At 62.2% G+C, this 111660-nt stretch carries 110 protein-coding genes, 1 tRNA gene and 3 pseudogenes (2 of these 114 running past the window's edge); 65 read left to right on the plus strand and 49 right to left on the minus strand.

Annotated elements, in window-relative coordinates; all coding sequences use genetic code 11:
- The 3 genes from FFR93_RS14505 to FFR93_RS14515 all read right to left on the minus strand — a co-directional run.
- A protein-coding gene (locus FFR93_RS14505) for an acyl-[ACP]--phospholipid O-acyltransferase (RefSeq protein WP_138393729.1) crosses the window boundary here: on the minus strand, positions 1-2441 show its 5' portion. Its footprint begins 955 nt before the window's first position; 2441 of the gene's 3396 nt are visible here — the first part of the coding sequence; its start codon is at positions 2439-2441; its stop codon lies beyond the left edge, outside the window.
- Between the two features lie 92 nt (positions 2442-2533).
- Complete coding sequence (locus FFR93_RS14510; protein WP_011424367.1) at positions 2534-2815, minus strand: YiaA/YiaB family inner membrane protein; 282 nt, start codon at positions 2813-2815, stop codon at positions 2534-2536.
- Between the two features lie 46 nt (positions 2816-2861).
- Complete coding sequence (locus FFR93_RS14515) at positions 2862-3548, minus strand: PspA/IM30 family protein (protein ID WP_138393730.1); 687 nt, start codon at positions 3546-3548, stop codon at positions 2862-2864.
- A 111-nt stretch (positions 3549-3659) separates the two neighbouring features.
- Between FFR93_RS14515 and FFR93_RS14520 the strand changes: the two genes are divergently transcribed.
- The 4 genes from FFR93_RS14520 to FFR93_RS14535 all read left to right on the plus strand — a co-directional run bounded on the left by FFR93_RS14520 (position 3660) and on the right by FFR93_RS14535 (position 7981).
- Complete coding sequence (locus tag FFR93_RS14520) at positions 3660-4274, plus strand: TetR/AcrR family transcriptional regulator (RefSeq protein ID WP_138393731.1); 615 nt, start codon at positions 3660-3662, stop codon at positions 4272-4274.
- A gap of 382 nt (positions 4275-4656) precedes the next feature.
- Entirely contained in the window at positions 4657-5454 is a 798-nt protein-coding gene (locus FFR93_RS14525) for an SDR family NAD(P)-dependent oxidoreductase (RefSeq protein ID WP_138393732.1), read from the plus strand.
- A 222-nt stretch (positions 5455-5676) separates the two neighbouring features.
- Positions 5677-6468 carry a helix-turn-helix domain-containing protein gene (locus FFR93_RS14530; RefSeq protein WP_138393733.1) on the plus strand — a complete coding sequence of 264 codons (792 nt, stop codon included), beginning with the start codon at positions 5677-5679 and terminating at the stop codon, positions 6466-6468.
- A complete protein-coding gene (locus FFR93_RS14535) occupies positions 6443-7981 on the plus strand; it encodes a GNAT family N-acetyltransferase (RefSeq protein ID WP_138393734.1) in 1539 nt (512 codons plus the stop codon). Before FFR93_RS14530 ends, FFR93_RS14535 begins: the two co-directional genes overlap by 26 nt.
- A gap of 135 nt (positions 7982-8116) precedes the next feature.
- Here FFR93_RS14535 and FFR93_RS14540 read toward each other — a convergent pair.
- Positions 8117-8191: transfer RNA gene (locus tag FFR93_RS14540), tRNA-Gln, on the minus strand.
- Between the two features lie 167 nt (positions 8192-8358).
- Here FFR93_RS14540 and FFR93_RS14545 point away from each other — a divergent pair.
- Genes FFR93_RS14545 through FFR93_RS14555 form a run of 3 tightly spaced genes read left to right on the plus strand, consistent with a single transcriptional unit; the run spans position 8359 to position 11458 of the window.
- Positions 8359-9267 carry an MBL fold metallo-hydrolase gene (locus FFR93_RS14545; protein WP_138393735.1) on the plus strand — a complete coding sequence of 303 codons (909 nt, stop codon included), beginning with the start codon at positions 8359-8361 and terminating at the stop codon, positions 9265-9267.
- A 23-nt stretch (positions 9268-9290) separates the two neighbouring features.
- Positions 9291-9740, plus strand: a complete 450-nt coding sequence (locus FFR93_RS14550) for a DCC1-like thiol-disulfide oxidoreductase family protein (protein ID WP_138393929.1) — start codon at positions 9291-9293, stop codon at positions 9738-9740.
- Positions 9737-11458, plus strand: a complete 1722-nt coding sequence (locus FFR93_RS14555; protein ID WP_138393736.1) for a DUF4166 domain-containing protein — start codon at positions 9737-9739, stop codon at positions 11456-11458. Before FFR93_RS14550 ends, FFR93_RS14555 begins: the two co-directional genes overlap by 4 nt.
- 18 nt (positions 11459-11476) lie before the next feature.
- Here the strand turns inward: FFR93_RS14555 and FFR93_RS14560 are convergent.
- A pseudogene (locus tag FFR93_RS14560) lies at positions 11477-11647 on the minus strand (VOC family protein); the annotation flags it as partial.
- Between the two features lie 198 nt (positions 11648-11845).
- Between FFR93_RS14560 and FFR93_RS14565 the strand changes: the two are divergent.
- From FFR93_RS14565 to FFR93_RS14575, 3 genes are all read left to right on the plus strand, one after another.
- Positions 11846-12298, plus strand: a complete 453-nt coding sequence (locus FFR93_RS14565) for an NUDIX hydrolase (protein WP_138393737.1) — start codon at positions 11846-11848, stop codon at positions 12296-12298.
- The gene (locus tag FFR93_RS14570; RefSeq protein WP_138393738.1) at positions 12295-13293 is read left to right on the plus strand and encodes a PHB depolymerase family esterase; all 999 of its coding nucleotides are present in this window, start codon (positions 12295-12297) and stop codon (positions 13291-13293) included. Before FFR93_RS14565 ends, FFR93_RS14570 begins: the two co-directional genes overlap by 4 nt.
- 234 nt (positions 13294-13527) lie before the next feature.
- Positions 13528-14208 carry a peroxiredoxin-like family protein gene (locus tag FFR93_RS14575; RefSeq protein ID WP_138393739.1) on the plus strand — a complete coding sequence of 227 codons (681 nt, stop codon included), beginning with the start codon at positions 13528-13530 and terminating at the stop codon, positions 14206-14208.
- 621 nt (positions 14209-14829) lie between these two features.
- Here FFR93_RS14575 and FFR93_RS14580 read toward each other — a convergent pair.
- On the minus strand, positions 14830-15738 hold the full coding sequence (locus FFR93_RS14580; RefSeq protein ID WP_138393740.1) for a DUF1499 domain-containing protein: 909 nt from the start codon (positions 15736-15738) through the stop codon (positions 14830-14832).
- A 367-nt stretch (positions 15739-16105) separates the two neighbouring features.
- On the opposite strand from FFR93_RS14580, the gene FFR93_RS14585 reads away from it, so the two are divergent.
- A complete protein-coding gene (locus tag FFR93_RS14585) occupies positions 16106-16492 on the plus strand; it encodes a hypothetical protein (RefSeq protein ID WP_064706407.1) in 387 nt (128 codons plus the stop codon).
- Positions 16493-16801: 309 nt separating this feature from the next.
- Here FFR93_RS14585 and FFR93_RS14600 read toward each other — a convergent pair whose 3' ends face one another.
- Positions 16802-17047, minus strand: a complete 246-nt coding sequence (locus FFR93_RS14600) for a hypothetical protein (RefSeq protein WP_138393742.1) — start codon at positions 17045-17047, stop codon at positions 16802-16804.
- Between the two features lie 121 nt (positions 17048-17168).
- Here FFR93_RS14600 and FFR93_RS14605 point away from each other — a divergent pair, with 121 nt between their 5' ends.
- A complete protein-coding gene (locus FFR93_RS14605) occupies positions 17169-17366 on the plus strand; it encodes a hypothetical protein (protein WP_138393930.1) in 198 nt (65 codons plus the stop codon).
- 1438 nt (positions 17367-18804) lie between these two features.
- Positions 18805-19080: a hypothetical protein gene (locus tag FFR93_RS14610; RefSeq protein WP_138393743.1), complete on the plus strand. Its 276-nt coding sequence runs from the start codon at positions 18805-18807 to the stop codon at positions 19078-19080.
- 19 nt (positions 19081-19099) lie between these two features.
- On the opposite strand, the gene ppdK is transcribed toward FFR93_RS14610, so the two are convergent.
- The gene (gene ppdK, locus FFR93_RS14615) at positions 19100-21766 is read right to left on the minus strand and encodes a pyruvate, phosphate dikinase (RefSeq protein ID WP_138393744.1); all 2667 of its coding nucleotides are present in this window, start codon (positions 21764-21766) and stop codon (positions 19100-19102) included.
- A gap of 781 nt (positions 21767-22547) precedes the next feature.
- Here ppdK and FFR93_RS14620 point away from each other — a divergent pair.
- Both FFR93_RS14620 and FFR93_RS14625 read left to right on the plus strand, forming a co-directional pair.
- The gene (locus FFR93_RS14620; RefSeq protein WP_138393745.1) at positions 22548-23531 is read left to right on the plus strand and encodes a phosphotransferase; all 984 of its coding nucleotides are present in this window, start codon (positions 22548-22550) and stop codon (positions 23529-23531) included.
- Positions 23532-23611: 80 nt separating this feature from the next.
- Complete coding sequence (locus tag FFR93_RS14625; RefSeq protein WP_138393746.1) at positions 23612-24262, plus strand: glutathione S-transferase family protein; 651 nt, start codon at positions 23612-23614, stop codon at positions 24260-24262.
- Between the two features lie 1626 nt (positions 24263-25888).
- Here FFR93_RS14625 and FFR93_RS14635 read toward each other — a convergent pair.
- From FFR93_RS14635 to FFR93_RS14655, 4 genes are all read right to left on the minus strand, one after another.
- The gene (locus FFR93_RS14635; RefSeq protein WP_138393747.1) at positions 25889-29350 is read right to left on the minus strand and encodes a chromosome segregation SMC family protein; all 3462 of its coding nucleotides are present in this window, start codon (positions 29348-29350) and stop codon (positions 25889-25891) included.
- 108 nt (positions 29351-29458) lie between these two features.
- Positions 29459-30235, minus strand: a complete 777-nt coding sequence (locus FFR93_RS14640) for a DsbA family protein (protein WP_138393748.1) — start codon at positions 30233-30235, stop codon at positions 29459-29461.
- Positions 30236-30638: 403 nt separating this feature from the next.
- Positions 30639-30863 carry a DUF6290 family protein gene (locus FFR93_RS14650; protein WP_138393749.1) on the minus strand — a complete coding sequence of 75 codons (225 nt, stop codon included), beginning with the start codon at positions 30861-30863 and terminating at the stop codon, positions 30639-30641.
- Between the two features lie 308 nt (positions 30864-31171).
- A complete protein-coding gene (locus FFR93_RS14655) occupies positions 31172-31660 on the minus strand; it encodes a DUF721 domain-containing protein (RefSeq protein WP_138393750.1) in 489 nt (162 codons plus the stop codon).
- Positions 31661-31756: 96 nt separating this feature from the next.
- On the opposite strand from FFR93_RS14655, the gene mutY reads away from it, so the two are divergent.
- The 3 genes from mutY to FFR93_RS14670 are packed head-to-tail and all read left to right on the plus strand — an operon-like array spanning position 31757 to position 33835.
- Complete coding sequence (gene mutY, locus FFR93_RS14660) at positions 31757-32848, plus strand: A/G-specific adenine glycosylase (protein ID WP_138393751.1); 1092 nt, start codon at positions 31757-31759, stop codon at positions 32846-32848.
- A 2-nt stretch (positions 32849-32850) separates the two neighbouring features.
- The gene (locus tag FFR93_RS14665; RefSeq protein ID WP_064706397.1) at positions 32851-33465 is read left to right on the plus strand and encodes an HAD family phosphatase; all 615 of its coding nucleotides are present in this window, start codon (positions 32851-32853) and stop codon (positions 33463-33465) included.
- A gap of 4 nt (positions 33466-33469) precedes the next feature.
- Positions 33470-33835: a nuclear transport factor 2 family protein gene (locus tag FFR93_RS14670; protein WP_064706396.1), complete on the plus strand. Its 366-nt coding sequence runs from the start codon at positions 33470-33472 to the stop codon at positions 33833-33835.
- Between the two features lie 215 nt (positions 33836-34050).
- Here the strand turns inward: FFR93_RS14670 and FFR93_RS14675 are convergent, their stop codons facing one another.
- The 3 genes from FFR93_RS14675 to FFR93_RS14685 form a co-directional block, all read right to left on the minus strand.
- Positions 34051-35181, minus strand: coding sequence for a site-specific DNA-methyltransferase (locus tag FFR93_RS14675; RefSeq protein WP_064710935.1), 1131 nt, complete (start codon positions 35179-35181; stop codon positions 34051-34053).
- Between the two features lie 120 nt (positions 35182-35301).
- Positions 35302-35652 (minus strand): antibiotic biosynthesis monooxygenase, encoded by a 351-nt coding sequence (locus FFR93_RS14680; RefSeq protein WP_064706394.1) that lies wholly within the window; start codon positions 35650-35652, stop codon positions 35302-35304.
- Positions 35649-35978 carry an NIPSNAP family protein gene (locus FFR93_RS14685; RefSeq protein ID WP_064706393.1) on the minus strand — a complete coding sequence of 110 codons (330 nt, stop codon included), beginning with the start codon at positions 35976-35978 and terminating at the stop codon, positions 35649-35651. The genes FFR93_RS14680 and FFR93_RS14685 overlap by 4 nt, the downstream gene beginning before the upstream one ends.
- Before the next feature lie 69 nt (positions 35979-36047).
- Here FFR93_RS14685 and FFR93_RS14690 point away from each other — a divergent pair, with 69 nt between their 5' ends.
- Positions 36048-36734, plus strand: a complete 687-nt coding sequence (locus FFR93_RS14690) for a metalloregulator ArsR/SmtB family transcription factor (RefSeq protein ID WP_138393752.1) — start codon at positions 36048-36050, stop codon at positions 36732-36734.
- Between the two features lie 98 nt (positions 36735-36832).
- Here the strand turns inward: FFR93_RS14690 and FFR93_RS14695 are convergent, their stop codons facing one another.
- Positions 36833-37666, minus strand: coding sequence for a DUF2971 domain-containing protein (locus FFR93_RS14695; RefSeq protein ID WP_064694100.1), 834 nt, complete (start codon positions 37664-37666; stop codon positions 36833-36835).
- Between the two features lie 319 nt (positions 37667-37985).
- Between FFR93_RS14695 and FFR93_RS14700 the strand changes: the two genes are divergently transcribed.
- The 6 genes and pseudogenes from FFR93_RS14700 to FFR93_RS14725 form a co-directional block, all read left to right on the plus strand.
- Entirely contained in the window at positions 37986-38456 is a 471-nt protein-coding gene (locus tag FFR93_RS14700; protein ID WP_138393753.1) for a hypothetical protein, read from the plus strand.
- A 51-nt stretch (positions 38457-38507) separates the two neighbouring features.
- Positions 38508-38852 (plus strand): hypothetical protein, encoded by a 345-nt coding sequence (locus tag FFR93_RS14705; protein ID WP_138393754.1) that lies wholly within the window; start codon positions 38508-38510, stop codon positions 38850-38852.
- A gap of 9 nt (positions 38853-38861) precedes the next feature.
- Positions 38862-39305: a hypothetical protein gene (locus FFR93_RS14710; RefSeq protein ID WP_138393755.1), complete on the plus strand. Its 444-nt coding sequence runs from the start codon at positions 38862-38864 to the stop codon at positions 39303-39305.
- Between the two features lie 187 nt (positions 39306-39492).
- The gene (locus FFR93_RS14715) at positions 39493-40182 is read left to right on the plus strand and encodes an HAD family hydrolase (RefSeq protein WP_064706388.1); all 690 of its coding nucleotides are present in this window, start codon (positions 39493-39495) and stop codon (positions 40180-40182) included.
- A gap of 424 nt (positions 40183-40606) precedes the next feature.
- A complete protein-coding gene (locus FFR93_RS14720; protein WP_138393756.1) occupies positions 40607-41191 on the plus strand; it encodes a hypothetical protein in 585 nt (194 codons plus the stop codon).
- A gap of 252 nt (positions 41192-41443) precedes the next feature.
- A pseudogene (locus tag FFR93_RS14725) lies at positions 41444-41602 on the plus strand (HAD family hydrolase); the annotation flags it as partial.
- An 895-nt stretch (positions 41603-42497) separates the two neighbouring features.
- Here FFR93_RS14725 and FFR93_RS14730 read toward each other — a convergent pair.
- Entirely contained in the window at positions 42498-43145 is a 648-nt protein-coding gene (locus FFR93_RS14730) for a hypothetical protein (RefSeq protein WP_171049194.1), read from the minus strand.
- A 263-nt stretch (positions 43146-43408) separates the two neighbouring features.
- On the opposite strand from FFR93_RS14730, the gene thrC reads away from it, so the two are divergent.
- From thrC to FFR93_RS14765, 7 genes are all read left to right on the plus strand, one after another.
- Positions 43409-44833 (plus strand): threonine synthase, encoded by a 1425-nt coding sequence (gene thrC / locus FFR93_RS14735; RefSeq protein WP_138393757.1) that lies wholly within the window; start codon positions 43409-43411, stop codon positions 44831-44833.
- Positions 44834-44836: 3 nt separating this feature from the next.
- Positions 44837-46132 (plus strand): pitrilysin family protein, encoded by a 1296-nt coding sequence (locus FFR93_RS14740; protein WP_064710928.1) that lies wholly within the window; start codon positions 44837-44839, stop codon positions 46130-46132.
- Between the two features lie 28 nt (positions 46133-46160).
- Complete coding sequence (locus FFR93_RS14745; RefSeq protein WP_064706383.1) at positions 46161-46775, plus strand: GNAT family protein; 615 nt, start codon at positions 46161-46163, stop codon at positions 46773-46775.
- Positions 46772-49684, plus strand: coding sequence for a sensor domain-containing phosphodiesterase (locus FFR93_RS14750; RefSeq protein WP_138393758.1), 2913 nt, complete (start codon positions 46772-46774; stop codon positions 49682-49684). The genes FFR93_RS14745 and FFR93_RS14750 overlap by 4 nt, the downstream gene beginning before the upstream one ends.
- Before the next feature lie 108 nt (positions 49685-49792).
- Positions 49793-50212, plus strand: coding sequence for a hypothetical protein (locus FFR93_RS14755; protein WP_138393759.1), 420 nt, complete (start codon positions 49793-49795; stop codon positions 50210-50212).
- Positions 50213-50306: 94 nt separating this feature from the next.
- A complete protein-coding gene (locus tag FFR93_RS14760) occupies positions 50307-50615 on the plus strand; it encodes a Dabb family protein (RefSeq protein WP_138393760.1) in 309 nt (102 codons plus the stop codon).
- 77 nt (positions 50616-50692) lie between these two features.
- Complete coding sequence (locus tag FFR93_RS14765) at positions 50693-51385, plus strand: substrate-binding domain-containing protein (protein ID WP_138393761.1); 693 nt, start codon at positions 50693-50695, stop codon at positions 51383-51385.
- Positions 51386-51418: 33 nt separating this feature from the next.
- On the opposite strand, the gene FFR93_RS14770 is transcribed toward FFR93_RS14765, so the two are convergent.
- The 6 genes from FFR93_RS14770 to FFR93_RS14795 form a co-directional block, all read right to left on the minus strand.
- Positions 51419-52321, minus strand: coding sequence for a zinc ABC transporter substrate-binding protein (locus FFR93_RS14770; RefSeq protein ID WP_138393762.1), 903 nt, complete (start codon positions 52319-52321; stop codon positions 51419-51421).
- 16 nt (positions 52322-52337) lie between these two features.
- Positions 52338-53210, minus strand: a complete 873-nt coding sequence (locus FFR93_RS14775; RefSeq protein ID WP_138393763.1) for a metal ABC transporter permease — start codon at positions 53208-53210, stop codon at positions 52338-52340.
- Positions 53207-53956, minus strand: a complete 750-nt coding sequence (locus FFR93_RS14780) for a metal ABC transporter ATP-binding protein (RefSeq protein ID WP_138393764.1) — start codon at positions 53954-53956, stop codon at positions 53207-53209. Before FFR93_RS14780 ends, FFR93_RS14775 begins: the two co-directional genes overlap by 4 nt.
- Positions 53953-54081 carry a hypothetical protein gene (locus FFR93_RS41910; protein ID WP_281407905.1) on the minus strand — a complete coding sequence of 43 codons (129 nt, stop codon included), beginning with the start codon at positions 54079-54081 and terminating at the stop codon, positions 53953-53955. The genes FFR93_RS14780 and FFR93_RS41910 overlap by 4 nt, the downstream gene beginning before the upstream one ends.
- 518 nt (positions 54082-54599) lie before the next feature.
- Positions 54600-55085 (minus strand): peroxiredoxin, encoded by a 486-nt coding sequence (locus FFR93_RS14790; protein ID WP_138393766.1) that lies wholly within the window; start codon positions 55083-55085, stop codon positions 54600-54602.
- Between the two features lie 81 nt (positions 55086-55166).
- Positions 55167-56006, minus strand: coding sequence for a protein-disulfide reductase DsbD domain-containing protein (locus tag FFR93_RS14795; protein ID WP_171049189.1), 840 nt, complete (start codon positions 56004-56006; stop codon positions 55167-55169).
- A gap of 140 nt (positions 56007-56146) precedes the next feature.
- Between FFR93_RS14795 and FFR93_RS14800 the strand changes: the two genes are divergently transcribed.
- The 3 genes from FFR93_RS14800 to FFR93_RS14810 all read left to right on the plus strand — a co-directional run bounded on the left by FFR93_RS14800 (position 56147) and on the right by FFR93_RS14810 (position 58246).
- Positions 56147-56752 (plus strand): YqgE/AlgH family protein, encoded by a 606-nt coding sequence (locus FFR93_RS14800; RefSeq protein WP_064706374.1) that lies wholly within the window; start codon positions 56147-56149, stop codon positions 56750-56752.
- Between the two features lie 152 nt (positions 56753-56904).
- Complete coding sequence (locus tag FFR93_RS14805; RefSeq protein ID WP_064706373.1) at positions 56905-57096, plus strand: CsbD family protein; 192 nt, start codon at positions 56905-56907, stop codon at positions 57094-57096.
- A gap of 88 nt (positions 57097-57184) precedes the next feature.
- Entirely contained in the window at positions 57185-58246 is a 1062-nt protein-coding gene (locus tag FFR93_RS14810; protein WP_138393768.1) for a putative zinc-binding metallopeptidase, read from the plus strand.
- Positions 58247-58523: 277 nt separating this feature from the next.
- Here FFR93_RS14810 and rnhA read toward each other — a convergent pair whose 3' ends face one another.
- The 5 genes from rnhA to FFR93_RS14835 all read right to left on the minus strand — a co-directional run bounded on the left by rnhA (position 58524) and on the right by FFR93_RS14835 (position 62189).
- A complete protein-coding gene (rnhA, locus tag FFR93_RS14815) occupies positions 58524-58979 on the minus strand; it encodes a ribonuclease HI (RefSeq protein WP_138393769.1) in 456 nt (151 codons plus the stop codon).
- A complete protein-coding gene (locus FFR93_RS14820; protein ID WP_138393770.1) occupies positions 58976-59941 on the minus strand; it encodes a homoserine kinase in 966 nt (321 codons plus the stop codon). The genes rnhA and FFR93_RS14820 overlap by 4 nt, the downstream gene beginning before the upstream one ends.
- Before the next feature lie 54 nt (positions 59942-59995).
- Positions 59996-60997 (minus strand): 4-hydroxy-3-methylbut-2-enyl diphosphate reductase, encoded by a 1002-nt coding sequence (ispH, locus tag FFR93_RS14825; RefSeq protein WP_138393771.1) that lies wholly within the window; start codon positions 60995-60997, stop codon positions 59996-59998.
- 63 nt (positions 60998-61060) lie between these two features.
- Positions 61061-61816 carry an SURF1 family protein gene (locus FFR93_RS14830; protein WP_138393772.1) on the minus strand — a complete coding sequence of 252 codons (756 nt, stop codon included), beginning with the start codon at positions 61814-61816 and terminating at the stop codon, positions 61061-61063.
- Positions 61809-62189: a DUF983 domain-containing protein gene (locus tag FFR93_RS14835; protein ID WP_064710916.1), complete on the minus strand. Its 381-nt coding sequence runs from the start codon at positions 62187-62189 to the stop codon at positions 61809-61811. Before FFR93_RS14835 ends, FFR93_RS14830 begins: the two co-directional genes overlap by 8 nt.
- A 136-nt stretch (positions 62190-62325) precedes the next feature.
- Between FFR93_RS14835 and FFR93_RS14840 the strand changes: the two genes are divergently transcribed.
- Both FFR93_RS14840 and FFR93_RS14845 read left to right on the plus strand, forming a co-directional pair.
- A complete protein-coding gene (locus FFR93_RS14840; RefSeq protein ID WP_138393773.1) occupies positions 62326-62967 on the plus strand; it encodes a chloramphenicol phosphotransferase in 642 nt (213 codons plus the stop codon).
- Complete coding sequence (locus FFR93_RS14845; protein WP_138393774.1) at positions 62967-63425, plus strand: GNAT family N-acetyltransferase; 459 nt, start codon at positions 62967-62969, stop codon at positions 63423-63425. Before FFR93_RS14840 ends, FFR93_RS14845 begins: the two co-directional genes overlap by 1 nt.
- 406 nt (positions 63426-63831) lie before the next feature.
- Here the strand turns inward: FFR93_RS14845 and FFR93_RS14850 are convergent, their stop codons facing one another.
- The 6 genes from FFR93_RS14850 to coxB form a co-directional block, all read right to left on the minus strand.
- On the minus strand, positions 63832-64710 hold the full coding sequence (locus FFR93_RS14850; RefSeq protein ID WP_064706363.1) for a cytochrome c oxidase subunit 3: 879 nt from the start codon (positions 64708-64710) through the stop codon (positions 63832-63834).
- A gap of 60 nt (positions 64711-64770) precedes the next feature.
- A complete protein-coding gene (locus FFR93_RS14855; RefSeq protein WP_138393775.1) occupies positions 64771-65376 on the minus strand; it encodes a cytochrome c oxidase assembly protein in 606 nt (201 codons plus the stop codon).
- The gene (locus FFR93_RS40880; RefSeq protein WP_092752087.1) at positions 65373-65513 is read right to left on the minus strand and encodes a hypothetical protein; all 141 of its coding nucleotides are present in this window, start codon (positions 65511-65513) and stop codon (positions 65373-65375) included. Before FFR93_RS40880 ends, FFR93_RS14855 begins: the two co-directional genes overlap by 4 nt.
- Positions 65513-66463 carry a heme o synthase gene (locus FFR93_RS14860; protein WP_064707018.1) on the minus strand — a complete coding sequence of 317 codons (951 nt, stop codon included), beginning with the start codon at positions 66461-66463 and terminating at the stop codon, positions 65513-65515. The genes FFR93_RS40880 and FFR93_RS14860 overlap by 1 nt, the downstream gene beginning before the upstream one ends.
- A 67-nt stretch (positions 66464-66530) precedes the next feature.
- Positions 66531-68228, minus strand: a complete 1698-nt coding sequence (ctaD, locus tag FFR93_RS14865; protein WP_064706361.1) for a cytochrome c oxidase subunit I — start codon at positions 68226-68228, stop codon at positions 66531-66533.
- Between the two features lie 17 nt (positions 68229-68245).
- Positions 68246-69130 carry a cytochrome c oxidase subunit II gene (gene coxB / locus FFR93_RS14870; RefSeq protein WP_064706360.1) on the minus strand — a complete coding sequence of 295 codons (885 nt, stop codon included), beginning with the start codon at positions 69128-69130 and terminating at the stop codon, positions 68246-68248.
- A 316-nt stretch (positions 69131-69446) separates the two neighbouring features.
- Here coxB and FFR93_RS14875 point away from each other — a divergent pair, with 316 nt between their 5' ends.
- Positions 69447-70109: an invasion associated locus B family protein gene (locus FFR93_RS14875; protein WP_138393776.1), complete on the plus strand. Its 663-nt coding sequence runs from the start codon at positions 69447-69449 to the stop codon at positions 70107-70109.
- A gap of 275 nt (positions 70110-70384) precedes the next feature.
- Here the strand turns inward: FFR93_RS14875 and FFR93_RS14880 are convergent, their stop codons facing one another.
- Positions 70385-71353, minus strand: coding sequence for a DMT family transporter (locus FFR93_RS14880; protein WP_064710914.1), 969 nt, complete (start codon positions 71351-71353; stop codon positions 70385-70387).
- A gap of 310 nt (positions 71354-71663) precedes the next feature.
- Here FFR93_RS14880 and FFR93_RS14885 point away from each other — a divergent pair, with 310 nt between their 5' ends.
- Positions 71664-72578 carry a LysR family transcriptional regulator gene (locus FFR93_RS14885; protein ID WP_064707017.1) on the plus strand — a complete coding sequence of 305 codons (915 nt, stop codon included), beginning with the start codon at positions 71664-71666 and terminating at the stop codon, positions 72576-72578.
- Here FFR93_RS14885 and FFR93_RS14890 read toward each other — a convergent pair.
- A complete protein-coding gene (locus tag FFR93_RS14890; RefSeq protein WP_138393777.1) occupies positions 72567-73520 on the minus strand; it encodes an alpha/beta hydrolase in 954 nt (317 codons plus the stop codon). The two genes, FFR93_RS14885 and FFR93_RS14890, sit on opposite strands and share 12 nt — an antisense overlap.
- Before the next feature lie 23 nt (positions 73521-73543).
- Positions 73544-73765, minus strand: a complete 222-nt coding sequence (locus FFR93_RS14895; RefSeq protein ID WP_064710912.1) for a DUF2798 domain-containing protein — start codon at positions 73763-73765, stop codon at positions 73544-73546.
- Positions 73766-73945: 180 nt separating this feature from the next.
- On the opposite strand from FFR93_RS14895, the gene FFR93_RS14900 reads away from it, so the two are divergent.
- The 7 genes from FFR93_RS14900 (at position 73946) to FFR93_RS14935 (ending at position 79235) form a co-directional block, all read left to right on the plus strand.
- Positions 73946-74728 (plus strand): SDR family NAD(P)-dependent oxidoreductase, encoded by a 783-nt coding sequence (locus FFR93_RS14900; protein ID WP_064706355.1) that lies wholly within the window; start codon positions 73946-73948, stop codon positions 74726-74728.
- A gap of 262 nt (positions 74729-74990) precedes the next feature.
- On the plus strand, positions 74991-75425 hold the full coding sequence (locus tag FFR93_RS14905) for a cupin domain-containing protein (protein ID WP_064706354.1): 435 nt from the start codon (positions 74991-74993) through the stop codon (positions 75423-75425).
- Between the two features lies 1 nt (position 75426).
- The gene (locus FFR93_RS14910) at positions 75427-75882 is read left to right on the plus strand and encodes a carboxymuconolactone decarboxylase family protein (protein WP_064706353.1); all 456 of its coding nucleotides are present in this window, start codon (positions 75427-75429) and stop codon (positions 75880-75882) included.
- Between the two features lie 128 nt (positions 75883-76010).
- On the plus strand, positions 76011-76454 hold the full coding sequence (msrB, locus tag FFR93_RS14915) for a peptide-methionine (R)-S-oxide reductase MsrB (protein ID WP_064706352.1): 444 nt from the start codon (positions 76011-76013) through the stop codon (positions 76452-76454).
- On the plus strand, positions 76455-76961 hold the full coding sequence (gene msrA, locus FFR93_RS14920; protein ID WP_138393778.1) for a peptide-methionine (S)-S-oxide reductase MsrA: 507 nt from the start codon (positions 76455-76457) through the stop codon (positions 76959-76961).
- A gap of 156 nt (positions 76962-77117) precedes the next feature.
- Positions 77118-77846 carry a hypothetical protein gene (locus FFR93_RS14925; protein WP_171049190.1) on the plus strand — a complete coding sequence of 243 codons (729 nt, stop codon included), beginning with the start codon at positions 77118-77120 and terminating at the stop codon, positions 77844-77846.
- 447 nt (positions 77847-78293) lie between these two features.
- Complete coding sequence (locus tag FFR93_RS14935) at positions 78294-79235, plus strand: YeeE/YedE thiosulfate transporter family protein (protein ID WP_246661314.1); 942 nt, start codon at positions 78294-78296, stop codon at positions 79233-79235.
- A 102-nt stretch (positions 79236-79337) separates the two neighbouring features.
- On the opposite strand, the pseudogene FFR93_RS41445 reads toward FFR93_RS14935, so the two are convergent.
- Positions 79338-79517: pseudogene (locus FFR93_RS41445) on the minus strand (epoxide hydrolase); the annotation flags it as partial.
- A 291-nt stretch (positions 79518-79808) separates the two neighbouring features.
- Here FFR93_RS41445 and FFR93_RS14945 point away from each other — a divergent pair.
- The 3 genes from FFR93_RS14945 (at position 79809) to FFR93_RS14955 (ending at position 82589) form a co-directional block, all read left to right on the plus strand.
- Positions 79809-80450 carry a peroxiredoxin-like family protein gene (locus FFR93_RS14945; RefSeq protein WP_064706347.1) on the plus strand — a complete coding sequence of 214 codons (642 nt, stop codon included), beginning with the start codon at positions 79809-79811 and terminating at the stop codon, positions 80448-80450.
- 217 nt (positions 80451-80667) lie between these two features.
- Complete coding sequence (tldD, locus tag FFR93_RS14950) at positions 80668-82083, plus strand: metalloprotease TldD (RefSeq protein ID WP_138393780.1); 1416 nt, start codon at positions 80668-80670, stop codon at positions 82081-82083.
- Positions 82084-82097: 14 nt separating this feature from the next.
- Positions 82098-82589, plus strand: a complete 492-nt coding sequence (locus FFR93_RS14955; RefSeq protein WP_138393781.1) for a GNAT family N-acetyltransferase — start codon at positions 82098-82100, stop codon at positions 82587-82589.
- 20 nt (positions 82590-82609) lie between these two features.
- On the opposite strand, the gene FFR93_RS14960 is transcribed toward FFR93_RS14955, so the two are convergent.
- Together FFR93_RS14960 and FFR93_RS14965 are read right to left on the minus strand one after the other, a co-directional pair.
- Positions 82610-82921: a pyrophosphatase gene (locus FFR93_RS14960; protein WP_138393782.1), complete on the minus strand. Its 312-nt coding sequence runs from the start codon at positions 82919-82921 to the stop codon at positions 82610-82612.
- Between the two features lie 84 nt (positions 82922-83005).
- Entirely contained in the window at positions 83006-84289 is a 1284-nt protein-coding gene (locus FFR93_RS14965) for a D-alanyl-D-alanine carboxypeptidase family protein (RefSeq protein WP_138393783.1), read from the minus strand.
- A gap of 236 nt (positions 84290-84525) precedes the next feature.
- On the opposite strand from FFR93_RS14965, the gene FFR93_RS14970 reads away from it, so the two are divergent.
- Positions 84526-85542 carry a polysaccharide deacetylase family protein gene (locus tag FFR93_RS14970; RefSeq protein WP_138393933.1) on the plus strand — a complete coding sequence of 339 codons (1017 nt, stop codon included), beginning with the start codon at positions 84526-84528 and terminating at the stop codon, positions 85540-85542.
- A 5-nt stretch (positions 85543-85547) separates the two neighbouring features.
- Here FFR93_RS14970 and pdxH read toward each other — a convergent pair whose 3' ends face one another.
- The gene (pdxH, locus tag FFR93_RS14975) at positions 85548-86168 is read right to left on the minus strand and encodes a pyridoxamine 5'-phosphate oxidase (RefSeq protein ID WP_138393784.1); all 621 of its coding nucleotides are present in this window, start codon (positions 86166-86168) and stop codon (positions 85548-85550) included.
- A 66-nt stretch (positions 86169-86234) separates the two neighbouring features.
- Between pdxH and FFR93_RS14980 the strand changes: the two genes are divergently transcribed.
- From FFR93_RS14980 to FFR93_RS14995, 4 genes are all read left to right on the plus strand, one after another.
- Complete coding sequence (locus FFR93_RS14980; RefSeq protein WP_138393785.1) at positions 86235-86693, plus strand: RT0821/Lpp0805 family surface protein; 459 nt, start codon at positions 86235-86237, stop codon at positions 86691-86693.
- Between the two features lie 313 nt (positions 86694-87006).
- Positions 87007-88176: a DnaJ C-terminal domain-containing protein gene (locus FFR93_RS14985; RefSeq protein WP_138393786.1), complete on the plus strand. Its 1170-nt coding sequence runs from the start codon at positions 87007-87009 to the stop codon at positions 88174-88176.
- A gap of 121 nt (positions 88177-88297) precedes the next feature.
- Positions 88298-89116, plus strand: a complete 819-nt coding sequence (gene fabI / locus FFR93_RS14990; RefSeq protein WP_011424285.1) for an enoyl-ACP reductase FabI — start codon at positions 88298-88300, stop codon at positions 89114-89116.
- A 20-nt stretch (positions 89117-89136) separates the two neighbouring features.
- A complete protein-coding gene (locus FFR93_RS14995; RefSeq protein WP_064706337.1) occupies positions 89137-89745 on the plus strand; it encodes a histidine phosphatase family protein in 609 nt (202 codons plus the stop codon).
- An 89-nt stretch (positions 89746-89834) separates the two neighbouring features.
- On the opposite strand, the gene FFR93_RS15000 is transcribed toward FFR93_RS14995, so the two are convergent.
- On the minus strand, positions 89835-90095 hold the full coding sequence (locus FFR93_RS15000) for a DUF1344 domain-containing protein (protein WP_003569889.1): 261 nt from the start codon (positions 90093-90095) through the stop codon (positions 89835-89837).
- Between the two features lie 238 nt (positions 90096-90333).
- Here FFR93_RS15000 and FFR93_RS15005 point away from each other — a divergent pair, with 238 nt between their 5' ends.
- The 3 genes from FFR93_RS15005 to ribB all read left to right on the plus strand — a co-directional run bounded on the left by FFR93_RS15005 (position 90334) and on the right by ribB (position 95886).
- Positions 90334-93513 carry an EAL domain-containing protein gene (locus FFR93_RS15005; RefSeq protein ID WP_138393787.1) on the plus strand — a complete coding sequence of 1060 codons (3180 nt, stop codon included), beginning with the start codon at positions 90334-90336 and terminating at the stop codon, positions 93511-93513.
- Positions 93514-93676: 163 nt separating this feature from the next.
- A complete protein-coding gene (gene aroC / locus FFR93_RS15010) occupies positions 93677-94774 on the plus strand; it encodes a chorismate synthase (protein ID WP_064706335.1) in 1098 nt (365 codons plus the stop codon).
- An 8-nt stretch (positions 94775-94782) separates the two neighbouring features.
- Positions 94783-95886, plus strand: a complete 1104-nt coding sequence (gene ribB / locus FFR93_RS15015; protein ID WP_138393788.1) for a 3,4-dihydroxy-2-butanone-4-phosphate synthase — start codon at positions 94783-94785, stop codon at positions 95884-95886.
- Positions 95887-96215: 329 nt separating this feature from the next.
- Here the strand turns inward: ribB and FFR93_RS15025 are convergent, their stop codons facing one another.
- Positions 96216-97406: a winged helix-turn-helix domain-containing protein gene (locus FFR93_RS15025; protein ID WP_064706333.1), complete on the minus strand. Its 1191-nt coding sequence runs from the start codon at positions 97404-97406 to the stop codon at positions 96216-96218.
- Positions 97407-97745: 339 nt separating this feature from the next.
- On the opposite strand from FFR93_RS15025, the gene FFR93_RS15030 reads away from it, so the two are divergent.
- From FFR93_RS15030 to FFR93_RS15040, 3 genes are read left to right on the plus strand one after another with little or no spacing between them, the layout of a single operon-like run.
- The gene (locus tag FFR93_RS15030) at positions 97746-98420 is read left to right on the plus strand and encodes an ABC transporter ATP-binding protein (RefSeq protein ID WP_064706332.1); all 675 of its coding nucleotides are present in this window, start codon (positions 97746-97748) and stop codon (positions 98418-98420) included.
- A complete protein-coding gene (locus FFR93_RS15035) occupies positions 98420-99028 on the plus strand; it encodes an energy-coupling factor transporter transmembrane protein EcfT (RefSeq protein WP_138393790.1) in 609 nt (202 codons plus the stop codon). Before FFR93_RS15030 ends, FFR93_RS15035 begins: the two co-directional genes overlap by 1 nt.
- A gap of 24 nt (positions 99029-99052) precedes the next feature.
- Positions 99053-99616: a biotin transporter BioY gene (locus tag FFR93_RS15040; protein WP_138393791.1), complete on the plus strand. Its 564-nt coding sequence runs from the start codon at positions 99053-99055 to the stop codon at positions 99614-99616.
- Positions 99617-100470: 854 nt separating this feature from the next.
- On the opposite strand, the gene FFR93_RS15055 is transcribed toward FFR93_RS15040, so the two are convergent.
- From FFR93_RS15055 to FFR93_RS15070, 4 genes are all read right to left on the minus strand, one after another.
- On the minus strand, positions 100471-101574 hold the full coding sequence (locus tag FFR93_RS15055; RefSeq protein ID WP_138393792.1) for a helix-turn-helix transcriptional regulator: 1104 nt from the start codon (positions 101572-101574) through the stop codon (positions 100471-100473).
- Between the two features lie 308 nt (positions 101575-101882).
- A complete protein-coding gene (locus tag FFR93_RS15060) occupies positions 101883-103232 on the minus strand; it encodes an SLC13 family permease (RefSeq protein ID WP_138393793.1) in 1350 nt (449 codons plus the stop codon).
- A 92-nt stretch (positions 103233-103324) separates the two neighbouring features.
- Positions 103325-104839 (minus strand): malonyl-CoA synthase, encoded by a 1515-nt coding sequence (locus tag FFR93_RS15065; RefSeq protein WP_138393794.1) that lies wholly within the window; start codon positions 104837-104839, stop codon positions 103325-103327.
- On the minus strand, positions 104836-106260 hold the full coding sequence (locus FFR93_RS15070; protein ID WP_138393795.1) for a malonyl-CoA decarboxylase: 1425 nt from the start codon (positions 106258-106260) through the stop codon (positions 104836-104838). Before FFR93_RS15070 ends, FFR93_RS15065 begins: the two co-directional genes overlap by 4 nt.
- 160 nt (positions 106261-106420) lie before the next feature.
- Between FFR93_RS15070 and FFR93_RS15075 the strand changes: the two genes are divergently transcribed.
- Positions 106421-107071 carry a GntR family transcriptional regulator gene (locus FFR93_RS15075; RefSeq protein ID WP_064706325.1) on the plus strand — a complete coding sequence of 217 codons (651 nt, stop codon included), beginning with the start codon at positions 106421-106423 and terminating at the stop codon, positions 107069-107071.
- 295 nt (positions 107072-107366) lie between these two features.
- Here FFR93_RS15075 and FFR93_RS15080 read toward each other — a convergent pair whose 3' ends face one another.
- Entirely contained in the window at positions 107367-107768 is a 402-nt protein-coding gene (locus FFR93_RS15080) for a thioesterase family protein (protein WP_064706324.1), read from the minus strand.
- A gap of 279 nt (positions 107769-108047) precedes the next feature.
- Between FFR93_RS15080 and FFR93_RS15085 the strand changes: the two genes are divergently transcribed.
- The 4 genes from FFR93_RS15085 (at position 108048) to FFR93_RS15100 (ending at position 111106) form a co-directional block, all read left to right on the plus strand.
- Entirely contained in the window at positions 108048-108983 is a 936-nt protein-coding gene (locus FFR93_RS15085) for a histone deacetylase family protein (protein ID WP_138393796.1), read from the plus strand.
- Positions 108984-108985: 2 nt separating this feature from the next.
- Complete coding sequence (locus tag FFR93_RS15090) at positions 108986-109237, plus strand: exodeoxyribonuclease VII small subunit (RefSeq protein WP_003545921.1); 252 nt, start codon at positions 108986-108988, stop codon at positions 109235-109237.
- Between the two features lie 88 nt (positions 109238-109325).
- Positions 109326-110093, plus strand: a complete 768-nt coding sequence (locus tag FFR93_RS15095; protein ID WP_138393797.1) for an SDR family oxidoreductase — start codon at positions 109326-109328, stop codon at positions 110091-110093.
- Positions 110094-110182: 89 nt separating this feature from the next.
- On the plus strand, positions 110183-111106 hold the full coding sequence (locus FFR93_RS15100) for a pirin family protein (RefSeq protein ID WP_138393798.1): 924 nt from the start codon (positions 110183-110185) through the stop codon (positions 111104-111106).
- Positions 111107-111142: 36 nt separating this feature from the next.
- Here FFR93_RS15100 and FFR93_RS15105 read toward each other — a convergent pair whose 3' ends face one another.
- A protein-coding gene (locus FFR93_RS15105; protein ID WP_138393799.1) for a phospholipase D-like domain-containing protein crosses the window boundary here: on the minus strand, positions 111143-111660 show its 3' end. 1462 nt of this gene lie beyond the right edge of the window; the window shows 518 of its 1980 coding nt (coding positions 1463-1980); its start codon lies off the right edge, out of view; it ends in the stop codon at positions 111143-111145.

Here is a 111660-nt window from a genome sequence, read left to right on the forward strand (position 1 = left end):
GCGTTCGACAGGATATTGCGGTGGGTGAGCACCACGCCCTTCGGCGTGCCTTCCGAGCCCGAGGTGAAGAGGATGACGGCCGGATCGTCGGCCTGGCGCTTGACGAGCGGCCGCGCCTTGCGGAGAAGCCCGATGATCTTGTCCTTGAGGCCGATTTCGGCTCTGAGATCATCGAGCCAGACGATCGCCAGCTGCTTTTCCAGCTCCGCGATGACAGGGCCGAGCTTGGCCTGGGCGACGAAGGCGCGCGAGGTCAGCACGTGTTTCACCTCCGCCGCCTTGCAGGCGGAAAGAATGTTGGCAGCACCCGCGGTGAAGTTCAGCATCGCCGGAACCTTGCCCGCGCTCATGACGCCGAGAATGGTGGCGGCGGCGCCATTGGCATTCGGCAGCATGACGCCGAGGTTCTGTTCCGGGAAGCGGGCGCGGAACTTGGCGCCGAGCACGGCGGCACCGGTCAACAGCTTGCCGTAGGTCAGCCGGCCGGTGACCGGATCTTCGACGGCGAGCTTGCCCATGCCGAATTCGCGGCCTGCCCGGATGACGCGCTCGAGCACGGTCGAGGAAGTATCGGCGGTGCGGAACAACAGGTTCGACATCACCTGGTAGAGGGCAGCACCTGCCGCCGTGCGGCGCTTGCGGCCTTTCAGCTCCGGTTCCACCTCGAGCTTCACCGGCTCGAGAATGGTGACCTTGACCTTGGGAAACAGCCGGCGGCGGATCTTGCCGTTGTCGAGGTAGGAGAAATAGGTCTTCTCCAGCCCGTCGATCTTGACCGGCACCACCATCGAGCCGGTCTTGTCGGCGACCATGGCCGCACCGTCATAGACCTTCATCAGCGTGCCGGTCACCGTCAGCCGGCCTTCGGGGAAGATGCCGATCGGGCTGCCTTCCTGCGCCACCTTGATCAGCGAGCGCGTCGCCATCGGCTTTGTCGGGTCGAGCGGCAGGAATTTGCACATTTTCAGGAAGGGGCGCACCCACCAAGCCTGGGCGATCTTGTAATCGACGGCAAAGGTGGGCTCTTCCTCGGTGATGGCGAGCGCCAAGGCCCCATCGAGCAGGCTGACATGGTTCAGCGCAATGATCGGCGCCGGGCCGGCCTTCTTGATATTCTCCAGCCCCTCGACCTCGAGCCGCATGAAGGCGCGGAACAGGATCGAGATGAAATCGCGGAAGGCATTGGTCGGCAGCGTCTTCAGCATCAGCCAGGCGACGGCGAAATTGACGATGCCGAGGCCGATCAGGATCTGAGGAATGCTGGCACCAAGCGCCTGGATGACGGCGACGAGACCGAGGCCGACGGTGATGAACAGCGCCGAAAGCACGTTGGCGGCGCCGATGACGCGGGCGCGGCGATCTTCATGCGCCCAGCTCTGCAGGCCGGCGAAAGTGGGAACGGCGATGAAGGCGCCCGATATCGCCATGCCGGCGAGATCGATGGCGACGCGGATGGTATTTTCGCCGGCGAAAAAGGCGAGGATGGTCGTCGCGTGCGAGGTCGAGGTAAGGCCCCAGAGGTTCCAGGCGAGATCGAGGCTGAAGAGGCCGAGCAGCGCGGTGCCGACCGGGGCCGGCAGCAGCACGATGCGGCCCGACGACATCCAGGCGGCAATGCCGGAGCCGACGGCGACGGCGATGGCAAAAACGGTGAGATAGGCCGGCACGACGAGCTCGGAGCCGCCGAGAATCTCGGTCACCATGGTTGGCAGGATGGAGAGAATGAAGGCGCCGACCAGCCAGAACCAGCAGTTCATCAGCGCCGAACGCCACAGCCGCTTGTCCTCACGGATTTCCATGACGAGCGTGTAGCTGGAGCGGATGACGTTGCGGTCGATCTCAAGATCCGGCGCCTTGGAGCCGGTCGGCGGGATCATCCGGGCCGAAAGCCAGCAGAGCAGCGACAGGCCCATCATCATCGAGCCGAACAGCAGAACATTGTCGCCGCTTGAGAAGGCAAGGGCGGCGATGATCGTGCCGCCGAGAATTGCGATGAAGGTGCCGCCCTCGATCCAGGCATTGGCCTTCGGCAGGTCGCGGCGTTCGAGATGATCGGGCAGGATGCCGTATTTGATCGGCCCGAACAGCGCCGAGACGACGCCGAAGCCGAAGAGCGCCACCATCAGCACAAAAATCGAGGAAAAGCCGAGGCCGACGACGGCAAGAGCGGCGATGCCGATCTCCGAGCGTTTCAGGAGCTCGGCCACCTCCGCCTTGTCGTGCTTGTCGGCGATTTCGCCGCCAAGCGCCGAAAGCAGCAGGAAGGGCACGATGAGGATGACGCCGGCGAGCGTCACCAGGGCTGCCCCCTCGCTCGCCGACATCTTGAAGAGGATGAGGAATACCAAAGTATTCTTGAGGAAATTGTCGTTGAAGGCGGTCAGGAACTGTGTCCAGAACAGCGGCGCGAATTTCCTCGATGTCATCAGATTGGTTTGCACGGCGGGACCCTCTTTTCGTGGGCAGAGAAGGCCACAGAGTTGTTACGCAAAAGTTGAGTGCGATAACAACTCTGCGATGTGGTTAAGGAAGATCAATCTTCATCGCTACGATTGAATTTGACCAGCAGCTTTTCGGTGCGGGCATCCTCGACCTTGCGGATCAGCTTCTCGGATTCGGCATTGTCGCGCAGCGTCTTGGTGATATTCACCGTCGTCTGCACCAGCATCAAAATGCCCATGGCGAGATAGCCCTTCCCCCAGAGATCGAGCGGCATCATGTAGAGGCCGAGCGCCAGCATGAAGGCGGCGGCGCCGAAGGAGATGTAGGAGAAGCTGACCCAGCTGGCGGAATGTTTCTGGAAGCTGTCGTTCATTTCAGTGATCCTTTAATTTTGAGGGGTGAATGGTGGGATGACGATGTCAGGCGGCCGGCGTGATGCGGCTCTTCAGCCGGGCGAGCACGTCATCGGCCGATGAGGTGAGCGGCGCGCCGCAGCCGGCATTGGCAAGCTTTTCGATGATGGCAGCCGGCCGCGTGGCGCTTTCCATCTCCTTCAGCGCCGCCGCCGTCAGCTCGTTCTGGCTCTGGCGCAGGCGAAGCCTGGCCAGCGTCTCCTCGGCCTCATCGAGGGTCGCAAGGCCGGGGCCGGCGACCGCAATATCGAGCTTCTGCGCTTCTTGCGTGGCGCGGGCCAGCCGCTCGCCGCGCTGCAGCGCCTGCAGCCGCGCCTCGGCATCCCTGACGATCCCCTTCAGCTTGGCGATCGAAGTGGTGAACTGGCTTTGCGCCTGTTCCGACGCATCGCGCTCGGCCTCGAGAAAGGCGATCGCCTCGGCCGCTTCCCGCGCCAGGCCCTCATTCCCCTTGGTGAGCGCCGCGGTGGCGCGGGTCTCGAGATCGGCGATGCGGGTAAGGATCGTCTGATGCTGCGCCTTCTCCTGCTCGTTCTGGGCGATGGCGACGGCGACGCTGCGCCGCGCCGTCTGGATCGATTGCGCCGCATCACGGATCTGCTGGGCCAGCAGCGGCACGGCGTGGCGATCGGCGAAAGCCTGCTCGGCATCATGCGCCCTGCCCCGCAGCAATGTGGAAATCAATTTGAACATTTCTGTCCTCCGGTTTATGAACGTTGTTCACAAGATGAGTTATGGCAGAATCATGAACGACGTTCAAGATAAATTTTGAACGTTGTTCAAAAATTCGAAGGGACATGGTTAATGGTCGGCAGACGAGAAGAAAAACGCGAAGACCTGAAGGCCCGGCTGATCGAGGCGGCGCGCGAGCGCATCGCCCGCGACGGCCTTGCCAACCTGCGCGCCCGCGACATCACCCAGGATGCCGGCTGCGCGCTCGGCGGCCTCTACACCGTCTTTACCGACCTCGCCGAGCTCGTCATCCACGTCAACTCGGCGACGCTGAAGGCGCTGGAGGCGCGGCTGACGCTTGACGAGGCCAAGGGCAAAAGCCCGACCGATCGCCTGCGCAACCTCGCCCAGGGCTACCTCGCCTTCGCGGTGGAACACCGCAATCTCTGGAAGGCGCTGTTCGACCACTTCCCCCCCGCCACCAGCCCGACGCCGCAATGGCACCTCGACGAACACCTCTTCCTGATGGACGTGATCGCCCAACCGCTGGCCGAACTGCAGCCCGACATGCCCGCCGAAGACCGCGCCATCCGCGCCCGCACATTGTTCGGCGCGGTGCATGGGGTGGTCAGTATCAGCCTGGAGGGTCGCTTCGTCGGCCTGCCGCTGGAGCGGCTGGCGCGCGAGGTGGACGAGCTGGTGCAGACGATTGCGGCGGGCGCGGAGCGACGGCGGCTGGGGATGTGAGGGTGGGGAGCGGCGGACCAACGTTGCCGTGTTCGCCGCACCGCCACCACACACTCCGTCATCCCAGGGCTTGACCCTGGGATCCATGCCCCGAGCATTGTGCTCGCCGTGTCAGACGGAGCGGCAGGGGGCATCCTATGCGTGAACGCATGTACGTCGAGTGCTGCATGTGGATCCCAGGCTCAAGGCCTGGGATGACGGAGTGTGTGGGGGACGCCCTGCCAAACTCCAGCCTCCCCGCACTCCAGCCGGACTTGCTCCACCTCCCGCCTCTTGCCGCTCGCGCCTCCCCATCCCCCGTCATCTCAAGGCTTGACCCGAGCACCCCCACCCTATCACTCTGCGCCCCCCACCACCCTACGCCCCCGCGAAAGGAACCCGCATGAGCCGCATCTTCATCACCGGTTCCACCGATGGCCTCGGCCTCGCCGCCGCCCGCACCCTCATCCGCGAAGGCCACGAGGTCGTCCTCCACGCCCGCTCGCGCGAGCGCGCCACGGCCATCGCCGAAACCTCAGCCGCCGCCATCGGCCTCGTCATCGGCGATCTCGCCAGCGCCGCCGAAACCCGCTCCATCGCCGACCAGCTCAACGCCATCGGCCGCATGGACGCCATCATCCACAATGCCGGCATCTACCTCGAGCGCAGCCGCGGCGACACCCCGGAAGGGCACGCCAAGACGCTGGCGGTCAACACGCTCGCCCCCTATCTCCTCACCGCCTGGATCACGCGGCCCCACCGGCTGATCTATCTCACCAGCGGCATGCACCGCAGCGGCGCCAGCGCGCTCGACGATATCGACTGGAAGAAGCGGCCATGGAGCGCCAGCCAGGCCTATTCCGAAAGCAAGCTCCACATCGCCACCCTCGCCGCCGCCATCGCCCGCAACTGGCCTTACGTGCTGAGCAACGCGGTGGACCCCGGCTGGGTGCCGACGAAGATGGGCGGCGCCGGCGCGCCCGACGATCTGGAGATGGGGCATCTGACGCAGACATGGCTTGCGACAAGCGAGGACGAAGCTGCGAAGGTGAGCGGCGCGTATTGGTATCACCGGCAGCAGCGGGAGGCGGCGGCGGAGGTGGGTGATGTTGGGTTTCAGGATGCGCTGGTGGAAAGGCTGGCGGGGTTGACTGGGGTGCGGCTGTTTGAAGAGCGCACTGGTGAGGCGAGACCGGGCTAGCGGGCGTTGTCGCGTTCGAAACCTATGGAAGGCGCTGTTCGACCACTTTCCGCCGGAAAACATCCGACGCCGCAATGGCATCTCGACGGACGTTGAAGATGGCCCGCTGTGGTCTTTTTCCTACACCGATCAATATAATGGCCAAGCATCTCCCAATGCGACTTAATATTCCTTGAAAGGAATATTATGCTGGGTTACCAAGCCGTGAAATGGAGCATGCGCATGGGTAAATTGGCTGGAAAAATCATCGAAGCGTCTGAAGCAAGCGGCTCACGCGCCGATCATGCCGAAGGCTTAGACTTGCGTCGGCTCCGGCTGTTGTCTGGTCTCACCCAAGCCGAAATGGCGAGCCGACTAAACGTTCAGCAGGCAGCCGTATCGAAAATTGAAAAAGGTGGAGAAGTCTACCTTTCAACCGTTCAACGGTATGTGGAAGCGCTGGGAGCTTCCTTGCGCGTGGATGCGGTTTTTCCAGCGGACGCGCGGCTTGTGTTGCGCATTAAGGAAGCTTTCGATGCCGAATACGGCAACGATGATCAACTCGTCTTTCCTCTGCTGGCGGATGAGCCGTTTCGAGCGCAGAGAGACGTAGTGCTCTCGATCAGACCTCAGTATTCCGAGAAGATATTGGAGGGACGAAAAACGGTCGAACTGCGGCGTCGTTTTCCCGTATCAGCGCCGGGCGGCACGATTGCCTATATTTACTCCACCTCGCCGGTTCGAGCGATGGTCGGCGTAGCTGAGATCAAAGACGTTCTTAAATTGCCGATCGAACAGATCTGGGCCGAGTTCGAGGACACAGCCTTTATCGAGCGAGGCGACTTCGATAGCTACTTCCAGGGGCTAGACTTCGGCTTTGCGCTGCTCTTTGAAGATGTGAAGTCTTTTTCAAGGCCAATCCCTCTCAGCGAGCTCCGTGAGCGGTTTAGTTTCGAGCCCCCTCAATCCTATTTATACGCAAGCCGCGATCTTCGAAAGGCCCTGAGACATGAGGCAGCAATCGTATCTCATTGATACGAATATTCTGATCGGCCTGGAAGATTATCGTGCTGTTGAGGCAGCATACGCCAAATTCTCAAGTCTCGCCGCGGCTCATAAAGTCAATGTCTTCGTCCACGAAGCTGCGCGTGACGATATTGCTCGCGACAACGATGCCACGCGGCGCCGAATATCGCTCAGCAAAATTGCGAAATACCAGATTCTCGGCAAAAGACGCGGCCTAACCCAAGCAGAACTGGAGGCCGAATTCGGCCCTCTCCGGAAGCCTAACGATATCGTAGACGCGACTCTTCTGCATACGCTGAAGAGCGACGCCGTCGACTTTCTCGTTTCACAGGACAAAGGGCTTCATGAGCGGGCCCTGAGGCATTCAGCTGAGTTGGGACGCCGCGTTCTGTTCGTCGGTGACGCGGCCGATCTTCTCACGCAGACCTACGAACCAAAGCAAGTCCCGATCCGTCATGTCGCGGAGGTCGATGCGCATATGATCGACCACGAAGACGACTTCTTCAACAGCCTTCGCGATGGCTATCCCGAATTCGACGACTGGTGGCGCGAAAAATGTGTGAGGCAGCATCGCCCTTGCTGGGTTGTATATGATGACGACACGCTTGCCGGCCTGATCGTTCGTAAGGACGAGACCGCTATCGACACAGATGCGGTCACAAAGGCGGAAAAAATCCTGAAAATTTGCACCTTCAAGGTCGCTCCGGATAAGCGCGGTGTGAAATTGGGAGAATTACTTCTTAAGCAAGTGCTTTGGTACGCCCAGACGAACGGCTACGGTCTGGCGTACCTTACCACCTACGAAGATCAGGCCGCGCTGATTAACTTGCTAGAGTTTTATGGTTTTCGCCAAGCCGGCAAAAAGGCTGATGGCGAACTGATTTATGAGCGGGCATTCTCTTTGGAAAAGCTTGCCGACGATCCGGCAGTCACAGCCTACGAAGCCGCTCGGAAGAACTATCCTCGGTTTCTGGTGACCGACGAAATCAGGGGCTTCGGCATCCCGATTAAGGAGGAGTATCACGATACGCTCTATCCGGATCTATGGAACCCAAGGCAATCGGATTTGTTCAACGGAACTTCGAGAGCCGACCGCCCGACTCGTCCGGGAAATACAATCCGAAAAGTATATCTTTGTCGGGCGCCTTCAAATCTGGGTGCAGCCGGTTCGTTGCTATTCTTCTATAAAAGCGCTTCAAAGGAGCAGCCTTCTCAAGCCATTACAGCTCTTGGAATATTGGAAAGCATCACCCTTGCCAAATCTACCAGAGAACTCATGCATCTGACGGGAGGTAGATCCGTGTACAGTGAGCAACAGCTAGAAGGGTGGAACGCAACGCCGGCGCGACCGGTCAAAGTCATCAATTATCTGCTTGTATCGTATATCGAGCCGGCGATTGGTCTTGATGAACTGCGGCGGATAGGCGTCGTGAACGGCAACCCTCAGCAATCTATCTATGAAATAAAGCTTGATCATCTAAGACTTTTGCTCAGCCGTGCGAATCTTGAATTTGAAGTATGATGTATTCGGTCGTTCCGATGGTCGGCTGAGGGAACATGCACGCTAGCCGAGATTGTCCCAGTGTTTATTTGCCTCAAATCCTAGGCAGATGCGCAAAGCGACACCTGGATCCCCCGCTCGGCAATCCGGAAAAAATGGCTGGGGCGCCTGGATTCGAACCAGGGGATGGCGGTACCAAAAACCGCTGCCTTACCGCTTGGCTACGCCCCACCAGAGCTTGAGCGGCGAACCGCTTGCTCACAAATCGACGCCTGATTAGCAAAGCTCTTTGCCTGTCACAATGACTAAGTTTGCGTCTGCGGCAGATTTATGCGCGCGAAGCGGCGGGCGGCGTGCTAGCATGCCGCGATATTATCAACCTGAGATCATCGTCCCGCATGGAAAGTCCCGCATTCGACCTTGCTTTCGAGCCGGCCTATGGGCGGGCCGTGCCGGTTGCTCCTGATATCCTCCGCATCACGGCGGAAAATCCCGGACCCTTCACCTTTTTCGGCACCAACAGCTATCTCGTCGGCTCCTCCTCGCTTGGCGTCATCGATCCCGGGCCGGAGGACGAGGCGCATTATCACGCGCTGATGGCGGCGATCGGCGGGCGGGAGGTGACGCATATCTTCGTCAGCCATACCCATCGCGATCACTCGCCGCTCGCCCGCCGGCTGCAGGCGGCAACGGGAGCGGTGACGGTGGGGCAAGGGCCGCACCGGCCGGCGCGGCGGCTGCGGGAGGGCGAGGTCAATCCCTTTGCCGAAAGCTCGGATATGGATTTCGTGCCGGATATCGCGCTCGTCGATGGCGAGACGATTTCGGGCGATGGCTGGGCGCTGAAAGCGGTGCCGACGCCGGGGCATACGGCCAATCATGCCGCCTTCGCGCTCGAAGGCCGCGACATCCTGTTTTCCGGCGATCACGTCATGGCCTGGTCGACCTCGATCGTCGCACCCCCGGATGGGGCGATGGCGGATTATATGGCCTCGCTCGACAAGCTGATAAGGCGCGAGGACGGCCTGCTGCTGCCCGGCCATGGCGGGCCGGTGCGCGAGCCGAAAACTTTCCTGCCGGCGCTGAAGGCGCATCGGCTGAAGCGCGAGCAGGCGGTGCTGGCGCGGGTCGCGGCCGGCGATCAAGGGATAGCGGAGATGGTGAAGGCGATCTATCGCGATACCGATCCGAAGCTGCATGGGGCGGCCGCACTTTCAGTGCTCGCCCATATCGAGCATCTCATGGAGCGCGGCGCGATTGTCGCAGATGAGCCGCCTTCGCTTGCCGCGCGCTACAGGCCGGCGTAAGGAGAGGCGGAGGGGAGATGAGCATGGGCCGCGCCGATTACAGCTATCGCACTGATCCCGCCGTGCCCGCCTTTGCCGATGACCGGCCGCTCATCGTCTTCGATGGCGAATGCGTCTTCTGCTCCGGCTGGGTGAAGTTCGCGCTGAAACACGACAGGCGGCAGCGCTACCGCTTTGTCGCGGCGCAGTCGCCGCTCGGGCAAGCTCTCTACCGGCATTACGGGCTCGATACGCGCGACTACGAAACCAATATCCTCATCGAAGGCGGCCGCGCCTTCTTCAAATCCGACGGCTCGATCCGCATGGTGGCGGGGCTCGGCTTTCCCTATTCGCTGGTGAAGCTGTTCCGGCTGCTGCCGCGGCGCGCGGCGGACGCGCTTTATGAATTCATCGCCCGCAACCGGTTGAAGATCGCCGGACGGCAGAGCTGCATGGTGCCGACACCGGAGCAGCGCAGCCGCTTCATCGCATGAGCGGCGGCACCTTTTCCCTGCTGATCATCGGCGGCTACGGCAGCTTCGGCGGCCGGCTCGCCCAGCTGCTCGGCGAGGAACCGCGGCTCAGGCTGCTGATCGCCGGCCGCTCGCTCGAAAAGGCCGATGATTTCGTCTTCGATATGCGGTCGCCGAAAGGCGGCGCCGGGCGGCTGGGCAGCAACGATCTTGGGGCGTGGCTGCAGGCGGTGGCCTTCGATCGCGATGGCGACCTCCGGGAGCAGCTGACGCGGCTGAGGCCCGATCTGGTCGTCGATGCCTCCGGGCCGTTCCAGAGCTTCACCGGCGATGGCTATAAGGTGGTGCAGGCCTGCATCGAACTCGGCATCGATTATGCCGATCTCGCCGACAGCACCGGTTTCGTCGCCGGCATCAGCGGGCTCGATGCGGCAGCCAAGGCAAAAGGCACCTTCGTGCTCTCGGGTCTGAGCAGCCTGCCGGCGCTCTCCTTCGCGGCGCTGCAGGCGATGGTGCCGCAATTCTCCCGCATTGAAAGCGTGGCGGCCGGCATTGCCCCGTCGTCGCATGTGAAGATCGGCCTCAATGTCGTCAGAGCGATATCGAGCTATGCCGGCAAGCCGGTGTCGGTGCTGCGCGAGGGGCAGCCGGCCGAGGGGCGCGGGCTGATCGACGAGATGCGGGTGACGATCGCGCCGCCCGGTGTGGCGCCGCTCGCCGCCCGGACTTTCCTGCTGGTGGATGCACCCGATCTGGCGCTGCTGCCGCAGCACATTGCCGGGCTGCAATCCACCTTTACCGGCGTCGGCACCGAGCCGCAGGCGCTGCAGCGGCTGCTTTCGGCCGCCGCCCGGCTGGTGAAGATCGGGCTGCTGCCCTCGCTCAGGCCGTTCGCGCGGCTGGTGCAGGCCGCCAGCCATCGCTTCGCCCTCGGCGCCCACCGCGGCGGCATGTTCGTGCGCGCCGGCGGCCTCGATCGCGACGGGCGGCGGCTGACATCAGACTGGGGCCTGATTGCCGAAGGTGATGACGGGCCGTTCATTCCGGTCCTCGGCGTCGAGGCGCTGGTGCGCCGGCTGCTCGAAGGCCGGCGGCCGCAAAGCGGCGCCCGGCCGGCGGCGGGGGAATTGTCGCTCGCCGATTTCGAGGAGGCCTTCAGCCGGTTCTCGATCACATCGGGCATCCGGCTGGATTACCAGGAAGAGCCGCAGCCGCTCTACCGGCGCATCCTCGGCGACGCCTGGGAGAAGCTGCCGCCGGCGCTCGCGGCGATCCATGGCGGCGGCACCCGGCTTGCCTCCGGCCGGGCGCGCATCGAGCGCGGCCGCGGCCTCCTCGCCCGGCTGGTCGCCGGCATCATCGGCTTTCCCGCCGCCGGCGAGGATGTGCCGGTCGCGGTGCGCTTTGTCGCCGATGGCAACGGGGAGATCTGGACGCGGTCTTTCGGGGGCAAGACATTCCGCAGCTGGCAGGCGGCGGGCACCGGCGGCGAGCGCCACCTGCTCGCCGAGGTGTTCGGGCCGTTCCGGGTGCTGCTGGCGCTGGTGCCGGAGGGAGAGAAGATGCGGCTCATCGTGCGCGGCTGGCGCTTTTGCGGCATCCCGCTGCCGCTATCCCTGGCGCCGGGCGGCGATACTTACGAGGAGGAGCGCGACGGGCGCTTCCATTTCCACGTCGAGATCGGCGGGCGGCTGACGGGGCTGGTGGTGCGGTATTCGGGGTGGCTGGTGCTGGAGTGAGAGGCCCCTCGCCCGGCATCAACGGCCGGCGAAACGCCGCCACGCGGCGTCGGTGACGGGCGTATAGAGGGCGACGCGTGTTCCCTCGGGATCGGAAAACTGCGCTGTCCGATTGCCCCATGGCAGATCCTTGGGCGCGTGCACCACCGTGACCCGGTCCTTGAGCCGGGCGAATTCCGCATCGACATCCCCTGCGCGGACCTTGGCGGCTCGCAAAAGATCGGAACCAACCACGGCGTTGAGGGCTTCCTGTGCGGGTCGAGCTTGTTTTGGGTCTCGGACGACAACGTGAACTCCGGCTGCCGGAGGAACCAACTCAACGCGGGCCAGACTGTCATGATCCGCTGCTACAGCTCTGAAGCAAGATAGGAAAAATCGAAAACAGCCATGCTCCACGCTCACGATCAATCCAACTCGACAATCTCAACCGTCCGCGATGTTCAGCAGGCCGGTGCGATCTGTTATCGAAGAAACGGAAGCGGCCAGCTTCGCATCCTTCTCGTGGGAAGTCGTCGGAATGGACGATGGGGCGTTCCGAAAGGCAATCTCGACCCGGGCGAGACGACATCTGCAGCAGCAAGGCGGGAATCTTTCGAGGAAGCGGGCGTCGTTGGCGATGTGGAGGCGACAGCCTTCGGTTCGTTCAGCTACCGCAAAGACAGCTCGCCGCATCACTACCATGTCACCGTTCATCTGCTGCACGTCGTCGAGGCGCAACTTGATTTCCCCGAGAAGGGCACGCGCAAACAGAAATGGTTTCCTTTGAAAGTCGCGATCCGCGATGCGGCACAGCCCGGCTTGAAGGCTCTGCTTTCCAGGCTTGAAGGCGTGGTGCTTTGAAGCTCGGCTTCACCAAATCGCTGTCGGGATTGCTGAAGACGCGACGGAGAGCCGCGCGCTTGTTGGAGAAGGCATGGAGCCCGCTTCGCCGCAAGCCGTCCAGGCCGGAGCGACCGAGGCTCCAGACGACCCCCGCATTTGGCAGCAACCCCGGAAGGCTTGTGATGAAGACCTTCGTGCCCGCCGATCTGCCAAGCAAGCCGGCCCTTGTGGTGGTGCTTCATGGATGCCGGCAGACGCCGGAAAGCCTGGACGCCGCCAGCGGCTTCTCGAGACTGGCCAGGGAGAGAGGGTTCGTGGTGCTTTATCCGCAGCAGATCCACAGCAACAATGCTCACAAATGCTTCAACTGGTTCCGTCCGAGCGAGGTCGCTCGCGATCGCGGCGAGGTGCTTTCCGTCAAGCAGATGATTGACCATGCCCTGAAACGACATCGAGCCGATCGCACGCGCGTTTACATTGTCGGCCTTTCTGCCGGCGGAGCGATGACAGGTTCATTGGTCGCCAACTATCCCGATATGTTTGCCGGTGCCGCTATCGTCGCCGGAATGCCGGTTGGCGCCGTGCGCGATGCAATGTCAGCGCTGCGGGCGATGAAGTCCGGCGCGGCGCCGCCTTCGGATGGCTGGGGCGCAAGGATTGCCGAAATCTCCCCTGGCCGACGGTCGTGGCCGCCGATCAGCATCTGGCAGGGGACTGCGGATCGCACGGTTAACCCGGCAAATGCGAGGGCTTGCGTCGATCAATGGGTTGAAGCGAACGCTGTCGATCGAAGCAGCGTCCGTGTCGAGAGGAAGCCTTGGGGCGAGTTGTCCTCCTGGAACGCCGGAGGTGCACGCCGCGTATCGCTCTACTCAATCCATGGCATGGGGCACGGTCTTCCCGTCAAGAGCCGAAAGCCGGCTCGCTCCGGATCGACAGATCCATTCGTGTTGACAGCGGACATCTCGGCTCCGGTCGAACTGATGCGTCTGTGGCGTCTGCCAAGGCGGTAGGACGTGGCCAAACTGGGTATGCCCCTTGTGGCGCCAACCTGCCGATGCCGCATTGTGTCGGTTGGTGGCAATTGCTCATAACTGCGGATCTTTGCCGGCGTGCCGTGCCGCCCCTCTCGGGGCATGCCTGCCACTTCAGGCGATCTTGACATCGAGCGCTGGGTCTTCTTGCAACGAGTGCTATATTCAATTTCGGTCGTTTCACCTGAGACGAGCCCGGAAAGGAATTCTTCCATGGGAGACCAGAAGCGCCCGCTGCAACCCGGAAACACCGCGCCCGCGTTCGAACTCGCCACGGCCAATTTCGACGGAACGGTCTCCTTGGCCGATTTGAGCGGTCGGCCGTTCCTGATCGGCTTCTTTCGCGGGCTGCACTGCCCGTTCTGCCGGCGCCAGCTCGAACAGCTTGCCGGCATAGAGCCCACCTTGCGCGCCGCCGGGGTGAAGATCGTCGCCGTCATCAACACGCCGGTGGAACGGGCTCGCCTGTATTTCCGCCACCGTCCGACGCCGGTGACGCTGCTATGCGATCCCGACTGCCGCACGCATCGCGCCTATGGTGTGCCGCATGCCGAATTCCTGCCCGATGGGAGCAGCGATCAGCCGGAATGGCCTTATCGCGCGACGATGGCGCAGTTCCAGGCGGCGCGCATCAACCCCACCGGCGAGTTCCCGGAACCTGTCCAGCCGATGGAAGCCAACACGGTGCTCAATGCCAAGGACCGCTTCGAGCTTGATGAAGCCGATCATGCGATCTTCGCCAAGCACGGCACCCAGCTCGTCGGGCACTTCCTGGTCGATCAGAACGGCACCGTCGCCTGGGCACGAATCGAGTCGCTGGACGGACCCAACAGCCTTTGCATCTTCCCGAGTGCCGCGGAGATTATCACTGCCGTGGGTGAGCTTCGACGCTGATCTGCAGCGGTGGCCGGAGATTGCCAACGCCTTGGCCGGCCGGTCTGCCGCACCCTCTCCCGACCCTTCGCTTGGGCTCAGGGCGTACGCCCATTTCCCGCCCTCATTCCTGTGCTCGGGCTTGACCGGAGGATGTCACAGGAATGAGGGAGGTTGGGATAGCGGTGTCGCAAAACTTTGCCGGTGTGCCGTATGGTGCCCGCTCCCGTCATCCTTTGGACGTTTGACGAAGGAGAAATCAGGGAGGTTGGGGTGGCGGTTTCTCGGGACCGTCGAGTTTGCGGCACGGTATGAGGTCGGGTCTGCCGCGCCCTATCCCGGCCCTTCGCTTGGGCTCAGGGCGTTCGCCGCTGCAATCGATTCACTGGATCGATTGCTGCCGCCTGCGGCGGCACCGGAACAGGGGTCGGGTCTGCCGCACCCTCTCCCGGCCCTTCGCTTGGGCTCAGGGCGTTCGCCGCTGCAATCGATTCACTGGATCGATTGCTGCCGCCTGCGGCGGCACCGGAACAGGGGTCGGGTCTGCCGCACCCTCTCCCGGCCCTTCGCTTGGGCTCAGGGCGTTCGCCGCTGCAATCGATTCACTGGATCGATTGCTGCCGCCTGCGGCGGCACCGCGGCTCACCCACCCGCAATCCCGAGGAGTTCGGAGTCAAGCGCCTTCAGGTAATCGCCGGCGATGGCGGCGCTGAAGCCGAGGTCGTGCTGGCCATAGCGGGAGGCGACGCGGATGTCGACGAAGGTGGTTTCGGCCTCTTCGCGCAGCCGGATGATCATATCGAAGCGCAGGCCGAGGACCAGCGTGCGGGTGGTCGCCTGCAGCGTCACGCCGTTGGCGCCGCGGATCAGCCTGGCGACATCGTCGTCGTAGGGGCGTGGCGTCGGCACCGGAACGGGGCCGGGTGCATCGGTCACGGCGTCGTCGCCGGGGGCGGGCCTTGCCGGCCTGTCCTCGAGATCGCGGCCCGGCTCGGTCGTGCCGGTGCTCTTGACGATCACAAAGCCGCTCTGCTTGGCGACCTTGCGCACCGCCTCCAGCACGCGGTCGAGCGCCCCCTCATAGCGCCGGCCGGTCAGTTCGGGATAGGCCTCCATCTGCTTTTCGCGATCCTCCGGCGTCACGAGCGGGTTGCGCTTCAGCCAGATCTGGTCGGATGCCGGCGGCGACAGCCAGTCGGGTGCGGCGACCGGATCGGTGGAGACATCGTAGATCGCGGGCAGGCTGAGGTAGCGCTCGGCGGCGAAGGCGCCGATGCCGAGCGGAAAGGCGGCATAGATCAGCGCCGCCAGGGCGGCGAGTCCGCCTTCAGCGCCCGTCATCCACAGGCTGCGCAGGCCGATTGCGGCCAGAAATGCGGCCAGCAGCGCCCAGCCGGCGGCGGCGATCAAAAGCAGCACCAGATAGGGGGTGGCGAGCCCGCCGAAGCGGTGGGCGATCAGCACGGCGAGCGCCAGAACCAGTGAAAACGCCCCAAGGAGCCGCGAAAGATGGGCGGCGCTGGAAACGGGACGGTCGTAACGGATGGCCATCAAACTTACCGGTTGCTGATCAGCGCCGCGCCACGAACCACGCAAATCGCCGTAACCCTGTTTAGAGCATGATTGAGAAAAGTGTGAAGCGGTTTTCGGACGACATCATGCTCTATTTCTTTGATTTAGATCCGGATTTCAGAATGCTTCAATCCAACCCGGAAAGGCTCTAGGCCGGCCCGGCCTGAAATCATCCGGATCTGGGCAAGATTTGCCAGAATTGAAACTGTTGTCTCGGAATATCAGATGGAATTCAGCGGAGACCGCCGGGTAGTGGGCCGTCCACTTCATAAGCCCTTGCTGATATGACAAAAAAAGGCCATTCTGCAGCGGTTTCATCTCCAAAGTCACGGACAGGAGAGACGGGATGATTTCACCCGAGATAGCAGCAAGGCCGCAGGCGTCTGCGCTTGGCGGGATCGATCACACCGAACCGACGCTGCCGATGGAGCTCGTCGAGCTCGAACTTTCGCTCGAAGGTTATGCCGGCGGCGATGTCGGCTTCTGCGAGGCGGTGCGCCAGGCTGCCGGCCGTTCCGGCGGCGAACTGCTGTTCGACCTGCCGGCCGCCGGCCTGATCGGCGATTGCCGCCGCATCGCCGTGCTGCGCATTCCCGATGGCGAGAGCATGCGCGTCGTGCTGGCGCTGCTCGACCAGAACGGCACCGAGATCCGCATGCAGGCGCCCGATGAGGACACCGCACATCTCGTGCGTTTCGCCGATGCATTCGTCGAGGTGCTGGAGCGGATCTGAATACCGCCCGAGATCTCTAGAGCCTTTCCGGGCTAGATTGCAGCATTCTGCCGGAGCAGTTTTTCGTCAGGGCAAAGGCGATTGGCGACGGGCATACCCCCAGGTACGTCCGAGCTGATCGCCTTTGATCCTGGCGGAAAGATGCCCGGCCCTAGCTGGTTTGCAAGCAAACCACCGGGGTTGGCTGAAACGGGCCGGCTGATCGACCGGCCGGCTTGGCCGTAGAGCCGGGCTACGACGCGCGCCCGCCGGTCGACCATCCGACTCCGTTTGAGCCAACAGAATGCTGCAATCTAGCCCGGAAAGGCTCTAGTGCCGTTCCGTCGCGGCTTCCGCCAGGCTGCGGAAGGGAAATTTGCGCCCGCATTCGCATTTGATCATGAAGCTTTCCTGGTGGTTGGAAGCCCGCTGTACGCCAAAGCCGCGCGGCAGCTGGTCAACCTGGAAATCCGGGTGCTTGCGCTTGGGATCGTCGATCTCCGAAGCCTCGGCAAAACCCGCATTGCCGCATTGCGGGCAGTTCAGTTTCTTCGAGAATCGATCGCGAATGGCCATGCTCAGTTCCATGTTGCAGGCCCTCTCATATAGAGGAATGCCGCTTATGCATAGCAAGGTCGGCGGCGAAAGTGGAACCATCCGAAGGCCGTGCCGTTCCTTTTTCGAAAAGGAGGCGATCATGCCGAACAGAGATCCGATCCCGACACCGACGACCGACACACCGCGCGGCCCGGCGCCGACCCCCGGCATTCCCGACCGCGTCCAGGAAAAACCGCCGCTGACCCCGGCGCAGGACCCGGGCGACACCAAAAACCCGCAAGACCCGCCGCTCGATCCGGCGCTGCTGCCGATCGGCGATCCCGCCGGGGCGGCGTGAGTGTGGCGAGAAGCGTTGCACGCCTTGAGCGGCCGGCACCGTGTGAGGAGCGATGGCATTTTCTCGTAAGTAATCGAAGCCGCGCGCCTGGCTGTGGATCCCAGGGTCAAGCCCTGGGATGGCGGAGTGTGGGGTTGGCGATGTTGCCAAACGCACGGCCGGTGCAGATTTTGCGGTGCCGCTGTGCGTCAACTTCATCGCGCCGCCGGAGTCGATCAGTCGCGCGACCACCCCTCTTCCGTCACCGTCGCCAAAAGCGTCGCCACTTTTCGCATCGCTTAATCGCCGCTGCCGAGCCGATGGAGCCAGGCACCACCTCTCCTCCGTCATCCCAGGGTTTGACCCTGGGATCCATGCGGCTGGCACTGCGTGAAGAGTGAAGACCTGCCGGAATCGAAACCGCGCGCCTGGCTGTGGATCCCAGGGTCAAGCCCTGGGATGACGGAGTGTGGGGTTGGCTTTGTTGCCACATGCACGGCCGGCGCAGTGTGTGAGCCGGCGTAGCTTGTGCCGAGGCTTGAGCGCCGCTGTTCATTGCCGCGGCTGAGGCGATGGAGCCAGGCACCACCTCTCCTCCGTCATCCCAGGGTTTGACCCTGGGATCTATGCGGCTGGCACTGCGGGAAGAGTGAAGACCTGCAGGAATCGAAGCCGCGCGCCTGGCTGTGGATCCCAGGGTCAAGCCCTGGGATGACGGAGTGTGGGGTTGGCTTTGTTGCCACATGCACGGCCGGCGCAGTGTGTGAGCCGGCGTAGCTTGTGCCGAGGCTTGAGCGCCGCTGATTCTGCCATCGCTTAATCGCCGCTGCCGAGCCGATGGAGCCAGGCACCACCTCTCCTCCGTCATCCCAGGGTTTGACCCTGGGATCCATGCGGCTGGCACTGCGTGAAGAGTGAAGACCTGCAGGAATCGAAACCGCGCGCCTGGCTGTGGATCCCAGGGTCAAGCCCTGGGATGACGGAGTTTGGGGTGGCGTTCTCGCCACATGCACCGCTGGTGCGGCTTGAGATGCAGCTTGTGAGACCTCGCTTTCGCCGAGGCTTGCGGCCGCCGCCTTTGCCGAAGCTTCCTCACCGCTGCTGAGCCGATGCGTCGCCGCGCCACCTCGCTTGCGCGCTGGCGGACTTATGGGTCGCGGCACCACCTCTCCTCCGTCATCCCAGGGCTTGACCCTGGGATCCATGCGGCTGGCACTGCGGGAAGATTGATTGAGGCCGCATGCCGGGGCTGGATCGCAAGGCAGCTCAAGGCCGAGCATGACGGAGAGTGGGATGTGCAGGAGAAACCATTCACGGCTGGACGCCTCAGGCAAGCCATCCGCTAGCGATACCAGTCAGGTTACGGCCTAGGCCTTCTCGCAAGGGACGAGAGGTCTGTCACTTGACGGGGTCAGCCGAATGGCATTTCCTCAGCGCAATCATGCCAAGGACCAAGCCGATGCGCATCCCCATCCTCATCACCCTCCTCGCCACCATCGTCGGTCTGTCGGCCTGCCAGACGATGACGCCGGAGGAGCGGCGGGCGGCGGATGAGCGGCAGTGTCTCAGCTATGGTTTCCGCCGCGGCACGGATGGGTTCGCCACCTGCCTGCAGCGCATCGATCTCGACCGCCGCGCCGAATCGCGGGCTGAGAGTGCCGAAATGATGAACCGCATGGCCTGGGATCTGAACGGGCCCTATGTCTACCGCGATCGCTGGCGGTATCGTCACTGAGGGCCGTGCTGCCCGGTCTTTACCTGCTTCCCGCAATCACCGCCTGCGCCGCCGCAAGCCTTGCGATCGGCACGCGGAAGGGCGAGCAGGAGACGTAGTCGAGGCCGATCGTTTCGCAGAAGCGGATCGAAGCCGGATCGCCGCCATGTTCGCCGCAGATGCCGAGCTTCATGTCGTTGCGGGTGCGCCGGCCGCGTTCGGCGGCGATGCTAATCAGTTCCCCCACCCCGTCGAAATCGAGCGAGATGAAGGGATCGTGCTCGATGATGCCCTTGCGCTGATAGGTGGGAATGAAGGCCGACGCATCGTCGCGCGAGATGCCGAAAGTGGTCTGCGTCAGGTCGTTGGTGCCGAAGGAGAAGAATTCGGCAGCCTCGGCGATCACATGCGCGCGCAGTGCTGCGCGCGGCAGCTCGATCATCGTGCCGACGAGATAATCGATCTTCATGCCGGCCTCGCGCATGACATTGCCGGCGATGGCGTCGATGCAGGCCTTGACGTAATCGAGCTCGGATCGCAGGCCAACGAGCGGCACCATGATCTCGGGCACGACGGCGGCGCCGGTCTCCTGGGCGGCAGCCACCGCCGCCTCGAAGATGGCGCGGGCCTGCATCTCGACGATCTCGGGATAGGAGATCGCCAGCCGGCAGCCGCGATGGCCGAGCATCGGGTTGAACTCGTGCAGCGCATCGACGCGCTGGCGCAGCGCAAGCGGCTCCATGCCCATGGCAAAGGCGACCTCGGCGACCTCCTCGTCGGTTTTCGGCAGGAATTCGTGCAGCGGCGGATCGAGCAGGCGGATCGTCACCGGCAGGCCATGCATGACGGTGAAGAGGCCGGTGAAATCGGAGCGCTGCATCGGCAGCAGTTTGTCGAGCGCCAGCCGCCTGCCCTGCTCGTCCTCGGCCAAAATCATCTCGCGCATGACATGGATGCGCTCGCCCTCGAAGAACATGTGCTCGGTGCGGCAAAGGCCGATGCCCTCGGCGCCGAAGGAGCGGGCAGCGCGCGCATCGGCCGGCGTATCGGCATTGGTGCGCACCGTCATGCGGCGCGCCCGGTCGGCCCAGCCCATGATGCGGCCGAAATCGCCTGACAGTTCCGGCTGGATCATCGGCACCTCGCCCTTCAGCACCTGGCCGGCCGAGCCGTCGATGGTGATGATATCGCCCTTCTTCAGCGTCACGCCGATGCCGAGCAGGCGCTCATTGCGTTGATCGATGCGCATGGTGCCGGCGCCGACGACGCAGGGAATGCCCATGCCGCGGGCGACCACCGCCGCATGGCTGGTCATGCCGCCGCGCGTCGTCAGGATGCCTTCGGCGGCATGCATGCCGTGAATATCCTCAGGGCTGGTTTCGACCCGGAGCAGAATGACCTTGCGGCCTTCGGCCTCAGCCTCGACCGCCTCTTCGGCGGTGAAGACGATGGCGCCGGTCGCAGCCCCGGGCGAGGCCGGCAGCCCGGTGCCGATCACCTGGCGGTTGACGCGCGGATCGATCGTCGGATGCAAGAGCTGGTCGAGGCTCGAAGGTTCGATGCGCAGCACCGCCTCCTCTTCGGTGATCACCCCCTCGTCCACCATGTCGACGGCAATCCTCATCGCCGCGCGGGTCGAGCGCTTGCCCGAACGGGTCTGCAGCATCCAGAGCTTGCCGCGCTCGATGGTGAATTCGATATCCTGCATGTCGCGGTAATGTACCTCGAGCTCGGTGCATATGCGGGAGAGCTCGTGGAAGGCCTCCGGCATCAGCTTTTCCATGGAGGGCTTGTCGGAGCCGGAGGAAAGCCGCCCCTCCTCGGTGATGCTGTGCGGCGTGCGGATGCCGGCGACGACATCCTCGCCCTGGGCATTGACGAGGAATTCTCCGTAAAGCGCCTTCTCGCCGGTCGAGGGGTTGCGGGTAAAGGCGACGCCGGTCGCCGAGGAATTGCCGAGATTGCCGAAAACCATGGCCTGGATGTTGACCGCAGTGCCCCAGCCCTCGGGAATATTGTGCAGTTGACGATAGGTGACGGCGCGCGCGCTCTTCCAGCTGGAAAAGACCGCGCCGACCGCGCCCCAGAGCTGGATCTCCGGATCCTGCGGAAATTGCTGTCCCAGCTCCTCCTCTATCAGCTTCTTGTAGAGGGAAACGACATGCTGCCATTCGGTGGCGCTGAGCTCGGTATCGAGTTCATGGCCGAGCTTGGCCTTCTCGTCTTCCAGGATTTCCTCGAAGGCGTCGTTGCCGAGGCCCATGACGACATCGGCATACATCTGGATGAAGCGGCGGTAACTGTCCCAGGCAAACCGCGCGTCGCCGGCATCGTGACCGAGCGCCTGCACGGTTTCGTCGTTGAGGCCGAGATTGAGCACGGTGTCCATCATGCCGGGCATGGAGACGCGGGCGCCGGAGCGCACAGAAAGCAGCAGCGGCTGGCTGGTGGAGCCGAAATGGCGGCCGGTGATCGCCTCGATCGCCGCTATGCCGTCGCGCACCTCGGCCTTCAGCCGGTCCTCGATATGGCCGCCATTTTTATAATAGGTGCTGCAGGCATCGCTGACGATCGTCAGCCCCGGCGGAACAGGAAGACCGAGAGCGCACATTTCGGCGAGATTGGCGCCCTTGCCGCCGAGAATCTCGTGGTCGCGCGCACCGCCCTCAGCCTGTCCGTCGCCGAACCTATAGACCCACTTGGTCATCTTCCCCCCAACACCAGATCGGGATCAGCTTGATCCCTCAGCCTGTTGACAAACCTCGCTGTCGGCTCGGAGCCTTCGGAAGTTTCAGCAGGCATTGTCAGTAGTCCGAGTGACCAGCTTAATGGCTTGGAGTTGAAATGAAAATCGACAAATGCGGCAAAATGTTGCGCTGCACAATAAATGTGAGGCCTGGAGGCGCGGGAACCACAGAATCGAGCGCATAAAAAAAGCTTTGCGGGACTGCAACATTGTCCCGCAAAGCCTTGTTTCCGTCCGGCCAGGAATACCGGACGGGGGGTCCCTCAACCCAGGACGGTTCACCAACCGCCCCGACCTTCATTTTCCGCAATCCCTCTGAAGACGCTTCGCGCTTCCCGTGATTGCTCAAACAGCTTCCAGGTTCTGCCCTCTACCCCAGGAAGCGCATCGCAAATTCTACAATTCGCAACGTTGACCACGCGCTTTTCAGCAAAGTGATCAGGTTGCGTTGAAACAACTTCTAATGCAAGTCAGAGAAAAGAGCATCATCCAAATGGGGTACGGCCCGCAAGACAGCCGACCTTTTTTGGTGTTTATCGCTGAATGCGGGAAAATTGCATGCGGTCTGTGCGGGTTCCGTGTCCCGAGCCGCTCCCGGCCGGATCATCGGTCAACAAACGCTGCGCGGCTATCTGCAACTGCAATGACAAGGGTCGTCAAGAGCATACACAAGCAGACGTTGCAGCTGCCGCAGAATGCCTTATCTTGCCAAGGCTCCCGAGATTCGGCCATGGACATCCGCATGCTCGATTTTGATCCGCAATATTCCACCCCCAGGATCGAGGCGATCGGGCGGTTCATCGATAAGCATTATGCGCTCGCCAGACCGGTTTCCTGCCGCATGCTGCAGCGTGGCCTGAACGATGTCTATCTCGTCACCGCCAGCAACGGCGAGCGCTATGTGTTCCGGCTTTCGCATCATCGCAGCCGCGGTCGAGCCGACGTCAGGACCGAGACGGCATTTCTCACGCATCTCCGGGGCGCAGGCGTACCGGTCGCCGCACCTGTCCCCACCCGCGATGGCGCCCTCTTCGTGCAGGGGGAGGCGCCGGAGGGGCCGCGGGAGGGTGTGCTCTTCCAAGAAGTTTCCGGCCGCGATCCGAGCCCGACAGACGCCGGGGATGCCCGAGCCAACGGCAGGACGCTTGCCCTGATGCATTATGCGGCACAGACTTTTTCGTCGGAGGGAGCGGTCTATCGGCTCGACCTCGAACATCTGCTGCATCGCCCCCACGCGCAAATCCGTGACAGCGGCCTCATCGAAGACGCGGATGTTCTCAGTGATCTTGAAAGCATCGCCGCGCGCACCGCGAGGGCGATCGAAGCGTATCAAAATCTGACCTGGATCTATTGTCACGGCGACTGTCACGGCTTCAATGCGCGCATCAACGACGCAGGTGAAGCCGTCTTTTTCGACTTTGACGACGGCGGGCCTGGATATCTCGCTTACGATCTGTCGGTCTTCCTGTGGGCAAAAGTCTCCTTCGGCCGGTCATTGACCCCCATGTGGACCGCGTTCATCGATGGTTACCGCGCGATCCGGCCGATAACACCGCATGACTTCGAGGCGGCGCTTCGGTTCGTGATCGTCCGCCACTTCTGGCTCATGGGCGAATATGCGAGCCGCGCCAACGAATGGGGGAGCAATACCGTCGGTTGGATTGCGCGGGAAGCAGCTTTTCTCAATGCTTGGGAAGCTGAAAATTTCGCCGATCGCCTGTTCTGACTTGGAGGGAAACGGGCGCCGGAAATGTCGGGATCCCTTTTGGCCGAACGTCTTCAGGGCGACAAGCTGTGGAGAATGCGATGACGATCACCATTACCGCCTTTGAACGTTCGCCCGACCGCGGCCGCGGCTTGGCCCGCGACATGCGGGTTCGCTGGGCGCTCGAGGAGGCAGGCCAGCACTATGAGGTTCGCCTTGTCTCCTTCGAGGCTTTGAAGCAGCCGGCGCATCTGGCGCTTCAGCCTTTCGGCCAGATCCCGACCTTTGAGGAAGGCGATCTCACCCTGTTCGAGTCCGGCGCCATCGTCCTTCATATCGCCGAGCGCCACGGCGGCCTGTTGCCTGGGGATGCCAACGGCCGGGCGCGGGCGATTGCCTGGATGTTTGCCGCGCTCAATACGGTGGAGCCACCGATCTTCGATCACAGCCTCGCCAGGATCCTGGAGCGCGACGAGCCCTGGTACGAGCATCGCCTGCAATCCCTGGAGAAGAGCATCCGCAAACGGTTGGACAGTCTTTCCAGGCACCTCGGCGATGCCGACTGGCTCGACGGCGCCTTCAGCGCCGGCGACCTGCTGATGGTGTCGGTGCTGCTGCGGCTGAAATCAACCACCATCCTGGACGAATATCCGAGCCTCACCGCCTATGTCGCCCGCGGCGAAGCGCGCCCCGCCTATCAACGCGCCTTCGCCGCGCAGCTCGCGGTTTTCCAGGCGGCCTCGGCGGGCTGAGCAACTTATACCAGCGGGCCGGTGTCAGCCCCGGTCCGCGCCTCCTGCCGCTCCGTTTCCTCCATCTCCGTCATCCCAGGCCTTGAGCCTGGGATCCACGGTCTGGCGCTAGAGCGCGTCCACTTTACTCGGGTCATTTCCGCAGGATGCGCACTCCTCGGCTCGAATGTGGTTACGACCTGGCTGACGGGGTCCCATACCTGCCGCGCGGCTTGCAACAGGTGCAATGCACCTCCACGGAAGGCATGTGAAATTCGATCAGTCTGGGTGCGGGTGCCATGGTGGCACACTCCGGCTCTGACCGGCCGCATTCGGTTTGGGACTTTCTCACACCGCCATGAGGTGCAAACTGATGGTCGAACCGTTCTTTGAGGAAGGTAAGTTTGACATAGAACTGCAAATAATTGAAAAATCGGGTGGTAAGCTACAATCAGCGGCATTCGTCTGGCGCTCACCCATAGCCGCCGTAAGATGCGTTGGTATATCCACAAGCAGGCGGTTGGTGCGTGACAGTAACTTTGGCCAATACGATGGCGCGCGGCATTGCGTCGGGAGCGGTTTTGATGCTGGCGGGATGCGGCTTGCCAGTCTATGAGACCGTCCAACCAGAGGCATCACTAACAGTGAGATCTGAGACGGGCACGCCGATCCAAGGGGCGCAGGTGAGGCTCAACATGCGCGCGATCCCCAGTGCCAACAGCGCGGTAGCCGTCGTGTTGACGGACACCGATGGGAGGGCCTCATTTCCTGAGGTGAAGGAGTGGCATACCAGATATCCGCTTATGATGCACGGAACGGTGGAATACCGATGGACCTGGTGCGTTTCAAAGGCAGGTTATCAGGACCACGATGAAAGATGGTCTGTACGAGAGTTTAAACCCTATGCGGTTGTGACCATGAAAGAAGGAAGCTCAAGTGGCTGCCCAGACACGACCTCACTGAAAGCTCGGGTCATTTTAACTCCGACCTAATCACCAGTCGGAGCGATGGAATCAGAGTTTTGGCCTGTAAGGAAACCCTCAACCTGATTCCGCGTTCAACGGACGCGCTCTAGCGGGTGCCGCTTGGAGTCATGCCAGGCCTTGAGCCTGGTATCCACGGCCTGGCTCTGTGGATGCCGCATGGATCCTCGGGTCAAGCCCGAGGAAGACGGAGGGTGGGGTGACAGCCGCGGCAAAACAGCGACGGACTGCCAGATACGAATTCGCTGGCGCCCCAGTCCGTCCGTGGCCTCCTGCCGGTCGCGCCTCCTGCCGCTCCGTTCCCCCATCTCCGTCATCCCAGGCCTTGAGCCTGGGATCCACGGGCTGGCGCTGGTGGATGCCGCATGGATCCTCGGGTCAAGCCCGAGGAAGACGAGGGTGGGGTGACAGCCGCAGCAAAACAGCGACGGATCGGCAAATACGAATTCGGCGGCGCCCTCTGTCCGTGGCCTCCTGCCGGTCGCGCCTCCGGTTACTTGCTAGCCTCCTGCCGGTGCGCGTCTCCTGCCGCTCCGTCCCCTCCATCTCCGTCATCCCAGGCCTTTAGCCTGGGATCCACGGCCAGCGCTGGCGGATGCCGTATGGATCCTCGGGTCAAGCCCGAGGAAGACGGAGGGTGTGGTGATCGCTCGCGCGGATGACCTCAGGCAATCTCGCGCAGGCGCTCGGCCGTCTGCAGGTCGACGGAGACGAGGGTGGAGACGCCCTGCTCGGCCATGGTGACGCCGAAGAGGCGGTTCATGCGGGCCATGGTGATCGGATTGTGGGTGATGATGACGAAGCGGGTTTCGGTGGAGGCCGCCATTTCGTCCATCAGGTTGCAGTAGCGCTCGACATTGTGGTCGTCGAGCGGCGCGTCCACCTCGTCGAGCACGCAGATCGGCGCCGGATTGGTGAGGAAGACGGCAAAGATCAGCGCCATCGCCGTCAGCGCCTGTTCGCCGCCTGACAGCAGCGTCATGGTCTGCGGCTTCTTGCCCGGCGGCCGCGCCAGGATTTCGAGGCCGGCTTCCAGAGGATCGTCGGATTCGATCAGCTGCAGCTCGGCGGTGCCGCCGCCGAACAGATGGGTGAACAGCCGCTGGAACTGGCCGTTGACGACGTCGAAGGCGGCGACCAGGCGCTCACGGCCCTCGCGATTCAAACTCTGAATGGCGCCGCGCAGCTTGCGGATCGCGTCGATGACGTCGTCGCGCTCCTTGATCAGGGCTTCCAGCCTTTCGCTCAGCTCCTTCTGCTCCTCATCGGCGCGCAGGTTGACGGCCCCAAGCCGTTCGCGTTCCATCTTCAGCCGCTCCAGCTCGCGCTCGACCTCGCGCGGATCGGAAAGCGCCTGCATCGGCTGCAGCCCGGCTAGCGGCAGCGCTTCGTGCGGCTGCACTTTCAGCGCTTCACGGATGCGGCTTTCGCTTTCCTGCCGCCGTTCGCGGGCGGAGACGAGGCGCTCCTCGGCGCGGCCGCGGCGTTCGCGGTATTCGGCAAGCTCGGAAAGCGCGGTTGCCGCCTTGTGGTCGGCCTCGCGCTGGATGCGTTCGGCTTCTGCGAGCAGATCGCCGGCATTGCGCCGTGTCTCCTCGGCCTTCTGTAACTCGCTGAGCAGAGCGCGTCGCTTGTCGTCGAATTCGTCGGGCGCCATTTCGAGTTCGGCCGCCTCTTCGCGCGCCTCCTCCTCGCGCTCGCGCAGGGTCGCGACATGATCCTCGCCGCTTGCCGCCCGCTGGCGCCAGGCCTCGCGCTCCTGGCCGATCGCGACGAGGCGGCGCTGGCGAGCGTCATTCTCCCTGGCGAGGCTTTCATGGCGGGCACGGGCCTCGGCAAGCGCGCCGCGATCAGTCGCCACTTCCGCCTGCTGGAAGCGCAGCCGCTCGTCGATCTCCGTCAGATCGGGCGCGTCTTCCAGCTCGATGCGGGCATTTTCTTCCTGAATGCCGATCTCCTCCAGCTGCGCGCCCAGCTGACTGGCGGCCTCGCTGACGACGTCGCGGCGGCGGATGAGGTCGCCGGAGGCCCGCTCGGCCGCAGCCAGCGCCTCGCGCGCTTCGCCGAGATGACGCGCCGAGAGCCGGCTCATGTCGCGGGCTTCCGAAAGCCTGCGCTCCTCGATGCGGATGGCATCGGCGGCGGCGGCCTGCCGCTCCTCGGCTTCGGCAAGCACGTCGCGGGCAATTGCCGCTTCGCTTTCGAGTTCGGCCAGGCGGTTCTTCTGGGCAAGGCGCAATGCCGCGGCGCTCGGGGCATCGGCGCCGGTGACATGGCCGTCCCAGCGATAGACGGCGCCCTCCCTCGTCACCAGACGCTGGCCGGGCTTCAGCGCCGCCATCAGCGATCGCGCGTCGCCCTCGCCGACCAGGCCGATCTGGCGCAGGCGGCGGGTCAGTGCGGCGGGCGCGCTGATATGGGTTATGAGCGGCGTGACGCCTTCGGGCAGCGCGGGATCGCCGGCGCCGTCGCCATTGTCCGACCAGTGGGCCGGCGCCTCGGCATCGAGCGGCGATTCCAGATCGTCGCCGAGTGCTGCACCGAGCGCCGTCTCGAAGCCGCGATCGACCTTCAGCTCCTCGGCAACTGGCGGAAACTTGCCGGCCGCCGCGCCGGCGGCAAGCATGCGGGAAATGGTGCGGGCTTCGGTTTCCAGCGCATTCAGGCCGGCGCGGGCCTGATCAACCGGGGCGCGCGACAATGCCTCGGCCTGGCGGGCTGAGGCCAGCGCCTGTTCGACCGTCTGGACAGCGGCATCGGCATCGGCAAGCGCGATTTCGCCAGCTTCGACGATCGCCCGTTTCTCCTCGGGATCGGCCAGTTCTGATATCTTCTCGCCGATGGCTGACAATTCCCCGCTCGCCTCTTCCATCTGGCGCTCAAGGCGCATGCGGCGGTCAGCGAGATCGCGGATGGCGCGCTCCAGCTGGCTGCGGCCGGCGGCCGCCTCGGCGCGCTCGGCCGTCAGCTGGGTGAAGACGCGTTCGCTGTCGGCGAGCTTTGCGGCGGCAGCCTCGAAAGCCTCGCGGGTTTCCTCGGCATGGCGGCCGGAATCGGCGAGGATTTCCGAAATCTCGGCCTCTTCGGCGTCGAGCTTGGCGAGGATGACGGCATTATCGGCCACCAGCCGCTCCTCGCGGCGGATGTCCTCGGCAAGCTGGGCAAGACGACGGGTGAGCTCGTCGCGGCGGCGCAGGATGCGGCCGGCATCCTCCTCCAGCTGGCTTCTGGCGATCTGCAGACGCTGCAGGGCGGCGGCGGCGCGGGCCTCGCCCTCGCGCAGTTCCGGCAGCTTAAGGCTGGCGATGCCCTGCTGCTTGGCCGCCTCCATCTGCGCTTGCGCCTTTTCGGCGACGATTGATGTCGCCTGATTGAGGGCGCTGTCGGCCTCGGCCTCGGCCTCCTTGGCCTGCACCCAGCGGATATGCAGAAGCATCGCCTCGCGGGCGCGAATATCGGCCGACAGAGTCTTGAAGCGATTGGCCTGGCGGGCCTGGCGCTTCAGGCTTTCGATCTGGCTTTCGAGCTGCGAGGTGACGTCGTCGAGGCGCTCGAGATTGGTTTCGGCGGCGCGCAGGCGCAGCTCGGCCTCGTGGCGACGCGAGTGCAGGCCCGAAATGCCGGCCGCCTCTTCCAACAGCTGGCGGCGAGCCTGCGGCTTTGCCTGGATCAGCTCGCCGATGCGGCCCTGGCCGACCATCGAGGGCGAGCGCGCACCGGTGGAAGCATCGGCAAACAGCAGCTGCACGTCCTTGGCGCGGCTTTCCTTGCCGTTGATGCGATAGAGCGAGCCCTGCTCGCGCTCGATGCGGCGGGTGACCTGGATTTCGTCGCTGTCGTTGAAGGCGGCAGGAGCGGTGCGCTCGCCATTGTCGAGATAGAGCGCCACCTCGGCGGTGTTGCGGGCCGGGCGGTTTCCCGAACCGGAAAAGATCACGTCGTCCATGCCGGAGGCGCGCATGTTCTTGTAGGAATTCTCGCCCATCACCCAACGCAGCGCCTCAACGAGGTTGGACTTGCCGCAGCCGTTCGGGCCGACGACGCCGGTCAGCCCCCGTTCGATGATGAATTCCGTCGGCTCGACGAAGGATTTGAAGCCGACGAGGCGCAGCTTGTTGAACTTCATGCGGAAGCTCCGCGGCGCGGGTCAGAGCCGACAGAGGATTCCCTACGCAGCGACAAGGAAACGGGCGCACGGCTTTCGCCGTCGCCCGTTGTGGTCGAACGATCCGGTTCAGATGAGGCTGTCGATGAGCTTCGACATGGTGTCAACCGGCATGTCTCCAGAATAGCGCTTGCCATTGATGAGGAACGTTGGCGTGGCGTCGACGCCGAAATCCTTCGATCCCCTTTCCCGCGTGGCGTTCACTTCATCCAGAAGCTTCTGGTTCGTCAAGCATTTCGTGAAGCTATCCTCAGTAAATCCGGCAAGCTTCGACATCTGCAGCAGTGCCGCGCGGCCATCTTCGGCGGCAGCCCAGACCTGCTGCTGCTTGAAGAGCATTGAGACCATCGGGAAATACTGTTCCGGTGTGCTCAACTGCTCCGGATTGGAGGAACTGCAGCGGGCGAGCATGAAGGCGGCGGCCGCACGCGGATCGAAGGGGAATTCCCGGATGATGAACTGCACCTTGCCGGTATCGATGTACTTCTGCTTGATCGTGTCGAAGGTGGTGTTGTGGAAATGGGCGCAATGCGGGCAGGTCATCGACATATATTCGACGATCTTGACCGGAGCGTCGGCCTTGCCAAGCGCCATCTCAGGCAGCGCGCCGGGCTTCAGCACCTCGGCCATGTCGACGTCGCCGTCGGCCTGCGGCATCTCGGTCGCCGAGGTGGCCGCCGTCTTGATGGTGTCGACATCGGTGCCGTCGGCCATGGTCTTGCCGGAAGACGATGCATCGGCAGCGTCCTTGCTGTCGTTGCAGGCGGCAAGCGCTGCGGCAGCTGCGGCGATGGCGATCCCGCCGAGGAGGCGGCGTTTCGTCAGTTGCATTTCGGACATCTGCATGGGTTCCCCATAAGTATGAGAGTGACGGCGTGACTGTGCGATATAACGGCTGGGGGCCGCTCACAAGGCACTGATCAGCAACTTCCTTCAAAGAATTGTGACCGCGGGAAGACGACTAGACCAAAAATTGCGAGCTGTCTGCTTGCGGATTTCATCGGTAGACGTCACGGCGGTTGCCGACCCGCGCAACGACGATACGAACGGCCCCGTCGTCGATGCTTGCGATCACTCGATAGTCGCCAACGCGATATTTCCAGAAATCCCCGAGTTCAGACCCTTTAGCGCCTCTCCAATGGATCGTGGATCGTCCAGGCTCGCCACGCGATCGTTGAGAAACCGGAGTATTGGGCGAGCCGCCTCATGTTCAAGCTTCTCAAGCTCACGCTCAGCTGCCCGGTGAAACTCAATTCTCCATGCCATGACGCGTCATCAGCTCGGCCAGTGACACGGTCTCGCTCTCGCCCAGACGAAGCTCTTCCAGGCGCTTTTCGGCGAGATATATATCTTCGAGATCATCGAGATGCTCGAGAATGGCTTGACGTGCATAGAAGCTCTTGCTGCGGCCCGTACGCCTGGCAAGCTCATCGAGCCGTGCTTCGATTTCAGGTGACAATCGCAAGGCCAACATAATTTTTCTCCTGTCGCCTGCTATACACGTATAGTATCTGAAGCGCCTGGCCACTAATAGCCGCTTGGACATCCATTCATATTTGAGAAGCTGCGCGCAATCATATGAGCAGAGCGCTTGTGCATGGATGCTCGGGTCAAGCCCGAGCATGACGGAGGGCTGGGTAGGCCTCTGCAAGCACGGCCCAAGGGATAGACGGGGTTGGCGCCTCTTGCCGATCGGCTTCCTCATTCTCCGTCATCCCAGGCCTTGAGCCTGGGATCCATGGCTTCAGCTGACGGAGCCACATGGATCGGCAGAACCCCACTCTAGCGCGCCCGCTTACCCATCACCGCCGTGCCCAGTCGCTCAATCGCCTGCCGCAGCTTGTCGCCCTCGATCCCCTCCATCATGCCTTCGAGCTTGCGGGCGGCCTCGCCCTTCAGCGGCGCGGGCGGGCGGGAGCGGCGCACGGCCTGGGAGACCGGCTTCTGGACGATGCGAATCTGGTGGACGGCGGCAAAGCCGAAGAAGCTGTTGATGCGCTGGATGAGTTCGCCCTGGGCATGGGTGAGGAAAAGCGCGCGCGCGCCTTCGCAGGCGATCGTCAGCACGCCGGGGCGGAAGCTGCCGTCATCGCCGCCGCGGGCCCAGGCGATCTTTTCCGGGCGGGTGCAATCAGCGAAATCCTCGCCGGCGATTTCGCTCCAGGAGCCGAGCAGCGCCGTATTGATGCCGGCACGGCGCGCCAGGACGGGATCGATCAGCCCATTCGCCAGCTCGGAAATCTGCTTCACATCTTTGCGTGGATAACTCATCGAAACCCTTCGGCGCCGCCGCCAATTCTCATAGTCGACTTGATCGAACGCCATTGCTTCGCCAAGTATAGGGCCTTCCCCCCATTGCGGCAAATCATGACGACCACGACACTCGACACGCCCTCGGCAAAGCCCCTCCTCGACTGGTACGACCGCCACCATCGCGACCTGCCCTGGCGCGTGTCACCGGGCATGGCGGCGCGTGGCGTGCACGCCGACCCCTATCGCGTCTGGCTGTCCGAGGTGATGCTGCAGCAGACGACGGTGCAGGCGGTCAAACCCTATTTCGAAAAATTCCTTCAGCGCTGGCCTGAAGTCACTGATCTTGCTGCGGCCGAAAACGACGAGGTGATGGCCGCCTGGGCGGGGCTCGGCTATTACGCCCGCGCCCGCAACCTGAAGAAATGCGCCGAAGCGGTGGCGACGGAGCATGGCGGCGTCTTTCCCGACACCGAGGAGGGACTGAAATCGCTGCCCGGCATCGGCGATTATACGGCAGCCGCCGTCGCGGCCATCGCCTTCAACCGGCAGGCGGCGGTCATGGACGGCAATGTCGAGCGTGTGATCTCCCGGCTTTATGCGATCGAAGCGCCGCTTCCGGGCGCCAAGCCGCTGATGAAGGAAAAGGTGGCGCTGATGACCCCGGCTGCGCGCCCCGGCGATTTCGCCCAGGCGATGATGGATCTTGGGGCGACGATCTGCACGCCGAAACGGCCGGCCTGTTCCCTCTGTCCGTTCCGCGGTACCTGTCAGGCTCTGAAGCTTTCCGATCCCGAGCTCTTTCCGGTCAAGGCGGCGAAGAAGGAAAAGCCGGTGCGCCATGGCGCGGCCTTTATCGCGGTGACCGCCGAGGGCGAGATCCTGCTCAGGCGGCGTGGCGAAAGCGGCCTGCTCGGCGGCATGACCGAAGTGCCGACGACCGCCTGGACGTCCCGGCTCGACGGCGAAACATCAGTCACGGCCGCGCCCTTCGACGCGGCGTGGCAGGCCAGCGGCACCGTCACCCATGTCTTCACCCATTTCGAGCTGAGGCTGTCGATATGGCGGGCGGCGATCGCTCGCGCGCTCGACACCAATGACGGATGGTGGGAGCCGGTTACAAATCTTGAAGCGCAGGCCTTGCCGACCGTCATGAAAAAAGCGATCGCAGCGGCTATTCCTCTCGCGTTCAAAACATCCAGGGCATAAACATGACCACCGACATAAAGCATATCGTTTTCGACATCGGCAAAGTCCTTATTCATTACGATCCGCATCTTCCCTTCGCCCGCCTTATTCCCGACGAGGCCGAGCGCAACTGGTTCTTCGCCAATATCTGCACCCATGACTGGAACGTCGAGCAGGACCGCGGCCGCACCTGGGCGGATGCCGAAGCGCTGCTGATCGAAGCCCATCCGACGCGCGAGGAGCATATCCGCGCCTTCCGTAAATACTGGCACGAGATGGTGCCGCACGCCTATGAGGACAGCGTCGCGATCATGGAGGGACTGATCGAGGAGGGCCGCGACGTGACGATGCTCACCAACTTCGCCTCCGACACTTTCCGCGAGGCGCAGCAGCGCTTCCCCTTCCTCAACCTGCCGCGCGGCGTCACCGTTTCCGGCGATGTCGGCCTGATAAAGCCCGATCCCGAGATCTACGAGACGCACACGAAAAGCTTTGGCCTCGATCCCGCCGCTACGATCTTCATCGACGACGCCCCGGCCAATGTCGAGGGCGCGAAGGCATTCGGCTGGAATGCGGTGCTGTTTTCCGGCACGGATAAACTGCGCAGCGATCTCGCCGCCTATGGCTTAAAGGTCTAGATTCATGGCTTTCGACCCGGCTGAGGAAATCGAACGCTTCCACGCCGCGATCAACGCGCTGGATTTTCCTGCTATCGAGGGCTATTTCGCCGAGGACGCGACCTATGTCTCGAACGGCGTCGGCAGCCTTGTCGGACGGAGCGAGATCATGGCCGCCTTCCGGCGTTATTTCGACGACTATCCCGATCAGACCGCAGAAAATTCGCTGGTGGAGCGGCTGACGCCGCTGTCCGGCCGTGCCGTCTGGTCGCTCAGCGCCACCCACAGCCGGACCGGCAAGCCGCTGGTGCGCGAGGGCGAGGAGACGATCACCTTCAATGAAAACGGCCGCATCACCCGCGTCGAAGTCACCGACTACAAGTCGTTTTGACCGGTGATGCTCAAATAGAAGACGCCCGAGGCTCGAACCCCGGGCGCCTTGGCCTTCTTCCGCAACTGGAGGAAACCGGAAGAAGGTATTTCGATCCCCAGAGCATGATGCCGAAAAGTGTAAGCGGTTTTCGGACGACATCATGTCTATTTTTCTGACTTAGATTCAGATTTTAGGCCAATCTGGCCTAAAATCATCCGGATCTATGGTGCAGCTCAGTCCACCTTTGCCAGATCACTGCGGATGACGGACCTGAGCTCGTCGATCGGGCGCAGGGACTGCCCGTCTTCGAAGTGCCAGAAGGTCCATCCGTTGCATGCATCGAGCCCTTGCACCCTGGCGCCGAGACGATGAATGGAGCCGGCTTCGCCGCCTGAGGCGACGGTGCCGTCAGCGCGCACAATGGCGCTGTAGCGGCGTTTGGCATCGGTCAGCACCTGGCCGGGCTTGATCAAGCCGCTTTCAACAAGCACGTTGAAGGCGACGCGGACTTCGGCCTTCTTGCCGGTCATGACGGTCAGTTCCGCCTTGCCGAGCGGCTCGACGGCGGCGATACGGGCTGCGGCCGCATCGATATAATCCTGCTCGCGCTCGATGCCGACGAAGTGGCGGCCAAGGCGCTTGGCCACCGCACCCGTCGTACCCGAGCCGAAGAAGGGATCGAGCACGATATCGCCGGGCTTGGTCGAGGCCATGATGACACGGGCAAGCAGCGCTTCCGGCTTCTGGGTCGGATGCACCTTCTTGCCGTCCTCGCCCTTCAGCCGCTCGTTGCCGTTGCAGATCGGGAAGAGCCAGTCGGAGCGCATCTGCACATCGTCATTGGCCGCCTTCATCGCATCGTAGTTGAAGGTATAACCCTTGGCCTTGGCGTTGGGGCTCGCCCAGATCATCGTCTCATGGGCGTTCTGGAAGCGGCGGCCCTTGAAATTCGGCATCGGGTTGGTCTTGCGCCAGATGATGTCGTTGAGGATCCAGAAATTCAGATCCTGCAGCGTGGCACCGACGCGAAAGATATTGTGATAGGAACCGATCACCCAGATCGAGCCGGTCGGCTTCAGGACGCGCCGGCAGGCGAGCAGCCAGGCGCGGGTGAAGGCGTCATAGGCTTCGAAGGAGGCGAACTGATCCCATTCGTCATCGACGGCATCGACCAGCGACTGGTCGGGACGATGGAGCGTTCCGCCGAGCTGGAGATTATACGGCGGGTCGGCGAAGATCACGTCGACGGAGTGGTTGGGCAGGGCTTCAAGGGCGCTCACGCAGTCGCCCTTGATGATCGTGTCAACCCAGGAGTCCGCCTTGACGGAAGCCTTGAGGTCGGCAAGCGGAAAAACTGACGCCATTCTGATACTCACTCATACGCTTTACGCTTAACTCTCCGTTATGGTTACCCAACTTAGTTACCAAAGCCTGAAGCGCTGGCCGATTTCGGGAATTTATTGTGGCAGGCACCCCTTCCCTCATCATGCTGCGTCATGAACCCTGCGGCTGTCGGCCGGCGCCTCGTCGCGTTCGAACATGCCGTAATCGCGCACGACACTGGCGATCCGCAGCCGATAATCGGCGAAGACGCCGCCGCGACCGGCCTGCTGGGCGGCCCGGTGGGCCTCGCGGTTGCGCCATTCCTTGACCGCCGCCTCGTCGCGGAAGAAGGACAATGACAGCAGCTTGCCGCGGTTGGTCAGGCTTTCGAAACGCTCGATCGAGATGAAACCATCGATCGTTTCGAGCTCGGCGCGCAATTCGCCGGCGAGATCGAGATATTTGTGGCGTTCTCCCATATAGGGCACGACTTCGAAGATCACGGCGATCATGGCAGGACCAGCTTGGCGTGGGGAGCGGAGACGTTTTTCAGGAAGATGCGATCCTCCTTCAGGATGAAGCGTTCGCGACGGGCGAATTCGTAATTCTCGCGGCCGAGCGGATCGGCGGCCAGCCTGGCGCGATAGGATTCGTAGGCGGCGAGGCTTTCGATGTTATAGACGCCGTAGGCCGTCGTCGCCGAGCCCTCATGCGGGGCGAAATAGCCGATCAGGTCGGCGCCATTCCTCGGTATCGCCTGGCCCCAGTTGCGGGCATATTCGGCAAACGCCTCCTTCTTGAAGGGGTCGATCTGATAACGGATGAAGCAGGTGATCATCGGGTTCTCCTTTGTGCTTCCCGGTTTTCGCACATTGCCGGACGGCGATGCTTCGGTTACGATCGAAGTATGAAGGAAGGACCAGACATAGCCCAGATCGGCGCGCTGATCGGCGATCCGGCGCGGGCCAACATGCTGGCGGCGCTGACCGGCGGCCGGGCGCTGACGGCGACCGAGCTTGCCGGCGTCGGCGGCATCACGCTGCAGACGGCAAGCACCCATCTCGCCAAGCTCGAAGCCGGCGGCCTGCTGACCCAGCGCAAGCAAGGGCGCCACCGCTATTTCACGCTGGCCGACGAGGCGGTCGCCCGGCTGATCGAAAGCATGATGGGCTTTGCCGCCGGACGCGGGCATCTGCGTCACCGGCCCGGTCCAAAGGAACCGGCGCTGCGCAAGGCGCGCATCTGCTACGATCATCTGGCCGGCGATTACGGCGTGCGCATGCTCGACAGCCTGATTGCCTCAGGCGCGATCGAGGCGGTCGGAGAGGGTCTGGCACTGACGCAAAAGGGCGAGAGCGATCTCGCCCGCATCGGCATCGACGTCGGCAATCTCAGATCCTCGCGCCGCCCGCTCTGCCGCTCCTGCCTCGACTGGAGCGAAAGGCGCGCCCATCTTGCCGGCAGCCTCGGCAAGGCGCTGCTGTCAAGCTTCCTCGACAAGGGCTGGGCTCGGCGCACCGCCGAAAGCCGCTCCATCCTCTTTTCGCCGGAAGGCGACCGGCAGTTTCTAAGGCTGTTTCCCGTCGAGGCCTAAAGCAGCAGAAATGTACAGCGAAGTATCGTGGTATTCGTCGGCTCGCAATTGCTCGCTTCTGCAGTAAGGTGCGGAGCGCAACTTTGGAACGCGTCAACCTAAAGCGCTCTATACGGGATAATAGATTCCTTATAAGACAACGTCGGCAAGTTGTTCTTTTGCGTCATCATGTGAAACGATGTCAGTGTTAGATCGAACGGCGCTCCCGGACCAACGACGACTTCCCGCAATCCGATATCGCCCGGTTGCTCGTCATTGATCAACAGCCCGACCTCAAAGTGGGGCACCATTAAAGATCTGGCAGCGTGAAACTTAACCCTATCGCTAACAATATCGACAACGGTCGATATCATCCTCCACTCAGACTCTTCATGAAAGGATGGATCTTTAAATAGCGCGGCTAGCCGCAATGCCTCGGTCATTTTGTCGAGGTTAGGAGGACCATCCCGGACGATTTCATCGATAAACTTCAAGGCAATCTCGCGCTTCTCATCGAGATCGTAAACGCACCTTGCCAGTCCAAATTCCCATTGACGTCCAGCGCTCGCCAGATGATGGAAGTCGAAACATAACGCAACACCCTGCCCTTGATTGTACCCACGCCATTGGCTCAGCTGATCCGCATTCTCGGTGAAGGAGCAGCTGTATAGGTATACGTTCCCCCACCTTCCGAACCGCTCGGCAATCAGATTGAGGCAGTCTTTTAGGCCTCCGGTCTCCTTAGCGGCTCTGTTTTCAAATTCTCGCTTGAATATCTGAATCCCGTGGGTGAGCTCCGAGACGTCATTCAGAAATTTCACGTTGGTCGCCCAGATGCTTTGCGAGCCGATAATTCCTGCTGCTCCGAAGTGGCTCGTGTAATGACACATGAGCGGCGTCTGCGCGTAAACTTGGGCAGGAACTTTGCCAAAATGATCAGAAAAGATGGACATCAGTGATCCCGCTTTTGCTCGGAGAGATTATCGCTCTATTGCAATCGGTAGGAATAAACAATGAAGCCAACGCTTTCAGATGGTGTGTGCATGTTTTGCCTAAGCCGCGCCTTGCCGCCAGTCACCGATAGTTCGCGCTCGCCATGAGCTGGGCGCCCGAAGGCCTCGCGATCACGTGGCCGTCAACTCAGACAAAGGTCGGACCCGATCCGACTGAGTGCCTAGATCAGGAACAGCCTGCAGTGACTGTCGTTCGTCAAACAGTCGTCCATCCATTGCAGATGTGGCGGCGACTGACAAACAATCGGAGGAATACCCTATGATGAAAGTAACACATCTCGCATTGGCGGCGGCCCTTCTGGCCGGTACGGCGGCGTCCGGCTTCGCCCAGTCATCGAGCACGGTCGGCACCGGCGGTTCGTCGGCCGGCGGCGGAACTGCGAGCAGCACGGTCGGTACTGGTGGCAGCTCTGCCGGCGGCACCTGCCCGGACGGCACGACCACCTGCAATTCAGGCACGTCCTCGACGACCGCTACCGGCGGCTCGTCGGCTGGCGGCGGCACCTCCAGCAGCACGGTCGGCACCGGCGGCTCGGCAGCAGGTTCGGGCGATGCCAATTCGGCCTCGAGCGTCGGAACCGGGGCTTCGTCTGCGGACGGAGACAAGACCGGCAGCACCGTCGGCACCGGCAGCAGTGCGGCAGGCACCTCGCATGACAACCAGGGCAAGAAGGGCTGCGCGCCCGGCCAGGTCAAGAAGGACGCCGCCGGCACCGAGGATTGCAAATGATCCAGGGCCGGCGCCTTAAGGGCGCCGGCCAAACCCCTTGGAGATAAACCCATGACCCGGTTTTCCACAATCGCACTGACGGCTTCGCTCGCCATGATCGCCGGCTCGACAATGGCCGAAGAGATCAAGCTCGACGACGGAACGACATGCACCATCGTCCAGTCGCAGGCGGGGGACACATCGACCACGGTGACTGCGGGCAACGGTCAGGTGTCCTCGTCGACAACGACCACTGGCGGCTCGAGCAGCTCTTCTTCGTCATCCGCCTCCGCCGGCTCCTCGGCCGGTTCGGGCAGCGTCGACAGTTTTTCCACCGCAAGCATCACCCGGCCGGACGGCACCGTCATCACGAAGCGCTCCGATGGAACCTGTTCCATCACCAAGCCGAACAAATAGGAGATGGCAATGAAACCAATCAATCTTATCGCAGCCGCCGCGATCGCGCTCGTCGCCTCGAGCCCGGCGGTCCTTGCAGAGGAATGCAATGCGGCCGGAACCGTAGGAACGGCTGGAAGCGCTTCGGCCGGCGGCACATCCGCCAGCTCGGCCGGAACGGCAGGCGCCTGCCAGACAGACGGCGGCACGACATCCTCGATCGGATCGGGCGGCAGTGCGGCCACCACCGACGGCAAGGCGCAAAGCAAGACGCACATCAACGACAGTGGCGACAAGCTGAAGGCGCAGACCAAGGCGCAGGCGGTCGACCAGGGAACGTTCAGCAAGTCCCGCACCAAGACCAGCACCGACGGCGGCTCGCTCGACAGCACGACCCGTACAATGTCGCATGTTCCGGGCGAAAAGCCGGTGAAAAGCACCACCACTCAGAAGATCATTCTGCCGGAACAATAGTTGCCTGGGGCTCGCCGCCTTGAACCTCGACGAGCCCTGCCCCTCCAGCATCATCATCGGCAGCGAGTACGGAGCCGGTCGCCTGCCGCATCGCAGCCATGCTTCAGATCAGGTTGAGCTTTGCCCGGCCATCGTGTAAAGCCCCAGTATCCCCGGACAAGTCAGATTTCCAGCAAGGCGTGAACATATGGACGGCTTCGATCTCATCATCTTTGATTGCGACGGTGTTCTCGTCGATTCCGAAATTATCGCGGCCGAAGTCGAATCCGCGCTTCTGACGGAGGCCGGATACCCGATCGGCGTCGAGGAGATGGGCGAGCGTTTCGCCGGCATGACCTGGCACAATATCCTGCTGCAGGTCGAACGCGAGGCCAGCATCCCGCTTTCGGCCTCCCTGCTCGAAAAATCCGAGAAGCTGCTCGACATGAGGCTGGCGAACGACGTCAAGGCGATCCCGGGCGTCGAATTCGCCGTCTCCAGACTGCCGATGAAGCGCTGCATATGCTCGAATTCGAGCACGAAGCGGCTCGACATGATGCTGGGCAAGGTCGGCCTGAAGCCGCTCTTTGCGCCCAACATCTTCTCCGCCAAGGATCTCGGCGCCGACCGCGTCAAACCGAAGCCGGATATCTTCCTCCACGGCGCAAGCCGCATGGGCGTCTCTCCCGACCAGACGGTCGTCGTCGAGGATTCCGTGCACGGCGTGCACGCCGCCCGCGCCGCCGGCATGCGCGTCATCGGCTTCACCGGCGCCTCGCACAGCTACCCCGCCCATGCCGATAAACTGACGGATGCCGGCGCCGAAACGGTGATCTCACGCATGAACGACCTGCCGGGCGTGGTTGCTGCGCTTGCGGCCTGGGAAGGCGTGTTCTAGGTCTATTGACCGGCGACAGGCATTTGCTGTTTTACCTGCCGATATGAGCCGCGACGTCAAATCCCAGAAAGCCCTTTTGAGTTAAGCGGCGGGAGAACGCTTTCTCCGGACTTGGATCGCGACCACGGCATTTACGATTTCGGCCATGCTGATCTGCGTGGCGCTTCACTGGATATCACTTTATTGCCAGCTATAGGGAAGGCAGCCTGGAAGATGCGGTTTTTCCCATTGCAATGTCAAAACATCCGACTTCTCGCGAGCAACTCTGGCATCAGCGATATTCTTCGAAGGAGCCAGCGCCATCGGCTATGTTTCAGCAAGGACGAGTTACCGCTGCGCTGATTGAACCGAAGAGTTCGTGACCTGATCGGGAGAAATCTCGGCCAGAGTTGAAGAGCCGCGGCCAAATCAAAGGGGGACGTTTTTGGATATCGCTGACATCCGCAATCGCGCGCAAGGAGTACAGCCGGGGGAAGTAACTGCGCCTGAGATCCAATACGCCAGAGATATGCTTTCTGCCGCGAAAGGAAATATTGGTTCCGCAATGTACGTCGTCGGCCTATGCGGCGAGCCATCTGACGCGCGACTGATCGAACCATATCTCTATGGCGCGGAACGCGATGTCTATGGCGAATTGGCGCTCAAGGTTCTATGCCGATATATGGGCCTTATCGGTGACTACAAAGATCTCTTGCGCACCCTGATCATGTCCAACGAGGACATCGGTTGGCAAAATAGCCGAATGGCAGCGATACATCTGGCCGATGTATATTTGGAAAAATTTCAAGATGATGTGATCGGCTGCAGGTTGCTGGAAATCATGATGACTGAGCACGACCCGGATCGCTTATCTGCCCGATTGAGCCTGATCAATACTTTAGACCTCAGGCAAATACTGGCAGAACCATGTGCTATCGAATTCGATGATTTTTCCGAAGATACGCAGATCATTATCGCTGCCGCGCAAGCGCGATTTCACTGTTTGCCCAAGGCGCCGGCCGTTCATTAGGCGTCCGCGCCGACAGTCGCAGGCTCATTCGTTGCTCTACCCATTCGTATCGGCTGTATCGCGCACGCACTCCTCATATTCCGGGATGGCCGATCGCCGCGGATGTAACTCTCGCCTTTCGCGTCTGCTGTCCATCATATCCTGCCATACCGAAATATGCGTTTCCCTCGATGCTGCACGGAAGAAACAATGGTGAAAATTTGCAGCAGCCTTGCAGGGCACTGAGCAGCTTGCCGGTTTCATGCGGATAGTTCGCGCGGCATGAGCGTCATCGGCTTCACCGGCGCCTCGCGCAGCTACCCCGCCCATGCCGACAAACTGACCGATGCGGGCGCCGAAACGGTGATCTCGCGCATGAACGATCTGCCGGGCGTGGTTGCTGCGCTTGCGGCATGGGAAGGCGTGTTTTAGGTCTATTGCGCGACTGCTGAGCCCGATGGGTCTCGGCACCACCTCTCCTCCACGCCGACGGGCGTATGCCTCCCGGCACCGCCTCTCCTCCGTCATCCCAGGGCTTGACCCTGGGATCCATGCGGCTCGCGCTGCGTGAGGAGCGATGGAGTGCAGCTGCAGGAAAATTATTGAAGCCGAGTGCCGGGTCGTGGATCCCAGGGTCAAGCCCTGGGATGACGGAGTGTGTGGTTGGCTTTGTTGCCAAACGCACCGCCGAAGCAGCTTGTGAGACGTCGTTTTCGCCGAAGCTTGTGGGCGCCGGATCTGACGTCGCTTCATCGCGGCCGCCGAGCCGATGCGTCTCGGAACACCTCTCCTCCACGCTGGCGGGCGTATGCATCCAGGCACCACCTCTCCTCCGTCATCCCAGGGCTTGACCCTGGGATCCATGCGGCTCGCGCTGCGTGAGGAGCGATGGCACCCATAGGGACATTAGCGGAGCGGCGTGTGGGTCGTGGATCCCAGGGTCAAGCCCTGGGATGACGGAGTGTGTGGTTGGCTTTGTTGCCAAACGCACCGCCGAAGCAGCTTGTGAAACGTCGCTTTCGCCGAAGCTTGTGGGCGCCGGATCTGGCGTCGCTTCATCGCGGCCGCCGAGCAGATGGTCCCGGCACCACCTCTCCTCCACGCTGGCGGGCTTATGCATCCAGGCACCACCTCTCCTCCGTCATTCCAGGGCTTGCCCCTGGAATCCATGCGGCTGGCACGGCGTGAAGAGCGATGGCACCCGTAGGGACATTAGCGAAGCGGCGTGTGGGTCGTGGATCCCGGGGTCAAGCCCTGGGATGACGGAGTTTGGGATTTTCTTTGTTGCCAAACGCACTGCCGTCAGCATGACGCAGGAGGGAATAGGTTAGCTACTCTTCTTGCTCTTGGCCGGCTGGGTATCGAAGCCGATGTTGACGCGCACCAGGGCGCCGGCGCCGACCGGCATCTTGATGCCTTCCTTGCGGAAGATGACCTGCGTGCCCGGCGTGCCCGGCGGGATTTCGGTCGGGAACTTGGTGACCTCGGAGTAAAGCACATTCTCGCCGTCGACGACGCTGACGCGGATCGGCAGCGTCACCGGGCCGGGAGCGCCGGCCGGGCCGGTGATCAGGCGCAGCTGGGCGACGACAGTCATCGTCAGGTTCGTGTCGTTCAGCATGCACTGGCGGGTGTAATCGCCGAAGGAGGCCTGGACGACGATCTGCTGCGGATCGTCCTTCTTGCCCTTGGCATAGGTGCGGAAGATCGCATCCTGGTCACGCATGAAGATCTGCGGGCAGGCGCCCTGGACGACCGGGGCGGTCGTGCCCTGCGCGGTCGTGGCCGTGCCGATCGACGGATTGTTGGACGAGGGGTTGGCGGGTGCGAGCGGCATGATCTGGGCGTTGCCGTTCGGCTGGGCGGGCGCAGCCTCCGGTTTGCTGTCGCCGCCTATGCCGAGCGAATTGCAGCCGGCGAGCAGGGCGACAAGAGAAGCGGAGACGATGAGACGCGAGACCTTGCCGAGCACGATATTCCACCCCTTGCACAAGCGTTTCTTGGAGGCCCCATGTCTTTTGCGTGAGGCCTTTCACGACGGTTTGCGATGGTCTATATCAGCGGCTCAAACAAAAATCGATTGGGTACGCGCCGTTTTGATGCACTTTTCGCCGCCGGATGCGGGCAACTTCAACAAGATAACGGCGATCGTATGTCCGCAGGGCCGCACCTTCTCGGTTTCCCGCAGAGCAGGCGCCGGCTGCACCCGGCCGGATTTCTTTCAGCGATAGATCAAGGATGACGAACGTGGACTATATCTCGACCCGCGGCGAGGCCCCTTCCCTCGGCTTTTGCGACGCCCTGCTGACGGGCCTGGCGCGCGACGGCGGGCTCTACGTTCCCCGCCAATGGCCGCAGTTCTCGAAGAAAGAGATCCGCGCGCTCAGGGGAAAGACCTATCAGGAGGTCGCCTTCACCATCCTGTCGCCCTTCACCAACGGCGAAATCCCTAAGGACACCTTCAGGGCGATGATCGACGAGGCCTACGGCACCTTCCGCCATCCGGCGATCGCGCCGCTCGTCCAGACCGGACCGAACAGCTTCGTCATGGAGCTCTTCCACGGCACGACGCTCGCCTTCAAGGACGTGGCGATGCAGCTGCTCGCCCGGCTGATGGACTATGCGCTGGAAAAGCGTGGCGAGCGGGCGACGATCGTCGGCGCCACCTCGGGCGATACCGGCGGGGCGGCGATCGACGCCTTTGCCGGGCGCGAGCGCACCGATATCTTCATCCTTTTCCCACACGGCAAGGTCTCGCCGGTGCAGCAACGGCAGATGACTACCTCGACCGCGTCCAATGTGCATGCGCTTGCCGTCGAGGGCAATTTCGACGACTGCCAGAACCTTGTAAAGGCGATGTTCAACGACGCGGCGTTTCGCGACAAGGTGAATTTGTCGGGCGTCAATTCGATCAACTGGGCGCGCATCATGGCCCAGATCGTCTATTATTTCACGGCGGCGGTGGCGCTGGGCGCACCCGACCGGAAGATCTCGTTCACGGTGCCCACGGGCAATTTCGGCGACATCTTCGCCGGCTACTGCGCCAAGCGCATGGGCCTGCCGATTGACCGGCTTGTCATCGCCACCAATGAGAACGACATCCTGGCGCGGACGCTGAAGACCGGCCGCTATGACATGAAGGCCGTCAAGGCGACGACCTCGCCGTCGATGGACATCCAGATCTCGTCGAATTTCGAGCGGCTGCTGTTCGAAGCCTATGGGCGCGACGCCTCTAAGGTGCGCGCGGCGATGGAGAGCCTCAAGCAATCCAACGGCTTCGAGATCGCTCCCGAGGCTTTGAAGGCCATCCGCCGCGACTTCCGCGCCGGGCGCGCGAGCGAAAGGCAGGTGGCCGAGACGATCCGCCAAATCCATGCCGAGACCGGTTATCTCCTCGATCCGCATTCGGCGATCGGCGTCTTCGTCGCGGCCAGGAAAGAGAAGCCGAATACGCCGATGGTGACGCTTGCGACCGCCCATCCGGCCAAATTCCCCGCCGCCGTAAAATCCGCCTGCGGTATTGACCCGGCGCTTCCGACGTGGCTTGCTGGTCTGATGCAAAGGGAGGAGCGTTTCCAGATTATCAACCCGGAGCTGAAAGCCGTTGAGACCTTTATCGGCGATCACGCCCGCAGCGAGAAGACGGCAGGCGCAGAAAGATAGCCAATGACAGTTGAGTGCACCCGGCTGAAATCCGGGCTGACAGTAGTCACAGAAACCATGCCGCACCTGGAAAGCGTCGCGCTCGGAGTCTGGATCAAATCGGGATCGCGCAACGAGACGGAAGACGAGCACGGTATCGCCCACCTGCTCGAACACATGGCCTTCAAGGGCACGGCGCGCCGCTCGGCCCGCCAGATCGCCGAGGAAATCGAGGATGTGGGCGGCGAGGTCAATGCCGCCACCTCGACCGAGACGACCTCCTATTATGCCCGCGTACTCAAGGACCATGTGCCGCTCGCCGTCGATATCCTCGCCGACATCCTGACGGAATCGGCCTTCGAGGAGGATGAGCTGGAGCGCGAGAAGCAGGTGATCCTGCAAGAGATCAACGCGGCCAACGACACGCCCGACGACGTGGTGTTCGACCGCTTCTCCGAAGCCGCCTATCGCGACCAGACGCTCGGACGGCCGATCCTCGGCACACCAGAGACCGTCGTCTCCTTCACGCCGCAGCAGATCCGCACCTATCTCGGCCGCAACTACACGACCGACCGCATGTTCGTCGTGGCGACCGGCGCTGTCGATCATCAGGAATTCCTGCGCATGGTCGAGGATCGTTTCGCAAGCCTGCCAACTGCGCCATCCGCCCCGCCCGTCATGGAAGCGGCGCGTTACATCGGCGGCAGCGTGCGCGAATCGCGCGACCTGATGGATGCGCAGATCCTGCTCGGGTTCGAGGGCAAGCCCTACCACGCCCGCGATTTCTACTGCTCGCAGATCCTCGCCAATATCCTCGGCGGCGGCATGTCGTCCAGGCTGTTCCAGGAAGTGCGCGAATTCCGCGGCCTCTGTTATTCCGTCTATGCCTTCCACTGGGGCTTTTCCGATACCGGCATCTTCGGCATCCATGCCGCGACCGGCGGCGAGAACCTGCCGGAGCTGGTGCCCGTCATCATCGACGAGCTGCATAAATCCGCCAATGCCATCCACCAGAAGGAAATCGAGCGCGCCCGGGCCCAGATCCGCGCCCAGCTGCTGATGGGCCAGGAGAGCCCGGCTGCCCGCGCCGGCCAGATAGCCAGGCAGATGATGCTCTACGGCCGGCCGATCTCCAATCCGGAGATGATGGAGCGTCTGGAAGGCATCACCATCGAGCGGCTGACCGATCTCGCAGGCCGGCTGTTCTACGACACGGTGCCGACGCTTTCGGCGATCGGCCCGCTCGAGCAGCTCGCGCCGATGGAAGACATCGTTGCCTCGCTTTCGGTCCCGGCGCCGAAGACGATGCAGGCCAGCTGAGCCGACGTCCGTCTGCCGGGAGTGATCGATGCCAAAATCGGTGTTTCGGTTCCTGTCGCGGCAGCCGGATGCGGTAGAGCTGGAGAATGACAGGTACCTCTTGCGCCTGCCGCGCTATCAGGATTTCAGCCAATGGCACCGGCTGCGCGCTGAAAGCCGCAAATTCCTGGAACCCTGGGAGCCGACCTGGCGGCGCGACGAGCTGACGGAAGGCGCCTATCGCGCCCGCGTTATCCGCGGCAAACAGGAATATGCCTCCGGTCAGGCGATCCCGCTATTCATCTTCCTCAAGGAAAACCGAACTCTCGTCGGCGGCATCACCATCGGCTATATCAGAAGGGGTGCGGCACAAAGCTGCATGATCGGCTACTGGATGGGCGAACGCCATGCCGGCCAGGGCCATATGTACGCCGCGCTTCAGCTGGTTATTCCTTACATCTTCTCCGGGCTTGAGTTGCACCGTATTGAAGCAGCCTGTATTCCAGATAACACGCGCAGTATGCGTCTGCTTGAAAAGGCCGGGTTTCAGCGGGAAGGCTATCTGCGCGGATACTTGAAGATCAACGGTCAGTGGCACGACCACGTGATGTTCTCACGGCTCGCCACCGATACGGATAAAGGCAGGAAAACCGACAGCCGATGACCAGAAACAGCATGCTGCCCACGTCACCGTCCGGACGAGTGATCGCGGTGATCGCAGCCCTTTTCCTGGCGGTCTTCGCCCTTTCGGCGGGCGTTACCAAGGCAGCCGAACCGGTGAAGATTTCCCGTGACGATACCGCGCTCGACCTGACGGCGACAACGGAGATCTATGCCAATCAGGGCGAGGCCTTCCAGGTGTCGACGGCGGCCGGCGCCGACGGCATCCGCCGGCGCATCGAGGTCAGGGCGAGTTCGGAAAACCATCAGGGCGACTGGGCGGTCTTTGCGCTCGCCAACGTCTCGGAGGAACAGCTGGAGCGCGTTATCGTCGCGCCGCATTTCCGTCTGGTCAATTCCAAGCTCTTCTGGCCGGATCTCGGCTCGCAGCGCATCATCGCCATCACCCCGAGCGAAGGCTTTGCGCTCGACCGGCAGCCGAGCGACGAAGCAGACGTCTTCCGCATTACGCTGAACCCGGGTGCCGTCATCACCTTCGTCGCCGAATTGTCGACGCCGGAACTGCCGCAGATCTATCTCTGGGAGCCGAACGCCTACAAGGATACGATCAACGCCTTCACGCTCTATCGTGGCATCGTGCTCGGCATTGCCGGCCTTCTCGCCGTGTTTCTGACCATCCTCTTCGTCGTCAAAGGCACCTCGATGCTGCCGGCGACGGCGGCGCTCGCCTGGGCGGTGCTCGGCTATATCTGCGTCGATTTCGGCTTTCTCGGCAAGCTCATCAGCGTCGCCTCGGCCGATCAGCGAATATGGCGGGCCTGCGCTGAAGTTGCGCTCGCCTCGAGTTTCGTCATCTTCCTCTTCACCTATCTGAACCTCAACCGCTGGCACGCGCATCTCGGCTACGCCACGCTCGCCTGGGTGCTCGGCCTTGCCCTGCTCTTCGGCGTGGCGATCTACGATCCGTCTATTGCCGCCGGCATCGCCAGGCTCTCCTTCGCACTGACGGCGGCGACCGGCCTGCTTTTGATCATCTATCTCGGCTTCAACCGCTACGACCGCGCGATCCTGCTGGTGCCGGCCTGGGCCCTGACGCTCGTCTGGCTATTCGGGGCGTGGCTGACCGTTACAGGCCGGCTCGACAACGACATCATCCAGCCGGCGCTCGGCGGCGGCCTCGTGCTGATCGTGCTCTTGATCGGCTTCACCGTCATGCAGCACGCCTTTGCCGGCGGCGCCTTCCAGCAGGGGCTGTTTTCCGATCTCGAACGGCAATCGCTGGCACTGACCGGCTCCGGCGACATGGTGTGGGACTGGGACGTGGCGCGCGATCGCGTCGTCACCATCCCTGACGTCTCGGTCAAGCTCGGCCTCTCCCCCGGCACGATGCACGGGGCTGCACGCAACTGGCTGCCGCGGCTCCATCCTGACGACCGCGACCGCTTCCGCGCTACCCTCGACGTGCTGCTCGAGCACCGGCGCGGCCGGCTGAACCATGAATTCCGCATCAGGGCCGAGGACGGGCATTTCCACTGGCTGCTGATCCGGGCCCGGCCAGTGCTCGGCTCCAACGGCGAGATCATCCGCTGCGTCGGCACGATCGTCGACGTCACCGAGCAAAAAAATTCGGTCGAGCGGCTGCTGCATGACGCGTTGCACGACAATCTGACCGGACTTCCGAACCGGCAGGTCTTCCTCGACCGGCTGCAGGCCGTGCTGGCGTTGGCGCCGGGCGGCGAGACGCTGCGCCCGACGGTGATGGTGATCGACATCGACCGCTATAAGCTGGTCAACGATTCACTCGGTGTTGCCGCCGGCGACAACATTCTGATTGCGCTGACGCGGCGCCTGCGCCGCCTGATGAAGCCGCAGGACACGCTGGCACGTCTTGCCGGCGACCAGTTCGGCCTCATCCTGGTGTCCGAGCACAATCCGGCCAAGGTCGCCGATTTTGCCGATGCGGTCAGCAAGGCGATCATGGTGCCGATCAACTTCTCCAATCGAGAGATCATCCTGACGGCCTCGATCGGGCTTGCCTCCTGGGTGGACCAGCAGGAAAGCGCCAGCGGCCTGCTCAGTGATGCGGAGCTCGCCATGTACCGGGCGAAACGGGCCGGCGGCAACCGCGTCGAGCCGTTCCAGCCGGCCTTCCGCGACTTCGGCACCGACCGGCTGCAGCTCGAAACGGACCTGCGCCGCGCCATCGAGCGCAAGGAATTGTCGATGGTCTACCAGCCGATCGCCCGACTGGAGGATGTGGAGGTCGCCGGCTTCGAAGCGCTGATGCGCTGGGAACATCCGAAGCGCGGCAACATCCCGCCGTCGGAATTCATTCCGCTTGCCGAGGCGTCCGACATCATCGGCGCGCTCGGAATGTTCGCGCTCGAACAGGCGACCAACGACCTGATGAGCTGGCAGAACCAGACCGGCGAACTGCCGATCTTCGTGTCGATCAACCTGTCGAGCGTGCAACTGCTCAACAACGAGCTTTATGACGACGTGCGTTCGGTTCTCGCCAAGACCCATTGCACGCCCTCGCGGCTCAAGCTGGAACTGACGGAATCCATGGTGATGGAAAACCCGGAACAGGCCCGTCTCGTGCTGCAGAAGCTGAAGGAGGCCGGCATCGGCCTGGCGCTCGACGATTTTGGCACCGGCTATTCCTCGCTTGCCTACCTCACCCGCTTCCCCTTCGACACGATCAAACTCGACAAGGCGCTGGTGCGCGACAGCAGCGACAAGAAGGCGACCGTGCTCCGATCGGTGATATCGATGGCGCGCGAGCTGGAGATGAAGGTGGTGGCAGAGGGCATCGAATCCAACGAGGACGCGATCGAGCTTGCCAAAATGGGCTGCAGCTACGGGCAGAGCTATCTCTTCGGCCCGCCGATGCCCTCGGAATCGGTACTGCGGCTGCTTCGCGACCGGTTTCCACTCACGAAACGGGCGTGAGCGGTCCAGGGGAGCCCGACCGCTTGCCGGGCGCTCCGCTCACCATGAATGGTCGTTGACCAACGAAGGGCGCTATGCGCCTCTGCGTCATCACATAAGGAAAATTTGATGCTCAAGCTTCTGCTCGCTGTTTCGATCGGCGCCCTTTTCGTCTCGCCGCTCGAGGCCGGCGAAACTAAACCCGTCACCAAAGCCTGCCAGCCTGGAGCGAAGCATTGCGAGCGATGGACCGCCGAATTCGCGACGGCGCTGCAGCAGGCGCTGAAAGGCAATCACGCCGCTCAACAGACCGTGGCCTTCTGCCTGTCTTCCGGATGCCGTGACGCGGTGGTCATCGACAAGGTCGCCGCCTGCAGCTGGCACCTCGTCATCGCCAATTCCGGCGCTGCCACCGTGCTCGACTCATCCAACCTCCGCCACACCTGCCGGCCGATGACGCCGGCCCAGAAAGACGAAGCCCGTGCGAATGCCCGGGAACTCGTCCGCAAGATCTATAACCGCGACCCGGCCGCGACCGACCAGATGTAAGTCTGTCCTCATCCGGCCTGCGCAAAAAATAAATCCCGTTGCCGTCCCGGCTTTCGCCGCTATGCTGCCGACACGGAAAATCGGGAGGACCATAATGATCCTGCATTGCGTGTTCCTGCGGCTGAAGACGGCGCTGACGATGGACGACAAACAATCGCTGTTCGATGCGATCGTCGGGCTGAAACAAGTCATCCCAGGCATATTGGATATCAAATACGGCCCGAATGTTTCGCCCGAAGGCCTGCATGCCGGCTTCGTCGATGGTTTTGCCGTGACCTTTGAAAGCGCCGAAGCGCGGGATGCCTATCTCGTTCATCCCGAGCACGTGGCCGTCGGCGAGCGCATCGTCTCCTCGACGGATGGCGGCCTTGCCGGCATCCTGGTCTTCGACCTCAATCTGTGAGGTCGGCCGGCAGTTGCGGAACGCAGCTGGGATCCGTATCGTAGGGACGGTCGTTTTGACCGATTTCAGGTTGGGCCATGCATCAGCAGATCCGGCTTTTTGGCGCTATCGCGGTCCGGCCCGCCGTCATTGCTCTCATTCCCCAGTTCGAAAGCGCCACGGGACTGACGGTTACGGTCAAGTGGGAAGTCAATCCGACAGTCAAGAAACAGATTGAGGCCGGGGAAGCTTTTGACCTCGTCATCATCAATCCGTCCATGGTTCAGGACCTGACTGCCACGGGAAAGGTCAAGGCGGGAAGCCAGGTCGCCTTTGGCCGAGTAGGGATGGGTGTGGCGGCAAAGGCGGGCAGCCGGCCACTCGACATGGGATCGGTTGACGCCTTCGTGCACGCATTGAAGTGTGCCGAGACGATCGCTTACGCCAGTGACGGCACCAGCGGCGGCTACTTCTCCGGTTTGCTGGATCGTCTGGGAATAGCCGAAGAAGTGCGGCCCAAGCTCGTGGCCGTACCGGGAGGGCAGACAGCGTCGGCGGTGGGCCGTGGGGAGGCCGAGCTGGCAGTTGTTCCCGTGACGTCAATTCTCGCGGCCGCTCCCGAAGTCGTGCTCGCCGGCAGGTTTCCTGCAGAACTGCAAAGTTATATTGATTTCGCCATCGGCGTCAGCGCCAATCCGCGTGACCCAGAAGCCGCCAGGCAGCTATCGGAGTTTCTGACTTCGGCCTCGGTTGACCATATCCTGGCGGCAAAGGGTGTCGAGCGCCGATAACGTAGCGGCGCACGACCCCCGACGCCTCGATCCTCAGCTCGATTTCGCCATGGCGGCGGCGAGTTGGTCGACATTGTAGCGGAACATCTTCTCATAGGTCGGCGCCGGGCCCTTGGCATCGGAAAGCGATTCGACATAGAGCTCGCCGCCGGGCGCGGCGCCAGTGGCCTTGGCCACCTGCTTGACAAGGCGCGGATCGTTGGAATTCTCAAAGAAATAGGCCTTTACGCGCTCGCTCTTGATCTGGTCGATCAGCTTGGCGACGTCGGCGGCAGAAGCTTCGCTTTCGGTGGAAAGGCCGAGCGGCGCGAGGAAGCTGACATTATATTCACGGCCGAAATAGCCGAAGGCATCGTGGCTGGTCAGCACCTTGCGGCGGTCGTCGGGGATCTTGTCGAATTTCGAATGGGCATAGGCGTTCAGACCGTCGAGCGTTTTCGTGTATCTCTCGGCATTGGCCTTGAAGGCGGCGGCATCGGCGGGATCGGCCGCCGACAGCGCCTTTTCTATATTGGCCACCCAGACCTTGACGTTGACGGGGCTGTTCCAGACATGCGGGTCAGTGATCTCGGCGCCGTCCTCTTCCATGGTGCGGGTGGCGATGCCGTCGGAGACAGTGACCGGCTTGCCCTTGTAGCCCGAGGCGGTGATCAGCCGGTCCATCCAGCCTTCCAGCCCTTCGCCGCTGACGAAGGTGACTTGCGCCGCTTTCAAATTCCTGGCGTCGGCCGGCGACGGCTCGAACTCGTGGGGATCGCCATTCGGGCCGACAAGGCTCGTCACCTTCACATGGTCGCCGCCAACCTCTCTGACGACATCGGCAAGCACGGTGAAGGACGCCACAACCTTCAGCGTTTCGGCCGAGGCGGGTGCGGCCGACAGAGCCGTCAGTGCGGACAGTGCGGCGACGGAGAGAAGCAGTCTGCGCGATATCATCGAAGTCTCCTTGAGGTCAGCCCTTCAGATGCGGGCGGGGAAAGAGGCGCCGGGCGATGCCGGAGGGTGCGAAAAGGATCGAGAAGGCGTAGATGAGGGCCGCCGTCATGATGATCGTCGGGCCGGAGGCGAGTTCGAGATGGTAGGAGGCGATCAGGCCGAGATAGCCGGAGGCGCCGGCGCTGGCGGTCGCGACCAGCATCATGACGGGCAGGCTGCGCGACCAGAGCTGGGCGACGGCGGCCGGCAGCATCATCAAGCCAACCGCCATCAGAGTGCCGAGCGCCTGGAAGCTGGCGACGAGGTTCAGCACGACGAGCAGCAGGAAGAGAACATGATAGATCGGCCCACGCCCGCCGACGGCGCGCAGGAAACCCGGATCGAAGCACTCGGCCACCAGCGGCCGGTAGATGGCGGCGAGGACGACGAGCGTCAGCGAGGTGATTGCGCCGATCTGGTAAAGGGCGGGGGCATCGATCGCCAGGATGGTGCCGAAGAGCACATGCAGCAAATCGATGTTCGAGCCGCGCAGCGAGACGATCAGGACGCCGAGCGCCAGCGACGCGAGATAGAAGCTGGCAAAGCTCGCATCCTCCCGCAGCACGGTCATACGGCTGACCGCACCGGAAAGCAGCGCCACCGACAGGCCGGCGACAAGGCCGCCGAGGCCCATCGCCGTCAGCGACAGCGAGCCGGCGACGAGATAACCGATCGCCGCGCCGGGCAGCACGGCATGGCTCATGGCGTCGCCCATCAGGCTCATGCGCCTCAGCATCAGGAAAACGCCGATCGGCCCTGAACCGAGCCCGAGGCAGAGGCAGGCGACAAGGGCGCGGCGCATGAAACCGAAATCGGCAAAGGGCGCGAGGAAGAGATCGTAGGCCGTCATGCCGCCGGCGCCTCTTGCGGGGCGCAGGTCGCCGCATCCTCATCCCAGCGCTCGGCCATGGCGCGGGCCTTCATCAGATTGGCGGAGGACATGATGTCGGCGGTCGTCCCCCATCCGACAAGCTCGCGGGCTAGCAGCAAGGTTTGAGGGAAATGCGCCCGGACAAGCTCGAAATCATGCAGCACGGCGATGACGGTGCGGCCTTCGCCATGCCAGCGGGCGACGATATCGACGAGATCCCTGGTCGTGCGGGCATCGATTGCCGTGAATGGTTCGTCGAGCAGGATGACGCCGGCATCCTGCAGCAACAGCCGGGCGAAGAGCACGCGCTGGAATTGGCCGGCCGAGAGAGATCCGACATGGCGCCTGGCAAAACCGTCGAGGCCAACGGCGGCAAGCGCCTCGCCTGCTCTCTTGACGTCGGCGGGCGCGACACGGCCGAAGGCTCCCCTCGCCTTCCAGACGCCGAGCATGACCGTGTCGATGACCGAGATCGGAAAGCGCCGATCGATCTCGGCCGCCTGCGGGAGATAACCGAATTCCGCCCGGCCGAGCCGGTGTTCGACCCTGCCCTCGGCCGGACGAAGCTCACCCATGATCGCCTTCAACAGCGTCGACTTGCCGGCCCCGTTCGGCCCGGCAATCGCCGTCAGGCTGCCGGGCGCAAAAGCGCCGGTGACATGATGAACGGCCGGGTGGCGGTCATAGGCGATGGTGAGATCATCGAGACGGATCAACGGCGTCATGGCAGCAGAACCGCCCACTGGATGGCGAGCCAGAGGACGGCGGCGACCAGCGCCACGCCGATCACCCTTGATAGAGCCGATTGTCCCATGAGGCTGAAGGGAAGGCAATCGGGGCTCGGCGGCATGGCTGATCCTACAATGTAATAACATAACTGTTATGTTATAAAGAAAGCGGCAGGAATGAGGCGGGAGCGGGACGCGTTGGCGGATGCCGCGGTTGTCTGCCTCGCCTTTCGTCTGGGCGGCGATAAGGCTCCGAGAGGCAAGCGCCGACATTCCAGAGAGCCTCATCCTGAGGCGCCCCGCAGGGGCCTCGAAGGGCGAGGCGGGTGCGTCGCCGCTCGATGCATGCAAGAAGCAGCGTTGCGGCGTGTCCTTAGAGGCTCCGGCCTCTGGCCTGCGCGCCTCAGGATGAGGGACGTTGGAAGATGCCGCTGTTAAATTTCCACCGCGGCAGTTTGTAGGATTGTCCGAACATCCGAGGGAGCCTCATCCTGGTGTGCTCCGAGAGGCAAGCGCCGGCATCCAGAGAGCCTCATCCTGAGGCGCCCCGCAGGGCCCCGAAGGGCGAGGCGGAGGCTTGCCCGGAAACAATAAAAGGGCGACCGACCGGCCGCCCCTTTGATCGCTTGGAAAGCGAAACTCAAAGCAGTTCCAGCATCGCCGCCGCACCGGAAACCGTCGCCTGGCCGGGGCTTTCCTCGATATTGAGGGCTTTCACGACGCCGTCTTCTACCAGCATCGAATAGCGCTTGGAGCGCAGGCCGAGGCCGCCGGCGGAGAGGTCGGCTTCGAGGCCGACGGCCTTGGTGAAGCCGGCATCCCAATCAGCGAGGAAGTGGATCTTGCCGAGGCCGCCGGAGGATTGCGCCCAGGCGCCCATCACATGCCAGTCGTTGACGGCGAGCACGGCGATGTCGTCGATGCCCTTGCCGAGGATGGTGTCCCGGTTTTCGAGATAACCCGGCAGGTGGTTCAGCGAGCAGGTGGGCGTAAAGGCGCCCGGCACGGCAAAGAGCACGACGCGCTTGCCGGCGAAAAGCTGCTCGGTGGTGATTTCGACCGGGCCGTCCGCGGTCTTTTCCTTGAAGGTGGCGGCCGGAAGCTTGTCGCCGATCGCGATGGTCATGGTTTTCTCCTCCGGTTCTATTGCGGGGTTCGGGCTGGACGGCAGGCGCCGTCGGGGAATGAGGGTGACTATAAGTGCCGGTCAATCAAAGGCAAGCGCGGTCTCCATTGCCCTGCCGCCATCGATGACAAGCACGCGCCAGCGCTCGCCCGAAATGTCGTAATCCTTAGGTAGTTTGCCGATCATCACGTCGGTCCTGAAGGTGGCGCCCTCGCGTTTGCCGCCGCTCTGCTTGGTGAAGGCATAGCCGCTCGGACCGGTGACGATGATATCGGGCGCGCCCTTGCCGTCGGCCGGCAGAGCGAGCGTCAGCGACAGCGTCTTCCGATCGGGCGAGATCGCATGCGCCGTCACCTTGAAATCATCCGACGGCGGCTTCGGCAGCGTCGCATCGGCCGCCGCAAGGATCGCCTCTTCTTCCGGGCGCGACTGCATGGCGCGGCCGAGCTTCAGGCTCAAATTCGCCTGGAAGGGAATGCAGATATCCTTGCAGATGCCGATGAAGACTGTCGCATCGATCGTGACCTCGCCTTTGCCGGCCGCCGTCAGCGACAGCGGCAGCGTCACCGGCGCGTCATAGGCGATATCCTCGATCCCACCTTTGAAAAAATGCTTCGGCAGGGGATAGGCAATGGCATCGAGCCTTACGCCGCTGGCCGGCGCGATGGTGACCTGAGGCGGAATGCCGCTGTTGCCGGGCTCGCGCCAGTAGGTGATCCAGCCGGGTGTCGGTTCGATCTGCAGGCCGGCGCGGATTTTGCCACTGGCATCGGGCGCCAGCGCCACGAGGCGCATGCGGCCTCCCTCGGCCTCGGCCCAGGCGCTCATTTCCGCCTTGGCGGAAAAAAAGGGGGCAAGGCTCGCGGTCAGGGAAATGGCCGCCATCAAAAGCCGTCGCGAGGCCAATGAAATAGTCATCATGGAACAAAGGTTTACCGAAAGTGCTCTCCGGCCGCCAGAAGCGGCGGCCATTTAATCTTCATTTTCGGTTGATTGATTTGTGACATTGGCCCATCTTTCTCTTGTCGGGGCCTTTGTGCGGTCTGGCAGCAGGAGGAATGATGTCCTTATCGACGCTGAAGAACAGACGGGAACGTGGCTTCTTCGATGGCCAGTTCCTCATCGCCATGCCGGGAATGGAAGACCGCAATTTCGCGCGCACGGTGATTTACATCTGCGCGCACTCGGATGCCGGGGCCATGGGCTTCGTCATCAACCGGCCGCAGAGCCTCACTTTCACCGACGTGCTGCTGCATCTCGACATGATCAAGCAGGAAGAACCGATCGTTCTGCCGCAGCGGGCGCGCGACTTCCCGATCCAGACCGGCGGCCCGGTTGAAAGCGGCCGCGGCTTCGTGCTGCATTCGGACGATTATGCCAGCGACTCCTCGATCCCGGTCAGCGACGACATCTGCCTGACGGCGACGCTCGACATCGTGCGCGCCATTTCCAAGGGCGCCGGGCCGAAACGCGCGACGATGCTGCTCGGCTATTCCTCCTGGGCGGCCGGCCAGCTCGAAAACGAGGTCGCCAACAATGGCTGGCTCACCTGCCCTGCCAATGAGGAACTGATCTTCGACCGTAACCTCGAGGACAAATACGAGCGGGCGCTCGCCGGTATGGGCATCAACGCCGCCATGCTTTCGGCCGAAGCCGGCCACGCCTGAGGGTCGCTGCTCGCCTGACGGTCGCCGCTCCCTGACGGTCGCTGCTCCATGACAGTCGCTGCTCCATGACAGTCGCGGGAACGATTAGGCGCGAGTGACGTTCCCTTCCCGCGCGGACGAGAGGTCCGACGCCGAGCACGGAGACATCACACATGGGTAGCACCAGCGACAAGATTTCAGGCAAGGCAAACGAAATTGCCGGCAAGACCAAGCGGGCGGTCGGCCGGGCCACCGACGACCCCGACATGCAGGCCAAGGGCGACGTCCAGGAAGCCAAGGGCAAGGGACAGGTCGCAGCCGGCAAGGTCAAGGACAAGCTCAAGGGCGCCGTCGACAGGCTCTGAACCACAAGCTCGGCTCTCATCAACATGCCCGCTGCGCCCGCGCGGCGGGCATTTTCAATCCCGCTCCTGCTTTGCAGAGATTAAAACGATGAAGCTATTTGCCTGCGACAATTGCGACCAGGTCGTCCACTTCGATAACCGCCACTGCGTGCGCTGCAACCACCGTCTCGGCTTCCTGCCCGGCGACCTTGCCATGCACGCGCTGGAGCCCTGCGAAGAGGCGGTCTGGCAGCTCGTTTCCGACGCCGACCGCAAGGTCCGTTTCTGCGCCAACGCAGGCCTCGACATCTGCAACTGGCTGGTGGAGGGCGACGGCGAATTCTGCGCCGCCTGCCGCCATAACCGGCTGGTGCCGAACACCGATACTCAGGACGGCATCGACCGCTGGCGGCGCATCGGCCAGGCGCAGCGTCATCTCTTCTATTCGCTGCTGCGCTGGAAGCTGCCGCATCCCGATCGCGGCGAGGATCCGCAAGGCGGCCTCGTCTTCGATTTCCTCGAAGATTCCCTGCAGGGCAACGGCAATGTCGTGCCTGCCATGACCGGCCACGAGGAAGGCCTGATCACCATCCGCGCTGCCGAAGCCGACGACGCCACCCGCGAACAGGCGCGCAGCTCGATGAACGAGCCCTATCGCACGCTGCTCGGGCATTTCCGCCACGAGGCCGGCCATTTCATTTGGAACAAGCTGGTGCGTGACCAGAACGGCCTCGACGATTTCCGCGCCGTCTTCGGCGACGAGCGGCAGGATTATCTGGCGGCCCTCCAGAAACACTATGCGGCCGGCCCGCCCCTGGGATGGCAGGATAATTTCATCAGCGCCTATGCGTCATCGCACCCCTGGGAGGATTTCGCCGAATGCTTCGCGCATTACCTCCATATCGTCGATACGCTGGAGACAGCCCGCGCCTTCGGCATAGCCATCGATCCGCGCGGCCATGAGGAAATATCCGGCGAGGTCGATTTTCTTCCCTACAGGGCCAAGAGCGCCGAGCAACTCGTCAGTGCCTGGGTGCCGCTCAGTCTCGCGATCAACGCCATCCAGCGCAGCATGGGCCAGCCCGACGCCTATCCCTTCGTGCTCTCTTCGCCCGTCGTCGCCAAGCTCGAATATCTGCATCGGCTGATCCAGGGCGCGGCGGCGCCATAGCAGTGAGATGCAAAGCCTCTCCGATCCACTCCGTGCTCGTCATCGGATGAGTCCGCCTCCGCCCATTGTCGGCTTTCGGGGACGAATTGGCTGCGACGACCCCACATATTCCGTCATCCTCGGCCTTGAGCCGAGGATCCATGCCCCTGCTGGTAGGTGTCGGCGTGGATGCTCGGGTCAAGCCCGAGCATGACGGAGATTAGGTTGGACCGAGGGGCACATTCATGCCGCCAGCGCTTTAATAGAGAGAGGTGCCAACGGCAAAACCTCCCACCCTTCAAAACGAAACCGCCTTGCCCTTCTTGAACGGCTCCATGCCCCTACGCGCGAGTTCATCGGCGCGTTCGTTTTCCGGGTGGCCGGCGTGGCCCTTGACCCAGTGCAGCGTCACCTTGTGGCGGTTGCGGGCTTCCTCCAGCGCCTGCCAGAGCTCGGCATTCTTCACCGGCTTCTTGTCCGATGTCTTCCAGCCGTTTTTCTTCCAGCCGAAAATCCACTTGGAGATGCCGTCCTTGACATAGGCGCTATCGGTATAGAGGTCGACTTCGCAAGGGCTCTTCAGGGCCTGCAGCGCCGAGATCGCCGCCATCAGTTCCATGCGGTTGTTGGTCGTCTCCGCCTCGCCCCCGCAAAGCTCCTTTTCGATCTCGCCGTAACGCAGGACGGCGCCCCAGCCGCCGGGACCGGGATTGCCGGAGCATGCGCCGTCCGTGAAGATATCGACATGTTTCATAGGCTCAACCCGTATTCGGCCGGAGAGCTGATCTGGCGATGGAAGCGCAACTTGCGCAAATATTCGAGCGGGTCCTTCTTGGTGACCATGGCGCCCTCAGGCGTCGTCAGCCAGTCATAGAGCCGCGTCAGGAAGAAGCGAAGGGCCGACCCGCGCGAGAGCACCGGCAGGGCAGCGATCTCCTCGCCGCTCAACGGCCTGACACTCTGGTAACCCTCGAGCATCGCCGTGCCCTTGGTGATGTTGTAGGCGCCGTCCTTCTCGAAGCACCAGGCATTCAGGCAGATCGAGACGTCATAGGCGAGCAGGTCGTTGCAGGCGAAATAGAAATCGATCAGCCCGGAGAGGTCATCGCCAAGGAAGAAGACGTTGTCGGGGAAGAGGTCGGCATGGATGACGCCGGAGGGCAGGTTCTTCGGCCAGGCAGCGGCGAGAAAATCGAGCTCGTTGCGGATCTCGCCCTGCAGGCCCGGCTCGACCTCACCGGCGCGCGCCTCGGATTTCTCCCAGAGCCCCCGCCAGCCGTCGATCGACAGCGCATTCGGACGTTTCAGCTCGAAGCCCTCGCCGGCCACATGCATTTCGGCGAGCGCCCTGCCGACCTCGCGGCAGTGCTTCGCCTCCGGCTTTCTCAGCCACATGCCTTCGAGGAAGGAAATCAACGCGGCCGGGCGGCCGGAGAGCGAGCCGAGCAGCGCGCCGTCGCGCCGCGGCAGCGGCAGCGGGCAGGAGAGGCCTCGGGCCGAGAGATGCTGCATCAGGCCGAGAAAAAATGGCAGGTCGCTCTTTTCCACCCGCTTCTCATAGAGCGTCAGGATCAGCGGGGCCTTGGAGGTATGCAGCAGGAAATTGGAGTTTTCGACGCCTTCGGCGATGCCCTTGTAGGAGAGCAGCGTGCCTGCATCATATTCCGTCAGGAACCATTTCAGATCGTCTTCGGCGATATCGGTGTAGACTGCCAAGGGAGGTCTCGTCTCTGTATTATGGATGGTGGATTGCTGGGCCGCGATGGCGGCCTAACCGTTGACGAAGGCCATGTCGGCTGCCGTCAGCTCGATACTGCGCAATTCGCGGTTGACCAGGAAGTTTTCAGTTTCCTGCACCGTCTCGGCCAGCTCGACGCGGGCATCGAAGCGGGCGCGGAAAGCTTCGATGATCTCGTTGACGATGACCTCAGGCGCCGAGGCACCGGCGGAAAGGCCGAGCGTCGAAATCGCGCCGATCTCCTCCCAGTCGAGCTCGGCGGCGCGCTGCACCAGGATCGATTTCTTTGCCCCTGCCCTCAGCGCTACTTCGACGAGGCGCTTGGAATTGGACGAATTCGGCGCCCCGACGATGATGAAGAGATCGCAGCCGGGGGCCGCCTGCTTCACCACTTCCTGGCGGTTGGTCGTCGCATAACAGATCGAATCCGCTGCGGGCGCTGTCAGCTTGGGAAAGCGTTCCTGGAGGCGGGCGATGACGCCGGCGGTATCATCGACCGACAGCGTCGTCTGGGTGACATAGCCGAGATTGTCGGGATCGGCGGGGGCGTAGGCCTCGGCATCCTCGATCGTCTCGATCAGCGAAACCGCGCCCTCCGGCAACTGCCCCATCGTGCCGATCACTTCCGGGTGGCCGGCATGGCCGATGAGGACGACGTGGCGGCCGAGGCGGTTGTGGCGCATCGCCTGCTTGTGGACCTTGGAGACCAGCGGACAGGTGGCGTCGAGATAGAAGAGATTGCGGCTCGCCGCATCCTCCGGCACCGATTTCGGCACGCCATGGGCTGAGAAGACCACCGGCTGGGCGCGATGCTCGGCCGGAATCTCGTCCAGCTCCTCGACGAAGACGGCGCCCTTGGCCTCCAGCCCCTCGACGACATAACGATTGTGGACGATCTCATGGCGCACATAGACGGGCGCGCCGTAGGATTTCAGCGCCAGCACGACGATCTGGATGGCGCGGTCGACGCCGGCGCAGAAACCGCGGGGGCCGCAGAGCCTGATCGTCAAGGGAGGTTTCGCCGCAATATTCATGTCTGTTCCGGATTGAGAGGTTTAGGGACCTCTAGCCCAATATGGCAGAGAATTGAAGCGATACTATTGCCGCGGCGGCTTGGCCTCCTTGCGAAACCAGGAGATCGCCACCACGACCACGAGCACGGCGGCAAGCCCGTACCAGGTCAGGGCATATTGCAGGTGGTCGTTCGGCAGGTCCACCTGGGTGACGCCGCCGATCGGCAGGCCGGCCGGGTTGGGGGTGGAATCCGCATCGACGAAGAAGGGGATGACGCGCGCCTTATCCAGCCCGACGCTCTCGGCCATCACGTCGAGATCCTTCCAATAGAAGATGTTCCTGGCGACATCGTTATCGGGCACCAGCCGGGAGGGTTTGCCGGCAAGCTTTGCGCGGGCGAGGCCCGTGACCGTCTGCTGATCGGTCAGCTGGCCCTGCATGCGCATTTCCGGCTCCTTGTTCTCGTAGGGAACGAAGCCGCGATTGACGAAGAGGATGCGCCCGTCGGAAAGCTCGAGCGGGGTGTAGACGTAAAAGCCGGTCTGGCCACGCCAGGTGGCGAAGAAGTGCCGCTCCTTGTTGTTGATGTAGCGGCCGATGGCGGTGACCTTGCGGTATTCGATGTCGCCGCCGGAGGCCGCCATCGCCTCGATGTCGGCGAGCGGCACGGGCGCCGCAGCCTGGCGGGCGGCGATATCGGCGAGCAGACCCTCTTTCCAATAGAGACGCTCCACCTGCCAGGTGCCGAGCGAAATCAGGATTGCGAGCGAGATCAGCACCAGGATACCCGTCATCACGGGCAGCCGGCGGCGCGGCGCTGCATGTGAAGTATCAGTCACTCAGGCGTCCTTCACGGGCATTGTGGCGGTACTGCATGGCAATCAGGATGCCCTTGAACCAGCGCAGCGTCAGAAGCGACAGGATGATCGTCAGCGGCCCGAAGATGAGGATATGCACCCAGATCGGCGGCCCGTAATTTACCTGCAGCCATAGCACCATGCCGATGATGATGAAGCCGACGATGAGGATGACGAAGACGGCGGGACCGTCTCCGGAATCGGCAAAGGAATAATCGAGGCCGCAGGAGGCGCAGCGCGGCTTCAGGCCGAGCAGGCCGTCGAACAGCTTGCCATTGCCGCAGCGCGGGCAGCAGCCCTTGATACCGGTTTTCACCGGATCGACGGGGGGAAATTGCGCGCTGTCCTCGCTCATGCTGTTCCTTCCAGCGGCCTCTTTCGACCGCTGCATTCAATGCTGCCTTAACTCTCCCATAAAGTATTCGCATCCCGAATGGAAATGCCGTGCGGCGTCTCCTGAGCGATTCGCGCCAAACAGAAGAAGAAGACTGATGACCAATGACAGCCACGCCGGACAGATCGTCATCCTGAACGGTGCGCCGAGAAGCGGAAAATCCAGCATCGCCCGCGCAATTCAGGACGAATTCGAGGGGCCGTGGATCAACCTCGGCGTCGACGCCTACAATGCCATGACGCCGAAACGCTATCTGCCCGGCATCGGCCTGAGGCCCGGCGGCGAGCGGCCGGATCTCGAGGAACTCGTGCCGTTCCTCTATGCGGCACTCTATGAATCGATTGCCATTCACGCCGGATTTGGGCTCAATGTGGTCGCCGATCTCGGCCATCACGACAGCTATTCGCAGCCGCTCGGCATTCTTGCCGATTGCGCCCGGCGGCTGGAGGGATTTCCCGTGCTGTTCGTCGGTGTGCGCTGTCCAATCGAGACGATCATGCAACGGCGGGAGATCAAGCAGGAAGGCCGCGAGACCCTATATCTTCGCGCCACCGACAACGTGCCGGTTCCCGAACCGGTGCAGCGCTGGCAGGAGGAGGTGCACCGCCCCGGCATCTATGACATGGAAGTCGATACATCGGTGCTGACGGCGCTCGAATGCGCCGAGGCGATCCGCCACCAGCTCGACCTCGGCATATCAGAGCCCTCGGCCTTCGACCGGATCGCTGGAGGGCGGTGATGGGCACTGAACTTCTGCAGGTGAAAGAAGTTGAGGATTGGCAAGCCTATCATGCCATCCGGCGGCACGTCTTGTTCGATCTGCGCGGCCTCGATGGCTACGATGACAATCACCCGGATGAGCATGAAACGAGCCATATACCACTCCTGCTGAGGAAAGACGGCGTTGCTCTCGGCACGGTGCGCCTCGATTTGTCGAATGACGCGACCGGTATCGTGCGGCTTGTCGCCATCACGCCGGAGTATCAGAGACAGGGGCTCGGGCGGATTTTGATGTCGGAAGTCGAGAGACTATCGGCCAAGCACGGCCTTGAACGTCTGGAGGTCCACGCCGCGCCAGATGCCGTCCCCTTCTATGAAAAGCTGGGCTGGCTCATGGTCGATGCCGGCCAAAGCAGCCCGCTAATGGCGAAGGACATTCAGTCGTCCGTTGATGGCGCCGGATCGGACGACGATTGACCGTTTCCCTCTATAGGGATTTTGCTTTCGACGCCGGAGGGCGGCCAGCCCCTCATCCGGCTGCCGCCACCTTCTCCCCGTAAGCGGGCCGATGGAATATGCCCCGAACTCTCCGTCCCTCGCCGATCTCTCGCTGGGCATGTCCCCTCGCCCCGTTTTTACGGGGAGAGGGTTAGGGTGGGGGCAAGCGTCCGCATGAACCTGACAGCAGTGGTCTTGAGCCGAGCATCCACGCGGGGTCTTACCCGGCACGAAGAACGTTGAGCTTATGTCGGCACTCGCTTGTATCCGCGACCTCAGCGCTCGCCGCACGAATAGCCGGGTCAAACCCGACAATGACGGTAGCGGACTCCCCAGACAAAAAAGGCGGGCACCGAGCCCGCCTTTTGCATTTATTCCGTCCCGATCAGCCTGCGGCGACCGGAGCGCCCCAGCCGCCCCAGACGTAGATGCAGAAGAACAGGAACAGCCAGACGACGTCGACGAAATGCCAGTACCAGGCCGCCGCCTCGAAGCCGAAATGCTGCTTCGGGGTGAAGTCGCCGCGCAGGGCGCGCAGCAGGCAGACCAGAAGGAAGATCGTGCCGACGAGGACGTGGAAACCGTGGAAGCCGGTCGCCATGAAGAAGGTCGCACCGTAGATCGAGTTCTTGAAGTCGAACGGAGCGTGGGCATATTCGTAGGCCTGCACGCAGGAGAAGAAAATACCAAGCAGCACCGTCAGCGTCAGGCCCTGGACGAGGCCCTTGCGGTCATTGTGCAGCAGCGCATGGTGCGCCCAGGTGACCGTCGTGCCCGAGAGCAGCAGGATAACAGTGTTGTAGATCGGCAGGTGCCAGGGATCGAGGACCTCGACACCCTTCGGCGGCCAGACGCCGCCGGTATAGGCGAGCCGCGAGGCCTGGATCGCTTCGTTCGGATAGAGGCTGGCGTCGAAATAGGCCCAGAACCAGGCGACGAAGAACATCACTTCGGAAGCGATGAACATGATCATGCCGTAGCGCAGGTGCAGCGAGACGACGCGGGTGTGGGCGCCCTCATGGGCTTCCTTCACCGTATCGGCCCACCAGCCGTACATGACGTAAAGAACCAGCACGAGGCCGATATAAAAAAGCCAGGGATTGGCGAGTTCGGCGCCGGCGATCTTGAAGGAGCCGCCGTTCAGGTAACGCATGTAGCACACGCCGCCGAGCGCCATGATGAAGGCGCCGAGCGAGGCGAGAATCGGCCACGGGCTCGGATCGATGATGTGGTAATCGTGGTTCTTCTGATGCGCATCGGCCATGTGGTTATCCCCGGATGTCTTCCTCACTTCGCCTCCGGCATAGCCGGAAACGAGCCTTGATCAAAGTTTCTTTTCAATCTTTACCGCTCCACCCTCATTCGAAGCGACAGGCTTCGGGCCCTCTTTCGGATAGAACGTGTATGACAGCGTCACCGTGTGGATATCCTTCGATTCCACTGCCTTGACGATGTCAGGGTCGATATAGAACACGACCGGCATTTCCAGCTTCTCGCCCGGCTTCAGGTCCGTGTCGGTGAAGCAGAAACATTGCACCTTGTTGAAATAGGCACCTGCTTCGCCCGGCGTGACATTGAACACCGCCTGGCCGCGCTGGGTCTCGTTCGACCGGTTCTCGGCGACGAAATTGACCTGGATGGTTTCGCCGATCTTCGGGTTGACCTCGCGCTCGACCGGCTTGAAATTCCACTGCAGGCCGGGAGCGACATTGGCGTCGAAGGTCACGCGCATCTTGCGGTCGAGAACGACGCTCGACATCTGCTCGACGCGCTGGGTCGTGCCGTTATAGCCGGTCACCTGGCAGAAGATGCGGTAGAGCGGCACGGCGGCATAGCTCATCGCCCCCATGCCGAAGACGAAGCTCAGGCACATCATGACGACGGCGCCGTTATTGCGGCCCTGCTTCTTCGCGGCGGCCTTTTCGCTCATCCGGCCGTCCCCCCGCCAATCTTCACGATCGTGATCGCATAGAAGAGGACGACGAGGCCGGCCAGCACCAGCCCGAGAGCGATATTGCGGTTGCGGCGCGACTTCATCTGCTTTTCGGTGAGCTTGACGAGATCCATCAGAACGAGCCTCCCAATTGCGAAACCAGCATGGCAGCCAGCCGGTCGATCATCAGGGCGGAGAATACGGCGAACAGATAGAAGATCGAAAAGGCGAAGAGCTTCTTTGCCGGGATCATTTTCAGATCGCCGTCGGGCATGCGCCAGACGGCGATGGAACAGTAGATGAAGACCGCGCCGAGGGCAGCGGCGACCAGGCCGTAACCGGCGCTGGCGAAGCCTGCGAAGGACGGCAGGACCGCGCAGATGGCCGTCAGCACCGCATAGGCGAGTATCTGATGCTTGGTGACCCGCTCGCCGGCGACGTTCGGCAGCATCGGTACGCCGACGGCCTCGTAATCGCGCATCTTGAAGAGGGCGAGCGCCCAGAAATGCGCCGGCGTCCACAGGAAGATGATCAGGAAGAGAATGATGCTTTCGATCGTCACCGAATTCGTGACGCAGGCCCAGCCGATCATCGGCGGAAACGCCCCGGCAGCACCGCCGATGACGATGTTCTGCGGCGTCGAGCGCTTCAGCCACATGGTGTAGATGACGGCGTAGAAGAAGATCGTGAAGGCGAGGATGCCGGCCGACAGCCAGTTGACCGCAAGGCCGAGTATGACAACCGAGAAACCTGACAGCACCAGGCCGAAAGCGAGCGCTTCCGACGGTGCGACACGGCCAGCCGGAATCGGGCGCTTGGCCGTGCGACTCATGATGGCGTCGATATCGGCATCGTACCACATGTTGAGCGCACCGGAGGCGCCGGCGCCGACGGCGATGCAGAGGATGGCGATCAGGCCGAGAACGGGATTGATATGGCCCGGCGCCAGCACCAGGCCGGCAAAGGCCGTGAAGACCACGAGCGACATGACCCGTGGCTTCAGCAGTTCGAAGTAATCGCGCGCGCTCGCTTCCGACAATTCGCCGTCCTCTGCAAGCGCCTCGTGATTGTCGATGACCGTCATCATTCCGTCCTGAATGTCTCGATGTCAGGACGCCGTATTCGATGCGGCGTCCCGATATCAGCGCATTTTACTTGATGCGCGGCAGCTGTTCCCACTGGTGATAGGGCGGCGGCGAAGGCAGCTGCCATTCGAGCGTCGTTGCGCCCACGCCCCACGGATTTTCTCCGGCAACGCGCTTCTTGGCGAAAGCTTCGAAGACGCTGAAGAGGAAGACGAGCACGCCGAAGGCCGAGATGTAGGAGCCGATCGACGACACGTAGTTCCAGCCGGCAAAAGCGTCGGGGTAGTCGATGTAGCGGCGCGGCATGCCGGCGAGGCCGAGGAAATGCTGCGGGAAGAACACCAGGTTGACGCCGATGAACATGATCCAGAAGTGCAGCTTGCCGACGAACTCATTGTACATGTAGCCGGTCATCTTCGGGAACCAGTAGTACCAGCCGGCGAAGATCGCAAAGACAGCGCCGAGCGACAGAACGTAGTGGAAGTGAGCCACCACGTAATAGGTGTCATGCAGCGAACGGTCCAGACCTGCATTGGCGAGCTGGACGCCGGTGACGCCGCCGACCGTGAACAGGAAGATGAAGCCGATCGCCCAGAGCATCGGCGTGCGGAACGAGATGGAGCCGCCCCACATCGTCGCGATCCAGGAGAAGATCTTCACGCCCGTCGGAACGGCGATGACCATCGTGGCGAAGACGAAGTAGCGCTGGGCGTCGAGCGAGAGGCCGACCGTGTACATGTGGTGGGCCCAGACGACGAAGCCGACGGCGCCGATCGCGACCATGGCGTAGGCCATGCCGAGGTAGCCGAAGATCGGCTTCCTCGAGAAGGTCGAGATGATGTGGCTGATCATGCCGAAGCCCGGCAGGATGAGGATGTAGACCTCGGGGTGACCGAAGAACCAGAACAGATGCTGGTAGAGGATCGGATCGCCGCCGCCTTCCGGAGAGAAGAAGGCCGTGCCGAAATTGCGGTCGGTGAGCATCATGGTGATGCCGCCCGCCAGAACCGGCAGAGACAAAAGGAGGAGGAAGGCGGTGATCAGCACCGACCAGGCGAACAGCGGCATCTTGTGCAGCGTCATGCCGGGAGCGCGCATGTTGAGGATCGTGGTGATGAAGTTGATCGCACCCAGGATCGACGAGGCGCCAGCAATGTGGAGCGCAAAGATCGCCAGGTCGACGGCCGGTCCCGGCATGCCGCTCGTCGACAGCGGCGGATACATCGTCCAACCGCCACCGGCGCCATAGGCGCCTGCGGGACCTTCAACGAACATCGAAAGCAGCAGAAGAGCAAAGGCCGGAACGATCAGCCAGAAGGAGATGTTGTTCAGGCGCGGGAAGGCCATATCGGGCGCGCCGATCATGATCGGCACCATCCAGTTGGCGAAGCCGCCGATCATCGCCGGCATGACCATGAAGAAGATCATGATCAGCGCGTGCGCCGTCGTGAACATGTTGAACATCTGCTTGGCGCCATCGACGGCGGCATCGCCCTCATAGCCGTAGACCATCGAGGCCAAGCCGTGGAAGATCTGGATGCCCGGCTCCTGCAGCTCCATGCGCATGGCCACCGACAGCGCGCCGCCGATGATGCCGGCGATGATCGCGAAGATCAAATAGAGCGTGCCGATGTCCTTGTGATTGGTCGAGAACAGCCAGCGATTAACAAAGCTTGGCTTGTGCCCGTGATCATGATCGTGATCATCATGCGCGTGGTCGTGGTGGGCGTGAGAATGATCGTCGTGAGCGGAAGGTCCAGCCATTGTCCCGATCCCTTTAATTACTGTGCTTTGGCAACGTCGACGGTCTTTGCGGGACCATCGGTTGCGGCCATGAGTGTCTTGTAGGCGCCGGGCAGGTCGCTGGCGGCCGTGGTCAGCCACTGCCTGTACTTGTCCTCGGAGACGACGCGGATGGCGATCGGCATGAACGCGTGGTCCTTGCCGCAGAGCTCGGAACACTGGCCGTAGAACAGGCCTTCGCGGTCGGCCTTGAACCAGGTTTCGTTCAGACGGCCCGGCACGGCGTCGATCTTGACGCCGAAGGACGGCATGGCGAATGCGTGAATGACGTCGGTAGGTGCCGCGGTCACGAGGACGCGAACCGTCTTGTTGACCGGCAGGACCAGCTCGTTGTCGACGGCGAGAAGACGCGGGTAGACCGACTTGTCTTCCTTGCCGGCGGCCGCGCGGTCCTGATCCTTCAGCAGGTAGGAATCGAAGGCGAGCGGTGTTTCGCCCGAGCCCTCATATTCGTAGTTCCACTGCCACTGCGTGGCGGTCGCCTTGACCGTGACGTCAGGATTTTCCGGCAGCGTCAGCTGCGCCGTCAGAAGATTGAAGGAGGGAATGGCGAGAAGGAGCAGCACCAGGACCGGCCCCACGGTCCAGATGACCTCGATCAGCGTGTTGTGGCTCGTCTTCGAAGGCACCGGATTGGCGCTGGCGCGGAACTTGAAGCAGACGACGATGAGCAGGATCAGAACGAAGAGCGTGATCGGAACGATAAACCACAGGGTATATTGTTCGAACCACTGGATTTCCCGCATGATCGGCGTCGCCGCCGGCTGCAGCGTTGCCTGCCACGGCGTCGGCTGGTCGGCATATGTACCGGAAGCAAAAAGCAGACAGACCAGCGCGGTCAGAGCTGCATAAGCCTTCTTCATCACCTTATTATCTCCCTCGAGCGCTTGACCTGCAAAAACGGATGCAGAATCCTTGCCATCTTCAGCGCTTCAAACCACAGTTTGGCATTTGCCGCAACAGGCCAGAGCAATTGTCTGTGCGGCATTTTCGCTTAAAGAGCAGGCAGGCTCGGACGGCAAAACATCCCAAGTTTTTCATCAGCATATGAAAAAACGCCTTTCCGGCCAATCCGGCCGCCGCACAATATGTTGTAAAGGTCCAATTTCTGCCGTAGTCCCCCGGTTTTCACGGGGTGGGGCTTTTCATTTCCGGTGGGCGGCTTCAACAATAGCCGCAATGATTCGATATCCAGAGGTTTCCATGGGTTTCCGTTCCCTCGCGCAGTCGCTCGTCGTGACCGCCAGCATCGCGGCCGCGGCGACGACGCCCCTCTTTGCGCAGCAACCCGCCCCTTCCCCGGCCAACCCCTCCACACCGGCACCGGCCGCCCCTGCCCCCGCCCCGCAGCAACCGAACGCCGCTAGCCCGAATGCCGGACAGGTGACGCCCGGCCAGACGCAGCCACAGGCGCCGGGCACGGTGAAATCCAATCATGGCGCCTGGTCCGTCGTCTGCGACAAGCCGGCCGGTGCGGCGGCCGAACAATGCGCGCTGATGCAGAACGTCATTGCCGAGGACCGGCCGGAAGTCGGACTGTCCGTCGTCGTGCTGAAGACGGCCGACCGCAAGTCGAAGATCCTGCGCGTGCTCGCCCCCCTCGGCGTGCTCTTGCCGAACGGCCTCGGGCTCAATGTCGACGGCAAGGATATCGGCCGCGCCTACTTCGTGCGCTGCTTCGCCGACGGCTGCTATGCCGAGGTCGTGCTCGAGGACGAACTGCTCAAGACCTTCCGCAGCGGCGCCCAGGCGACCTTCATCGTCTTCCAGACCCCGGAAGAAGGCATCGGCATCCCCGTCGACCTCAAAGGTTTCGCCGAAGGCTTTGACGCGCTGCCGTGAGGGCTGGCGGCCTGCCGTAAGCCCGCATTTTCAGCTGCTGCGGAGTCGAGCCACGGGTCTCGCCCCCTCCTTCGTGTCCCACTCTCGCGGATGAACACACACCCGAGCGGCCGCTTTGCGCCTTCATCTCGGTGATACAGTCCACCAAAGCGGTGTCTTGAAAGCGACAATGCGGCGCACTGACCAGGTGGCGCGTGTTGCGTCAACAGCGGACCATTGCATTAAACTTGACTGCCTTTCCGCTAAGTGTCTGTCACTGGCCTGCCAACAGCAGATCACTCATGCGCCAGGACTGCCTTTCCCCACGCGAATTGGCGATTGTAGAAAATCCGCACTGACAGAACCACGCCCGCGATGAGGACAACCACTCCAGCGACTTCGATCGGGGTTGGCCAACGGGCATGGACGACAAGCCCTCCGATAACGCCAAAGGCGGTTTCCGAAACGATCAATTGCGCGGCTAATGCAACGGGCAGGCTCCGTGATGCGATGTTCCAGGCCAAGACGCCGCCTACGGTTGCCAGCAGCGCGAAAGATGCGCCCCAAAGGTACAGATTGCCGGCGGCGCTCCATCCAAATCCCAAAGTCGGAAGCTGGAAGAGGTTCATGGCGGCACCGAAGGGATAGAAGGCCAGCATCAAGACGCCGCCGCCCACCAGTATCAGCGCCGACCACACGCTCGAGTGCACATCCGGCCGGGCGGCGAGTGCGGCCTGATTTGCAAGCGCGAACCAGCACCAAAGGCCCACTGCAGCGAGCGCCAGTGGCACGCCGATCCACATTGATCTAACGGAGTCCAGTCCCTCGGCTGTGAATGACGTGCCATTGACGAGAGCAAGGCCGACCACCACCAGCGCCAACGGCATCATAAGCGACCGCCATGGCAATGATCCCTGGCGCTGGTTGCCAATGACCATCAGGACGATCGGTACCAGACCGAGAAAGGCCGGAGCGATGACCGGGCCAGCAAAGACCGCAGCTCCCGTCACCGTCAGGAAATAGCCGACATATCCAATGAAAGCGAGCCAGATGGCCTGCAAGCAATTGCCAAGCGTGAGATGGCGCACGACGCCCTTCTGCGAAAGCAGAATGTAAAGTCCGACCAGCGCTGAGACGACATGACGAATGAGGGCGAAATCAAAGTTGGAATAGTCACCGATGATGAAGGGCACGACGAAGTTGAGAGAAAAGGCAAAGGCTGCAAACAGAGCAGCAGACACGCCGACATAGAAGGTTCTGTCCATCGTGTTCACCTTTCGGAGTTTCGTCACTGAGCCAGCTATCTTCGTGAAGCCGACAGCGTCGGTTGATCGAATGGGTGAAAATTACCGGCCGCGAGCCCAGGCCGGTACCCAGTGAAAATGAGAACCACCTTCTCGATGCTCGTCAGAGGATAGTGAAGCGGTTCTGCGCCGCCGAGGTCAGGTAGAGCTGCAAAGTGAATGGCCGGGGAACAGCCAGCCGGGATATCAGTTCCGCAGGTGGTTGTGCCGCTATTCACCGAAGCAGATTTCTCATATCCTCGACATCGAGGCTTGTAATCGGCGGGATGTCATGGATCGGCTTGATGCAATGCGGGTTCTGCTTGCGGTTGTTGACGCCGGGAGCTTGTCGGCGGGCAGTCGCAAGCTGAACGCGCCGCTGCCGAGCGTCAGCCGCAAGGTCGCCGATCTGGAACGGTACCTCGGCACCAATCTCGTCATCCGAACAAGTCGCAACCTACAGCTGACCGATGCAGGGCGTGACTATGTCGACGCCGCACGCAAGATCATCGCCGATCTTGAAGAGGTCGAACGCAGGGCATCAGGTGAGTACCAGACGCCGCGGGGACTGCTGACCATCACGATGCCGATTGAATTTGGCCACCGGTATGTGCTGCCGATTGTTCTCGACTTCATGAGCAAGCATCCGGAGGTGACATTGAATGTTCTCTCACTTGACCGGTCTGTTCATCTGGTCAACGAGCAGGTCGATATCGCCATTCGGCTGGGTGAGCTGGTCGACAGTTCGCTCTATGCCGTAAAGGCTGGCGAATTCCGTCTGTTGACCTGCGCAAGCCCCGCCTATCTGGAGCGGCATGGCATTCCTCAACATCCCACCGAACTCACCAGCCACGACGGGATCATGTTCCACAACCGGTCGTTCTTCTGGAGTTTCGAGATCGACGGGAAGTCTGTCGAGGCGATGCCGCGGACCCGGATCGAGGTCAACACGGCGGCCAACTGCGTTGCCGCCGCGCGAAACGGTGCCGGGATCGCCCGCCTCTTCGACTATCAGGTTCCGGAAGAAGTGTCCTCGGGCGCGCTTGTGCAGATTTTGAAGGACTATGGCGGCGAGCCCAAGCCGATCCACATCGTCTATTCGCGTCAGGGCCTGCTCGCCCTCAAGGTGCGTGCCTTCATTGATTGGGTCCTGCCCCGGCTTCGTGCCGCCTGCAGCAACTATGGCGATGTCCCGTCACTGGAATGATGTCCGCACTTCTTGGACCGTCCGCCCCACATCCTGGAGATGCGGATAGTGACCGATGTCGGGAAGGACCGAGAGCTTGGCCCCGATCCGTTCGGCGAATTCCTTGCCCATTTCCTTCTTGATGTAGAGGTCCTTCTCGCCCCAGACCACCTTCACCGGGGTCCTGAGCTTTTCCAGATTGGCCTCGAAATACGCCTGGTCCCTGGTGAAATGCGCGTAATAGCTCGCGAAGGCGTCCGCTGTCGTGAGCGCGCCATTGGACCAGCCCTGCGCCATGTCGTTCCTGAACCGGGCAGAGAGTTCGAACTGCGCCTCCTTGGCCAGCCCTCTCCTGAAAGCGTTCTCGAGAATGTCGGCGCGGTTCCTGTTGAGTTCCTCCCGCGCCTGATCCGCGGACGACTTCTCCTTCAGCTTCTGCAGGCTCGCATACATGTAAGTCGGGCGGTCGAAGGGCGCGAAGTCACCGACGATAATGGTTCGCGCAATGTCGGGCTTCTTCAAGGCCAAGAGAAGCGCCGGGAGGGCACCGATATCCGTGCCGTAGATCGTGAGCCTGGACCTGTCGATGTGCGCCCTCTCGAGGTAGCCGTCCAGTACATCCGCATAATCCGTCGGCGCATACGAGAAGCGGTCAGTCGCCGGGCGCGAGGAAAACCCGTAGCCGGGCCAGTCGAAAGCGTGGACCTCGTAGTCGTCGCCGAGAGCCAGGGAAGCCTCCTTCCAGGCATACATGGTTTCCGGAAAGCCGTGCAGGAAGAGAACCGTTCCCTTTGGCTTCGCATTGCCCACGACCATCCTTCTCAGGGTGATGTCCTTGTCGATCTGAATGAAGCTGATGTTTGCCCTCGGTGGAGCCCCGTAGTTCTGAGCGTGCGTTGTTGTCGTAATGGCGGAAAGTACCGCGGCAGCCGCAAGCAGCTTTCCAAGCGTGGTCCTGGTCATGTCAGTAGCTCCGTGTCGGCGCGTCAGCGAACGACGCGGTCAACTTGCGCCTGAAGACGCGGGCCGATCAGCAGGATGGCCGGGATGACGATGAGATAGGCTATGCTCCACGAGCGGAGCCATGTCAGGACGAACCCTTTCGAGAAGCCGAGATTGAGCGCGAGCAGCGTGAAAGAGATCAGCCCTGTCGTTACGATACCCATCGACAAGGCGAAGGCGATCTTGCGTTTGAAATGCGTGTCCATGTTGGCCTCCTGGATAGATATGGAATCACCCTCTCACGATTGGGATCCCGGGTTAGCGCTTCAAAGATCGCGCAATGCTGCTGCACACGGTAGCAAGGGAACCTGAGAGGCAGCCTCTCGAATTCGGCAAGTTTCCAACGGCACGGAAACCGATAGACCGATCGCGAAAGGACGAAAGTCATGTCGCGAACACGCCCCAAGGCTCTCATCACTCATGCATCCTGCGCGATTGGGCTGGTCTACGCCGATCGCCTGGCGCGCCGTGGCTACGACCTCGTGCTCGTAGCCGATCGCGGCCAGCGTCCGACCGCGCTTGCGCGTATCCTACAGCGCGAAACCGATGCACGTATTGAAGTCCGCGTCGCCGACCTGACAAGGGAACGTCACCTCAAAGATGTCGAGGCCGAGGTCCCAGGCCTCGACCTCCTGATCAACAATCTCGAGCTGCCAATCGATGGATCGATTGTTGATGGCAGGACGCCAAGTCTCGATCGGCTGCTTGATATCAACATCAAGGTCCACGCCTGGCTCACGGCAACGGCAGCCAGAAGCATGGTGATGCGGCGCAACGGCGCGATTGTGAATGTTGCGTCGGCGGTTGGTCTGGCCCCCGAGTTCGCCACAGGCGCCCATGGTGCCACCAAGGCCTTCGTCATCGCGCTGACCCGAACGTTGCAAGCCGAATTGGTGCCCGATAACGTCTATGTGCAACTCGTCATCGCGGCTGCCACACTGACCCATGGCTGGCCATGGGATGATTGTCGGCCCGAACCTCTGCCCGGCGTGATGACGCCACAGGACTTCGTCGATGCCGCGATGGTAGGGTTTGATCTTCGCGAGCCCGTCACCATCCCCTCACTCGCTGAGGCTGATGGCTGGATGCGATATGAAAACGCCCGAAACGCGCTGCTTTTCGACCTCGTCAACGGCGACCCCGCCTCTCGTTACCTGAAGCGGGGCTGATGGAAAACGAGAGTCTCACTCTCGCTTTCGCTCGCTACCGGGCAACTCTTCTCAGGCTCATATTCCCGTCATCGCAGCCCACAATCGTATTGGTCCGGGCGGCGTCCACCAAAACCCGAAAGGAAATGCCATGCCTGAGACAATGGGAACGGCCGTCATTACCGGGGCTTCGAGCGGCACGATGCCCTTTATGCATTACAGCGACAGGTAGGACCGTCGCGAAGGAAACAATGTTCAACACCTGCAAGGGAGAAAAGCCATCATGAATGCACGATTCATCGGCGCAGCCTGCGCCATTCTCGCCATTGCCACACCCGCAGTTGCTCATGGGCCAGGCGATGTCGTCACGCCCCATTTCGAACACGCGATACCGAACATTCCCGGAAAGACACTGACAGCGCTGGTCGTTGACTATCCACCGGGCGGAGCCTCCGTTCCGCACACGCACGCGGACTCGGCCTTTATCTTCGCCTACGTCCTCTCCGGAGAGATCGAATCGAAGGTAAACGACGGCCGGATCCAGCGCTACGACGCCGGCGAAAGCTGGTACGAGCCGCCGGCAGCCCGCCATCTCGTCAGCCGCAATGCCAGCAAGACCAAACCGGCAAAGCTGCTCGCCGTGTTCGTCGCCAACTCCGAGGAGAAAGCGCTGACCACTGCGGCCGAAGAGAGCAATACCGCAGAAAGGAAGCAATAAGATGAGCAAGCGCCTTGATTACAACCAGATCGCACCAGCCGGCGCCAAGGCCCTTGGCGGGATCTACGGATACGTCTCGCAGAGCGGCCTTTCCCCGACGCTGGTCGAACTGGTCTATCTTCGCGTTTCCCAGATCAACAACTGCGCCTTCTGTCTGGACATGCACACACGCACCTTGCTGAAAAAGGGCGAGAAGATTGAAAAGATCGCCCTGCTGCAAGCCTGGGCGGAAGCCGGCGAACTCTTCGATGCGCGTGAACGGGCCGCTCTCGCCTGGGCGGAGACGGTGACGCGCGTGGCAGAGACCGGCGTACCGGATGAGGCCTACGGGAAAGCCAGAGCCGTGTTCGACGAACGGGAGCTTGTTGACTTAACAATCGCGATCAGCCTGATGAACAGCTACAATCGCATGGCCATCAGCTTTCGCAACACGCCGCAGGCTGCGCTTGAGCCATAGCACCGGCGCCGCCCCAATTGACCGCGGAGGCAATCTGTCGATGCCTCCGCCACCGTGCCGGCTTCGCAGTGAGATACCCATCGATCGCAATGGCGGGTTCCGGCAAATCACCGAGGAAAGGAAAGGAAATGGCCTACGCAAAGACCGACGAGGCAATCGGAAAGCTGACGCCCGAGCAGTATCGAGTAACGCAGCAGAATGGCACCGAGCGCCCCTTCACGGGAGAGTATAACGACAACAAGCGGCCGGGGATCTATGTCGATATCGTATCCGGCGAACCGCTATTCGCCTCGTCCGACAAGTTCGATTCTGGTTGTGGATGGCCAAGTTTCACCAAACCGATCGTGCCGGCGAATGTGCGGGAGCTACGGGACGGCTCGCACGGCATGATTCGCACCGAGGTGCGCTCCGAGCATGGCGACAGCCATCTGGGCCACGTGTTTACGGACGGCCCGCGCGACCGGGGCGGCCTCAGGTATTGCATCAATTCCGCGGCATTACGTTTCATCCCCCGTGAGCACATGGCGGCGCAGGGCTACGGGGCGTTCATCGAACAAGTGGAGGATATCTGAATGATCAGCAGAGCTGTTTTGGCCGGTGGCTGTTTCTGGGGAATGCAAGACCTGATCCGCAAACTTCCCGGCGTCATCGAGACCCGTGTGGGCTACAGCGGCGGTGACGTCCCGAACGCCACCTACCGCAATCACGGGACCCACGCCGAGAGCATCGAGATCATCTTCGATCCTAAAATCATCAGCTACAGGCAGATCCTGGAGTTCTTCTTCCAGATCCACGATCCAACGACAAAAAACCGGCAGGGCAACGACATCGGCCTCTCCTATCGTTCGGCGATTTACTACGTCGACGACGAACAGAAGCGAATAGCCGAAGACACCATTGCCGACGTCAACGCTTCCGGCATCTGGCCGGGCAAAGCGGTGACCGAGGTGGAGCCAGTGGGGGACTTCTGGGAGGCCGAACCGGAGCACCAGGACTACTTGGCGCGCTACCCCAACGGCTACACCTGCCATTTTCCACGCCCCAATTGGGTGCTACCCGGTAGATCAGCGGCCCAATAGCGGGCCGTCGCCTCGACCGTAAGACACATTGCTTTCAACGCGTCCGGCGGAAGCGGCGGGCGCGCATTTTCAGCTAAAATATGCTATACACCATAGTCGCAATTGGGGCAGACTTGCGAGTAATCTCTTCATGGACTTCGCTGAAGGAGAGAGGCGATGAGCAGTGCGCTGCATCCACTGCTAGAGGAAGCCTTGACGGCGCATGGCGGACATGAGCGCTGGCGCAACTTCACCGGCATTGCCTCGACCATACTGACCGGCGGAAAGCTATGGGAACTGAAAGGCGCTCCGATAATTCCTGTGCCTCGGCGAGCAACGACCGAGTTCCGCCGCCAATGGACTCGCGTTACGCCCTTTGGCGAGCCAGATTGGGCAATGACCTGGACCCCGGCCCATACGGAGATTGCGGCTGGAGACGGTTCGCTCGTCGCGGAGCGAGACAACGGTCGTGATGCGTTTGATCGAACCTTTGATGGGCAGTGGGACCCGCTGAACCTGGCCTATTTCAATGGCTATGCGATGTGGACCTACCATGCGACGCCGTTTGTTTTCGGCGAGCCGGGATTTGAGGCGCGCGACGTTGCCCCGATCGAGGAGGCAGGTGAATTGCTTCGCGGCGTAGTCGTGCGCTTCCCCGAGAACATCGCCACCCACACGCGCGAACAGCGCTTTTACTTCGACACGAATGGGCTGCTTCGACGTCATGACTATACGGTTGATGTCTGGGCCGACACTCCGGCTGCGCACTTTGTCGCTGATTACGTCGACGTTGATGGCCTGAAGTATCCTACCCGACGCAGCGTATTCACTCTCAAACCGGACGGCACTCTCGACCGCGATTTCAATGCCGTCACCATAGAGCTATCGGAATATGCGCTGTTTTGAGACTGGCGTCATGGATTTCGTAGGCGGTTGAGCTGCCAGCCAATTCGTTCCAGGTTCTGAAGAAAGGCGGCAAACTTGTCTTCGCCGTTCCCTTCCGGACCGGGCCCTAGCTGAAGCTATGAGGTCACGGCTTGCTTCTTTCTCGTTGACGTTTCCACGGCGAGCTTGCGAAAAATATCATCGCTCGTCAGCCAAGGGATGATTCAGGTTCATATCGGGCCTAAATTGCCCTTCGAACAAGCAAGGGAGGCCCATCTCATGCTGGAGGGAAGCCTTCCTCGTCCGAAAGGCAAGATTGTCCTCGTGATGAACGTGCAATGATGCGTGCGCGGTCGTCGCGCAATGGGCAAGTGTGCCGTCGCCGGACGGCTTTCCTCGCCTGTCAATTGGCGAGCGTCGTCTTTGAGACGGTCGTGAAAGACATTCCGTTTGCGGAAGGAGTTCCTCGTGAACGTCTTGTCCTTGAGCACTGTCGCCACGGGTGCCGGGCTTTGGCTGGCAACAGCAATGATCGGGGGACTAAGTTTCGTGCTTGGCTTCGCGATGAACCATGGGTCGATTTGTACCGTCATTGCGACCACAGAGCTCATTGAACAGAAGAGGCCGGCCCGGTTTGTGGCCCTGGTCGAATGCGCGCTGTGGGCTGCGATCGGCTACACAGTTCTCGGGGCGTCGCCGACAATGCAGGATGTCTGGGCACCTGTGATCTACTTGGCTGCCGCAGCGTGCGTATTCGGGGTCGGCATCTATGTGAACGGCGCCTGCATCTTTGGCTCGGTGGGGCATTTCGGGAATGGCGATATCGACTTCGGTTTTACGTTTCTCGGGGTATTCGCGGTTCTCTGCTTCGCATTCCTGATCGGTGGCGAGGTAAATCAAATGCCCGTCAGCGCAGCGCCACCGATTGGCCTGCAACTCTTGATCCTTGCGTTGGCGGCGTTGCTGGTGGTGAGATTTTCCGTCTTCAATTCCGGGAAGAACTTCCAACGGCTGACCTTGGCGATGTGCGCCATCGGCATGACATCGGCGGTAATTTCAGTCTTGGCTCCGCGCTTTTCGATTACGACGACGATTGGGTCAATTCTCTCGATCCCCGTCGCCGGCATCCTGATTTTCATCTGCATGTTCGGCGGCAGCCTAGTCTCAGCGCGCCTGCGGAATCGTCGCTTCGTCCTGAAACGTCCCACCAGGCTCGACATTATCAGGCGAATGCTCGGCGGCCTTCTCATGGGGCTAGGCGCGCTCCTGATTCCGGGAGGCAATGATACGCTGCTGCTGGTTGGCTTTCCCATGGGCGCATGGCAGGCCGTGCTGGCCTACCTCCTGATCGTCGCCACACTCGCCCTGCTGATCGCAAGATATGGCTCTGCGGCAAGGTCGTGGTCTTAGGTTCATAAACAACCCTACTTGGCTCCCGCAGGGCCCTCAGTGTCGCGTCACGATCGACGGCGTGTCGGAGCAGTCTCAGACTTTCCCGCCAAGCTCGGACATTCAAGACCGCAAAGTTCTGAATGCTGCCCGGATTTCTTCGCTGAAGACTTCGGGCTCCTCCCAGGCTGCAAAGTGCCCGCCCCTCGACGCGCGATTGTAGTAGATCAGTTTGGGATAGGCCTCAGTCAGCCACCTCTTCGGCGGCTTGTAAACCTCTCCGGGGAACACCGTGACGGCGACTCGCAGAAAGGTCGGCCAATTATCGACTTGAGCGAATGTTGTCGCTCATTCCACTTCATTTCCGCTAGGGCCCCCCATGCCGCTAAAAAGTTGGCTTCGTGGGAACCGGACTTTTTCAATTCACGATACGCTGTTTACCACTTGCCTGCGGACCAATGTGGGACCATTCTCGGATCGGATCCTGGCGGTGCGGTAAGACGAGAGGTCAGGCCTTGCAACGCTCAATCTCGACCTCGAAGCACTTCCACGTGGCGCCATTTCTCGACTGATCCCCGAGCAAGGAGGTTGTCCATGTCCACGCGCTATGTCGACCATCCGCTGCAACCGGGCGACCGGGTCCCGAACGTTGTGTTTGATGCGATCTCGCGCGAGGGGAAGATCGCGCTTGATGATTTTCGCGGCCGCAGTCCATTGTTGATCGGTTTGTTTCGAGGCCTGCATTGTCCGTTCTGCCGCCGCCATGTCGCGGCCATGGCATATCTCAACCCGATGCTGCGTGAGCAGGGCGTCCAATCCCTGGCTGTGGTAAACACCCCGGTCGAACGCGCGCGCCTGTATTTCCGTTACCATCCGATGCCCGATCTTCTTGCTGCTTCCGACCCGGTACGGGCTTCGCACCAAGCCTTCGGTTTACACGAGGTCGGGATCGACACGCTCATGGCGATACGGTTCACTCTTCCGGGCGAGTTGCCCGAGCCTGTGGGCGTGAGGGCAATGACCGAATTTCTCAACAAGAAGGAAGGATATCAAATTACGGAAGCCGATCAGCAGATGATGACCGCCGACCAGGGGCAGCTTGTCGGTCAGTTTCTGATCGACCGGGAGGGCATCGTACGGTGGAGCTTCACTGAAGTTCTGAAGGCTGGGCTCCAAACATTCACGGCACCGAATTCCGAGGAGTTGATGTCGGCAGCCTCGCAAGTCGCACATTAACAAGGAAAACTCGCTCGACGCCCTACCGCCGGAGTGGTTGGCGTCGCCTACTCCACGCAAAGCGACCAACCGGGTTGCATCATCTTCGAGACGCATCCCACCTCCCGAGATCATCCCTCGACAAATAATATTCGCCTTGAGGGCTTCACTCCTTGTTATATGGAGCCCTATCTAGGGAATAAGCGCATTCCCGAACGCATGCCCATTGGAGCCCATCATGACCACCGATCTCCTGACGCTTTTCGACGCCGACGAAGCCACGATGCGCGGCCTCGTCGCCGAGGCCCTCACCGGCGCCGATGACGGCGAGCTGTTCATCGAGCATGCGCAGGCCGAAGCGCTGACTTTCGATAATGGCCGGCTGAAGGGCGGCAGCTTCAACACCGAACAGGGCTTCGGGCTTCGTGCCGTTGCCGGCGAAGCTGTGGGTTATGCCCATGCCGGCGATCTTTCGGTGGCGGCGCTGAAACGGGCGGCCGATGCGGTGGGCGCGGTGACGCGCGGCTATTCCGGCACCTATGCCGCCGCTCCCCAGGGCACCAACAAGAAATTCTACGGCGACCAGAACCCGATCGGCCAGCCGAGCTTCGAGGAGAAGGTCAAGGTCCTGCAGGACATAGACGCCTATCTCAGGGGCAAGAACGACAAGGTTCGGCAGGTGACGGCCTCGGTCGCAGCGAGCTGGCAGGTCGTCGACATCCTGCGCGCCGACGGCCATCGCGTGCGCGACATCCGGCCGATGACGCGTATCAACATCTCAGTCGTGGTCGGCGAAGGCGAACGGCAGGAGAGCGGGTCCTACGGCAGCGGCGGGCGCATCGGCTTCGGCGATTTCATTGCCGAGGGCAGCTGGCAGTACGGCGCCGACGAAGCGCTGCGCCAGGCGCTCGTCAATCTGGAGGCGATCGACGCGCCGGCGGGCACGATGGATGTCGTTCTTGGTTCCGGCTGGCCGGGCGTGATGCTGCACGAGGCGGTTGGTCACGGGCTGGAGGGCGATTTCAACCGCAAGAAAACGTCGGCCTTTGCCGGCCTTCTCGGCCAGGTCGTCGCTGCGCCCGGCGTCACCGTCGTCGACGACGGCACGATCGACAACCGCCGCGGCTCGATCACCATCGACGACGAGGGCACGCCGTCCGGCTATAACGTGCTGATCGAGAACGGCAAGCTCGTCGGTTATATGCAGGATCGGCAGAATGCCAGGCTGATGGGCATGGCGCCCACGGGCAACGGCCGCCGTCAGGGCTATGCCCATGTGCCGATGCCGCGCATGACCAACACCTATATGCTCGGCGGCGACAAGACGCCTGATGAAATCATCGCCTCGGTGAAGAAGGGCATCTATGCCGTCTCCTTCGGCGGCGGCCAGGTCGACATCACCTCGGGCAAGTTCGTTTTCGGCTGCACCGAGGCCTATCTGATCGAGAACGGCAAGATCGGCGCGCCCATCAAGGGCGCCATGCTGATCGGCAACGGGCCGGACGCGATGAAGCGGGTGTCGATGATCGGCAACGACATGAAGCTCGACACCGGCATCGGCAATTGCGGCAAGGCCGGCCAGTGGGTGCCGGTCGGCGTCGGTCAGCCGCATCTGCGCATGGATCAGGTGACGGTCGGCGGCACGCAGACCTGAGGCGGGAGGAGCTGATGGCGGAGATCGAAATCAGACCCTTTGCCGCCGGCGACGCCGATGACGTGCTTTCGGTGATCCTGCCGATCCAGCGCGAGGAGTTCGGCATCGACATATCAGCCGATGCGCAGCCGGATCTCAGGGTCATTCCGGATTTCTACCAGTCCCGCAAAGGCCAGTTCTGGGTTGCCGTCAAGGACGGCGCCATCGTCGGCACGCTCGGGCTGAAGGATATCGGCAACAACCAGGCGGCGTTGCGCAAGATGTTCGTCGCCGCCGAAGTCCGCGGCAGCGAGCATGGGGTGGCGGCGCGGCTTCTCGAGCGTATGTTCGCCCATGCCAGGGCGGTCGGCCTCGCCGATATCTTCCTCGGGACGACCGACAAATTCGTCGCCGCCCATCGCTTCTACGAAAAGAACGGCTTTACCGAAATCGCCAAGGACGCCCTGCCCCGCTCCTTCCCGCTGATGGCGGTGGACAGCAAGTTCTATTGGTACAACGTCGTCTGACTCCCGACGGCCGGCAGGCCTCAGTTCACCTCCGCCGGCCGAAACAGCCACTTCCGCTCGATCGCGGCAGCAAGATCGAGGTCGTTGCGGCGGGCAAACAGCAGAAGATGGCCGAGAACGTCGGCGGTCTCGTCGGCCAGGTCGCGCTGCATGTCTTCAGGGGAGCGGCCCTTCGCCCGGCCGCGGCCGGTCAGGCGGTTCCATGCCTGGGTCAGCTCGCCCATTTCTTCCTGCAGCTTCAGCAGAAACCAGTCGGCATCGCGCTCGATGTTGTTGGCAGCGACATGGACGGACGATGAGATTTCGAACTGGTCGGCAAGACGACGCAACATGGACGTTCTCCTTTTGTTTATGGAGGAGACGCTGATTCCCGCTGCTTGTCCAGAGCGAGTTGCCTTAGTGATGACGCGGCTGGATCAGCCGTGGTCCGGCAGCAGCATGCAGTCATAGGAACGCTGCTTCAGCGCATCACAAGCAGAAACGGCAGCGTCCCTGCTGGCGAAGCCGACGAAGCGGGCGCGATAGATCCTGTTGGCGCCCTGCCCGACCGCCTCGGTATAGGGCGAGGCGGAGACGAGCGGTGCGCCGGCTTCCGCCTGCGCCTGGGCGAGAAGCGCCCGCGCCGCATCGGCGCTCGGCGCGGCCGATATCTGGATCTGCCAGGTTCCGTCAGATTTCTCGGCCGGAGTCTTGACGGCCTTGCCTGCGGCGAGGATCTCGTCCATGGCCGTCGGGCGTTCCAGCGGCACGACGGCGTCATCGGCATAAGCCAGGCTCTTCGCTGCGAGATCTTCGTCCGGACGCGGCGCGTTCAGCGGCACCGGAACATCGGAAGCATCCGCGGCGGAGGCGACTTCGACTGGCTCCCTGGCGCCGACGCTCGCCATCAGCCTGGCGCCGCCGGACGACGAGGCGCGGCCGAGATAGCGGTCGAGCAGCGCGGCCATCTTGGCGTCGCGGCTGCGGGCGGTTCGACCGCCGAGCACGACACCGACGACGCGACGGTTGCCGTCCCTGACGGCGCTGACGAGGTTGAAGCCGGAGGCGTTGGTATATCCCGTCTTGATGCCGTCCATGCCCTGGTAGCGGTACATGAGATTGTTGTGGCCGCGCACGGTCTTGCCGCGGAAATTGAAGCTTGCCATCGAGAACAGCCGGTATTCATTGGGATAATTCTTCATCAGCGCCACGGCGAGTGTCGACATGTCGCGCGCCGTCGTCACCTGGCTGCTGTTCGGCAGGCCCGATGCATTGGCGAAAACGGTGCGGCTCATGCCGAGTTGGCGGGCTTTGGCCGTCATCATCCGGGCAAAACCGCTCTCCGAGCCGCCGAGCTTCTCGCCGATGGCGGCAGCGGCGTCATTGGCGGATTTGACGATCATGCCATAGACCGCCTCGCGCACCGTGATGGTGCCGCCCGCCTTGACGCCGAGCTTGGTCGGCGGCCGGGCGGCCGCGTATTTCGACATTTTGATCGGCGTATCCCAGGCGATCTTGCCGCGTTTCAGCGCCTCAAAGGTGAGATAGAGCGTCATCATCTTTGTCAGCGAGGCCGGATGGTTCAGCGTGTCGGCGTTTTCGGACGCCAGGACCTTGCCGGTGCGGGCATCGAGGATCAGCGAGGCGCTGCCGGCAAGAGCCGCCAGCGGCGCCGAAACGGCGAGCGTCACGGTCAAAACAGCCGCCAAAAGCTTTCTCATGGAATTCCCCCTGATGCGCTGGCTCTCGATGGGCCGGCCATGTGTCGTAATGTAACAGAAGCCGGAAGTTTGGCGCGACTTTGCGGCAACGCCTATCATTTTTCTAGCCTTTTCATCGTCTTGGTTAACAAAAAACGAAAGAAGCTGTGCGAAATCGGGATTCAGCAAGGCTTAAGCTGCGCTTGCTAGTTTGCCGGAAGAGGCAATAGGCGACGCATGAGGGGCAATTGAAGCGACTGGTAAAACGCGCGGCGATCGTCGCCGGGCTCGAGGCGTCCTGGCTGATCGCTGCGACCGGCCTGATGCGGCAGGCGCGCGGGCGCGGGGTCATCTTCACGCTGCATCATGTCCGCCCCCAAGTAGACCAGGCCTTCGCGCCGAACGCACATCTTGAAATCACTCCGCATTTTCTCGATGCGGCGCTCAGGCGGCTGACGCGCGACGGCTATCGTTTCGTACGGCTCGACCAGCTGCCGGCGCTGTTGGCCGAGCCCGAGGGTGGCAGGCCGTTTGCGGCCTTTACGCTCGACGACGGCTACACCAACAATATCGAGTATGCGCTGCCGGTGTTCGAGCGGCATGGCGCGCCATTCACCGTGTTCGTCACCAAAGGTTTCGCTGAAGGCTCCCACAGCATCTGGTGGGAAACGCTCGCGGTCCTGTTGCGTCAGGCACAGGAAATCCGTTTCGATTTCGGCCGTGGCAGCGAGCGGCTGGCGCTCGACGGCCCGCAGCAGCAATGGGTCGCCTTCGACCGCTTCGCCTGGTATATCCACCGCTTCGATGAGGCGCGAGGAATCGCCGCCCTCGACACGCTGGCGCGGGAAAACGGCATCGAGCCGACCGATATCGCGCGCGACCTGGTGATGGGGCCAGCGCAACTGCAGCGGCTCGCGCGACATCCGCTCGCAGCGCTTGGCGCTCATACGATCAGCCATCGCGCCCTTGCCCGCCTGCCGGAGGCCGAAGCGCGAATCGAAATGGAAGTTTCGGCCGACTACATCGAGGCGATGACCGGCATCCGTCCTGTCACGATCGCCTATCCCTACGGCACGCCGCAGGCTGCGACCGCCCGCGAGGCAGCACTTGCCGGCCGGCTGGGCTTTTCGGTCGCCGTCACCACGCAGCCCGGGCTGCCGGCGGCAGGCAAGACCGGTTATCTCCCGCGCATGTCGCTGAATGGCTTCTACCAGAAGCGGCGCTATGTCTCGGCGCTTGCCTCCGGCATTCCGCTGAAACTGATGGGGCGTTAAACCCGCTAGGGATACATCCGCACCTTTTCCCACGCCCCGACGGGCGACGGGCGGCGGAATTCGATGCGGTCATGCAGGCGGAAATTCTGATCTTTCCAGAATTCGATCGAAGTCGGCCGGATCCGGAAGCCCGACCAATAGGGAGGCCGGGGTATCTCGCCAATGGCGTAGCGGGCGGTATATTCCGCCACCGCCTTCTCCAGCGCGAATCGGCTTTCGAGCGGACGCGATTGTTTGGAAGCCCAGGCGCCGATGCGGCTGCCGCGCGCCCGCGTCTTGAAATAAGCGTCGGCTTCTGCGTCGCTCACGATCTCGACAGGCCCTCTGAGCCGCACCTGACGGCGCAGGCTTTTCCAGTGGAAACACATGGCGGCCTTTTGCTGCCCCAAGATTTCGCGACCTTTCTGGCTCTCGAAATTGGTGTAGAAGACGAAACCGCCTTCGTCGAATCCCTTCAGGAGAACCATGCGGACATTGGGAAGACCATCCTCATCGACCGTTGCCAGCGCCACGGCATTCGGATCGTTCGGTTCGGAGGCCTCCGCTTCCTTCAGCCATTCGGCAAAGAGCTTGAAGGGCTCGCCACTTTCGGTAAAGTCACCGCTTGTTAACTCGTTTGCCGACATATTGGTTCAAATGCCCCGGATTATTCATAACTCGCCCAGCTTTTTGATAACTGGACAGGATGCAGGGTGGAAGTCATAGCAAAGTCATATCGCCATACAAAGGGTCTGCGGCAACGCGGCAGCGCCTTCCTGGTCGTCGGCGCCGCAATGCTGTCGCTTTCGGGCTGTGTCTCCGGCGGCATGGATTTCTTGAGCGAAGCCAAGGTCGATCGGTCGGTGGCCACCGGCACCGTGCCTCAGACGCCACCGAGCACCGACACGCTTTCGGATGAAATGACGGTGCGCAACGCGGTGACCTCGGCCGATGTGCACAAGCTCGAAGGCCAGCCGCTTCCCTGGGCGAATGCGTCGACCGGCAGCGCCGGCGTCATCGAGACAATCGTCGAGAACAACGAGGCAGGCCAGGTCTGCCGGCAGTTCCGCACGACGCGGCACTCCTATGTCGGGATTGCCAAATTCTACGGCAAGACCTGCCTCGTCGGCGGCGGCAACTGGCAGCTGCTGAGCTTCCACCCGGAAAGCTAGTTTCCGGCGGGAAAGCTAGTTTCCGGCGGGAAATTTGATCTGCCGGAACCGATTCGGCGAGCCGAGAAGTTAACGGCCGCCGGCTTCGTGCCGAATGCTTAGCAAAGAGCTAACCATTCGCGGCAAAACACTCCCCACCCCTCCACAGAAATAAGAAGTGATTAGCAACTCGGCCGCACGATCGGCGTTGAGTGTGGCTGCCTCCGCCTTTGCGGCCGGTGGCGCGTCACGTGTTGATATTGGACTTTCATATTGGGCGGGGATGCCGGGCAAGGACAGGTGCGCCCCGCATCGCAACACCGGCGGTTTTGACATGCGCGATCCTTACAAAATTCTTGGCGTCAAGCGCGATGCAGCGGCAGACGAGATCAAGGCGGCCTGGCGCAACATGGCCAAAGCAGCCCATCCCGACCACAATCAGGACGATCCGACGGCCACGGCCCGGTTCGCCGAGATCGGCCGCGCCTATGAGACGCTGAGAGACCCGCGCAAACGCAGCCTGTTCGACAATGCCGTGCGGATGGCGGAAGCCAAGAAGCAGGAACAGACGATCATGCAGCAGCGCCAGGCCGCGCGCGAGGCGGCGGCTCGCGCCAAGGCGGCGCAGGCCAATGCCGAGCGGGTGATGGAGGAGCTTGCCAGGGCCGCTCAGAAAACCGCGGCCGATGGGGCAAAACAGCAGAGCGGCGCCAGCGAAGGCGCCGAGGAGATGGTGGAACGCATCTTCGGCGCGCAGGCGCGCGCCGCGGCGGGCGGCCAGCCCCAGGGCCGCCCGCAGCAGGCCCATCATCAGACGCAGACAGCGCAGGGCCAGGCCCAGGCCGAAGCGGGCAAGCGCGCGGCTGGCGACGCCGCCGAAGCCGACGAGGAACCCGGCGAGACGTCAAACAATGCCGGCTCCAACCTGTCGCTGCCGCTCAGCATCCTGACTTCGCTGGTGCGTCGTTTCACCGGCGCCAAGGATACCGGCCTCGAAAAAGCGCCCGACGAGGTGACGACGGCGACGGTCACGATCGACGACGTGCTGAAGGGCGGCTGGGTCACCGCGTCGCTGCCGGAGGGCCGCGAGATCGGCTTCGCATTGCCGGCGGGCACGACGGATGGGCACGAGATCCGGCTCAAGGGACAGGGCTTCAAGCTGCCTGGCATGCAGCGCGGCGATGCCGTCGTCAATATCCGCATCGCCCCCGATTCGCGCTTCACCGTCGACGGTTTCGACCTGCACGCCGTGCTGCCGCTCAGCATCGAAAATGCCGTGCTCGGCACCGAGGCAAGCATCGATGGGCCATCCGGGCCTATGAACATCACCGTTCCCCCATGGTCGGGCTCGGACAAGACGATCCGGATTGCCGCCCAGGGATTGCCGCGGGAAGACGGCAGCAGAGGCGATCTCGTCGTCGAATTGCGCATCATCCTGTGGGAAAAACCCGACGACAAAGTCACCGATCTCATGCGCAGCATGCGCGAAGGTCTGTTCTTGTGAAATTTTTATGACATTCGCACCCTTTGTTACGATCCCTAACAGTTGATGATCCAGGCCAAGCTTGAACCGATTAACGGCCTATGCCATAGGCAGGATCGATCAGAATCCTAGGGAGCGAAATATGGCTCAAGCATCCGGCCTCATGGCAGGCAAACGCGGCGTCATCATGGGTGTCGCCAACAATCGTTCGATTGCGTGGGGTATTGCCAAGGCCATTCATGCGCAGGGCGGAGAAGTTGCGCTCACCTATCAGGGCGATGCGCTGAAGAAGCGCGTCGAGCCGCTCGCCGCCGAAATCGACGCGACGCTCGTCGGCCACTGCGACGTCGCCGACGAAGCCACTATCGACGCGGTGTTCGAAAATGTCGAAAAGCTCTGGGGCAAGATCGATTTCCTCGTGCATGCTATCGGCTTCTCCGACAAGGACGAGCTGACCGGCCGCTATATCGATACCTCGCCCGACAATTTCAACAAGACGATGCAGATCTCCGTCTATTCCTTCACCTCGGTTGCACGCCGCGCCGAGAAGCTGATGACGGAAGGCGGCTCGATGCTGACGCTGACCTATTACGGCGCGGAAAAGGTGATGCCGAACTATAACGTCATGGGCGTCGCGAAGGCCGCCCTCGAAGCGAGCGTCAAATATCTCGCCGTCGACCTCGGGCCGCAGAACATCCGCGTCAACGCCGTTTCGGCCGGACCGATCAAGACGCTCGCCGCCTCCGGCATCGGCGATTTCCGCTATATCCTGAAGTGGAATGAATATAACGCCCCGCTGCGCCGCACGGTTACCATCGAGGAAGTCGGCGATGTCGGCCTCTATCTCCTGTCCGACCTGTCGCGTTCGGTCACCGGCGAAGTGCACCATGCCGACAGCGGCTATCATGTCATCGGCATGAAGGCGGTCGACGCCCCTGACATTTCGGTCGTCAAGGACTAATCAGCTCCGGAGCCGAGACCGTGCTCATCTACGTGATCAGACACGGTCAGACCGACTGGAATGCCGAGCGCCGCCTGCAGGGCCAGAAAGACGTCCCGATGAATGCCACGGGCCTGGAACAGGCCCGGCAGAACGGCATCGCGCTGGCCGAGATTCTCGGCGAGAGGGTCAGCGAATTCGATTTCGTTGCAAGCCCGCTCGGGCGCACGCGCGCAACGATGGAAATCATGCGCGCCGCCATGGGCCTGCCGCCGCTTGCCTATCGCACCGATCCGAGGCTGGTGGAGATTTCCTTCGGCGACTGGGAGGGTTCGACGCTCAAGGAGCTGAGGGCGACGCAGGCCGAGCGAGTGGCGGAACGCAATGCCTCCAAATGGGATTTCATCCCGCCGGGAGACGATGCCGAAAGTTACGAAATCCTCTCCTGGCGCACCGGCGCATGGCTGCGCTCCGTCGATCGTCCGACCGTCTGCGTCACCCATGGCGGCGTCATCCGTACGCTGTTCCAGGCAATTGCCGACCTGCCGAAGAGCACTGCCGCGGAAGGCGGGATCCCACAGGACCGGATCGTCAGGATCGATACGAGCGAGCGGACGATTGTCTGGCTGCAGGCATCATCCGCCGCTTAGTTAGCTCCGATTGGGGACGAACGATCTGTTCGGTCCGGGAGGATGAGGGGCAGCCATTGGCGGCATGCGATCACTCTCCAGAGTCCCGCCTACTTGACGATATCGAGATCGTTGATGACGCGCTTGCCGTCCACCTCGGTATAGAAGACGATGACCTTCACGCCGGCTTCGAGGCCGTCGAAATTGAATTCCTCTGGCGCCTGATAGGTCTTGCCGTCGTCGAGCGTCAGCACGAGGTTGGCCGTGTCGACCTTCTTGATCGTCGCCTCGACATCGGCGCTCTCGGCAAAACCGCTCATCGGCGACAGGAAACTTGCTGTGGCCAAAAGCGTGGCGACGACGAAACGCATGGCAACAATCCTCTTGAAACGCTGCACGAGAAAACTGGCCACAGATAAGCTCCTGAATATGGCGAAAATTGCCCGTAAGGATGGCTTTTGCCGCCCAATTGATGAATACAATTTTAAATATAATCAACGCGCCGCGTTAACCACGCGCCTCCCCGTCCGGAATCCTTCAGCATCGACAACAGGCAATCGTAAATTAACCCCTGGCTCCTAAAGTTGCCGCGAATGTGGGGGTCTCGTTTTGCTATCCAGCCTCGGCGACAGCAAGCAGTTGCGGCGCGTTTTGAAGAATACCCGCGTCTCGTTTCTGGTTTCTTCGTTTGTCGCCCTTGTCGTCATCATGGTCGGCTTCGCGCTCGATCAGACCAATACTGCCGCTCATGTGCGCGAACTTCATATCCGCACCGAGAACGAGACGAACCTGTTGCGCGCCAGGGTGAAGGCAGAGATCAACATGAGCCTCACCATGGTCCGCGATCTCGCGAACCTGACTTCCGTCAGCAATACCGCAAACCGGGAGGAGACGGAGCGCCAGATCAGGTGGCTGCTGATCCAGAACCCGGCTTTCATCCATATCGCCATCGCGCCTGGCTTCGTCGTCGCCGATGTCTATCCGCAGCCCCCGAACGGCGGGCGGATCGGCCGCGATGTGCGGGAGATCCTTTTCGCACACCAGGCGATGACGGCTGAGCCACGCGACCAGCTGGCGCGTTTCTATGGTCCGATCAGCGTCGACGGTCGGGAGGCCTTCGCCATCTTCTTTCCGGTTTTCGTCAAGGAAAACGGCCAGCGGCGTATCTGGGGCGCGGTGGAGGTCGCCATCGACCGGAAGATCTTTTACGAGGCGACCGGGCTGATGCCGGCGCGCGACCGCGAAAACCAGGAGCGCTATCCCAATCTCGATCATCTTTCGATTGCGGTGCGGGATATCGGCCCGACGGCCGGCAAGGCCGGTCCTTCGGCGCCGTTCTTCGGTCCTGCCGGCATTGACGACAAGGATCCGATCCGCCGGGAGATCAGCTTCGCGGGCGGCAAATGGGAGCTCTCCGCCGTCCCGAAAGATGGCTGGAACGCGATACCGGAAAATCGGACGGAGCTGCGGCTGATCGTCATTGCCGCCGGGTGCGTCATCATCGTCCCGATCTTCCTCGCTACGCTGCTGCTCGGCGAACGCAACCGCAACATTGCCGAACTGGAGACGCGAGAAGCGAAGCTCCTGGAGCTGTCGCAGCGGCTCAACCTGGCGCTCGAATCCTCCAATATCGGCATCTGGGAGCTGCAGGATCATTCGAGCGGCCTCCTTTGGGACGCCCGCGCCGCCGCGCTGCACGGAAAGCCGGCGGAGGAAGGAAGCCGGCCGCTCGACGAATGGCTGGCGGCGATCCTGCCGGTGGATCGCGAGCTCGCGGAGGTGCATTTCTTCAGCTGCAGCATTGCGGGCGCCGCCTGCACGGCGCAGTACCGCATCATGCTCGCCGACGGCGGCATCCGGCATCTGCGCTCGGTCGGCGCCCTCTACCGGGATGCGGGCGGCGGCGGCAAGACGATCGGCATCGTCTGGGACGTGACCGCCGACGCGGAGGCTACCGACGCGCTGCGCAAGGCCAGGGATGTCAGCGAGGTCAAGAATGCCGAACTGGAACTGGCGCTCGAAGAGCTTTCGAGCCGTGAGGTCCAGCTCGCCGAGCTTTCGAGCCGGCTGGACCTTGCGCTCAATTCCTATCAGTGCGGCATATGGGAGGCGCGGCCCGACCGCGGCGGCTCGATCTGGAACGAGCGAATGTACGAGCTCTACGGGCTTCAGCCGCGCAATGGCTTCATGACCGAGGAGACCTGGCTGTCCCGCATCCACCCCGAGGATCGCGGGCTGGCGCTCGAAAGCGCGCGTCACTTCAAACGAAACGGCGATACGCACACCCTCGTCTGCCGCGTTCTCGTTGAAGACGGTTCGGTGCGCTATGTGCGCTCGGTCGGCAAGGTCTACCACACGGCCGCCGGCGAGATGAAGATCATGGGCATCGCCTTCGACGCCACCGAGGACATGCTGATGACGATCCGGCTGAAGGCGGCCAAGGACGAGGCCGTCGCCAAGAATATCGAACTCGAACTTGCCAAAAACAGGATCGAGCACAATTCGCTGCACGATCCGCTGACCGATCTCGCCAACCGCCGCAAGCTCGATATCGCGCTCGAAACCCTCAGCCATGACGGGCGGCGGCAGCGGCAGAAATTCGCGATCCTGCACATCGACCTCGATCGCTTCAAGGATATCAACGACACGCTCGGTCATGCCGCCGGCGATGCGATGCTGGTGCATGCCTCGAAGGTACTTGCCAGGAATGTTCGCGGCAGCGACCTCGTGGCGCGCATCGGCGGCGACGAATTCGTCATCCTCGCCGGCGATGTCGGCGACAAGGAAATGGCGGAGCTTGCGACGCGGATCATCGAGGAGATGCGCCAGCCGATCGATTTCGAGGGCTTTTCCTGCCGCTGCGGCGTGTCGATCGGCGTGGCGCTGGCCAACGGCATTCATGTCGATGCGCGCAAGGTTCTGATCAATGCCGATATCGCGCTCTACCGCGCAAAGACCACGGGCCGCAATCGCTTCGACTTCTTCAATCACGATCTTCAGGCAGATATCATCAACACCAAGCGCACGGCCGACGAGATCCTTGCCGGCATCGACAATGCCGAATTCACCGCGTGGTATCAGCCGCAATTCTCAGCCCGGACGATGGAACTGACCGGCGTGGAGGCGCTGGTGCGCTGGAAGCATCCTTCCAAGGGGTGGCTCGCGCCCGACAAGTTCCTGCGCATCGCCGACGAGATCAACGTCGTGCAGATGCTCGACCGGATCGTGCTGGAAACGGCGCTGCGCGACAAGATGCGCTTGACGGCGCTGGGCATTGCCGTTCCCAAGGTCTCGGTCAATGTTTCGGCCCGGCGGCTGCATGACGGCAGCCTCCTGGAATCGCTCGCGGACCTCAATATCCGTCCCGGCGAACTCTCCTTCGAACTGGTGGAATCGATCTTCCTCGACGAGAGCGAGGACGTCGTCTCGCACAATCTCGAACGCATCAAGGCGCTCGGCATCGATATCGAGATCGATGATTTCGGCACCGGCCACACCTCGATCGTCAGCCTGTTGAAGCTGAAGCCGAAGCGGCTGAAGATCGACCGACAGCTGGTGCAGCCGATCGTCGGCGCTTCGCAGGAACGCGCGCTGGTTCGCTCGATCATCGATATCGCCCGCTCACTCGGTGTCGAGACGGTGGCCGAAGGGGTGGAGACGGCGGCGCATGCTGCCTTGTTGCGCGACCTTGGCTGCGACATGCTGCAGGGCTACGCCTTCTCGCCGGCGCTCTCCTTCGACGATTTCGCCGCTGAGGCGGCCGGAAGCGGGTGGCGGCTGGCTTCGTGACGGCCATCCCGTTGCAAAAGACGGAAACAGGATTTCAGCAGCTGCTGGTTTGACGCAAAGAAAGGCTTTTGCCTCGGCGGTTTTTTGGCCTATGAGTGTCGCGCCTTTTCAAGCAATGGCGCGGCCGGCGGCGACCGGCCCTGGCGCGCCACCGTGGGAACACATGTCGCACAATACATTCGGTCACCTCTTCCGCGTAACCACCTGGGGCGAAAGCCATGGTCCGGCGCTCGGCTGCGTCGTCGACGGCTGCCCTCCGGGCCTGCGCTTTACGCTTGCCGAATTGCAGGTCTGGCTCGACAAGCGCAAGCCTGGGCAATCCCGCTTCGTCACGCAGCGGCGCGAGGACGATCTGGTGAAGGTGCTGTCCGGCGTCATGCTCGATGCCGACGGCGAGACGATGACGACCACCGGCACGCCGATCTCCATGCTGATCGAGAACACCGACCAGCGTTCCAAGGATTATGGCGAGATCGCCCGGCAATACCGTCCCGGCCATGCCGACTATACCTATGACCTCAAATACGGCATTCGCGACTATCGCGGCGGCGGCCGCTCCTCGGCTCGCGAGACCGCAGCCCGGGTTGCGGCAGGCGGCATCGCCCGCCTCGTCGTGCCGGGTGTTACGGTGCGCGGCGCACTGGTGCAGATCGGCAAGCACAGGATCGACCGCAGCAACTGGGACTGGGACCAGGTCGGGCAGAACCCCTTCTTCTCGCCGGATGCGGCGATCGTGCCGGTCTGGGAGGAATATCTCGACGGCATCCGCAAGGCCGGCTCCTCGATCGGTGCTGTTATCGAAGTGATCGCCGAAGGCGTGCCCGCCGGCCTCGGCGCGCCGATCTATTCCAAGCTCGATCAGGACATCGCCTCGCTGCTGATGTCGATCAATGCCGTTAAAGGCGTGGAGATCGGCAATGGTTTTACCGCCGCCGAAACCTCAGGCGAAGACAATGCCGATGAAATGCGCATGGGCAATGACGGCACGCCGATCTTCCTTTCCAACAATGCCGGCGGTATTCTGGGCGGGATCTCGACCGGACAGCCGATCGTCGCGCGTTTCGCGGTCAAGCCGACCTCCTCGATCCTGACCGAACGCCAGTCGATCGATGCCGATGGCAAGAATGTCGATGTGCGCACCAAGGGCCGGCATGACCCCTGCGTCGGCATTCGCGCCGTGCCGATCGGCGAGGCGATGGTCGCCTGCGCCATTGCCGATCATTATCTTCGCGACCGCGGCCAGACCGGCCGTCTGAAATAGGAGCGTCCATGTCTTACGATCAGAAACGCGTCGTCGACGCCATCAGGGCCTTCGAGGCCGGCGAAATCGTCGTCGTCATGGACGACAATGACCGCGAGAACGAGGGCGACCTGATCGTCGCCGCCGTGCACACCACGCCGGAGAAGATGGCCTTCATCGTGCGCCACACTTCAGGCATCGTCTGTGCGCCGATGCCGAAGGAGGAGGCCAAGCGCCTCAACCTCAACGCCATGGTGGCGGAGAATGATTCCGCTCATACGACGGCCTTCACCGTCTCGGTCGACTTCAAGCACGGCACGACGACCGGCATCTCGGCCGACGACCGGACGCTGACCGTGCGCAACCTCGCCAATCCGAATGTCGGAGCCGCCGATTTCGTCCGTCCCGGCCATATCTTCCCGCTGGTTTCGCGCGAAGGCGGCGTGCTGATGCGCTCGGGCCATACGGAAGCGGCCGTCGACCTCTGCCGGCTCGCCGGCCTGCCGCCGATCGGCGTCATTTCCGAACTCGTCAATGACGACGGCACCGTCACCCGCGGTCCGCAGGTGGTCGAATTCGCCGAAAAGCACGGGCTGAAGCTCGTCTCAGTCGCCGATCTCATCGCCTACCGCCAGCGCAAGGAAACACTGATCGAACTCGGCGCGAGCTTCGACATCGACACGCCGTTCGGCAAGGCGAGAGCGCACACCTATTCGCTGCCCTGGGATCCGATGCAGCATCTCGCGGTCGTCTTCGGCGACATCCGCGACGGCATCGAAATCCCCGTGCGCCTGCATCCGGAAAATGTCGCCGAGGATCTCTTCGGCAGGAAGAGCCCGGTCGATTTCTACATGGAGAAGATCGCCGCGGAAGGGCGCGGCGTCATCGTCTATCTGCGCGAAGGCTCGGTCGGCGTCGGCCATTACGACAATGGCCGCAAGGCCCGCAACCAGGGCCGCGAAGGCCATGCGGAGGCGCAGACGCGCGAAAGCGAATGGCTGGAAATCGGCCTCGGCGCCCAGATCCTCAAGGACCTCGGGGTGAGCTCAATCAAGCTGCTCACCAGCCGCGAGCGCCACTATGTCGGCCTGGAAGGCTTCGGCATCAAGATCAGCAAGACGGAGATCTGTTGAGGGAAGAACCCTCTCCCCCTCACCAGGTCAAAGTTTGGGCTGTGACCGGCGGATGGCATCGCTGACAGGGCGTTCGGGCTGTGAATGGTTTGTCCTGTCCAATCCACCTCCGTCATGCTCGGCCTTGAGCCGAGCATCCACGCCGCACCCACCAGCAGCAGACGCATGGATCCCAGGCTCAAGGCCTGGGATGACGGAGAGTGCGGTGGCGTTGTTGCCAAACTTAGCGTCGGAGTAGACGAACGCGCGCCACGATGGTTGCTTTGTTCGGTCGGTGCTTAAGGCGACCTCGCTTGTGAGGGCGCAGTGACGAGCAGAGAATAATTCGATTACCCCTTCCACCCGTCGAGCAACACCACCTTCTCCACACCCGCAAACCGCGCCACCCGCTCCAACTCCGCTTCCAGCCGCTCCAGCCGTCCGGCCGAAGCCTTCACGCCCGGTTCCAGCCAGAGCCGCCTGACATCGAGGGTCGATTTCTTCCGGTCGGCCTTCATGTCGATGCGGCCGATCAGGCGGTCGCCCTCGAGCAGCGGGAAGACGTAATAACCATATTCGCGTTTGGCTTCCGGCACGAAGACCTCGATGCGGTAGAAAAAGCCGAACAGGCGTTCAGTGCGATTGCGGTCGCGGATCATCGGGTCGAAGGGGCTGAGCACGCGGATGCGCGGCGGAGCGTCCGGATAGCTGTCGAGCGTCGAAGGGAAACCGGCAAAGGCCCAGGACGGGCGAGGCTTGCCGCCAGGCGCCGCTTCGATCAGCACTTCGGTCAGCTCGTCGCGGTGAGCCGATACCCAGGCCTTGGCCTCGTCGGGCGAGACCAGATTCCAAAAGGCTGCGATCTCGCCGTGGGTGGCAAAGCCAAGGCGGGTGAGCGCGCCGCGGCAGGCCCAGTCGACGAAGTCTTCGCGGCTCACCTCCGGCTCGCGGAATTCGGCCGGAATGACACGCTCGGTGAGATCATAGATCTTCTGGAAATTCGAGCGGCCGGCGATCGCGAGTTTGCCGGTGTGCCAGAAATATTCGAGCGCCGTCTTGTTCGGATGCCAGTTCCACCAGCCGCCGGACACATGGCCATCGGCCTTGACGTCGCGCGCCAGCATCGCGCCGTCGCGACGCACTCGCTCATAGGTCTCCTCGAAGGCGGCCTCGAAACCCTCGCCGCGCCACTTGCGCCAGCGCTCGACCAGGACCTTCTCCTGATGGCGGAACTTGTGCTTCCAATAGACGAAGAAAGCGCTCGGCAGGATGGAGGCATCGTGCGTCCAGTGCTCGAACAGCGCGCGTTCCTTCTCCAGCAGCGCCTTCAGATGCTCGCGCCGATAGGTTTGATTGCGGGAAAACAGGATCTGATGATGCGCCCGCTCGACCGTCTGGATGCTGTCCACCTGGACGAAGCCGAGATCCTGGATGAGCTGCAGCAGGCCGGCCTTGGTCAAGGCGCGGTTCGGTGGGGCGCTGAGGCCCTGCTTGGCAAGAAAGACGCGGCGGGCATCGGAATTGGAAAGCAGATTCGTCATGACCGCATCATAATCCGGAAAATCTTCCTAGCCACCCGATATCGACAGCGAGATTTGCTCTTTCACCGGGGAGGGTCAACCGTATAGAAGGAGCGCTGTCAGGTTGGCGCCGATTTCCGCCCCTCACCCTAGCCCCTCCCCGCTCTGACGGTGAGAGGGGACGTGCCCTATGAGAGGCAACTGGGGACGGAGGTCGTGGCATATCCCCGGCGCCTCGTTTCGGGGAGAAGGTGGCGGCAGCCGGATGAGGGGCTGTTTCGCAAATTTCCCTCTATAAAAGGCGCTCAAGCGCCGCATGATGTCGACCTCCTGTGTCGTCGCCGAATGCGAGGGACTGGTTTGGATATTGAATTCGAAAGTGCGGGTGTCAGTTTCGGGGCGCGGGTGGCACTGGAGCCGCTGACGCTCGGCATCAGCGGCAAACGCATCGGCGTCATCGGGCTGAACGGTTCGGGCAAGACGACCTTCGCGCGGCTGATCAATGGGCTGACCAAGCCAACCACCGGCCGCGTCATGGTCAATGGCCGCGACACGGCCGACGAGAAGGCTGTTGTCGCCGATGTCGGATTCATCTTCCAGTCGCCGCAGAACCAGATCATCCTGCCGATCGTCAAGGACGACATTGCCTTCGGGCTGAAGCGGCGTGGCTTCAGCAAAGCCGAGATCGAAGCAAGAGTCGAGGGCGTGCTTGCCCGCTTCGGCGCCGAGGCACTGGCCGATCGCCGCGCGCACGAGCTTTCCGGCGGCGAACTGCAGCTGGCGGCACTCTGCTCGGTGCTGGCGACCGGCCCCGGCATTCTCATCCTCGACGAACCTACCAACCAGCTCGACCTTAAAAACCGGGCGCTGGTCGAGAGGATCATCGCCGGGCTGCCGGAAAGCGCCATTGTCATCACCCACGACCTCGAGCTGATCGCCGGATTCGAGCGGGTGCTGCTGTTTCATCAAGGGCGACTTGCCGCCGACGCGCCGGCGGCCGAAGCCATCGCCCGCTACAGGGAGATCGCCGCCTGATGCAATCGCTCTACGTCGAAGGCAACAGCCGGATGCATCGGCTCTCGCCGCGGGCAAAGCTCCTGTCGCTGGCGGCCTTCGCAATCCTGCTGTTCATGAGCCACAATCTGCTTCTGCTCTCGGGCGCCGTGCTGGTGACGGCGGCCCTCTACGGCACGATCGGCCTGCCGCTCGGCGAGGCGTTGCGACGGCTGCGGCCGATCCTCCTGGCGATTGCCGTCGTCGGCCTCTTCAATCTCATCTTTAACCCATGGCAGGCGGCGCTCGTCCCCGTGCTGCGGCTGACGGCGCTGATGCTTCTTGCCGCCAGCGTGACGGCGACGACCACCATTACCGAGTTCATCGACGAGGTGACGGCGCTTGCCCGCCCGCTCGAACGCACCGGCCGGGTTCGGGCCGACGATATCGGTCTGGCTCTCGGCCTGGTGCTGCGCTTCGTGCCCGAAATCGTCGACCGTTACCAGGCGATCCGCGAGGCGCACACGGCGCGGGGGCTGAAGGTCCGGCCGACGAGTCTGCTTGCGCCGCTGATCATTCTGACGCTGAAGGACGCGGATAATGTCGCGGCGGCGATTGACGCGCGCCGCATTCGGCGGCATGGGAGTTAACGATTTCTTAATACGGAGTTCATGATGAGCACCCGCGACCTCGTCCTTACCGCCCTCTTTGCCGCGATCATCGTGGCGCTCGGCCTGCTGCCGCCGATTTCGCTCGGCTTCATTCCGGTGCCGATCACCGCCCAGTCGCTCGGCGTCATGATGGCGGGCGTCGTTCTCGGCGCCCGGCGCGGCGCGATCGCAGTGCTGATCGTACTGCTCCTGGTCGCGATCGGCCTGCCGGTGCTTTCGGGCGGCCGCGGCGGCCTGGCGATCTTCGCCTCGCCGACAGCAGGCTTCCTCGTCGGCTGGATCTTTGGCGCCTTCGTCACCGGCTACCTCAGCGAGCGTCTGGTCGACGACAAGCAGTCAGGCCTCGTACAGACGGTGAGCTTCTTCCTCGCGGCCATGATCGGCGGGATCGTCGCGCTCTACGCCTTCGGGATCACCTATCTCGCGACCGTCGCAGGCCTGGGCTTCACCAAAGCCTTCGTCGGCTCGATGGCCTTCATCCCCGGGGACGTGATCAAGGCTGTCGTCGCCGCCCTCCTCGGCCGCGCCGTCATGGCCGGTTATCCCCTGCTGCCGGCGCGCGCTTGAGCGCCTGAAGGCCTGAACCTGCAAAGCCGCAATGGCCGCCTTCTGCCTGAAGGCGGCCATTATGCATCAGCGGCTGTGCAACGATGCCCGGTCGATCCCGAAAAGAACGGATGGGTGTGCACTGAGTCAAAGGCCGAGTCGGGAACATATCCCGGCACGATCGCCAACCGGCTCTCTCCCATCAACTGCACCTAAGCCTGGGACTCCTTCGCCCGAAAACCGGCCGCGCGTTGCCAAGTCGGTCGAGGAGCCGTCGCAAGACGCTGCGGACCGGCGGCTCTCCCCATTTGCACACGGCGAGCGACATTGCGCAGACGATCGCGACGGCGAGAGCCTCTGACATTCCGGCCTGTTTGCCGGCATGGTAAGGAGTCGAATTCGGACAACAAAAAACCGCCGTGAGGCGGTCGGGCATTCTATCGATTTCAGTTGATTTAGTCACCTCCTCCACCGTCCCCGCCACCTCCATCACCGCCGTCGCATCCTCCGCCATCGGAGGCCTCGAACTCAACTCCGCCACCGCCTGAGCTGCGCCGGGTGTTTGCGGTGGTCTGAGCGGTTGCTCTTCCCGCGGTCAAGGCAAAGGCCATAAAGCCTGCCACGAGCATGATCGTCAGAAGAAATAAATCCAATCAGTTTCCTTTCGTTTGCTTCAGGAAATCTTGTTTCCTGATAAAAATAGTGGATTACTTTGCCGAAACTCGCAATAGGCGCGATATGAAATTTTTATGACAGCGTGGGCCACGTCAACCTGGAAGGACTAAATGTCGAGATCAACGTCCTGGCGGAGCCACATCTCAGAGGCGAACGCGCACAATAACGGGGTCCCGCCTGTTCCAGCCAACTGATTCCATTCAGCGCATCAGCAGCGACACAAGCCCGACCCGCGAATTGATCCCGAGCTTCGAATAGATGTTTCTGAGGTGCGTTCTGACCGTTTCGTAGCTGATGTCGTCGGCTATGGCCACTTCCCTTGCGGATTGGCCCGATGCAATGCTCGAGGCGATGCGGATTTCCGTTGCTGTCAGTTTATAAAGCTGCATCAGCAAATCTCGCCGCTCATAGAGCGGGCTGGCCACGGTCGGTTCGACGATCACCGCCACGGTCGGCCCCTCCACGAACTCCGTGAATGCATCGGACGGAAGCCGGACGAGGGTGATGCGATAATTGTTCTGGTTGCTGCCCTTGACGATCGCGGTGTGCGGTGTTGTCTGCACCCCATTTCTGGATGTCAGGAATTCGAGAACCGCCATCGACTTCTCGCATTGGAGCCGGAATTTGCCGTCCGCGGCGATCTGCACAGGCAGGCCGGCCGCCATCAAGGCCTCTGCGCTTTTATTCCAGCGGCGGGCTTTCCCCTGCTCCGAGACGTAGATCAATCCGACCCCGATGCTATCGAGCAGGGTCTGCGTTTCATGTTGGTGCGGCGCGAACAGATCGCGCTTGCGGATGAAGTCGAAGGCCCTCTTCAGATGCGGCGCGAGCTGCGTGTAAAGCTTGGCCGCTTCCTTGTTCAGATCGGCGTCCGCCGACGATGTGGATGTCGACAGGATGAAGGTGCGGCTTTCCTCCCGAATGATGGAAACGCCAATGCTCGTCTCGCATCCGGTCTGCCGCTTCAGCCAGTCGTTGTAAAACTCCGATCTGATGAGCTGCTCGCGCGGAAAGATCTCGTCACCACATAAGCCTTGGCCGACGGGCACGAGGCCCAGTCGTGGGATCCAGGGATTGACCGAGGCAAAGTGGCTGCGGAACTGATCGATCTCGGACTGAGAGAAGCCCGACATGAAAGGAACATGGGCAACGGACGAGGCCAGATCGTGGTAGTGGAGTGCAGCCTTGCCGCCGGGCGAGGTTTGCGCAAGACGGTCGAGAAAATCCTGCCAGCTACACTCTCCGAAGAGGCTTCCGTAAATCAAATCCGTCAAAAGCGATGCGACGTCGGCCGATTCAACCATGATCGATTTTCAACATACGAGATGAAACGTCTTCGGATAATGAATAGTGTTAAGTCCACGAATGCAACGGGATTCGCACATTCATGTCCCAAGACTGGTGAGCACCTCCAATTGCACGCCGATATCAGTGTTCTCGAGCGCCTGCGCCAACCAATACTTCAACCTCAGCGTGTTACATCTTCGGCGAACGTTGAATAGCTGCTCGACTCCTTCGGGTACTGGCGTTGAACTTGGAATGCCCTCGCCCGCACCTTGACCGCCGCAGGCGATGGACTGCGGCGGAAAGCGATGGGTCCGGCGGCCCGTCGTCAAACCAGCCCCGGCACGACGAACACCAGCCAGGCGACGATCGGGCCGATGATGGCAATCAACGCGCTGTAGATCAGCAACTGCCGCAGAACCTGCTCGCGCCTGTCATCCGGCGCATTGGCGACGACAAGCGCGCCATTGGTGGAGAATGGGCTGGTATCGACGATTGTTGTCGATATGGCGATGGCCGCGACCACGCCGACGGCGCTGACATGTCCCTGCAGCAGGAACGGAACGGCAAGGGGGATGATGGCGCCGAGCAGCGCCGTCGAGGATGCAAAGGCCGAGACAATGGCGCCGGTGAAGCAAAGCAGAAGCGCTACCAGCAGCGGCATGCCGAGACTGGAAATGCCGTTCGCGACATAATCGACCGTACCGGCCTTCTCCATGACGCCGACATAGGTGATGATGCCGGCAATCAGCAGCACGGTCGACCAGCTGACCTTGTCGATTGCCGCTTTTTGCGTTTTCGGGGACAGCAATGCCAGCGCGACGGCGACGGTCATGGCGACAAGGCCGACATTGAATTTGAAAACCAGAGCGCCGATGCCGAGCGCCGTCAGCCCGATCAGGGTGGTAATTCTCTCATTGTTCAGACGCAGCGTCGCAGCGGTATCTGCCGCCGTACCGTAGGCATGGTCCCTGATCGGCTTTGCCGGCGTGCCGCCGTGACCTCTGATCGACGCCGACACGCCTTCTGGATGCAGTTCGGGCAAGGGGCCAAGCGATGTTGCCGGCACGTGCTTCACGACCTTTGCGCCGCCGAAGGCGAAGAAGACCAGCACTGCGATCGCCAGGTTGAAGACAAAGCTCGAGAGAAACAACGACGTCGGAGCGAAAGGCAGACCGGCCTTCGCAACGATCTGATTGGTGATGCCGCCATAGATGCTGATCGGCGAAAAGCCGCCTGCCTGCGCGCCGTGGATCACCATCAGGCCCATCATGACCGGGTGAATGCGGTACTGGATGGCAAAACTCAGCGCGACAGGCGCGAGAATGGCGACGGCGGCAGGCCCAAGCGCACCGAAACCGGTAATGACGGCGGCGACGAGGAACATCACCCAGGGGATCAAGCCTATTCGTCCACGCACCATGCGAACAGCGCATTCGACCAGCCAGTCGATAGTGCCGTTGATCTGCGCGATGGCGAAGAGGTAGGTGACGGCGACGAGCGTCAGGAACAGATCGCTCGGGAAGCCGGCGAAAATATCGCCAGTCTTCATCCCGATGGTCATGGAGCCGAGCACGAAGGCGCCGGCAAAAGCGAGCGCTCCCATGTTGATCGGCTGGATCGTCGCAACGACGAACATGGCGACCAGCATGCCTATGGCCAGTATTTCAATACCCATGATTCCCCTCCCTCCGACGCCTCCAGCGCCGTAGTTGCTGTTTGCAAGATTATGCGAATGCCGACGCACCCTCCTCCCAGAGGGCGATCGCCTTACGTCCTGGTGTAAAGATCGGCGTATTGCTGCCGCAGGATGTTCTTCTGAACCTTGCCCATCGTGTTGCGCGGCAAGTCCTCGGCGAAGATGATGCGTTTGGGTTGCTTGTAGCGCGCGAGACGGTCTTGGAGCGCGCCGACGATGCTTTTTTCATCCAGGACGGCGCCAGGTTTGCGCACGACGACGGCGGTTACGCCTTCTCCGAAATCGGGATGAGGCAGGCCGATGACAGCGCTCTCAACCACGCCCTCGATCTGGTCGATCTCGCTCTCGACCTCCTTCGGATAGATGTTGTATCCGCCTGAAATCACGATATCCTTGCCGCGGCCGACGATATGGACATAGCCGTCCCGGTCGATCTTGCCGAGATCGCCGCTGATGAAGAACCCGTCGGCGGTGAATTCGGCCGCGGTCTTCTCCGGCATGCGCCAATAACCCTTGAAGACGTTCGGCCCCTTGATCTCGATCATGCCGGTTTCTTCAGGCGGCAGCACCTGTCCGGTGGCCGGGTCTGTGACGCGCACCGTCACATCAGGCAGCGGGAAGCCGACCGTTCCGGCAAGCCGTTTCCCCTCATAGGGGTTCGATGTGTTCATATTGGTTTCCGTCATGCCGTAGCGCTCAAGAATTGCATGGCCGGTCCGCGCCTGGAAGGCGTTATGCGTCTCTGCCAGCAGCGGCGCCGAGCCGGAGATGAAGAGGCGGATGTTGGCCGCCGCCTGCCTGTCGAAGCCGGGGCTTTGCAGGAGGCGCACATAGAAGGTCGGCACGCCCATCAGCATCGTTGCCTGCGGCATCAGCGAAACGACTTCGTCAGCGTCGAATTTCGACAGCAGGAACATCGAGGCGCCGGCGAGCAGCGTGACGTTGGTGGCGACGAAGAGCCCATGCGTGTGGAAGATCGGCAGGGCATGGATCAGCCGGTCGTCTGATGTGACGCGCCAGTAGTCCCGCAAGGTCAGCGCGTTCGAGAGCAGATTGCCATGGGTGAGCATCGCCCCCTTGGAACGTCCCGTCGTTCCCGAGGTATAGAGGATCGCAGCCAGATCATCGGCGGAGCGCGAGGCATCGACAAAGTCGGCCGGCTCGTCGCGCGCAAGATCGAGCAGCGAGCCGCTGCCGTCGGCATCGAGCGTTTCGACGATCGCGCGGTGGCGCTTGACGATCGGTTCCACGCCTTCGCGAGCGGCCGAGGCGACGACCACCAGACGCGGCTCCGCATCGCCGATGAAATAATCGAGCTCAGCCAGCGTATAGGCGGTGTTGAGCGGCAGATAGACCGCACCGCTTCGAAGGCAGGCGAGATAGACGATCAATGCCTCGGCGCTCTTCTCGACCTGCACGGCAACCCGGTCGCCGGGGCGAATGCCGAGCGCATCCATCGCGCTGGCAATGCGGCCGGAAAGGGCGAAGGCATCCTCATAAGTCCATCTGCGCCCGCTGCCGAGCCGAATGAACGCTGCGTCCCCAGGCGCGGCAGCCCGCATGGCATCGAAAAGATGGTTGCTCACTTTCGCCCTCCTCCAAGCGTGGAATTCATCAGTTGCACGAATGCTCGAGAACCTTGCTGGCCATTGCCGCCACGGCGGCTTTCGTCCTTCTGGCTGAGCAGGCTTTTGACGGCCGGCGAGGCAATCACTTCGCCCCGCTGCGCCAGCGCTTCGTGATTGGCCACGATGTCATCGAGCTTGTAGAGGTAGTTGACCATCAGGCCGTGCGCCTGCTGGATTGCCTTGGGCGAGCGGTCGCCGAGAAAATTCACGCGTTCAAGCCGAGCGCCGTTGCCGAGATGGAAGCGGGCGACGGGATCGACAGGACGGCCCTCCGGCGTCCGTTCGGTCAGGAAGTAGCGCGCCGCAAGCGGCAGCAACAAGCGCTCCACTTCGGCCGCGCCCTTCTCGCTGTCGGGCCAGTTCGGATCGTCGAGCAAGGCCAGTGTTTTGCGGGCGGCTTCAGACAGGACGCTGTCGGCACCCACGGCGCGTGCCTTGGCAAGCCAGCGGGCAAAGCCGGGGGCGGGCGACAGCGTGACGAAATTCTTCAGGCCGGGCAGGTCCTTGCGCAGATCTTCCACGACCTGCTTGATCAGGAAGTTGCCGAACGAGATGCCACGCAAGCCATCCTGGCAATTGGAGATCGAATAGAAGACGGCCGTCGTCGCCTCGTCGGCATTGATCTGCTCCCTCTCCTCGTCGAGTACATCGGCAATCGCCTTCGGCACGGATCGGGTGAGCGCCACCTCGACGAACACCAGCGGCTCGTCGGCCAGTCGGGGATGGAAGAAGGCAAAGCATCGACGGTCGGCCGGCGCCAAGCGACGGCGCAACTCCTCCCAGCTGGCGATCTCGTGCACGGCCTCGTATTGGATGATCTTTTCGAGGATGTTTGCCGGCGTTGACCAGTCGATGGGCCGCAGCGTCAGAAAGCCGCGATTGAACCAGGAGCCGAACAGATGCGTGAAATCGGCATCCAGCGCGCGGTAGGCTTCGGATCGGTCTTGGGAAGCGAGCAGCTGTTGACGCATGCGGACGAGCTTGGCCGTCCCGTTTGGCGCGTGGTTCAATCGGCGCAGGAGTTCCTGTCGCCGGGGCTCGGCTGCCTGGTGGAGCGCAATGACGGCGGTCGAACTCTTGTCGGTGCGGTAGCGTTCAATCGCCTGGTCGAGCTTGCTCACATCAGGCCCGAACCCTTCGTGAAGCATCTGGAGGAATGCCTGGGCGCCGTCGCTGTCGAGCGCTTCCCAGCGATCGAGAATCTCGGCCGCAAGCGCCATGCCGGATGCTTCACCGCGGCTCGAAAGCAGCATTTCACAGAGAGTGTGGAGATCGGCCTTGGCGGCGGCCTGGGTGTTACGGGAGCCGGAAAACAGCAGCTGCCTTCCGTGATCGGTAATGCTTTGCAGCATGTCGGTGAAGAAAGAAGCTTCGGGCATGCCATTCTCCTCACTTTCGAAGACACCGCATTCTGCAGCCGCTGGACATCGCTTCCCATAGCCGAGCTTCGCCGGTAGTATGTAGATTGCCATCTTTCGTACACGACGTCAACATTCGTGTATACAAGAATGGCGTTTATGTATGAAGGATGCGAGATAGATGTCCGAGAATGTCGGCCGGTGGCTTCGGGATGAGATTGAAAATGCGATACTTTCGTACGAGTTCGCCCCCGGCGAACGGCTTGATGAAACGGTGCTTGCCAATCGGTTCGGCGTATCGCGAACGCCGGTGCGCGAGGCGCTGATGCAGCTTGACGCGATCGGACTGATTGAAATCCGTCCGCGCCGGGGTGCGATCGTGATCGATCCGGGGCCGCACCGCATCTACGAGATGTTCGAGGTTATGGCGGAACTCGAGGGCCTGGCGGGGTCGCTTGCAGCACGCAGGCTGGACAAGGCGTCCCGGGAAGCGATCACCGCCACCCACGGCCGCTGCGAACAATCCGCCGGCGCCGGCGACAGCGATGCCTATTATTACGACAATGAGGAATTCCATAAGGCGATCTACGCCGCAAGCCGCAGCGATTTCCTCGAGGAGCAGTGCGTGCAACTGCATCGACGCCTGCGCCCCTATCGCCGCCTCCAGCTGCGCGTGCGCAACCGCCTCTCGACCTCCTTCTCGGAACATTGCGCCATCGTCGATGCGATCTTTGCCGGAAACGGAGACGAAGCCCGCCGCCTGCTGCGAACACATGTCGGCATTCAAGGCGAGAGGTTCAGCGATCTGGTCGCAAGTATGGCGGCCAGGTGACTGGACGCCCGACGAATTTCAAGCGGCTGAAAGCCGAGCCGCATCGCGGAGATCAAGGAGACCATCTGCGTAAAAACCGCAAGTAACGGCTCTTACTCTTGAGGTTCATCTCCATCACTCGGAGATACGGGAGGCTTTTGCTTGTCGGGCCACGCAGAATAAAGTGCTTTCCAGAAATCCCGCAGCGCCAGAAGCAGCGCGGCTCTCTGTGTTCCATACATGAACTTCGCGACGTCGTCGGCGTCCCACCGACCGGTCTCTTGCTCGTCCTTCATCGCTACCTGCCGCAACGCCCCTAATCCAAAAACCGATAGAGCCAGTCGCGGGTTTCCTCCGGCAGGGGGGCTGGCAGGTCGTCCTCTCTGCTGCGGGCCTGCCAGATGATCTCGACCTCGGCGGCGCGCTCCTCCCCGGTGTCGATCGAAACCAGAAAGCCGATGGAACGCACGCCGATCTTGTCGATGGCGGCAGTGAAGATCACCGGCTCGTCATGGTGCAGCGGGCGGTGAAGCATGCAGGAAATCTTGCTGGCGCTATAGACTGGTTCGTCATCTACATCTGGCCTTGCCGACCAGAAACTCGCAATGACGGATTCAGCGTAAGAAATATAGGAGGCCAGGAACATCTTGCCGTTCATATCGACATCGCGAAACGGCACGCGTATTTCCGTCACCCCAGGACGCTTTGACTCACTCATCAACAATACTGCCTTACAACACTCCCCCAAACAGACAATACTGCATAATTCGTTGGATCGAAACAGATTTCGCAAACGAATAGTCAATGGTTCAAAGTGTTAGTACCTGGTTTGCAAGTCCGACGGCGCGCGCCGGTGGGACGATGCGGTCGGAGCAAATATTGCGAACAACGGTCCGCGTCCCCAAGCGTGCCAAAGCGCCGCCGGAGCTTGTTGAAATCGGCGGGCAATGCCCCATCTGCTGTGGATCATGACAGAAGCGGCCGATAGAGTGTCTCCATGAGCACCCGTCTTTATGAACACCCGATCTTCCTGGAACATGTGACGCCCGCCGGCCATCCGGAGCGATCCGACCGCATCCGCGCCATCAACGTCGCGCTGGAACATCCGAATTTCGAGCGGCTGGAGCGCCGGCAAGCGCCTGAGGCGAGCGAGGATGCGGTGCTGCTCGCCCATCCGGAAGAGCATCTGACCGCGGTGATGCGAGAAATCCCCGAGGAAGATGACCGGATCAACCAGCTCGAAGCCGATACCTATGCGAGCGTCAAAAGCCTGCAGGCGGCGCTGACCGGCATCGGCGGAGCGATGGCGGCGGTGGACGACGTCTTTTCCGGCCAGGCCGACAATGTCTTCGTCGCCGCACGTCCGCCCGGGCATCATGCCGAGAAGATGACGGCAATGGGCTTCTGCTTCTTCAACAATGCGGCGATTGCCGCCCGCCATGCGCAGAAGAGGCATGGCGCCGAGCGCGTCGCCATCGTCGATTGGGACGTGCACCACGGCAACGGCACCCAGGATATCTTCTGGGACGACCCATCGGTGCTGTTCTGTTCGACGCATCAGATGCCGCTCTATCCCGGCACCGGCGCCAAGGAGGAGAAAGGCAAGCACAATACCATCGTCAACGCGCCGCTTTCGCCGAATGTCGGCAGCGACCATTTCCGCGAGGCGTTCAAATCGCGCGTGCTGCCGGCGCTGGACGACTTCCGACCGGATCTCATCATCATCTCCGCCGGGTTCGACGCACACCACCGCGATCCGCTGGCGCAGATCAACCTGACGGGCGAGGATTTCGACTGGGCGACGGGCAGAGTCCTGGAACTCGCCGACCGGCACGCGAAGAACCGGGTCGTCAGCCTGCTCGAAGGCGGCTATGATCTCGAAGGCCTCGCCGAATCGGCGGGCATGCATATTCTGAGAATGATGAAGGGTTGAGAATGACTGACAGCGCCAAGCCTGAAGTATCGGGCCTTTCCTTCGAAAAGGCGGTCGCCGAACTCGAAAGCATCGTTGCCCGGCTGGAACGCGGCGACGTGGCGCTGGATGAATCGATCGAGATCTATGAGCGCGGCGAGGCGCTGAAGAAACATTGCGAGACGCTGCTTTCGGCCGCCGAGAACCGCATCGAGAAAATCCGGCTCGACCGCGCCGGCAAGCCGCAAGGCGTCGAGCCGCTGGACGGCGCCTGAGGCGTACCAAAGCGCGCTTTCGAAGACGCTTGGCGACTGGCTTTCGGCCGTTCTATGATCCCCTTCCGGAAGCATCAGGGGACAGACAATGACGGACAGATTGAAGGGCAAGGTCGCCATCATTTCGGGCGGCGCGACCGGCATGGGGGGTGCTGCCTCGAAGCTGTTTGCGGCCGAAGGCGCGCGTGTGGCGATCATCGACCGCAATGGCCAGGCGGCCGCCGAGACCGTCAAGCAGATCCGTGATGCCGGAGGCGAGGCCGACTGCTGGACGGCGGATGTTTCGGAGGAAGACGCCGTCAATGCCGCCGTCGCGGGCGTCGAGGAGCGCTACGGCGCGGTGACCGTGCTCTTCAACCATGCCGGCACCATCGTCATCAAGCCTTTCCTCGAAACGACGCTTCAGGAATGGGACTGGCTGCATGCCGTCAATGTGCGCTCGATGTTCCTGATGACCAAGGCCGTGCTGCCGAAGATGATCACCGCCGGCGGCGGATCGATCGTCTGCACCTCGTCGATCTCGGCCGTCGCCGCGACCCCGATGGAAGTGCTGTACGACACGACCAAGGGCGCGGTGCATATGTTTGCCCGCGCCATCGCGGTCGAATTCCGCGACCGCAACATCCGTTGCAACGCCGTCTGCCCCGGCTTCATCCGCACGCCGCACGGCCTGCGCGAGGTCGCCGACCTGCAGGCGCTCGGGGTCGATGTTTCGGATGCCGCCATCGCCGCGCAGCAGGGGCGGATCGGCGAACCGGAAGACGTGGCGAGGGCCGCCCTTTATCTGGCAAGCGACGAATCCAGCTTCGTCAATGGCGCTCATCTTTTCGTCGATAACGGCTTCACCGCGATCTGACAACATGGAGCCTCTTCGGCACATCCTGTTGGACGCGCGACGCTACAGGCACTGTCAGTGGTCGATGTCACTGCAAGCGGAGATCCGTCATGTCCTTCTTTCCCGGTAAAGATCCCCTGGCCGGCGATGCCTTCGCCTGCGATGCGATCGAGAACCTGATCATCCCGCGTACGAGCGACATCGGCGGGTTCCAGGTGCGGCGCGCGCTGCCGACGCGGCAGCGGCGGCTCGTCGGGCCCTTCATCTTCTTCGACCGCATGGGACCGGCGATCCTGAAGCCCAACGAGGCGCTCGACGTCAAGCCGCATCCGCATATCGGCCTGTCGACGGTCACCTATCTCTTCGACGGCGAGATCCGCCATCGCGACAGCCTCGGCACCGAAAAGGTCATCCGTCCCGGCGATATCAACCTGATGACGGCCGGCCGCGGCATCGTTCATTCGGAACGCACGCCCGACAATCTGCGCGGCCATCCGCTGCTGATGTCGGGGCTGCAGACCTGGCTGGCGCTGCCCGACGACAAGGAGGAGATCGATCCCTCCTTCGCTCATACGGAAAAATCGGAAATGCCGCTGATCGAAACATCAGGCGTGCGCGGGCGCGTCGTCATCGGCTCGTTCGAAGGCATGACATCGCCGGTCGGCACGTTCTCCGACACGCTCTATGTCGATCTCAACCTGCAGCCGGGCGTCCGCTTCCCCTTCGGCGCGAACCATGAGGAGCGCGCTGTCTATGTGCTCTCCGGCGAGGTGGTAATCTCGGGAGATCGCTTCGCCGCCGATCAGCTGCTGGTTTTCCGGCCGGGCGATCCGATTACGCTTGAAGCCGGCGGCGACGGCTGCCACCTGATGCTCTTCGGCGGGGCGGCGTTGAATTCCAGACGCTATATCTGGTGGAACTTCGTCTCCTCATCGAAGGAGCGGATCGAAAAGGCCAAGGAGGAATGGCGCACCGGCCGCTTCGATATCGTACCTGGCGACGAAGAGGAATTCGTGCCTTTGCCGGAGGGGTGACGGCGGCGGCGCTCCGGCGGCAACCCTTTCCGGAATTCAACGCGTTGCGAAATAGCGCGTCAGCGCACCCTTCGTGCCAGCGACGTAGCGGTCCTGCCAGCTGTCATCGACGTTGAGAAAGCCCGACCAGCCCTTCTTGCCCTGACGCTTCAGCTCCGCCTCGACCGCACGGAAGCGGTAGTGATCGTAGACATCGAGGATGTGGACGGCATAGGCCTCGGCAAGCGCCCGGTCGCCTTTGACGATCAGCATGTTTTCGTCATTGGCGTAAGAGGCCTTGAAGCCGAGATTGTGGCTGCCGAGGACGACGACGCAGTCGTCCGACAAGGGATCGATCACCAGCACCTTGTCGTGAATGATGGCGCCGACCTTCTTGGCCGTCAGTTCCTCCGCGCCGAAATCCGCCAGGAGCTGGCGATCATCGATGCGCGAGGCCCGGACGATCGAGACATTCGCTTCATCGAACGTATGCGGCGAGACGGACGCTGTATCGTCGTCCTCATCGTCGGGATCATTTTTCTTGCCGGCGACGTAATTGGGCATGGCCTGGGGGC

Origin of the sequence: Rhizobium sp. MHM7A (genome assembly GCF_005862215.1) — a bacterium.
Taxonomy (GTDB): Bacteria; Pseudomonadota; Alphaproteobacteria; order Rhizobiales; family Rhizobiaceae; genus Rhizobium; species Rhizobium bangladeshense.

What these genes read in the sequence shown, in the direction of transcription:
- FFR93_RS14510 (WP_011424367.1), bottom strand. Translation starts at nt 2,815, where the DNA reads ATGAACGACAGCTTCCAGAAACATTCCGCCAGCTGGGTCAGCTTCTCC.
- FFR93_RS14515 (WP_138393730.1), bottom strand. Translation starts at nt 3,548, where the DNA reads ATGTTCAAATTGATTTCCACATTGCTGCGGGGCAGGGCGCATGATGCC.
- FFR93_RS14520 (WP_138393731.1), top strand. Translation starts at nt 3,660, where the DNA reads ATGGTCGGCAGACGAGAAGAAAAACGCGAAGACCTGAAGGCCCGGCTG.
- FFR93_RS14525 (WP_138393732.1), top strand. Translation starts at nt 4,657, where the DNA reads ATGAGCCGCATCTTCATCACCGGTTCCACCGATGGCCTCGGCCTCGCC.
- FFR93_RS14530 (WP_138393733.1), top strand. Translation starts at nt 5,677, where the DNA reads ATGGGTAAATTGGCTGGAAAAATCATCGAAGCGTCTGAAGCAAGCGGC.
- FFR93_RS14535 (WP_138393734.1), top strand. Translation starts at nt 6,443, where the DNA reads ATGAGGCAGCAATCGTATCTCATTGATACGAATATTCTGATCGGCCTG.
- FFR93_RS14545 (WP_138393735.1), top strand. Translation starts at nt 8,359, where the DNA reads ATGGAAAGTCCCGCATTCGACCTTGCTTTCGAGCCGGCCTATGGGCGG.
- FFR93_RS14550 (WP_138393929.1), top strand. Translation starts at nt 9,291, where the DNA reads ATGGGCCGCGCCGATTACAGCTATCGCACTGATCCCGCCGTGCCCGCC.
- FFR93_RS14555 (WP_138393736.1), top strand. Translation starts at nt 9,737, where the DNA reads ATGAGCGGCGGCACCTTTTCCCTGCTGATCATCGGCGGCTACGGCAGC.
- FFR93_RS14565 (WP_138393737.1), top strand. Translation starts at nt 11,846, where the DNA reads ATGCTCCACGCTCACGATCAATCCAACTCGACAATCTCAACCGTCCGC.
- FFR93_RS14575 (WP_138393739.1), top strand. Translation starts at nt 13,528, where the DNA reads ATGGGAGACCAGAAGCGCCCGCTGCAACCCGGAAACACCGCGCCCGCG.
- FFR93_RS14580 (WP_138393740.1), bottom strand. Translation starts at nt 15,738, where the DNA reads ATGGCCATCCGTTACGACCGTCCCGTTTCCAGCGCCGCCCATCTTTCG.
- FFR93_RS14585 (WP_064706407.1), top strand. Translation starts at nt 16,106, where the DNA reads ATGATTTCACCCGAGATAGCAGCAAGGCCGCAGGCGTCTGCGCTTGGC.
- FFR93_RS14600 (WP_138393742.1), bottom strand. Translation starts at nt 17,047, where the DNA reads ATGGCCATTCGCGATCGATTCTCGAAGAAACTGAACTGCCCGCAATGC.
- FFR93_RS14605 (WP_138393930.1), top strand. Translation starts at nt 17,169, where the DNA reads ATGCCGAACAGAGATCCGATCCCGACACCGACGACCGACACACCGCGC.
- FFR93_RS14610 (WP_138393743.1), top strand. Translation starts at nt 18,805, where the DNA reads ATGCGCATCCCCATCCTCATCACCCTCCTCGCCACCATCGTCGGTCTG.
- ppdK (WP_138393744.1), bottom strand. Translation starts at nt 21,766, where the DNA reads ATGACCAAGTGGGTCTATAGGTTCGGCGACGGACAGGCTGAGGGCGGT.
- FFR93_RS14620 (WP_138393745.1), top strand. Translation starts at nt 22,548, where the DNA reads ATGCTCGATTTTGATCCGCAATATTCCACCCCCAGGATCGAGGCGATC.
- FFR93_RS14625 (WP_138393746.1), top strand. Translation starts at nt 23,612, where the DNA reads ATGACGATCACCATTACCGCCTTTGAACGTTCGCCCGACCGCGGCCGC.
- FFR93_RS14635 (WP_138393747.1), bottom strand. Translation starts at nt 29,350, where the DNA reads ATGAAGTTCAACAAGCTGCGCCTCGTCGGCTTCAAATCCTTCGTCGAG.
- FFR93_RS14640 (WP_138393748.1), bottom strand. Translation starts at nt 30,235, where the DNA reads ATGCAGATGTCCGAAATGCAACTGACGAAACGCCGCCTCCTCGGCGGG.
- FFR93_RS14650 (WP_138393749.1), bottom strand. Translation starts at nt 30,863, where the DNA reads ATGTTGGCCTTGCGATTGTCACCTGAAATCGAAGCACGGCTCGATGAG.
- FFR93_RS14655 (WP_138393750.1), bottom strand. Translation starts at nt 31,660, where the DNA reads ATGAGTTATCCACGCAAAGATGTGAAGCAGATTTCCGAGCTGGCGAAT.
- mutY (WP_138393751.1), top strand. Translation starts at nt 31,757, where the DNA reads ATGACGACCACGACACTCGACACGCCCTCGGCAAAGCCCCTCCTCGAC.
- FFR93_RS14665 (WP_064706397.1), top strand. Translation starts at nt 32,851, where the DNA reads ATGACCACCGACATAAAGCATATCGTTTTCGACATCGGCAAAGTCCTT.
- FFR93_RS14670 (WP_064706396.1), top strand. Translation starts at nt 33,470, where the DNA reads ATGGCTTTCGACCCGGCTGAGGAAATCGAACGCTTCCACGCCGCGATC.
- FFR93_RS14675 (WP_064710935.1), bottom strand. Translation starts at nt 35,181, where the DNA reads ATGGCGTCAGTTTTTCCGCTTGCCGACCTCAAGGCTTCCGTCAAGGCG.
- FFR93_RS14680 (WP_064706394.1), bottom strand. Translation starts at nt 35,652, where the DNA reads ATGATCGCCGTGATCTTCGAAGTCGTGCCCTATATGGGAGAACGCCAC.
- FFR93_RS14685 (WP_064706393.1), bottom strand. Translation starts at nt 35,978, where the DNA reads ATGATCACCTGCTTCATCCGTTATCAGATCGACCCCTTCAAGAAGGAG.
- FFR93_RS14690 (WP_138393752.1), top strand. Translation starts at nt 36,048, where the DNA reads ATGAAGGAAGGACCAGACATAGCCCAGATCGGCGCGCTGATCGGCGAT.
- FFR93_RS14695 (WP_064694100.1), bottom strand. Translation starts at nt 37,666, where the DNA reads ATGTCCATCTTTTCTGATCATTTTGGCAAAGTTCCTGCCCAAGTTTAC.
- FFR93_RS14700 (WP_138393753.1), top strand. Translation starts at nt 37,986, where the DNA reads ATGATGAAAGTAACACATCTCGCATTGGCGGCGGCCCTTCTGGCCGGT.
- FFR93_RS14705 (WP_138393754.1), top strand. Translation starts at nt 38,508, where the DNA reads ATGACCCGGTTTTCCACAATCGCACTGACGGCTTCGCTCGCCATGATC.
- FFR93_RS14710 (WP_138393755.1), top strand. Translation starts at nt 38,862, where the DNA reads ATGAAACCAATCAATCTTATCGCAGCCGCCGCGATCGCGCTCGTCGCC.
- FFR93_RS14715 (WP_064706388.1), top strand. Translation starts at nt 39,493, where the DNA reads ATGGACGGCTTCGATCTCATCATCTTTGATTGCGACGGTGTTCTCGTC.
- thrC (WP_138393757.1), top strand. Translation starts at nt 43,409, where the DNA reads ATGACGAACGTGGACTATATCTCGACCCGCGGCGAGGCCCCTTCCCTC.
- FFR93_RS14740 (WP_064710928.1), top strand. Translation starts at nt 44,837, where the DNA reads ATGACAGTTGAGTGCACCCGGCTGAAATCCGGGCTGACAGTAGTCACA.
- FFR93_RS14745 (WP_064706383.1), top strand. Translation starts at nt 46,161, where the DNA reads ATGCCAAAATCGGTGTTTCGGTTCCTGTCGCGGCAGCCGGATGCGGTA.
- FFR93_RS14750 (WP_138393758.1), top strand. Translation starts at nt 46,772, where the DNA reads ATGACCAGAAACAGCATGCTGCCCACGTCACCGTCCGGACGAGTGATC.
- FFR93_RS14755 (WP_138393759.1), top strand. Translation starts at nt 49,793, where the DNA reads ATGCTCAAGCTTCTGCTCGCTGTTTCGATCGGCGCCCTTTTCGTCTCG.
- FFR93_RS14760 (WP_138393760.1), top strand. Translation starts at nt 50,307, where the DNA reads ATGATCCTGCATTGCGTGTTCCTGCGGCTGAAGACGGCGCTGACGATG.
- FFR93_RS14765 (WP_138393761.1), top strand. Translation starts at nt 50,693, where the DNA reads ATGCATCAGCAGATCCGGCTTTTTGGCGCTATCGCGGTCCGGCCCGCC.
- FFR93_RS14770 (WP_138393762.1), bottom strand. Translation starts at nt 52,321, where the DNA reads ATGATATCGCGCAGACTGCTTCTCTCCGTCGCCGCACTGTCCGCACTG.
- FFR93_RS14775 (WP_138393763.1), bottom strand. Translation starts at nt 53,210, where the DNA reads ATGACGGCCTACGATCTCTTCCTCGCGCCCTTTGCCGATTTCGGTTTC.
- FFR93_RS14780 (WP_138393764.1), bottom strand. Translation starts at nt 53,956, where the DNA reads ATGACGCCGTTGATCCGTCTCGATGATCTCACCATCGCCTATGACCGC.
- FFR93_RS41910 (WP_281407905.1), bottom strand. Translation starts at nt 54,081, where the DNA reads ATGCCGCCGAGCCCCGATTGCCTTCCCTTCAGCCTCATGGGACAATCG.
- FFR93_RS14790 (WP_138393766.1), bottom strand. Translation starts at nt 55,085, where the DNA reads ATGACCATCGCGATCGGCGACAAGCTTCCGGCCGCCACCTTCAAGGAA.
- FFR93_RS14795 (WP_171049189.1), bottom strand. Translation starts at nt 56,006, where the DNA reads ATGATGACTATTTCATTGGCCTCGCGACGGCTTTTGATGGCGGCCATT.
- FFR93_RS14800 (WP_064706374.1), top strand. Translation starts at nt 56,147, where the DNA reads ATGTCCTTATCGACGCTGAAGAACAGACGGGAACGTGGCTTCTTCGAT.
- FFR93_RS14805 (WP_064706373.1), top strand. Translation starts at nt 56,905, where the DNA reads ATGGGTAGCACCAGCGACAAGATTTCAGGCAAGGCAAACGAAATTGCC.
- FFR93_RS14810 (WP_138393768.1), top strand. Translation starts at nt 57,185, where the DNA reads ATGAAGCTATTTGCCTGCGACAATTGCGACCAGGTCGTCCACTTCGAT.
- rnhA (WP_138393769.1), bottom strand. Translation starts at nt 58,979, where the DNA reads ATGAAACATGTCGATATCTTCACGGACGGCGCATGCTCCGGCAATCCC.
- ispH (WP_138393771.1), bottom strand. Translation starts at nt 60,997, where the DNA reads ATGAATATTGCGGCGAAACCTCCCTTGACGATCAGGCTCTGCGGCCCC.
- FFR93_RS14835 (WP_064710916.1), bottom strand. Translation starts at nt 62,189, where the DNA reads ATGAGCGAGGACAGCGCGCAATTTCCCCCCGTCGATCCGGTGAAAACC.
- FFR93_RS14840 (WP_138393773.1), top strand. Translation starts at nt 62,326, where the DNA reads ATGACCAATGACAGCCACGCCGGACAGATCGTCATCCTGAACGGTGCG.
- FFR93_RS14845 (WP_138393774.1), top strand. Translation starts at nt 62,967, where the DNA reads ATGGGCACTGAACTTCTGCAGGTGAAAGAAGTTGAGGATTGGCAAGCC.
- FFR93_RS14850 (WP_064706363.1), bottom strand. Translation starts at nt 64,710, where the DNA reads ATGGCCGATGCGCATCAGAAGAACCACGATTACCACATCATCGATCCG.
- FFR93_RS14855 (WP_138393775.1), bottom strand. Translation starts at nt 65,376, where the DNA reads ATGAGCGAAAAGGCCGCCGCGAAGAAGCAGGGCCGCAATAACGGCGCC.
- FFR93_RS40880 (WP_092752087.1), bottom strand. Translation starts at nt 65,513, where the DNA reads ATGGATCTCGTCAAGCTCACCGAAAAGCAGATGAAGTCGCGCCGCAAC.
- FFR93_RS14860 (WP_064707018.1), bottom strand. Translation starts at nt 66,463, where the DNA reads ATGACGGTCATCGACAATCACGAGGCGCTTGCAGAGGACGGCGAATTG.
- ctaD (WP_064706361.1), bottom strand. Translation starts at nt 68,228, where the DNA reads ATGGCTGGACCTTCCGCTCACGACGATCATTCTCACGCCCACCACGAC.
- coxB (WP_064706360.1), bottom strand. Translation starts at nt 69,130, where the DNA reads ATGAAGAAGGCTTATGCAGCTCTGACCGCGCTGGTCTGTCTGCTTTTT.
- FFR93_RS14875 (WP_138393776.1), top strand. Translation starts at nt 69,447, where the DNA reads ATGATTCGATATCCAGAGGTTTCCATGGGTTTCCGTTCCCTCGCGCAG.
- FFR93_RS14880 (WP_064710914.1), bottom strand. Translation starts at nt 71,353, where the DNA reads ATGGACAGAACCTTCTATGTCGGCGTGTCTGCTGCTCTGTTTGCAGCC.
- FFR93_RS14885 (WP_064707017.1), top strand. Translation starts at nt 71,664, where the DNA reads ATGGATCGGCTTGATGCAATGCGGGTTCTGCTTGCGGTTGTTGACGCC.
- FFR93_RS14890 (WP_138393777.1), bottom strand. Translation starts at nt 73,520, where the DNA reads ATGACCAGGACCACGCTTGGAAAGCTGCTTGCGGCTGCCGCGGTACTT.
- FFR93_RS14895 (WP_064710912.1), bottom strand. Translation starts at nt 73,765, where the DNA reads ATGGACACGCATTTCAAACGCAAGATCGCCTTCGCCTTGTCGATGGGT.
- FFR93_RS14900 (WP_064706355.1), top strand. Translation starts at nt 73,946, where the DNA reads ATGTCGCGAACACGCCCCAAGGCTCTCATCACTCATGCATCCTGCGCG.
- FFR93_RS14905 (WP_064706354.1), top strand. Translation starts at nt 74,991, where the DNA reads ATGAATGCACGATTCATCGGCGCAGCCTGCGCCATTCTCGCCATTGCC.
- FFR93_RS14910 (WP_064706353.1), top strand. Translation starts at nt 75,427, where the DNA reads ATGAGCAAGCGCCTTGATTACAACCAGATCGCACCAGCCGGCGCCAAG.
- msrB (WP_064706352.1), top strand. Translation starts at nt 76,011, where the DNA reads ATGGCCTACGCAAAGACCGACGAGGCAATCGGAAAGCTGACGCCCGAG.
- msrA (WP_138393778.1), top strand. Translation starts at nt 76,455, where the DNA reads ATGATCAGCAGAGCTGTTTTGGCCGGTGGCTGTTTCTGGGGAATGCAA.
- FFR93_RS14925 (WP_171049190.1), top strand. Translation starts at nt 77,118, where the DNA reads ATGAGCAGTGCGCTGCATCCACTGCTAGAGGAAGCCTTGACGGCGCAT.
- FFR93_RS14945 (WP_064706347.1), top strand. Translation starts at nt 79,809, where the DNA reads ATGTCCACGCGCTATGTCGACCATCCGCTGCAACCGGGCGACCGGGTC.
- tldD (WP_138393780.1), top strand. Translation starts at nt 80,668, where the DNA reads ATGACCACCGATCTCCTGACGCTTTTCGACGCCGACGAAGCCACGATG.
- FFR93_RS14955 (WP_138393781.1), top strand. Translation starts at nt 82,098, where the DNA reads ATGGCGGAGATCGAAATCAGACCCTTTGCCGCCGGCGACGCCGATGAC.
- FFR93_RS14960 (WP_138393782.1), bottom strand. Translation starts at nt 82,921, where the DNA reads ATGTTGCGTCGTCTTGCCGACCAGTTCGAAATCTCATCGTCCGTCCAT.
- FFR93_RS14965 (WP_138393783.1), bottom strand. Translation starts at nt 84,289, where the DNA reads ATGAGAAAGCTTTTGGCGGCTGTTTTGACCGTGACGCTCGCCGTTTCG.
- pdxH (WP_138393784.1), bottom strand. Translation starts at nt 86,168, where the DNA reads ATGTCGGCAAACGAGTTAACAAGCGGTGACTTTACCGAAAGTGGCGAG.
- FFR93_RS14985 (WP_138393786.1), top strand. Translation starts at nt 87,007, where the DNA reads ATGCGCGATCCTTACAAAATTCTTGGCGTCAAGCGCGATGCAGCGGCA.
- fabI (WP_011424285.1), top strand. Translation starts at nt 88,298, where the DNA reads ATGGCTCAAGCATCCGGCCTCATGGCAGGCAAACGCGGCGTCATCATG.
- FFR93_RS15000 (WP_003569889.1), bottom strand. Translation starts at nt 90,095, where the DNA reads ATGCGTTTCGTCGTCGCCACGCTTTTGGCCACAGCAAGTTTCCTGTCG.
- aroC (WP_064706335.1), top strand. Translation starts at nt 93,677, where the DNA reads ATGTCGCACAATACATTCGGTCACCTCTTCCGCGTAACCACCTGGGGC.
- ribB (WP_138393788.1), top strand. Translation starts at nt 94,783, where the DNA reads ATGTCTTACGATCAGAAACGCGTCGTCGACGCCATCAGGGCCTTCGAG.
- FFR93_RS15025 (WP_064706333.1), bottom strand. Translation starts at nt 97,406, where the DNA reads ATGACGAATCTGCTTTCCAATTCCGATGCCCGCCGCGTCTTTCTTGCC.
- FFR93_RS15035 (WP_138393790.1), top strand. Translation starts at nt 98,420, where the DNA reads ATGCAATCGCTCTACGTCGAAGGCAACAGCCGGATGCATCGGCTCTCG.
- FFR93_RS15040 (WP_138393791.1), top strand. Translation starts at nt 99,053, where the DNA reads ATGAGCACCCGCGACCTCGTCCTTACCGCCCTCTTTGCCGCGATCATC.
- FFR93_RS15055 (WP_138393792.1), bottom strand. Translation starts at nt 101,574, where the DNA reads ATGGTTGAATCGGCCGACGTCGCATCGCTTTTGACGGATTTGATTTAC.
- FFR93_RS15060 (WP_138393793.1), bottom strand. Translation starts at nt 103,232, where the DNA reads ATGGGTATTGAAATACTGGCCATAGGCATGCTGGTCGCCATGTTCGTC.
- FFR93_RS15070 (WP_138393795.1), bottom strand. Translation starts at nt 106,260, where the DNA reads ATGCCCGAAGCTTCTTTCTTCACCGACATGCTGCAAAGCATTACCGAT.
- FFR93_RS15075 (WP_064706325.1), top strand. Translation starts at nt 106,421, where the DNA reads ATGTCCGAGAATGTCGGCCGGTGGCTTCGGGATGAGATTGAAAATGCG.
- FFR93_RS15080 (WP_064706324.1), bottom strand. Translation starts at nt 107,768, where the DNA reads ATGAGTGAGTCAAAGCGTCCTGGGGTGACGGAAATACGCGTGCCGTTT.
- FFR93_RS15085 (WP_138393796.1), top strand. Translation starts at nt 108,048, where the DNA reads ATGAGCACCCGTCTTTATGAACACCCGATCTTCCTGGAACATGTGACG.
- FFR93_RS15090 (WP_003545921.1), top strand. Translation starts at nt 108,986, where the DNA reads ATGACTGACAGCGCCAAGCCTGAAGTATCGGGCCTTTCCTTCGAAAAG.
- FFR93_RS15095 (WP_138393797.1), top strand. Translation starts at nt 109,326, where the DNA reads ATGACGGACAGATTGAAGGGCAAGGTCGCCATCATTTCGGGCGGCGCG.
- FFR93_RS15100 (WP_138393798.1), top strand. Translation starts at nt 110,183, where the DNA reads ATGTCCTTCTTTCCCGGTAAAGATCCCCTGGCCGGCGATGCCTTCGCC.